The organism is Anaerobacillus alkalidiazotrophicus (assembly GCF_001866055.1).
In genome coordinates, this window is record NZ_MLQS01000023.1 from 1 (window position 1) to 99,505 (window position 99,505).

Consider the following 99,505-nt stretch of genomic DNA (forward strand, 5'->3'; position numbering starts at 1 on the left):
CGTATGACATGATCAACCTCTTCAACCTTCTTAATGAGCTCTTCAACCTTCTTAATGAGCACATCTTTCAATCCTGGCAAATCTATGATAAAATTCACTCACACGCAACCCCAATCTTTTACTTGTTTCTCGTCAATTCAAGTATAAAAGAATTGGTAGGTTGCGTGTTCTTTTTTGCTTCATGGGCTACGCCCATGAAGCAAAAAAGAAGAATATCACCACTAACCTAATTGTTTGGATACCCCAACAATTATTATAGAGCCGAAATTTATGCTTTTTATATGTTTTAAAATGTAGATCTGAACATCAAGCTCAGATCCACTTCTTCTAGTAAAAGGCTCCTATAAATTTAAATTTTAAGGTTAAAAAGAAATGAATAGTCTCCCTTTTTTCTTACTTTTTATCTTTGTGAAATCACGAATTGAATGAACACCTACTTTGCTTAATAAAAATAATAACTCAGCAAAAACTTCAGCCGTCATTTTAGCATCATTTAATGCATGATGCCTACGTTTTTGTTCAATTTGAAACTGTGAAACTAGATTATCGAGTTTATTGTTACTTTTAGGTTGTAAATAGTTAGCAATGAAAAAAGAGTCAATAAAAGTGGGTGTGTAGTTTAATATACCCCATCTTTTTGCCATCTCTTGTAAGAAGTGAACATCAAAAGAAGCAGGATGCGCAACAAGAACTGTATTTTCACTAAATTGTAGAAGTTTCAAAAATGCCTCCTGAAACGTAATGCCCTTATTTATTTGTTCCTTTGTTAACCCTGTTAAAGAATAAATATATTCAGGAACTTCATTTATCGGATTAATGACTTTATAAAATTGATCAATAATCTCATTACCATTCATTTTGATTGCTCCAATAGAGACAATTTCATCACCTATTCTCGGATAAAAACCAGTTGTTTCTAGATCAAATACTGTGTAAGTTGTTTCTAGTAGGCTTTGATTAGGTTCGAGTGTTACTTGGTAATTTGATAAATGTTCAGTAAGTTTCACTTGAATTTCCGGATTTGTACATTTTTTCTGTTTAAACTTTAAATTAAATTGATCGTAAAAAATATATTTTAAAATTTTTAATGATGGAATCGGCTCCATACTATATTCCCCGCTTCCTCCCGACACTAATCTCACTCATTTGCTGAAGACGTTTCGCAATACCTAATGCCTCTTTTAATGTATTCTTTTCATCTTTAGTTACCATTTCTACAAGTAATTCATTTGATAACAAGCTATTACTTCTTAATTGCTTTATATTGTTTTTAATACGAAAAGTCATTAATATATGCAATGCGGTTTTAACATTATTCACATCACGGGGGTGAAGTACTTCTTTTTCCTTTAACTCCGTTAAACGTTTAATAGTATTTTCATTTTTTATTCCATTTTTTATTGCAAAAATACGAACCCCGTTAACAATTTGCATAATTGCACCTTTTTTTAAATTGACCGACTTCGTTTTCCCACTCGTTATGATCAACCCAAATGGATTCAAAGGTACTCTAAAACGTAGCGTGTCCTTCATTAAAAGTAGTTGAAGAATTTTCCCTTTTTGAACAGTATCTGTTGTCTCATCTCTTAAACGTACAGCTAATGAAAAATCACCAAAAATCGGTCTGAAATCACAAAAAATCGTAAAATTCCTTATTTCTTCAGCATCCGTTTCTTTTACCCAGCGTTTAACCTCAATGATCCATTCGTTTAATGAACGACGCCATTTTAGTTCTTTAGCCATAACCCCTCCTGAACAAAGAGGAAAACCACATTCTTTTAGTCCAATATTGACTTTTTCCGCAAATATTTTGAAGTAATTTTCAATTTCTTGTTTATTTGTCAGGTGCTCATAATTGGCTAAAATAAGTCCGTTGTCTTGATCAGTACTAAATGTTTGTTCTCTTCTACCTTGGCTCCCCATTACAATAAAGCAATAATTAACTGGCGGTGTGCCATAGCCTTCTAGTTTCATTTCTTTTAAAACAATCCTAATAACTTGACGATGTATTTTATCATTATAATTGGAGATTAATTCTGCGACATCATATGCATATGTGTTATTAGATAATAGCGCTTCTACAAAATCAATAAATAGTTGGTTATTGACCGCTGCCAATTTCGTTAAATCGTTAATTGAATAGGTGTGATGAATACTATGGGATAGGTTTATGTAATTCGAATCTTGAAGTTGCAAAAACGATTCAGCGGTTAATACCCCGACAACTTTTTCGTGTTTAATGACAGGGATGAAATCGACATGGTCATCTTTAAAATACGATAATATATCATAACCAAATGATTCATATTGTGCTTTGTATGGTCGTTTATTCATCACACTTTTTATTAACTGATCTGTTTCACCAGAAACGATTGAATGCAACAAATCCCGCTGTGTTAATGTTCCTACTAGATTTTGTTTTTCATCTACAACAACTAATCCCGTAGTGAGTACTTCTCTAAGGCGCTTTGCAGCTTGAACAATAGTCGCTTCTTGTGAAATGAATATCGGTGGATTCATAATCGCTTCGACTCTCGTACGAAAAAGTGAAATATTCTCAGAGTCTTCTTCATTTCTTTTTCGTGTAATTTCGTTATATAGTGTTTTCATTCTTACACCAATACCTTCTAAAACGATCTCAGAAAAAGCTTTGTTATTCGTCATTACTTTTAAAAAAGCCCTTTTTTTCAATAGGATCACTTCACAATCTTGCTTTGCCTGTACAGAAAATTTCATTTGACCACCAGCTAACATAATCATGAGCCCAATTAAATCACCTTGATAATAGTACCGAACTGAGAATTGTTCTCCATTTGTTCTATGAAGAATATTTTTCGCTAAACCTTCAAGGAGAAAAAATAATTCTATTTCATCTTCGTCTTCATGAAATAAAAATTCATTCTTTTTAAACTTACGTAGTTCAGATTCATCAGTAATCTCATTAAATTCTTCCGCAGTTAATAAAGTAAATGGGTAGGTGTTTCGAAGCTTTTCGAGCTCTGCTTTTTTCCGCAATACCATCACCCTCTCTGACTATTATTATTTGTTATCCCACTCTTATAAGAGGTAGTAAGAACCGAACTTTAAAAACTTAGAAAGACGAAGGAAATTTAGGGGAGGATAAAGTGAACCCCCACAAATTTACGTTCTATCGAATTTTTTTTCTAATCTCTGCATTCTTACTTTTATGTCTGATAGCACCTTTTTTTCTTTTAATAGGTTTGTCATACGTTTTTGTCTTTCGTACGCTAATTCGGAATAATAAAATGCTTTTTCTATATCTTTAAATTGATGCTCATAAATTTTTGCTAGCTCTAAACACGCCTTAATTGATAAACCCGAATCTTTTGTAGTAAGCATTTGAAAGTAATTTATAGCATCGTCTATACGTTTATCCTTTTTCAATAATATGCCTAATGAAAGTCTAGCAACATCGCGATAACGAGACTCGCTCATAGCTACTTGTTCATATAACTTAGACGCCTTGTTCAATTGCTTAAGGTTTTCATACCAACGCGCTATTTCATACGTTTCTTTCATAGTCGTACTATTACTATTTGCATTTAGAAGTTTTTTTGAAAGATTAATATATAAAATAATTAGGGAAAGGACGTCTACTTCGTTATGTTTTAATACTCCTGAAATAGCCTCTGGATTTTTTTCCTTCAAAAAATCAAAATATAATAGTGGAGCTAAACTACCAGGAGTATCATCCACCCTCTCAATTTCTAATATTTCTTTTTCAACAATTGATAATCGACAAGAAGGTAATGTATCCTTCCAAAGTCTACGGGCGGCGTGAAGTAAATCAAAATGACCAAACTTTGGGAGCAACGGGACTTTATCTCTCACTAATGTGTGTCTTGTACGAACTTGCGGCCAATCAAAGGCCTTTCCGTTATACGTAACTAAATTCGATAAATCACTTATATCCTGTAAAAAGTGAAAGTAAAAAGCAGCTTCATCTGCTGGTCCTGGTAGAAAGAATTGTTTAACTTTTACCACATCCCCTGCCAGATGACAATACCCTAATAAAAATATAGTATTTCCCGTTCCACCTCCAAGACCTGTTGTTTCTGTATCAAAGAAAATAAGTTGTTCTTCGTTCAGGCCGTTGGCAGATAAAGGATGATTCGTATCATCATCATTCCATTGTTTCACTACTTCCTTTAGTTCTCTAAATGAATGTTTACCAAGTCGATAATCAAGTGGATACTCCATCTCACGAAAAATCGTATGTTGATCATCAAAAAATAAAGGCTTCCCTTTAAAATTAGACCAATCTGTATCGACCTGTTTATTATTTGATTCTTTTACTGAAGGCATTTCTTCTAGCTGCATATGCCCCTTCATTCTAGCTAGCTTATTTTTCAGTGACATGATGACCATCCCTCACTTCTAAAAGATTATTCAATAACGTTAACGAAAGGGTTTTGGAGTTAGATGAGGAAGCAACACCTACACAAGATGGACACCCCTCTTCACAAGTACATCTTTGAATGTAGTGTTTCGTTTTATCTAATATTATATAGATATGCTTAAAAACATCACTACTTAGCCCTACCCCTCCTGGATAACGATCATATAAGAAGATTGTTGGCTTACCGGAATGAATGGCCTTCATTTGTGGAACGACACGCAAGTCATGACGATCACACATAACATAAACCGTTGCCACTGCTTGCATTACATGAGAAAGACCAATTAGTGCATTTTCTAACGCTTCTTTGCCAATTTCTGCTTGGACAGCTTCCTCAAAGGAGATCCATACTGCATTAGTATGAAGCTCTTGTTCTGGCAAATGAATAGGACCTGAACCTATTGTTTCAAACGTTTCTAACTTGATTTTCTTAAAAATAGTGGCCATTGCGTTGACCGTGACATCACCATATTCTACTGAGCAGCTAATATGCTTCTTTTGGTTATCTACTTCTAGAACTTTTAACTGAACGGCTAAATTGGCGTCTGTAAAATAATCAACATCTACTTCTCTTACAAATGCTTTTTTCTCTTCCCAATCCAGTTTTTCAACTTGAAATTGAATTCCTTCATGTAAATAAATTGCTTCATCATGTAACAATGTCATTGCACTAAATGTATCCATTTCACCTATTACTTTAGCATTGGCAATATCTGATTGGTCAATGATTATTACATTTTCTTGTGAAGCAGAACGTAAACTTATGTTATGAGCAGGAAACGAATCGTTCATCCAATAATATTTATCTTGTTGGAAATGCAGCACTTGTTCTTCTTGTAGAAACTCTAAAATTTCTTCAACTTCAACGCCATCAAACGTTTCTCCTTGCTTAAAAGGTAACTCATATGCTGCACACTTCATATGGTCTACTAAAATAATTAAATTATCTGGGTTTATCCTGGCATGCTCAGGTGTCGCATCAAAAAAATAATCTGGTTGTTGAACGAGAAATTGGTCAATCGGAGTTGAGTCGGCAACCATAATGATTAAAGCTTCATCATGACGGCGACCAGCTCTTCCTGCTTGCTGCCAAACACTTGCAATCGAACCTGGATATCCAGTCATCACACAAGCTTGTAACTGACCGATATCAACCCCTAACTCAAGGGCATTCGTACTAACAACCCCTTTAATTTCTCCTTTCCTTAAACCTTGTTCAATTTCACGTCGTTGCTTTGGTAAGTAGCCACCACGATACCCACGAATCGTTTTGGTCCCTAACTTTTTGGAGACAAGTTCTTGTAAATGACTTAATATAATTTCCACTCTCACTCTACTTCTAGCAAAAACGATCGTTTTAATTTGATTTCTTAATAATTTACTAGCTAACCTTTTAACTTCAACAGTCGTACTTTTCCTTATTTGTAATGGCTGATTAACAATCGGTGGATTATAAAAAACAAAATGCTTTTTCCCACGCGGTGCACCGTTATTCTCAATGACTGTCATTTTCACACCTGTTAATGCCTCACTTAATTCTAGTGGATTAGCAATTGTCGCCGAAGTACAAATGAATGTCGGTTGACTACCGTAATAGGCACATATTCGCTTAAGTCTCCTAATAACATTTGCTACATGACTACCGAATACACCTCGATACGTATGTAACTCATCAATAACGACGTATTTTAAATTTTCAAATAAAGAAACCCACTTCGTATGATGAGGTAATATAGCCGAATGAAGCATGTCAGGATTAGTAATAACGATATGTCCAGCTTTTCTTACTGCCTGACGAATGTTCGGTGCGGTATCTCCGTCATATGTAAACCCTTTTATATCTACACCAATCGCATCGATCAGTTCATTCAGTTCACTCCTTTGATCTTGCGCAAGCGCTTTGGTTGGAAAAATATATAAAGCACGACTTGAAGGGTCATCACAGATTTGTTGTAACACTGGTAAATTATAACAAAGGGTTTTTCCAGATGCAGTTGGAGTTATTGCAGTAAAGTTCTTCCCTTTTGAAGCAAGCTCAAACGCTGTCCCTTGATGAGTATATAAAGTTTCTATCCCACGTTCTCTTAATGCTATTTGAATTTGTGTATCTACTGTTGAAGGAAAAGGGACCGTACGTGCTTCTTGTCCTTCAATCTCGTGCCAGTGAACAACATTTTCATCCTCTCGTAATTGTTCAATATATTGTTGTAGTGATAATTTTCGTATCATCAATTCACACCTCTACATGGATTATATTCAATTATAGAGAATGTACGTTTGCTTTGTAAAGGGGTTTTACAGGCATTGTTTACATAATATCATTATTGTAAATTATATACCCATTCCTAACTAATCATTCACTTTAGAAAAGTGCAAGCGCCTTGGCCACGAGCAAGCTGTATCCTATCCTTCTCATACCGCTCGACAATTTCTATATTTTGTCAACCTATTGTATATTTATCATAAAGCTTTGTAATCACATCTATAAATCCTGTTATCCCATTTCTACTCAATTTAGGAATGTACGTCCCTACATAAAGAGGTTGCTTCTCAGAGGTTAAAAATACACTTAATGGACAATCTATGTAATCAGTATTAATCTGACAAGCTCGAATGTATATATTATTAATATCAGGACGCTCCTCTCGATCAACTTTAATAGAAACAAATTTTTTGTTTAAGATTTTCGCAACTTCCTCGTCTTCAAATAATTCATGAGCCATCACACTACACAGATGACAAGTAGTATCACCGATCGAAATAAACACCAACTTCCCTTCTCGTCTAGCTTTTTCAAACGCTTCATTCGACCATTCAAGCCAGTTGACAGGATTTGTTTCATGTTTTTTTAAGTACGGACTTTTTGATTGGACAAGCCAGTTGTAATCTGCTGAATGACGGTCTTCTTCAAGGTATGATTGCATGATTTATAGACACTCCTCATTGTTTTAAAATAATTAGTTGTAGAATTCCCCATATTTAGTAAGAAAAAACGACTTTATATGTATGGAAGTCGTTAGATTATCATGAAAGCTGAACTTCCATCAGTGAGGGCCTTCTTCATTAGGATTGTACGAAATGAATAATTTGTATCGTTAGGCTGTTTTGTTTAGGCAAGTTAGTATTAGGAAATTTACCCCACTCTTAAGAGGGATTAAGCCGCTCACCTCAAAACTTTTAAATATTCGGAAAGTTAGGAGGCATGTAAGAAAAATATTATAACCATATGCTTGCTTACTATACTTTAAAGATATAAAATCGAATGATGACGTTATACTGGAGGTAATATGTTAACTTATGAAGAAAAACTAAAAATTATTGAAGAATTTCCTGAATTGGAAAGAAAAAATGTATCATTAGGAAGAGTAAATTTTCACTACGCTAACAGTTCGTACGATCAGAAAAATGTTGTTTTTCATCTTCATCCTAATGGAAACGGTTTTGTTTATGCAGGCAAAATGACAGGCTATCAAACGAACGATAAAGGAATGGTAAACATTCGTGATTTTACAGAAAAGGCTCTCCGTTCTACAATTAGAAAGTCTATTCTATCTTTAATACCTAAAGAAATAGAAACAAGTAATGAACCCGAAGAAGAGGTTTGGATCAATGACAACACTGTTACACTTACCATACTCAAAGAAGGTGATATGTGGAATGTGTATGCTGAAGATACTTTAGATGGTACATTTACGACATATAAAGAAGCTGCTCACTATTTAGGAGAAGAAGGCTTTTCACGCATTTAATTAAGGACGACTATGTTGACAGCATAGTCGTCCTTATTTTTCCACTTGCTAATTGCAGTTAGCTTTACGTTTCTTTACTTATGGGCCTTACTAACTTTTAACTTCTTACCTTTAACTGTTGTATTTTCCATTGCTTCTAAGACCAATGAACCTTTCCCATTTAAAATATCAACATAAGTTAAAGTATCTTGGATCGTAATAATTCCAATATCCTCAGCTGTTACACCAGGTATTTTTGCGATCGTTCCAACAAAATCGACAGCTCGAAGTTTCTTCTTCTTTCCACCGCTAAAATGAAGTTTGATAATATCTTTGTTAATTCGTGCTGTTTTATTATTTTTAACGATTCGGCGGCCAATGATTTTTTCTTCAAATGCAGCTTTTCCATTTTTAACGTCTTCATACGTCGGAGCTTCCATTGACGGGATAGAAAATCCGATGTATCTCTCAATCGCTTTCACGTATTTATTTTCATATGATGTTGCAAATGTAATGGCTTTTCCTTTATTACCTGCTCGACCCGTTCTTCCAGTTCGGTGAACATAGCTCTCTTTTTCCATAGGAACATCATAGTTTATCACAATGGTCACATTATCGATATCTATTCCTCTCGCAGCTACGTCTGTTGCGATTAGATAACGAAAATTGCCGAGTTTGAAACCATTCATCACTGCAAATCTATCTTCTTGCTCTAAACCTCCATGAAGTTTTTCACATGAATAATTCGCACTTTCCAATTCATTAAATACAGTATCAACATGTTCTTTTGTATTGCAAAAAACGATACAGCTATCAGGGTTTTCTACAACTGTAACGTCTTTAAGAAGTGAAATCTTTTCGGCTTCATTCACTTCAATTAAGCGATGATCAATTGTATCTGTTGTAATTGTTGTAGAAGCAATTTCTATATAGGTCGGATCTGACATATATTTATGACAAAGGCTTTCCACATCCTTAGGAAGAGTTGCAGAAAATACCATCGTCACTCTATTAGTTGGAAGTTCTTTTATAATCGATTCAACTACATTGATAAAGCCCATATTCAACATTTCATCGGCTTCATCAATAATAAGGAACTTAATTTTTTCTAAATCCAACGTACCTCTATCAATGTGGTCAAGGACACGGCCAGGTGTTCCAACGACAACATGCGTTTTTTGTTTTAATTCCTCTTTTTGTTTTGCAAACGGTTCTTTCCCGTAAACTGCCATGGCTTTAATTCGTTTTAATCTACCAATATTCGTTATATCTTCTCGAACTTGTACAGCAAGTTCACGAGTAGGTGTGAGAATTAATGCTTGTGGTTTTTTTTCTTCCCATTCAATCATTTCACATATAGGAATACCGAAGGATGCAGTCTTTCCACTTCCTGTATGCGATTTTACTACGAGGTCTTGTTTTTCCAACGCTTTTGGTATAACTTCACTTTGAACCTCAGTCGGTGTATTATATTTTAATACAACAAGTGCTCTTTTAATTTCATCACTTAAATCATAATCATCAAATTTTCTTTCACTCATGTTCTAACCTCGTTTACTTAGTATAATTCGTTTTCAATAAATTCTTCTTCCCTAAAAATTGCTTTTATTCACATTTATAAACGTGAAAAAAGGACTCTATGAAAGAGTCCTTTTTCATCATTAAGCTTTGTTTACATTTATGGCTTGAAGACCACGTTGGCCTTGCTCTGTGTCAAAATTTACTTTTTGGCCTTCTTCTAAAGATTTAAACCCTTCGCCTTGGATAGCTGAGAAATGTACAAATACATCATCTCCACCTTCTACTTCGATAAAACCAAAACCTTTTTCTGCATTAAACCATTTTACTGTACCTTGTTGCATGTTTGTTTCCTCCTGTGTGGTATAAACCACTTTTTATTACTATTAATGCTCAATTAAATAAAAATAGATACCAAAGGCGAAAAGATCAAATGCTTTCTATTTTACTTAGTAACGAACAAAAATAATTCACTTTAACAGTAACAGATACATCATGATATTGCAAATTTTCGTTATCCTATAGTGTGAATTCTCATTATCGTTTATTCTTTCTTTGTTATTAAAATGAAGTTCTGTCGGCTTCGGCTGCATAAAAATAATAAAGCAGTAAATAAACTCACTGCTTCTTTCGTACTTTTTGATCAAACTGTGCAAAAGTTTACTTCCCATTCTTTGTTTACTACAAATGAATTTTCGATGATTTGTATTATCGAACTATTAAAACTTATTTTTAACATTTTGAAATATTTCAGATTGTGTAACCGAGCTCATAATTTTATCAAACAACGGAAACTTACTTACATTACTTGCTTCTAAATCTATTGAATAAAATTGAAAACTATTTTTCCCTTTGTTTTTCGCATGATACATTGCTTTATCAGCATTTTTTATTAATGTTTCAATGTTCTCACCATCTTTTGGGAATATACTAATTCCTATGCTTGGCGATACTTTTGACTCATTTTCTTGGAAACAAAAAGGCTCTGATATAGAATTTAATATTCGTTCTGCTATTTTCTCCACCTCTTCGGTGCTTGTCTCCTCAAAAACAATAATAAATTCATCTCCACCAAGTCTACCTGTTAAATCTTCTTCTCTTACAGTATTGTTTAGTCGTTTAGCGACTTCAACTAGTAATAAATCACCATACTCATGTCCAAGTGTATCATTTACTTTTTTAAAACCATCTAAATCAATAAACATGACTGCAAAACTATGGTCGTGCCGCTTCGATCTTGCTAAAATTTTTGTTAAGTGTTTTTGTATCATTTTACGATTTGGTAAATCCGTTAGCTCATCATAATAAGCCATTTGCTTTAGCTTCATTTCAAATAACTTTTGTTCTGTTACATCTATGATCAAGCCATTAATTATTTCAACTTTACTAGATTCATCTTGGATAGGGTTAGTTTGTATTTCCATCCACCGTAAATGATTATTTACATCCTTTACCGAAAATTCAACTTTGCCTTTTTTTCTCGTGAGAAGTAAATTTACAATATCTTTTTCCTTTTCTTGATCAATATTTCTAATAAAGTGCTTCAATAATTTCGGCTTTTCCATTAACTCTGTATCTGTAAAGATACTTATTTCATTTACCCCTTTTGATATATATAATTTGTCGTTTTCAATATCATATGAAAAACAAATCACATGCAAATGATCATACATATTTTTTAGTACAGTAACCTCTTTTTTATATTTAGAGCATTTTTCTTTTAACTGACCAATTTGATTTTGTAACATTTCCTCATTTAAAGCACGTTTTCGGTATTCTTTATATAGAATCCAACCTGGTATCAGGAGAAATAAGACGAACAAATTCGATAACATTGGGTATCCAGTGAAACTGAAAATAAATGCTAATGCTATCATTAGGAGAGATATCGGAATAATCGCTTTTGAATATATAGTCATTGTCCACCTCTAGCAAATTTAGCTTAATTTATAAGATTAAAAGAATAGTAACTCAACTAAAATTGTATGGTTTATACGCTTAATAGGTCAAGTGTTTTTTATTGGTTGTGATTAGCACAATCGCTATAAACGTAGTCATTCAAAATTAGCCAATCTATGTATAATTTTATTAATAAAAATTGTGTTAAAACATAATTCTCTCAACCATAGAATAGGGTAAAATAAAAATAAATGAATGAATTTCATAATTTCCAAAACTGAGCCTCATAATTCACAATCTAGTCACGAAAGGTTCAGCGTAACTAGATAATTATTTTAATAGCAGGAACATTAAATTATGAAATTCATTAAACTATTAAAGAGTAGAGGAGGAATAGAAAATTGATAAAAAATAAATGGATTTGGTACGGAATGGTAATCATTTGCGCAATCATTTTAACAATAAGTTTCATTAATAACAACCCAGTGATGGCAATCGCCGCTTTTTCTTTAGCCCTTCTATTAAAAAAAGACTATCATAACATCCCTTTACCAAAAAGATACAATAAATTTACTCGTACTGAAAATAAAACCAACCAATCATAGTAACTAAGTTGAAAAAAGAAGCATTCCGAACTCGGATTGCTTCTTTTTCTTGTCGAAATACTGCTATATTAAAATTTAGAAAAAACTTGGCTCTAAGCCAAGTTTTTTCTAATAGATCCTGTTAATCTTGTATTCTATTCATCTAGGTTATACGAATAATGATTGTTATTATTAACTTTACATATACCTAAAGCTTCAAAAACTTTTGCATGAATGTTTACGTAAGCATTATATTCAATTCGCTCAAGCATATCATAGGCTTTTCTTAACGTTTTATCAATAACTACAATACCATGTTGATGTAGTAAAGTCGCTACTGGCATGTCGCCAACTCTCGTTTCTAGATAAGATCGAACAATATAAGCTAGTTCCGGACTTGTTGCAGGAGCAAAATCTAATGTTTTAACTTCCCCTAATTTTTGAGTTGCTTCACATAAATTAGGAAGTGGAAGTCCTAATGATGCAAAGACCATCGATTCCTTAGGGTGAGCATGAACAACAGCACCCGCATCAGGCATCGTCTCAAAAGCAGCTAAGTGCATATTTACCTCTCGTGTAACCTTCCCATTTCCTTCCAAAATGTTTGCATCTTTATCGATGACCAAAATATCTTCAGGATTTAATCGACAAAACTTTGCTTGCGACATTAACGTTGGAGTCATGATAAAATGTTCATCACTGACTCGAACACTAATGTTCCCACCAGCAGCATTTGTATTAAATCGATCAAACATCATTTGAGTCACTTCACATAAGTCTTTTCTTTCATCAAAATACATCATATCGAATAAGCCTCCAATTTCTCAATTTTCACTTCCGCTTCTAATTGCTTTGTTTGCTTTAAGCAAAATGATGAACTCTCATTTTGCGAAGCTTTAGATGCACTTAACGCAGTAGAAAACTCTAACATATCTTCAATTGAAGTTTGTTTATAAAGAGACGCTACTAATCCACCTACGAAAACATCACCACAACCTGTATCATTAATCTCCTTAATAACAGGTGGGATTACTCGGTAAAATGATTGCTTCGTTCCTACTAAACTACCTTTTTTTCCTAAGGAAACAACAACAAACTCTATACCATCGTTTAACAACTTTTTCATTTCTGGAATAAACTCATCAATTGTATTTAATGGCTTTCCTACTAACTCTTGAAATTCAAATTCATTTGGTTTAATTAAGTAGGGCTTGAGTTTAATGGCTTCCCGTAAGTAATCCCCACTTGCGTCAATGATAAGTTTTCCACCTTTATCCGTAACCGTTTTGACAATGTTGATATACTGATCGACATTAAATCCTCTAGGTGGACTTCCTGCAAATACTACATAATCATTTTTCGTAACTTGATTGGAAAGTTTTTCAACCAACTTACATTGAGATTCTTCTAAAATCTCAAATCCAGACTCCGTAATCATAAAACTCCCATTTCCTGAATCATCCAATATTACAAGACTTTCTCTTGTAGAACAGTTTTCTTGTGATATAAAATCACAAGTCACTCCCTTATTTTTAAGAAGGGTGGTAAGCGTAAGGGCATTTTCCGAACCTACAAACCCGGTTGCGATGTTGTTAATATTTAATTTAGATAACACAACCGATACATGTGTTGCTTTTCCTCCTATATCAAATGAAACATTTCTTATTTTATTGTTCATTTTTCGTGTGAGAACACCATTAATCTTTATTATTTTATCAATAGCCGTGTTCAAGGTAACTGTATAAATCATGGACACTATCACATCCTAACCATTAAGTAACCTAGTAAAACGAATACTTTAAACGCTAACAATCTCTTACACGCGGGGGCAAAAGCCCCCGATGCAATTGTCACTTAACTGTAATATAAAAACTATTGACCTATTGATTTTTTTTTAATAATGTTAATTTGTCACATATTTTCTTATTTGCTGATTAAGTTGCCTGCTATGCAATTTTATCAGCATTTTTTTCAATCATTTCTGATCTTTTCTTCATTCCTTTATAGTACCAAACGAATAGTACCATCCAAATAATTGCAGCTACTAATCCCCAGAATTGTCCGTTTACTACATTCGCTGCATTCGCAAAGACATATCTAAATACAGGATATTCAAGTGTACTCCATGATAATAATTGACCAGCTGGTACTGTTATTGCGCCAGTGTCATTAGCTAGTTTTGTAATCGTTGGTGCAAAATATGTTGCAACATACAGGAATACTGGAGTTGTTACAACTCCTAAAATTATCATTCTTAGTAAATTTCCACCTGTTACAATTAACGCAGCTACTGCAAAAGAAAGATTGATGATACCTGCGAACGGTAATACATTATTCCCTGGTAAAAATGCTGCAAACATTAATGTGAAAGGTACTAATACAATACACGTTACCCAAACTTCGTTACAACCTGCCATAATTGGCCAGTCAAGTCCAATGTGTAGTTCTTTTCCTTCAAAACGCTTTCTCATGAATTCTGAAATTGCATCAGATAACGGAGCTAATGCTTGCATGAATAATTTAGCTACCATCGGGAAAAGTGTTAATGCAGCTGCAGCCTGAACACCCAAAATTAGTATTTCTTGAATGTTATATTTTGCAGTTACCCCTAGTAAAATCCCAATAATAAAGCCCATCACATGATTTTCAGCAAAAATTCCAATTCTTTCTTTTAACCAATCTGCATCAATTTTACGATCAAGACCCGGTACAAAATCTAGTAGTCTATTTAACGGATATAAAAATACACCAAATAATGTCATACTATGAGTACTAGTTACACCTGGGATTTGAGTTAATTCACCAATTTGTTTTTGGTTAACATCAGCAACCTTCAATTCAATAATAATTTGCAACGACGCTACGATAAATGCAAGCGTAACACTTCCAGAAACCCCTATAACTAAAACTGCAGTTAAAATTTTTCCCCATACATTCCATAAATCAACGTTTAAAGTATTCGTTTTGTTAATTAATAGCATAATTGCATTAATCCCAATTTGGATCGGAAACATAAAGAATGCTAATGGCCAAGCCCATGCAAGTGTTGCTAAAGATGTCCAGCCACCATCAATGGCAGTAAGTTCAATTCCAGTATTATCTACAAATTGCCTGGCAGCAGGACCCATTGCATCCATCATAAACCCAATCACTAACCCCATTCCGACAAATGCAAGACCAAGCGTTAAACCAGATGAAAAAGCATCCTTAAATTTCATACGGGCAATCAAACCAACAATAATCAAGATTAATGGTACAAACACCGCTGCTCCAAATCCTAAAATGTAATCAAAAATTGACTGTAAAGCTTCCACTAAAATTCCTCCTTTTCAAATTTAGGTAGTTTTGTCATTTGAATAATGAGGCTTATTATTTTAAAGCTTTAATAACCTTGTCTAGTTCAGCATCCATACCCATACCTGTTAAAAAGGCAATTCCATTACACACTGGTACTGGATATTCTTTTCTAGGTTTTGTAATAGCTATATAGACGGCACAATCCTTGACATACGTATCAATCGACTTAATATCTACTGCTTCTACATGTGCTTTCACCCCTTTGCTATCCAATAATTTTTTCACTTTAGATGCAACCGTTTGAGATGTAGCAACACCTGAACCACAAGCAACAATAACTTTTTTCATATTGAACGCCTCCACCATATTATTTAATCGTTATGCTACAGTTTTTTTTAATAACCTAATAATATCTGCTTGGTTAGATTCTTTTAATAATTGGTCCATTACTTCTCGTTGCATAAACATTTCTATTAATTTTTGTAGCAAGGCTGTTTGACCTTCTCCTCTTTTCAAGCCTAATATGAACAAAAGCTGTGCATCTACCCTTTTGTCATCTGACCCCATCTCAAGAAACTCAATCCTTTTTGTTGGTCGAATTACTGCAATAAACGGTTTACAAATATTTACTGGATCTGTATGAGGTATCGCAACATGATACGGAACCGTTCTTAGTCCAGTAGGATATTCATCTTCTCTTTGTTTAATTGCCTGTTTAAAAGTTTCCTTTACATATCCTTTTTCAACTAGCACTGTAGATATTTTTTCGAAAAAATCATCTCTGTCCGTACAATCAAAATTTGGAAATACTAATTCATTTTTAAACAATTGACTAAATAGCTCCATCTGCACTCAACTTCCTTTTCTAAAAAATTAAATCTATATGACTTGTAACATTTGACTTCCTCTAAGCACCACCTCCTCTTTAAAGTAAACTGTAAGAAAAGACTCTTATATCGTTACTTTTACATTTGCATAATAATTAACGAGTTCAGTAATTTCTTTTTTACTTTTCGCATTTATCATTTGGCTAATATTTTCTTCATTTTCAACTAATTCATTTAGTTGAAATAAAGCTTGCAAATGTTTTTTCCGATCTATAGCAGCAATTACAATGACGACGTTTACCGTTAATTGAGGGGCAAATTCAACACCTTCCTGTAAACAAAGCATACTCATCGCAATATTATTAACACCATCCTCTGGAGATGCATGAGGAATAGCTACTTTAGGAGCAATAATGATATAAGGTTCTTCAGGATTGAATTGACTAATCATTTGTTCTATATAACTTGCTTCTATTGACTTATTTTTTAATAATGGATGAGCCGCAACTTGAATTGCCTCTTCCCAAGAAGTCACACACTCTCTCATCACTATTACGTCTTCCTTTAGTAAATCTGCTAGGTTAGGATCAACCAGCTGATGTTGTCTACCATATTTCATATTGCTATTATGAAAGAATGAATGTAATGATTTCTTTAAAGATTCAACATTCGTTATGTTTGCATGTTCTTGAATGACTTCCATAAGCATTTCATAGTCAATTTTAGAGGGGCTATATCCATGTAGTTCCTGGTATACTCGTAACTTTAAATTCTTTTCTTCTTCTTCAGTAATAAATGGTTTTACAAGAAATAATTTCTTATTAGTTTTAAGTGTTACACTCGAAAAAACGAGATCAAAATCCAAGGCATAGTGATTAAATTCTCTAACCGAAATACAATCTAAAAAAATGATATCCGAAAACATTTCCCTCAATGTTTCTAATAAGAGTTTCGAAACCGATATTCCATTTGGACAAACAACGACTGCTTTTAATTTGGTTGTTAGTTTCTCCCCTTGTTGTTGCAACCAACTCTTTATTAGAATCGTTAGGTATGCAAGTTCATCTTCTGGAATTGTTTTCCCTAAAAATGTTTCTAATGGATCTAAACTCTTTCTAACGAGATGATGAACATCCCCATGATGAATTTGAATATCCTTTAACAATGGATTTTCAGTTGTTAACCCATATGCAATTCGATAAACGGCAGGTTTCATATGTTGAAAAAGCTTTTCTATTAATCCATCTCGGTTTTGAACCGTCACACATGCTTGTTTTTCAAAAGAAAGTAACAAGTCTTTAATGGCAGAAACTAAATGTTGATCATTCTCTTTGTTTAGTTCTACTGATAAAACACTAGAAGATAGCAGTTGTAAAGTAAGAAATAATCGATCTTGTTCATGAACTTCAGCAATATTCCAAAGTAAATCTTCTACTAAATGATACTCTTTCGTATTTGAAATGTCCGAAAAATGAATATCATACACGTTCAGCTGTTTTCCTCTTTGCATTCTTCTTAGTAGTAATAAAAGTAAATATGGGAGTTCCTTCAATTTCTCATCAGTAAATTTTATTTTTACTTTTTTCTCTATGATTTCAAAACGACTAGCTAGACTCTTAATATCCTTTTTACATATCTCTGTTAGTCTGACTAGCCATTTTTCACCACTTTTCATTTTCAATATTTTGGGTACAAGATTTAGTAGAAGTAACCGTTTCTGTATTTCCCCCCCTTCTAAATAGTAACCATGACGCCTCGTATAAACGAGCTTTAAATCGTACCGGTTGAGTAGAGTCTCTGCTTTTTTTAAATCTGATAAAACGGTATTTCTACTTACGTTTATAGAATTTGAAAAATGGAAAAGCGAGAGTTCTTGAGAACGACTAACGAGCATTACTAAAATTAGGTTAATTCTTTCGTTTTCAGATGGAACGTATTCATTTAATGGAGTTTTTTCAACTAAATCAGGAAACATTTCTTTGACTGAAGGTTCGACCTCTATCCCCGTTTGTTTGCTATTGTTAATTTTCGGAAGATGATTTACAGCAAGCCAATCATTTATTTTTTTCAAGCTGTAGTTTATTTGACTTCGTGTGAGCTGAAACTTTTTTTCCAAGTCTTTTATTTTCATTCCATGGGTTAGAGTAATTTCTTTTAGGAGTTGAAAGCTACGCTCATCTAAGAACATCTTGTTTCCTTCCTTTCTTGTTTTAATCATAACTTAATTTCGCTATCTGCGGATGCGCTTTCATCACAATAATTATCAGACTGTTTATACATAATTGTGATGATGATTGTCCACACAGGTAAAACGTAGGCACGTGTGTTAAGCTGCTTTAAAACTTTTAAACCCTTATTTCTCTCTTTAAAAGAAACTCATAGTTATATTACATCCTATTAATATAAGTTCACTTCTATTAATACAAGTTTACCTAACTTATATTTTCCATTTTTATTGACAGATCCTTCTTAAATGCTTAATATTTGTCCGACAAAATTCTTTTTACCATAAAATGAAAGTTCTTAAGTCGCAAGCCAAATGCAATAAAAGTCCATAGACAGAAGTAGTTATTTCCTTCCGAAAAAAGGTGAAGTGACAAACTCGTAGGTGCGGAAGCTGCCTTGCTCAAACACGTAAGGAATAAAAGACTATGTCTATAAGGTTAGCTTCCTAGAATTTTTAATAGTAAAAAAGAGTTGTTCTAAAAACTAAAATTAGCTTTTAGAACAACTCCAATTTCATTGTTGTAAATTATGAACCTTTTGCTTGTTATTGATTACCTTTATTTACCCACTCAGCAACTTGCACAATACGTTTTGCTTGATATTTGACTACCGCTTCACATTTTCAAGCATTTTACCTTCTTGATCAACTGTAACGCTTGTTCGAATAATTAAATCTTAAAATTTATTTTACGCTGCCAAATCCTTTTAGTTTAGCTATAACATTAACATTTATTTCAGCCTCCGGATATACCTCTTCACTCCAATTCATTTCTTTCCATTCTTTATAATTACAACTATTTCTTACATATTGGCCTATTCCAAGGTTGTCTACATGATACTCTTGCATGATTTCAATAATTTTTTCACTACTTTTTTCAATAAATTTTGCTAACTTACGTTCAATTTCTTTTTGTACTTCATCATCAGATAATTCAAGTTGACCAGTATATTCCTCGATGTCCCCTTTCACCTCTATGTTAATCGTAATCTGAGATGGAGATTGTACGTCTACCTTCCTTGATGATTCCAATGTACTGAAAGTAATATATAAATAAGCTTTTTTCTCCTCATTTTTTAGATTGATTTCAGTAGTGATATCTCCACCTAAATATTCTCCATGTAGCATCTTAAATACCCTACTAGCTTTTGGGTCTAAGTTGTAAACAAAACGATCACCCTTATATAGTGCTATTCCATCAATAATTATTTCGTCACTACCTTGTTTTATGTACGGAGTAATAGGGTCTATACCATCATCATGATAGTCTCGTAAAAAGTGATATAATGATGTATCAACAGTTACATGAGTTTGAGCATCTTTTTCAATTAATTCATATATATATCGATCTGTACGTGGATGATTTGGATATTCGCCAAACAAAAGCTCCTTCGTACTACCATTCACTGTAATAATTTTTACGTTTAATCCAATCGTATGATCTCGCTTAAGAGTATCAATTGTATCCAATATACCTATTTCAGCTAATTGATTACTAAATAAAGCGGTTCTTAATTGCCCACTTACTAATATACGCTCTGTTTTTCGAGCCATTATTTCCTTACCTTCTTTACTTGTATGTGCTATTGTTGTTAGTATTTCTCGATCACTTTTAGCCGTAGGTGCAACTTGAGGAAATGCTGCTGTTATTATTAGGACACCTTCTTTTTTCGCATTTTCCGCTTCATTAAGGTCATAACCAATACTATGTATAAAGCCTAGTTCTTCAACAATTCTATCCTGAGCACATCCAGTAGTCACTAAAACTACAAGTAAATATTGTAACAAAATCAATTTACGCAATCTCAGTATTCATCCTTTCTTTCCTTTTATTCAACCAAAGTAAACAAAGCAGGAGCAAAGGAAAACTAAATGCAAAAATTATTTGTGGAATTGTGATAATGGTAAACAATTCGTTAATTTCTCTTTGTACATCTAAGACTGCACCTACTAAGAAACTTCCTAAAAACATGAGAGCTATTAACCATTTTTTGTTTACAGACTTTAACATACTTTGAGAGACTTCCAATGCAGCCCAATAATAAAAAGCAACGGTTACAATAACTTTTAATAGAATAAACGCAAAAACAAAGTTCTCAATCCGTTCAATTAATGGCGTTTGCATAAATTTTAATATTGTATGTGTCGGATATAAAATATTTTTTAGTTGATTAAAACTAAAAAATCCCATTGTCATAAAACATGTTACAGTATAAACAAAAGTGGTAAATAAATGTCCGAATACAATAGCTTTGCCAAAGTTGCCATCCTTCTGCACATATGGGATTAAAAATAACGTTAATTCATACCCTAAAAAACTTGTATAAGCTTCTATCCCTTTGCCGATGGGATCCGTTGCTCCTTGAAAAAAAAATGTCGTTAACCTAGTAAAGCTGAATTCCGGAATGAGTATGAATAATAAAAATAGTAACCAAACCGTGGAAAAGAAGAAAACGACTGTGATCTTACTCATATTATAAATTCCTTTACTTAAGAAAAATAAAATAAGTAATAAAAAATAAACTAAAAAATAATTTGGCTTCACATCAGGAAACATCGTTAATTGAATACGCATCACATAGTTCTTTGCTACTAAAACGGCAAGTAAACCAAAAGTAGTAATCATAAATATATAGAGTGGATAATATACGAACTTTGGTAAAGATGCTTCTACGATGGTAAAAACGGATCTCCCTGCTCCTTTTTTATAAACTAATATAATAAAATATAGATTTACTAAAACTAAAACTGACAACCCCATAATCCCTAACCAACCATTCATTCCGAATGCTTCAGCTACAATTCTAGGCAAAGCAAATATGATAATTCCTGATTGGACCATGTAAACCATAATTGCCAATTGTGAATAGTGTATCTTTTCATGCATAACAAATCGTTCCTTTAATTCTTCATTTTATTACGAACTGGATTTACAGTTGTTGATTGAACAGGTCGTTTCCTTAATGACCGATACGGACCACGAATAAATATATCTTTCCAATCACTCACATAGATAGGTGAAACTGGAATAAAATACGGAGTTTTAAGACTTGTTAAGCTAGTAACATGAATGATAAAAAATGACAACCCTAACATAATTCCAAAAAAACCAAGAAAACCTGAGAGTAGGATTAATATAAATCTCACTATTCGAATTGCATTACTCATGTTGTAGCTCGGAAGTACAAAGGACGCAATCGCTGAACTCGCTACAGCAATGATTAAAATATTGCTAGTAAACCCCGCTTCAACTGCAGCCTGTCCAATTACAATACCACCTACTATCCCAATTGTTTGTCCAACTTTTGTAGGTAATCTTGCTCCCGCTTCCCGTAATAACTCTATAGTTAGTTCCATTAATAATGCTTCAATTAATGGTGGAAAAGGAACCCTTGCTCTAGATTCTGTTAAAGTAAGCAATATATCCTCAGGTAATACTTCATAATGAAATGTGATTACAGCGACATAAGCAGCAGTAAAAGTTAAGGTAATTAATATTGCAACTAGGCGTAAAAATCGTAAACTCGTACCAATTAACCAACGTTGATTATAATCGTCTGGAGACTGTATGAACTCAAAAAAGTTCGTAGGAGCACTAATTGCTACAGGGCTTCCGTCTAAAATAACTGCGATTTTCCCGGCAACTAACTTTGAACGTATGACATCTGGTAATTCTGTATTATAGTATTGAGGAAATAACGAATCTGGGGATTCATCAATGATTTGAGAAAGCATATTTGTATCATAAACAGAATCAATTTCAATATCACTTATCCGTGTTTTCAGATCCTCAACCATCTCCATATCCGCTAGTCCATCTATATATAAAACATACACGTCGCTTTTTGTTACTTCACCAACTCGAAGTTTTATAACTTTTAGATTAGAACTCTTTATTCTTGTACGTATTAAAGAAAGGTTAATAATAGCATTTTCTACAAAGGCATCATGAGCACCAACAATGACAGTTTCTGTCTCACTTTTTTCTATGCCACGCAATTCAGCACCAAAAACATTGTAAAAATAAGCTTTTTCATGAAAAAAGATTGCTACACACCCTGATAAAATCTTATCCTTTATTTCTTTTAATACAGTACCTTGATTTATATCTTTTTTCTGTAACCAGTCTGAAACTTTTGTAGAGTTTATGGATGAAATTGGTTCGACTATTTCACTTTCTAGTTTCTGGTCATCGATAATGCTACTTAGATAAACAATAACTACTCCGTTATTAGCGAAATGTTTATTCTCGAAATCGTCACATTGATCAAACAGTGTTTTTACTTTCTCTAATGAAGGTCGATCATTTTCATTCAGTCGATCTCTAGGCTGATCAGCATCGACCTTTGAGTGAATATCTCTCTCCACCTGTCCCCCTTTTTTCAACTCCTCCTTATTCATCGTGAAAAATCCCCCATTTATTATGAATAAAGTCATTCAACGTTAAAGTTCGCAAAAAATTCTATTCATATACCATATTTTCGATCCACTCCCAAAATTCCTTAGCAATTTATCTTACATTTATATACTACCAATCGTTTATTTTCCGCTAAAATATTATTATGAAATACTTTTTTATTGACCGAAGCAAGTTAACATACTGCTATATGTAAGTTAAATACAATGATAGGGTGGTAATATCTATGTTCCTCAAACAACTATGGATTGTATTATCTGGATTATTTTTGACAGCTTTTGGTATAAAAATCTTAGCTCAAAATCTACTAACTTTCGGAGGAACTGCTGGGATCGCAACAATATTTACTTATTTCACAAGCTTCTCTTGGGGTTTATTATTCTTATTCGTTAATTTACCTTTCTTTATTATTTCTATACAGCAATTAGGAAAATGGTTTACGTTATCTAGCTTATTGTCAATTATTAGTATCTCGATTATTCGAGATGCTTTTGACTTTATTGTTCCAGCTTTTCAAATCAGTGATATTAACGCTACAGTATTAGCAGGAGTTTTCATCGGTATTGGAGTAACATTGGTATTGAATAATGGATCTTCTTTAGGTGGAATTCATATTTTAGCTTTATACTTAGACAAAAAGTTCAATCTAAATCGAGGCTTTACGATTTTTGTTTGTGATTCATTAATAATTTTATTTGCTGTATTATATGTCGGATGGAATAGTGCTTTTTATTCCATTGCTTGCATTGTGATTGCATCGTTTATTATTGGTCGATATAAAGTCTCGCCAATTAAGGAGGTTAAAATAAGAGAAGAAACAATTATTCTTAATGAGGTAGCTAAATGATAGATTGAATTTATATAGGTAAAAAACAGTTTGTTCCTCTTTTGGATATGAACTGTTTTTTTGTTATAGTAAAGATTCATCTTCATTATTCTCACTACTTAGATACTATATCTAGTTACGCCAAACCGTACGTAATCAGAAATAGATTTATACAGATCGGTTTTGGTAAAGAAGAAATTCCCACATAAAGCTGAACTTCAATCAGTAGGTGTTTTCCTACATCCCCCACCTAAACTTCTCGATTTTCTTAAGTTTTGAGGTGGGTCTTACTGCTCCTTAAGAGTGGGATAAACAAATATTCTTCATGTGAAATTTGTTTGGAAAAAATTTATAATTGTCTATATCAGGGTAGCCATATATAATAAGCAATTGGATAGAGAGGAGGCAGTTTATTGACTGAAGTGAAACAATTTATCTTTTTCGACTTTGAAATGCTCTGCCGTGAAGAAGGTATGCCTTTTTCCAATATGGAAGGAATCAGATTAGGCGCTGTAAAATACGACTTAAATAAAGAAGACATCACTTATTTTGACCGCTATATTCAACCAAAACAACTACAACCTTTAAGTTCATTTTGTATAAATTTAACAAAAATTAAAGATGAAGATTTAGTAAAAGCTAGCCGATTTCCTGTTGTTTTTCAGGAATTTCTAAACTGGGTGGGAAACTTAGAAGAAAGTCGCTTTTTCTCATGGGCTAAAAATGACTTAACACGCCTTGAACTTGATGCATCAATTCATCACATTCCTCAACAAACGATAACAACAATTAAATCTCGATATGTTGATTTTCAAGCTCTATTTTCAAAAAGGGTCGCAAAAGTGAACCCATCCGTTGAAAATGCGTTAGCTTTATATAATCTTCGTTTTGAAGGCGAAAAACATAACCCTATGTATGACGCTTATAATACACTTCGAATTTACCTTGCTTTTAGTAAAGATGTCCATAAATCTGACCTAATTATGTTAAAACAATTTATCTTCAATGATCAAGAGATTAACCCTTTAACAAATATAAATACAGAATTAAAACGTTATGTATTAACCGATATTCACCAGTTAATGACTGAAGTTCCTATTATTACTAATATTCGTACTACAAGGAAACTTGTTAAAAGGACCATGAAATTAGTAAAAAAATATGAAAATATCCAAATAAATAGGTCCCGTATTTTTGATGAGGAAATACTTTTATATGTAAGATTGTTAGTTGAATTTTATAATGAATTGTTAATTAGCTACAAAGAACACTTTTCTAATGGGTGTAAAATCGTTATTTTACATGAACATATGCCATTACCTTTGAAACGATTAACAGCTTAAAGAAAACGAAGATATAAGCATCTTCGTTTTTTTCATTTTGTTGTCTGTAGTATCCACCTTACTAATTGTCGTATGCCTTAGTTATTTTTCATCATACTCCTATGGTAAAAAGCGTTTATCCTTGTTGTAAGTTTGGCGGATGGTTAAGTCGCTGAAGACGATGAAGAGTATCTTCAATACTCATGTTAGCTTCTTCTAAAAACTGGCCCTCACTCCCACTTCCTTTTAATTTAGCTTCATTTATCGCTATTTTTGCTTGGATTAGTTGTTCCTCAACCTGCCTAAACTGTTCTAGATCTACATATTTTTGTCCTTGCTGTAATGCCAATTTCCCTTGTTGTATAGCTAACATTGCTTTCTGGATTGACATGTTCATAAAATTACCCTTCCTCTATTTATTTTTATTTAGTTTAATCCATAACAAGGAAAACATACCTAAGAAAAGCGCAAGCGCCTTGGTCACGAGCAGCTGCTCCTGTGCCACTCCGTTTGCTCAAGAGCAAAGCAGCTTCGAAGTAATCCAAGTAGTAGCTTCACTGGGGCGGCCTTTGACAGAAGCCGCTCTTTGGTTTCCTACGTGCTTTTAGCGTCTTCTAGTACTGCTTCGTAGTAAGCTTCCTCGAAGCAATGCTGCATGAAGCTAATCAACGAAGGATTTCAAGAGTTAATTGAAGTCAGTTGCTGGACTGAAGTGGCCGAGCTCATAAGCCACTTGCGCTAGAAAGCGTTTCAAATTCAAAATTTTATACTTTCATTTTGAACAAAAAAATGGCTTCCTAAAATTAGGAAACCAATTTTTATCAAATAAAGATCTCGATATCAGCTTGATCCTTTAATTGAGAAAGGACCCTCATAAACTCTTCTTCCTTCTTTTGTTGTACTACTGATTGTTCTAAAACCGGCTTGATTTCTTCAAAGTCTAGATCTTCTTCACCCATCTCTTTAACTTGAGCATAAGCTTCTTCAAGATCTTCTTCTGTAACTACTACTTCATTCATCGTTTCAGATAAAAATTGATCAATTTTTAATTGTTCTTGAATTCTTTCTTTAAACGTTTCATTAGTGAGATTATTTAATTCTAGCGCTTCGTGAAACTGTTCTTCCGACTCAAAATCTGACTTCACTGATAGAAACTGCTCTTCAACCTCTTCTTCTAATACCACATAATCTGCTGATGCTTGTGTAAGTAGCTTTTCATCAATCATATTATTCAACACATTCTCTTTAATCATTGCAAGAAACTCTTCACCCTGCTCAGCTATATCAATTCCTTGTTGCTCATACATCTGCTTTGTATTTTCAACCTGAAGGTTAAAGTCTGTAAAAGTGATAACTTCTTCATTTACAACAGCAGCTGCTTCACCTTCATCAGTTACATTACCACAACCGATAACTACAAAAGTTAGCATACCTAATACGATTAATAAAAGAGTTCTTTTAATCATTGACACTCATCCTCTCACTTTAGATTTATTGGCTAATAACCCAACCCTTACGAACAAAAAAATCTACATCACTCATGAAAATCACTACGGTATGCAATTCTACTAGATGTGGTACAAGATGTAAAGTCAAAACAAAAAGAGTATAACTGGTACACTATTATAATTAGCTTTAGTATAGTAAAAGCAATAGATTATGTAAAATTATGTAAAATTATGTAAAAGATATCTAGGTTAGCCTCTACCAAAATTTTCAATTTCAAGTATCCTTTTGATTAGAATAATTAATGTTTTCACCTAAAATGATGTATAATAAATTAATAAAGCTGAACTTCAATCAGTGGGGGTTTTCCTTCATCCCCCACTGATTGTTAGTTCAACTTATCGGACCTTTAGGGGCAGTTTATCCCCCACCTAAACTTCTCGATTTTCTTAAGTTTTGAGGTGGGGGTCTTACTTGCCCCTTAAGAGTGGGATAAAATTTTGTTTTAACATTTTCATTCGAAAGGAACATACTTAATGGTGTACTTTGTTTATATCATCATAATCATTGCTTTTTTAGATACTTTTTCACAATTACCAATTATCGCACCCTTCGCACAAGAACTTGGGGCTTCTAGTCTATTAATTGGCTTAATCATTGGCACATACTCATTGGCAAATATGGTGGGGAATATTATAGCCGGCCAGTGGATTGACAAGTTTGGCAGAAAAAGAATCCTAGTAATAGGAATGTTATTTGTCAGTGTTTGTCTACTAGGTTACACCCTAGTAGTAACTGCAAAACAATTACTTTTAGTAAGATTAATCCATGGTATCGGTGGTGGATTGCTCGTACCAGCAGCATTTGCATTTTTAGGTGATCAAGCACGGTCTACCTCACGTGGAAAAACAATGGCATTTTCAGGAGCATGTGTAGGTATTTCAGCTATCATCGGTCCTGCATTTGGGGCAATTACCACTCAAACACTAGGTATTGATTGGGTTTTTTACATAATAAGTGTGCTATTTGTACTCACTGCATTTATAGTAATTGTAACACTTAAAGAAACCTATTTACCTAAACGTTCAAACACACACTCATTAAAACTTGAGAACATTTGGAAGCTTTTACGCCTACCGCCTCTTATTAATGCTTACATTGGGGCATTTTCTCTCATGTTGACTTTAGGAATATTAGCTTTTATGCTTCCTCTAAAAATTGAGACGACCCCTTATAGCATAGCTGTTTCAGGCATGTTATTAAGTACATTTGGAATTACTGCTATTCTATTTTTTCTTTTACCGACAAACCGCCTTTTTGATCAAGTTAAGCGTGAAAACATGGTACTTATCGGTATGGGCTTTGTCACCTTTGCGTTGCTTATGCTTGGATTAATTCAGCACATAACATTATTATTTATAGCAATGATTTTTTATGGTATTGGTTTTGCTTGTATATTCCCATCCGTAACAGCGCTTGTGATTGACCATTCACATCAGAATGAACGAGGACGTGCGTTCGGATTATTTTATGCTTTTTTTTCATTAGGGGTTGTTACCGGCTCATTTGTCATTGGTGCTCTAAACGTCGCGCCAAGTCAAGGACTTTTATTAGGTGCTATTATTATGCTTGTACTTACTGTTGTGATTAGATTACGTTTAAAGAAAACCTTATTTAAGAAAAGATCTGCTTTTCAATAATTTTGAAAACTTTATTTTTTATCGTTTGATGATCATTTATTATTTGATGTCTGCAACCTTCAACTATCGCTACTTGACATTTTGGAAATTTCTTCTTCAAATAGGAAACATTATATTTCCAATCAACCGTTTGATCTAATGTACCTTGGATAACATATAGGTCTTGTGTAGAAGGGGATAACTCTTCTACATTTTGATTCCATTTTATTAAAGCTTTAACCCAGTTTATTGATATATACTTTGATTGAAGTGGGTCTTTCTTCACAAAATCCAAATAATTGTTATCTCCTGAATTTATCTTGAACTTCCGATTTAACTTAGATTTGAAGTACGGAACTATTTTAGATGCAGCTAAAATAAAACGCCATTTCGTCGGCCTAACAAGAGGAGCCAAAAAGATAACTTTTTCAAAACTAGCCTTAGATTGTAATAAAAAGTAACTAATGATTGCAGCTCCTGTACTATGAGCAATTACTGAATTAATTTTATACTGACTTTGCTGACAGTACGTTAAAACTTTTTTTAATGTTTCAACATATTGAATAAAATCACTAATCTCCCCCCTATTCCCTGATGACAACCCATGCCCTTGTAAGTCATAACTAATAACACGCCAGTGTTTTTTTAGGAAAAAATTTATCATATTTTTTAATGACCCTGTATGATCAAAATAACCATGAATGAGAAGAACCGTTCCTTTAACACTTACAGGCTCAAAAACGTGTACAGCCGTTTCTTCATTTCCTTCTTTTATTTTTTCAACTTTATAGTCGTTCAACACCTGTTTGTCAATTCCATAAAAAGAAATATAGTTATGTCCAAAAGGGTGTTTTATGGTAGAGTCGTAGAATTTCATATTAAACCTCCTACTTTACTTGCTTCTATGTGTTCTATTTTACCTTATTTTGCATAAAATGTTTAAAGCTTTGACGAATTTTCTTGCCTCTTTTTCACACGGTAAATTTACTAACTAGAAGGAGGTACATTAGGTGAAAGTAGATTTAGTAAGTGAAAAAGTGATTTTAACTTCGATTGCTGCTAGTATCGATTTATCGCCACCAATGACAACCATAAAGACATTCGACAAAAACATGAACATTGATAGCATCTCTATACCATTTTGAAAACGATGGTATTTTGGGAAGTCGCCCAAAAATGGCAGTGAAGAATATGAGTTCGTTTATTGTAATAATGAAATTCACTCAATTCATAAAGCTGAACTTCAATCAGTGGGGGTTTTCCTTCATCCCCCACTGATTGTTAGTTCAACTTATACCACAGACATAAGAATAACTAATCATCAGCTATCACTGATGAAAGTTATTCTATATCGGACCTTTAGGGGCAGTTTATCCCCCACCTAAACTTCTCGATTTTCTTAAGTTTTGAGGTGGGGGTCTTACTTGCCCCTTAAGTGTGGGATAAAAGATTTACTCCTGCCACTCATTCATAAACCTCTCTAAAAACTCTTCTAAAAACTGGTGCCTCTCTTCAGCTAATTTTTTTCCGTAAGATGTATTCATCAAGTTATTTAGTTTTATTAGCTTTTCGTAAAAATGGTTGATAGCTGTACTTTTCCCGTGTCGGTATTCCTCTTTTGTCATCTCATTACGAACAGGAATGTCTGGGTCGTACATTAACTGACCCTTCGCACCAGCATATGCAAAGGTACGACCAATTCCAATAGCACCAATAGCATCTAAACGATCTGCGTCTTGGACAACCTGTCCTTCTAATGTCTCAACCTTCGAATTATTACCACCTTTAAATGACATTGTTTTTATAATAGAAACAATATGATTTCTATCGCCCTCAGAAACTTTATGGTCCTTTAACCAACTGATAATTTTTTCTAACCCTTTTTGCTCATCTCCAAAAAGCTTTTCATCTGCAATATCATGAAGAAGTGCTGTAACTTCACATATAAATATATCAGCACCTTCATTTTCACCGATTTTTTTCGCGAGGTTTCGCACTCGATAAATATGCCACCAATCATGTCCACTACTATCACCTTTTAAAATAGAATGTACAAATTTTTCTGCTTCTTTTACTATAACTTGTTTATTCATATGATCGCCTCATTTGTATTTTTATTCACAATCTTATCTCTTTTATAGATTACTTCAAAATAGAATTTTCATATTGTACTAAAGCAAATTTCTTCCTGTATTATAGACACAAATTCTTAAAACTCTTTATCATCAACCGCTTTCACCTTGTCAGGTTTTTTGTACCAGTGAAATTTTTGAATAATTTAAACAAAATATGACTTCCTACACGACAAAAGTATACTTTATAGTTTATACTGTAACTAGGGAGGAGTAATGTCAAATTTTTAAAGGGGGATTAATTAAACATGTCTATTTTACCAAAAAAGAATGAACTTGGCTTTTTTGAGATACGCTTAGAGTCAATTGGGGGATTAGGTGCAAACCTAGCAGGAAAAATGTTAGCTGAAGCTGGAGTATTGGGGTTAGGCTTAAACGGATCTAACTTCTCTTCTTACGGATCCGAAAAAAAGGGATCTCCAGTTAAATCCTTTGTTCGATTTTGTGATGCCGATGTAGAAATTCGTGATCACAGCCCAATCGAACAACCACATATTATAGGAGTCTTTCACGAAGCTCTTTATAAAACAGTAAATGTTGTAAGCGGATTACCTGCAGACGGCATTGTTTTAGTTAACAGTACAAGAGATTTTGATAGTGTAAGAGAAGATCTCAATCTTGATTATGGTACTGTAGCAATTGTAGATGCACTTAAAATAGCAGTTGAAGAAAAAACAAAAGTAAATACAGCGATGCTTGGTGCACTATATCGCATATTAGAGTTTTTAGACCCAGATGAAATGAGAAATGTTATTCGAAAAACATTTGAAAAAAAATACCCTCACCTAGTTGAACCAAATATCCGTACTTTTGATCGCGGTTATAATGAAGTAACTTTTAAAACATACGAACTCCCTGAAAACGCAAAAGGAAAAGAGTTTTCTAGACCACAACCTTTATTAGGTTATTTAACACAGGAGATAGGTGGAGTTATTACTGCCCAAGCAAATAGTGTGTTAAAAGATTTAAGTGGCTCTAGACAAGGTTTTTTACCTTCTTTTGAACAAGAAAAGTGTATTAACTGTGCTGCATGTGATACAGTTTGCCCAGATTACTGCTTTGTTTGGGAAGAAGGAGAAGACAAACGCGGAAGAAAACAAATGTTTCTTACTGGTATAGATTACCAATATTGTAAAGGCTGTTTAAAATGTGTTGACGCATGTCCAGTAGCAGCTTTATCCGATATGGCAGAAAAAGTTGGCTATGCTGAAGCTCATCGTGTCGCGCAAAAATTTCCATATGTTGCAGGGGGGCGCATATAAATGGCTACTTTAGAAGATAGATTAAATAATGTGAATAATAAGAAGTTTGAACAAGCTACTACTTTCGAATCAGGAAATGAAATGGCCGCTATGGCTGCTGCACAAATAAATTACCATGTAATGGGGTACTTCCCTATTACTCCATCAACAGAGGTTGCACAATATTTAGATTTAATGAAGTCACAAGGTCTACATGATATTGAACTAATTGCCGCCGATGGTGAGCATGGTTCTGCTGGTATTTGTTTCGGAGCTGCAGCTACAGGTGCTCGAGTATTTAATGCAACAAGTGCAAATGGTTTCCTATATATGCTTGAGCAACTTCCTGCTCAATCTGGAGTTCGACTTCCAATGGTTATGAATCTTGTAACTCGCGCAGTTAGTGGACCATTAGATATTCGTGGTGATCACTCAGATTTGTACTACGCTCTAAACACTGGTTGGGTTATTTTAACAGCTCGCACACCTCAAGCAGTATATGACATGAACATTATTGCTTTAAAACTAGCTGAACATAAAGATGTTCGTCTTCCAGTTATTGTTGCTTACGACGGTTTCTTTACGTCTCACCAAAAGCGTAAAGTAGAATACTTTAAAGACCGTAAAGTCGTGCAAGACTATGTTGGTGAAGTTCCAAAAGGTTATCCTGTAGCATGTGACAAAAACAACCCAGTTACTATTGGCGCTCATATGAATGGTGATGACTTAATTAACAACAACTTCCAACAATCAGAAGCTATTTATCGTGCTGGCCAAGTTTTTGAGGAATTACAAAAAGAATACGCTGAAATTTCTGGGCGTGAATATAAAACGTTAGATTTATATGGCATGGAAGACGCCGAAGTTGCTCTTTTCCTTCTAAACTCAGCCGCTGAATCTGCTAAAGATGTGGTTGATAAGCTACGTGCAAAAGGAATTAAAGCAGGTGTTATCAGTCCTAACATTATTCGTCCATTTCCAGCTAAAGAAATACGTGAAGCATTGAAAAACGTAAAAGCTTTACTTGTCGGTGAAAGAGCGGATTCATACGGTGGTAATGGCCCGAATTTAACTCACGAAGTAAAGTCTGCTCTTCAAGAAGATAAAGAAAATCAAACGATTGTTCTTAGTCGCGTATTCGGTGTTGGTGGTAAAGACTTCTATGCAGATGATGCTGAAAAGTTTTTCGAAATGACGATTGATGCTATGGAAAAAGGATTTGCCGAAAAATCATTTGACTATTTTGGGCATGTGCCTGGAAATCCTGAAAACAAACTAAAGCCTGTCATCGAACCAATGCATGGTAATACATTTAATTCTGGATTAATTAAAGTAACTCAAGATGAGGAAACAAAAAAATTAAATGTAAAAATTCCACCACTACGTAATTTAACTGGAAAACCAAAACGTTTTGCATCTGGGCACGGCGCTTGTCCTGGTTGCGGTATCTTCCCTGGTTTAGAGTTATTCTTTAAAGGGATTGAAGGTGACGCAGTCATCTTATTACAAACAGGGTGTGCGTATGTTGTTACAACTGGTTATCCGTACAGTTCTCACAAACAAACGTTTATTCATAACTTATTCCAAAGCGGTGCTGCAACACTTTCCGGTACTGTTGAAGCATTTTTCGAGATGAAACGTCGTGGTGAAATTGAGATTTCTGACGATTTCACTTTTGTTATGATTACTGGTGATGGCGGCATGGATATCGGAATGGGTTCTGCTATCGGTACAGCGTTACGTAACCATAAAATGATTATCCTTGAGTATGATAATGAAGGTTACATGAACACAGGTTCACAAATGTCTTACTCTACACCACTTGGACATATGACTAGTACGACTACAATTGGTAAGACAAAACAAGGGAAACCGTTCCACCATAAAGATACAGCTCAAATTATGGCTTCAACTCACATTCCTTATGTTTTCACAGGAACTGAAGCTTTTCCACAAGACCTTATTAAAAAAGCTGCAAAAGCTCAATGGTACGCTCAAAATGTAGGTTTAGCATACGGAAAACTTTTAATCACTTGTCCACTTAACTGGAAGTCTGAAGATCGTCTGGGTGAGAAAATTATGAAATCTGCAGTCGATTCATGCTTCTTCCCTCTTTATGAAGTTGAACAAGGTGAAACAACACTTACGTATGATCCTGAAGCAAAAAATAAGCGTGTTGAATTAGCTGAATGGTTAAAAATGATGGGTAAAACAAAGCATTTGTTAAAAGAAAGTAATGCACCAATGTTAAAAGAATTTGAAGACGAAGTTCAACGTAGATGGAGAATTCTAAAAGCAAAACACGAAACACCATTTCTTTAAGATATTGTCTAAAATAAAATAATCAAAAAGAGTTGCATTGGCTACTCTTTTTGATTATTTACAGCCCACTATTGTTATTTTTCTCTGTCTTGATTTTTGATGTTTATACTCAACCTGAAGGTTACTCATTTGAGATTTCTGAATACATTTATATTTCAGTGATACCGTTAACTCTTTACTAAACGGAAAATCTGTTAAAGAAACTGTATTTTTATCTAACCAATGTGCTACTATTCTTTTTTTATTGTTAAAAGCAAACCTTTGTGAGAAACCTTTTCGAAACCAGATCAATTCATTCTTTTTATCTACTCCTGGTTCATTCATACATAAATATAACGACAAGTTATCACAAAACTGTAATAAATAATAATGAAATAACAGTTCTTCCTCTTCTAACTTATGTATATGTAATTTCTCTTTTAACTTCTTTTGTCGGTCTCTTTCCAAACTTAGAAAATCTTCACCTCTACCATTTGTATATCTTTCAAAAAAAGAAGCATAATGAAGACTACAAATTAAAGCTGCATACCTGTCTTTTTTTTCTATAATATCTATCCCTTTTTTGTATGCTTTAATTTTTGGAGTTAATGGATAATCAATAAATGAAAATGGGATTTTTCTCTCTCTATTTATTAACGGACTTTCATCCAATTCTATCCAACCATTATCATGTTCATAGATTGCATAAATAACAGATTTTCTCTTTCTTTTACCAATAAAATATTCCTCACACCAAGCCTCTGCTAACTCTCCACAAACTTTTGCATGCTCATGTTGCTCAAATAATAAAACCTCATGTTCTCTTTCAGTTACAACCATCTCTCCCCCTCCTTCTTGCTTTTCTTTATTTTATTATATTAAATATTACTCAATAAATGGCTACTTTAGAAATAATTGTTGTTTGAACTTATCTTTCATGTAGTTGGGGATTTATATTAAAGATTTGAAGGTTAATTTAGCGAAAATAAATGTATATTGGAGTTAAAAGTTAAAAGAATACACTGATCAATTGTTTAGGTTTATAGATATTTATTATCGAGTTGAAGCTTTGTAAATGTACAAATTTCATCATAACTTTTATCCCACTCTTAAGGGGCAGTAAGACTCCCACCTCAAAACGTAAGAAAATCGAGAAGTTTTGGTGGGGGATTAACTGCCCCTTAAGGTTCGATATAGAATAACTATCAGTGCCGGATGAAGGAAAAACCCCACTGATTGTAGTTCAGCTTTATAAGAATCAAGAAAAACTTGGCTAAGCTCAAGTTTTTCTAGTCCTTATTCTGATTTGCAAAATATGTGAACAAGCCAACTAAGAGCCCTAATACCGCTCCGCCGAACACTTCTTCTGGTTGATGTCCTAAACTTTCCTTTATTTGAATGTCTTTCTGATCATGCATCGGACCTTTTGAATCTCCGTTTAACTGATCGATTCTTTTTTCTAGTTCATTTACTTTAATCGCCGTCTGTCCGGCTTGCCTTCTAACTCCTTGCGCGTCATACATGACTATTAGACCTAGTATTATTGATAATGCAAAGTCAAGAGATCTGATACCTAGTTTCAGTCCTATATACGTAGCTAAAGAAGTTACACCTGCTGAATGAGAACTGGGCATACCGCCAGAACTGAACATTCGATTCCAATCCCACGCGCCCGTTTTGAGGCCTTTAATAGGAACTTTCAAAAACTGTGCTAGAACAATAGCCATTAACGATGCAATAACACCTTTCACAAAAAACTCCCCCTAAAAAAACTACATAATCGTTTAGTTAGGTTTCGATATTTTTAGCATTTTTATTCTCGTATAACTCATATTAAAAGCTAATAAAAGTTTCAAGAGAGCTACAACCATTTATTCGTATCATAAATGTTTTCTCCATTAGGATTTTATTTTAAAAATAAAATCCTTTAATTTGTAAGATAAGTCTTTGGTGATTCGAAAATCTGAGCTATATTTCTCCCTTAATTAAGTTGGTAAATCTTAGTTTTTCAACACAAGAAAAGCGCAAGGCGCCCACCTATTGGCGACAAACACTGGAAGGTCGGCAAGAAGCGGTCTGCTCTTTGACCGCAATTGACGATCTGAAGTGTTCAAGTCGATGCCGCTGAAGCTAGACAGTTTCCAAGTTAGAAATTTATAAATTCTGATTATGTAAAATATGCTCCCTATTTAGGGAGCACTCTATATTTTCTATTATTTATTTTCTTCAGCTTCACATTTTTCACACTTATGTGTATAACAATCATGCATTTCATTCACTTCTTGTTGGCAATTTGAGCATAATTTCGGTGGTAAATTCTTAAAAAATTCAACTGCCGATTGTATGGCCATTATCATTACCTCCGTTCATATTAATTGTTATATAACAATTATACTAAAACTAAAATTGTATAACAATATTTATTTTCTGACTATTTCGAACTTTTTTTGTAAATGGCTTTCTACTACACTAATATTAAGTATAATTAATAATAACATTGGAAAAGGAGTATGAATTTGTTAATCATACTCCTTTTCCAATATTATTTTAAAACTCTCGTAAGTAGATTTTTCAAAATTCCTACTCTTACGCTAATAACTTGTCGATGTTTTCGACTAAATTTACAATTTCAGGTTTACTAACTTGTGCATTAGCACCTACTCGATCACCTTTATGGTATAAATCTCCAGTAATCAATGAGCTAAAAATAACGACCGGTATATCTTTCAGTAATATATCATCTTTAATGCGTTTTGTTAAATGGTGTCCATCCATTTTCGGCATTTCAATATCGGAAATTATCACATCTGGCAATTGAGTGAACAATTTTTCTTTCCCTATCTTCTCCAAATGATCCCAAGCAAGTTTCCCATCTTCAAAAAATTGTAGATTCTCGTACCCTGCAGTCACTAACGTATCTTCAAGTAATCTTCGTAAGATTGGTGAATCTTCTACGATCATTACTTTTTTATATGAGCGTTCACGTGATCCCATTGTTTTAATTTCTTCCTTATTTATACCTGAACTAGGACTAATATCAACTAGAATTTTTTCATAATCTAATAGTAAGATCATATTATCTTCCATTTTTATAACACCAATTGTTGACCCTTCTAATCCTTGTGAAAGTTTAGTAGGCTTCTCGATTTGTTCCCATGAAATTCGATGAATTCTTGATACATTATGTACATGAAAAGCAACCTTCATTTTATTCAATTCTGCAACGATAAGTTTATCTTGCTCAGGAGACTCTGATGGAGGAAAGCCGATGACTTTAGCTAAATTAACAACTGGTAGCACTTCGTCTCGAAGTCTAATAATTCCCTCAACATTAGGATGACCATTAGGCATTTTTGTAACAGGTAAAGGATTAATAATTTCTCGTACTTTCATTACATTTATTCCAAAAACACCTTGACCAATAGAAAATACAATGACCTCTAATTCATTCGTTCCACTCTCTAATAAAATTCCTTTAGGATCGTTAGACATGATCTCATTTCCTCCTCATTCTAAAGCAACACTAATTCAAAATATTGAATAGATTCTTAGTGCTCATTTATTGTAAACATTCACTTACAAATATAATATTATACCACAAACTAGCTATATCTAGGTAAACCAAGCCTCTACTAGATATAGCTAAGTTGTACAGTTAAACCTTTAAGAGTTTCATTCTCTTAGATCAAAAGATTAAATAAATTCTCATCTCTGTTTACTTCGATAAACTCGATTTCATGGTCTCTCATTCGAAGAAGTAAACCTTTGTAGTCTTCACTTCTTTTTAATTCGATACCAACAAGAGCTGGTCCATCATCTTTGTTATTTTTTTTCGCATATTCAAAGCGAATAATATCATCATCCGGACCTAACACTTTATCTAAAAATTCTCGTAAAGCCCCAGCGCGTTGTGGAAAGTTAATCACAAAGTAGTGTTGTAAACCTTCATAAATAAGGGACCGTTCTTTAATCTCCTGCATCCGCCCTATATCATTATTACCACCACTTATCACACAAACAACATTTTTTCCTTTTATCTCTTCTTTATAAAATTGTAGAGCTGATATCGGCAGTGCTCCAGCTGGCTCTGCAACAATTGCATTTTCATTATAGAGCTCTAAAATGGTTGTACAAATCTTTCCTTCAGGAACAATAATCACATCATCTAATAGGGAATGACATATTGAGAACGGAAGCTCACCAACTTTTTTCACAGCAGCTCCATCCACAAATTTATCAATTTTTTTTAGTGGAACGACTTCACCTTTTTCAAGTGACTTTTTCATTGCTGGAGCCCCTTCAGGCTCTACTCCAATAATTTTCGTCGAAGGACTAACCCCTTTGATATAGGTCCCAACTCCGGAGGATAAGCCACCTCCACCAATCGACATAAGTAAATAATCGATAGGCTCGTCCATGTCATCCATTATTTCCATTCCAATTGTCCCTTGCCCTGCAATAATTCTCTTATCGTCAAAAGGATGAATAAATGTTTTGTTATTTGCAACGCAATATTCCATTGCTTCGGCAAATGCATCATCGAACGTGTCACCACATAAAACAACTTCGACAAATTCACCACCAAAACGCTTTACTTGCGTAACTTTTTGCCTTGGTGTCGTTTTAGGCATAAATATCTTACCGAAAGTACCTAAATGTTTACATGAATAGGCAACACCTTGAGCGTGATTACCTGCACTTGCACAAACTACACCATTTTCAAGTTCTTCTTTTGTTAAGCTTTGAATAAGATGAAAAGCACCACGAATTTTAAATGATCGGACTACTTGTAAGTCCTCTCTTTTCAAAAATACATTACATCCATATCGTTCAGATAATACTGCGTTATACTGTAAAGGAGTATGAACAACTACATCCTTTAAACTATGATGTGCTATGACTATGTCTTGTATCATTACTTTGGTATCCATTTTAAATCCTTCCTAATTTCATTATACAAAAAATTGTTATTTTTCATTGATTTATTCATTATAGCATGTTTTTTATCGATTAAAGTCGTTATATCTAATATCAATTATTAATTTTATCATTCAATTAACAATTCGTAAAAATATATTCACAATAAAGCTTAACGTGAACTGTGTACGCCCCCCCTCGTCTACCCTTCTTCACCAATTCTTAAAGTTATGAGGTTGCGTCTTACTGTGCATTAAATAATATTGAACTACTCACCGCTTAACGCCTTTAAGGTCGTTTGAAGCGGGAGATTCCTAAGAACACCAGCGTAACCGACTAGTTTATTAGGCTTGCCCCGTAGTTCCTACGGTTAGAAGCCTTATTGCTTTACTTTTAAGGTTTTGTCCTGCGTTACTATCTCGATCGTGATGTGTGCCACAAGAAGGACAGTTCCACTCACGAAGGTTAAGATTCTTAACGACTTTATTTTGATAGCCACAGCACGAACACAGTTGACTCGAAGCAAATGTTTTGGATACAACAACTACTTGTTTGCCATACCAAATCGCTTTGGATTCAAGCATCGTTTTTAAATTGTGACCAAGATGATCGAAAGGAACTCTCGTTCTTATTATATCGTAATTAGGAAAGTTTTGGCTACGGCCAACCGACATTCATCTCCCACCTACTCATTGGGCTAGTCCCTTCACATTCCTTGAGTTGGAGCTCTTCTGTCATAAATGATAAAATAAAAACCATTAGCAGCATTTATCAATGCAACTGATGGTTTTTAAGCATTAATCATTTTACAATACGATTAGCTATTTCGCCACACCTTTTGTTTTTACTTTTTATTTACGCTTCAACTTTATTATCTAAAAGCCAAGAAGAAATGAATAAAACAGCCACTACAACAACTATATCAACAACTGTCGTACCAATATAGAGCACTGCTTCTGTAGCTGCTTCCATGTCCAAAGTCGGATCTCCACCGATTTCATCAATATGGATGATGAATGAATTCATTATCGTATCAGTATTTAAAATGACTCCCCATTCTGTAATCCCTTTATATATTACCGTTTCTTGAAAACGAGACCAAAGCCACCCTGCTCCTAATGTAATAGCAACACCTATTAACCAGCCCCACTTTCGAATTGATTTCGACATCATAAAAATGAATGTTGAAACTGCACCGAATTGAAGTGAACCTACAAAAATACCAAAGAAAAGGATCCACCAAAAAGACTGATATTGTTCAAATAAAAATTGTGGAATTGTTGGATCTGAGAACTTTCCTGAACTTTGCTTTAGCAAAAAATATATAATCATAAATGTTGTCAGCAATGAAACGAAAAGCTGGGTGGTAGCAGCTAAAAATTTTGCAGATAATAATTCCCAACCAGTTCTTGGGATATTCAACCAAAAAAACGATGTTTTCTGTTTCCACTCTAACCTCAGAGAATCTATCATCGCAAAAAACAAGTAAAATAAATGTAAGATAATTAAAGGTATTGTTAACATGATAAACATTGGGCTGTATCTTTCAATAAGAACATAAAACAACACAGCTACCATAAGTAAGAAAATAATGTTCAAAAGGAACTTTGTTTTGGTTAATCGGATTTCCTTTTTATACAAGGTCAACCAACTCATCGTAACACCTCTTTCATTGCGTCTAACACGCTCTGCCCTTTTTTCTCTCTCAAATCTTCTACCTTTTCAGATAACATTATTTCTCCATCTCGTACTAATACTACATAATCTAATAGGGGTTCTATTTCTGTTACTTCATGCGTTGAAATTAGTAACGTCTGTTCTTCCATTTCCACATACCTAGCAATCATCTTTATTATGTCTTCTCTAACAAGCGGGTCTAACCCTGATAAAGGTTCATCCATGATAAGTAATGGAGCTTTTCTTGCTAAAGTAATGGCAATTTTCACTCTAGCTCGGTTACCCTTCGAGAGGCTCCCAACCTTTTTTTGTTGATCTACATTAAGAGTTTCAATAATTTCTATTGCTTTTTTTTGATCGAAGTCATCAAAAACATCGCTTGATAAAGCAATTGTCTCACTTACTGTAAAAAATTCATAGAGTGAATCAACCTCTGCAAGAAATGCTACTTTTTTCCCTATCAATCTCGTAACATTCTCTCCACATACAGTAATTTCACCTGAAGTCTTTTTTAATAATCCCGCTGTAAGCTTTAATAACGTTGATTTTCCACTTCCGTTTGATCCAACTAAACCTATAATTCCACCTTTTGGTATTTGAAGACTGACATTGTTTAATGCTATTGTTAACCCATACTTTTTAAAAACATCCGAGAATGTAATAATTTTTTCCATGTTTTCACCTCTATCACAACGACTTTTTAAGGGCTACACTCACTTGTTCAATGATTTCTTCCTCAGTAAAACCATTATTTTTCATATAAGTAACAAACTTACCAACATATTGTTCCGAGATCTCTGAACGCAGTCGTTTAATTATTGTCTTATCCTCTGTCACAAAAGATCCTTGGCCTCTTTTCGCCACAACTACTTGTAACCTTTCCATTTCAGCATATGTCCTTTGAACAGTATTTGGGTTCACTCCAACTTCTACTGCAGTTTCTCTAACTGATGGTAATTTTTCACCTGGTTCTATAGAACCGTTACATATTTGTTGGAAAAAGTAGTCCATTAACTGTAAATATATTGGCTTTGAATTGTCAAAGGATACATTCATACAATACACAATACCTCCTTTTTAAGGGAACTAACTTTGGTGAAAAATACTTATCACGTTCCCGTTTACCACCTATTTTCAAAGAGAAACTTTCTGATAAGTATCCATGTAACCTTTTAGCTAATCTGCTTTATTTTACCATATTGTTACGCAGCAACATCTCGTTTTTTGAAAATTAACAAAGATAATGTATTAAAGAGAATAAAATAAAAAACTAACACCATGACTGAAAATTGAAAAGTCATTCCTTCTACAATCGGTGTACCTTCAATATATTGAGCAAGATATGTGTTAGCAAATAATATATATTTTACCCATTCATATTGACTAAGTACGTGAACAAGTTGGGTCCCTGTAAACATTAAAAATAAAGCTAATCCTATGGCTAGAGAGCTGCTTCGAAATACTGTTGAGATCATGAAGGCGAACGTCACCATCATTAATAATTCAACACTTGTTAAACTATATAACATTAATAATTGACTAAACATGTTTCGTTCAAGTACTTCTCCTTGTGCAAAGTACAAGTATGGTTGAGTGATTGTTGACATTCCAAATAAAATTCCACCAATAATAAATGAAAATAAAAATAATCCTAGCAGCATTAATAATGCGAACAAAAATGTTGCTACATATTTAGATAGCAGGATTTTTGTTCTTGATACAGGACGGATTAACAATAATTTAATCGTTCCCCAGGAAAATTCACCTGCCACAATACCCGCTGCAACAATAATCGTAAACATCGTAATGATGCTGATTAGATTTACAGTCGAAGTCATATATCCCCAAAAGCTTTTAGTCTCAATCGGGGGAATATCGTGGGCGAGTCGATATTCATTTAAAGTAATATCTTTTTCATACCTCTCTAGTACTGGTTTTGGCATCGTAGTATCATTAATAACTGTCTGCATGTTCATATTCTCAAGCATTAATGCTTCTTGCCATGTATCATGTGCAGGATCTTCTAAAATAAATTTTGTAAATAAACCAATAATGAGCAAAATTGAAATCAAAATGCCAAACATTACCCAAGTTCCTAAACGAAAGTAAATTTTCATATTTTCATTTTGCACAAGTCGTAGTAAGTTAGACATTTTGTTCACCACCTGTCACTTCTAAAAATTTCTCCTCTAAAGATTTTGCTGTATTTGAAATGCTGTAAACTTTTACATTATTATTAACGAACACTTGATTGACTTGTGGTATCCTTTCCTTCTCTAACGTAATTTCAATGAACTCCCCAGTATCTTTAACTAAATAGTTTGGAAAGTTTTCCTTTATTACTTGTGATGCTACTTTTGTGTTATGGACTTCAAAACGTACGACAAGCTCTTTCTCACCATTAATAAACTCATTAACTGTTTGAACACCAATTAATTTTCCATTTTGAATAATTCCGATTCTATCGCACATTAATTCCATTTCTGATAACAAGTGGCTAGATACGATGACGCTTAGTCCTTCAACCCTAGCTAATTTTCTTAAATAGTCACGAATTTCCCTTATCCCTGCAGGGTCTAAACCGTTCGTTGGTTCATCTAAAATTAATACTGATGGTGAATGTAAAAGGGCTTGCGCTAAACCTAAGCGCTGTCTCATCCCCAATGAGTATGTTTTTACCTTTTCATGAATTCGACTACTGAGCCCAACGAGATTTACTACTTCATTAATTCTTTCTTTACTTACGCCATCGACCATACGTGCATAATGAACTAAATTTTGATATCCAGATAAAAACTTATACATCTCTGGATTTTCTACAATTGCTCCAATTTCTGAAATGGCACCCTCAAAATCTTTAACCACATTTTTCCCCTTAATAAGCACTTCACCTTCAGTTATTGAGATTAAGCCAACTAACATTCGAATTGTCGTTGTTTTTCCAGCACCATTTGGTCCTAAAAAACCAAAAACCTCACCAGGATAAATATCAAAGCTTAGATCATCAATAATTTTCTTGCCTTTTATTTTCTTCGTAACATTTTTTATTGAAACAACAGGTGTTAACAAGTAATATCCCCTCCATAAGTACAATCACACCGCACCTGTGATCTACTGTATTAATTTAATAATACACCGACACAAGGGATAATGTCAATCTAAACATAATAATATCCAAATATTAGTGAATTTATTGTGAACGAGTTAATAATTTTGTAACTCTTTATAATAACGCTTAATCTAGTTTAAACTTATAGTGAATTTCTCTTATACTGATTAACCAAAAAAGTCTTTTTTGTCTTGATCGTATAAAAAAGAAGGCTTTGCCAAATTAGCAAAAGCCTTCTTTTATTCTCGCCCCTAAGAAAATATATCTAGTTACGTTGAACGGTTCGTAACTAGATATAGATTTATGTTGCTCAACTTTGGTATTATGAAATTCACTAAAGTAAAACAAGTTTTCTTAGTTTAATAATTCAATTCTCTCTATCGTTATATCTTCTTTAGGGCGATCGTTTTGTCCAACTTCTACTTCTGCAATAGCATCTACCACATCCATACCTTCAATGACATGTCCAAAGACCGTATGGCGATAATCTAAATGTGGTGTGCCGCCATGTTGTTTATAATGCTCTAGCGCTTCTTCAGAAAAGTCTATTGCTGAACTACCTTGAAAGGATTTGCTTTGGACAATAAAAAACTGACTTCCATTCGTATTAGGACCAGCATTAGCCATTGATAAGGCCCCGCTAAAATGAGCTAGTGCCGGAGAAAATTCATCTTCAAATCGCTCACCATAAATACTCTCTCCACCTGCACCGGTACCCTCCGGATCACCTGTTTGTACCATAAATCCTTCTATGACACGGTGAAAAATAACACCGTCATAATAGCCATTCTCACTATGAGTTAAGAAGTTTTCAACAGCTAATGGGGCATATTTCGGAAATAATTTAATCGTGATATCACCTTTACTCGTTACCATTTTAACAAGCTTCTCATCCGATTGAACTTCCGTAATAAGTTGAGGATATTCATCTGCAATTACTTCTTCCTGCTGTACGTCCGGAGCTGCTTGTCCACATCCAGAAATAAGAACAAGCATGAAAGTCCCTAATAATAAATAATTAACAAAACGCATGATATAACTACTCCTTTATCATTTTATTATCTTGTTACACCTCCAATGTAGTCTACTATTAGATCTTAGGTTCATACAAATGGAGAATCTTTCAACAAAAATAAGTGACATTGTTATAAAAATACCACAATCAGAGAAAGTATTAAAGTCATATAAAATCGATTTTTGCTACGATGGGATCAATCATCACAAGGAGCTATGAACAAAGATAAAAACCTCATTCCCTTGCAAAATTTATGATACACGCCAAACCAAACATCCGTTCGTCTTTTCGTTTCTTTATGTTGCAAAAAAACATTTAATCAATTAAAATATATACGAACGTAAGTTCTAAAGAAAGGGGAATGAATAGTGAATTGCTTATCTCAACAAGAAGAAATTCTTTTTGAAGCCTATATTATCCTGTCGTTTGCTCGCAAAGTTTTGCAAAATGACCTACTCATTGTTGAAAAATCTTTTTTAAAACTAAAAGAACCTTACATTCAACTTATCCATTCTTCTATTGGCTCTATCAGTAAAGAATTATTTGAAATTAAGCAACAACTGCATAAAAGAAATATTAAAATTGAATTCGGTAACAATGATGGTACCTTTACAGAATTCCACTGCTACTTCAGAGGGTATGTAAAAACAAGTCGTTTTCTAAACGTTCATTTACGAAATAAAGTTCAAGATCGACTAAGTAATTTCTTTGTACCAAATAGTAAACTTTCATGATTGCACAAAGAAAAAATCCCCTGCTTTATTACCTAACAGGGGATGCACCTTATTCCTTTCTTTATTTATCCAAACCCAATCGGAATACCAATAGCATAGAAGATAAAAAGTGACTGACCCTATATGAGTCAATCACACATCATTTATAACTATTCAAAAAACTTATCTTTTTCTTCTACAAATGCATTAGCTAACGCACCTTGTATCGCTCTTCCCCGGTCTTTCTTTCTTTTCTTAAATTCAACAACTATATCGTCACCTTCAAAACCTTCACTAATAATACTTTTTAAAATCATATCCGAAAAATCATCTTTCTTGACGACCAATGAACCATCAAGAAGGATACTAATATTATTCTTTAATTTTGTAACGCTTTTAGCTGTACAAACAAAGGTTGCCGGGTTATTATTTTTGTTTGTAATAGTTGCTTCAACCATAAACTTTTCGTAGCTACTATAAAGATTATTAAAATATCCTTCCAATTCTTTAGTAATTACAGCTTCAATTAACCAATTTTTCTGTACTTCCTCTTTATTAATAATTAGCCCTTCTAATATTGGTATTTCCTTTGGTTCATGATCATTATCTAAAAGGACAAGCATTGTGCATAACTTAAACGTTTTCATACTTGTTACACCCCCAATGTATTCCATAATCATATGATACCATAAATGGAATTTTTTCTAAATTTTTAACCCGAAAAGTCAATATTAATGATCTTATCCAATAAAGCTGAACTTCAATCAGTGGGGGTTTTCCTTCATCCCCCACTGATTGTTAGTTCAACTTATACCACGGGCATAAGAATAACTAATCATCAGCTTTCGTTATTCTATATCGGACCTTTAGGGGCAGTTTATCCCCCACCTAAACTTCTCGATTTTCTTAAGTTTTGAGGTGGGGGTCTTACTTGCCCCTTAAGTGTGGGATAAACAACTCTTTTTTGGTATGATTAGAATTGATATAAACCCTTATAACTTATTCGAAGCGGTGACAAAATGACTCAAAAAATTAACCATCATCTGAAACAATATCTTGATGTTCTTAAATCAAATTATCATGTGAAAATTAAGAAAAACGGTTTAGTTGCGTTTAACAATGATAGTAAAAGATATTGGTCAATTCAAATATTGAATATTCATAACAGGAAGAAGCCTTCTTATATGGTTGGTAGTTATTTCCAATGGCTTGCTACTGAATCGAAAAATATAATTTCCGTTTCATTTCAAGACAAATCTTACAGTCTGTATGTTAAGTTTTTAAAAACCCCAGTGTTGATCCTTACTATACAAACTACCACAAATCAAAAAGTAGTCTTACATGTTACTGGTGGCTTATTAGCAAAAAAGAATCAAATAGGTACATTTACCTTTTTGATGACAGAAAAAGGAGAAAGATTTATCGTTGCACTCGAGCGTTTTGAACCCTCTTTACCATGGTGGGTTTACAGAATTACTCAAGCGCCAATTCATGAATTCGTAATGAAAAGATTTCAAATGAAAAACGTGTGAAAATAACCTTATTAGTATTAGTGCACTCTAACCCTTATGGCTTAAATCATTCAAACTCATTTTCTCCAATCGTGTTTACTATTTATTTATCATAGTCTTACCCTTTTTGTTTATACGTCTAAACGTAGAGACAGTTTCAACATCGAAAGTCCAAGTCCTAAAAGAAAAAAAGCACAAGAATTTCACCTGTACTTTTATAAACACTATGTGAATTTATTTTTTTGTGAAAGCTTCACATTTTCCTAAGCCGCTTAATACGTTCTTCAGATGGTGGATGAGTAGAAAAGAGTCCCACCACCTTTTTCTTTAATGGGTCAGCGAAATATAAGGATGCTGAAGCATTAGAAGCTTCTCTTACTGGTGTCCTTACTCCTGATATTTTTTCTAAAGCAGTAGCCAGAGCATTTGGATTTCGGGTTAGTTCAACCGCACTTGCATCTGCTAAATATTCTCGATTTCTTGATATCGCCAGTTTAATTAACGAAGCAATTAATGGGGAGAGAATAAGCAACACTAGCGCAATAATTAAAACAGCCGGATGCTGCTTTTTGTCCCTGCCACCACGCGCATAGAAAATCATTCGAGATCCTAAATCACTAATAATTGCTACAACAGAAACTAAAGCTAAAGCAATCGTAGCAAGTCTTATATCATAATTTTTTATATGAGCGACTTCATGAGCTAAAACGCCTTCAACTTCTTCACGATTTAATCGGTCTAATAATCCTGTCGTAACAGCAACCGCTCCGTTTTTTGGTGAGGTTCCTGTGGCAAAAGCGTTAGGACTTGAATCTTGAATAATAAAAACTCGTGGCATTGGAATACGTGCAACCATTGCCAAGTTTTCGACTGAGTTCCATAAAAATAGATTTTCATTTTTAGACTTAATTTCTTTAGCATGATTCATACTCATAACCACATTTGTACTAGAAAGTAAAATAATGATTGTGTATATCGAAGCAAAAATGGCTGTAAATACCGCTCCAGTAATATAATCCCCTGCAGAAATATAAGAAAGGGCTGAACCTACTGTAATAACAAAAACGATAAACACCGTAACAATGAAAATTGTTTTCCGCTTATTCAATTGGATTTGTTCGTATAATAACATGTGTTATCCCTCTAAAATTTCACTTGAACGTTTTCACGCTCTTCTGCTCTTGTTTCTAACATTTCACGACGGTCAAAATTATGGATTGAAGCAACAATGTTTGTAGGGATGGATTGTATTTTCGTATTGTATTTCATTACTGTATTATTATAAAGTTGTCTAGCATAAGCAATCTTATTTTCTGTCCCAGTTAATTCTTCTTGAAGCATCATAAAGTTTTGGTTTGCTTTTAAGTCAGGATAAGCTTCACGTAAAGCAAATAAATGTTTTAGAGCCCCAGTTAATTGGTCGTTCGCTTCCATCTGATCTTTTCTCGATTTTACTCCAGATCCACTAATTTGATTTCGTAACTCAACTACTTTTGCTAATGTTTCCTGTTCATGCTTTGCATAACCTTTTACCGTCTCAACAAGATTTGGTATTAAATCAAACCTTCTTTTTAATTGAACATCAATTTGCGCCCATGATTCTTCTACCCAATTACGATATTTAACTAGAGAGTTATAAGAAGCCACCCAAAATAATAATACAACTGCAACAATTGCTAAAAATATGAACATACATTTTCCTCCTTTATTCTTAATTCATTAATCGTTTATATGCATTAGTGTTTTTTTCAAAAACAAGTTTTGATTAAGATATCGTATTCCTATACAGAGATAGCCTTGTTCTAATTTCCTAAGATTCATTTACCAGTTCAGTCTTCTTTAAATGAAAATAATAAACTTTATAAACGCCGATGGTAACCGCACCAACAATAGCTGAAAACGCTAATAAAAAGTAAAGATTAGTGGTACTAACTCGCTCTATGATTTGTCCCCCTATACTCGCACCAATCATTCCTGATAAGCCAAAGAAAAAAGAGTAAAATAAAAGTTGTCCAGTTGATTGAAGTTCCTCAGGGATAGTTCTAGTAATATAGTTAAATGCACATAAATAAAACATCCCAAAGGTTAACCCGTGCAACATTTGAAGGGACAGTACAAGATAAGGATTTGGTACTAACCCCATCACTAACCACCTAATGCTATACAGAACTGCAGCAAAAATCGTAAACGTTAATACGTGATACTTCCTAAACCAATAAGTGGCAGTAGCAAAAATTAAAGCTTCGGAAATTACTCCAATGAACCAAGCCCATCCAATAAAAGCTTCTGTCCCCCCTATTTCTAAAAGATATATACCTAAAAAACTATCATTTGTTCGATGAGTAATGGTAACTAACATAATAATGAATAAAAATAGGATAAATTTTTTGTTTTTTAATAATTTCAATGCGTCTCTTAAGGAAATAGGTTTTTTTGAAGTTTCTACATCTTTCACTCGTGAAGCCATTAGTAAAGTAATTACCAGAAAAAACATGAATGGTAAATATATGTATTGTATGCCGATATAAGCTAAAAGAAAACCACTTAATAAAGACATCACCGCAAAACCAACTGAACCCCACATTCGAATGGAACCAAATGAAATATTCATTTGGTTAGCCGTTTTTTGGCTTAGACTATCTCCTAATCCACCTACAGGAGCCATAAAACAATAAAAAACAAAAACTGTAAAGTACATAATCAGGCCATACTGAAAACTATGAAACATTATCAAACCTGAGAATATAGCACTTATTAAACATAAAACAATAATCTTTTTTGAAGTTTTATATTTATCAGTCATATAACCCCAAAAAGGTTGACTTACCATCGCAGCAAACGGGCCAATGGCTAATAATATACCAATTTCACTGTTACTCAGTCCATTTACCTGAAAATAAACAGGAAGGTAGCTTACGATAATTGTCATACTTGAGTAATAAAAAAATAAAAGTGCTTTCAAACTTATAATAGAGGGCATTTTTTTACTCCAATCAAATAAAAAAGTTACTAAAGTTAAGGAATCTAACCTTTATTATTACAAAGGTTAGAAAAACGTCTGAATGCAATGACTAAAAACATACTGTTTATATTTTATACTCCTAACGTGAAAAAAGAACTCAGTTTTGCTGAGTCCAACCATTATAATAATCCTTCTTTCTCGAATAAAAACGTATAAGGAATATCAAAGAATAAGTATAGTTCTTCATTTATTGGATAAGAAAACGTCCGGATAAATTCATTTGTTTCTATGTCACTATATAAATCAGATAGGACACCCTTCTTTTCATATTGCATTCTTACGATTGTTTCTAAGAAGTAAGGCCGCCAACTCCAGTTTTTCCCTAAGTAATCTTTTTGCAACATCCATTGTTTATTTTCACCTTTGACATAGTTAGAAGATCTTTGAAATCCATATTGATCACAAATATAAATTCTAAAACAAACATCATTAAAGACTTCTGCTATCACTTTTATTAGATCATCAGAAACTAACTTCTTTTCTCTTTTAATCACAAAATCAAAACGATTATTTAAATCTTCAGTAAAGATATATTGACTATTTAATTTGCTTCTCTCAAAATTAATAAATTGTTGAAATTCTTTCGTTAGCTTTTCTTTACAACAATTTTCATTTATAAATTCTGGACTTGGCTTTGCTAAATAAAATCCTTGATAATAACGACCACCATTTCTCCATGCAGCATTAAGCTTTGTTAAATCACCGATACCTTCAAACAGCAACGTTGCTCCAATTTTCCTAGCAAACATACTTAGTGAATAAAGTACATCTTTGTTTGCTTGAAGCATCATTGGACCTTTAATAAAATTAAGATCAACCTTTAAAATATTGGGTTCAAGTTGCGCAATGTGATCTAAATTGCTTCCACCTCTTCCAACATCATCAATAGCAATGCGAAGCCCTAGGCTTTTCAAATAAATGATTAGATGACCGAGTTGGGATAAATCGCCTTGATAGTCATGTTCACTAATTTCTAATACAACATTTTCGAGTTTTAAACCACGCGATTCATACGATTTAATTCTTGTAATCAGTTGTTCTGAGTACTCATGATCATTCATTAATATATTAGCATTACAATTGATAAATAAATCCGTGTTTATTTGGGCATTACAATAGTATTCAAATGCTAAATGCTGAATATGTTCATCTATTTCCAAAACATATTCAACGGGGATGGATTCATTATTAAAGAAATCACCTAAACTTTCCATCTTGTTGTCCAAATTAATTCTTCCTAAAACTTCATAGCCTACAACACTTTGTTGTTCCGCACGTAAAATTGGTTGAAAATATGGGACAATTTTATCTTTATTTATTAAAACCTCTAATGCATCCATATCAAATTCAACCTCCTACCTTCACATTTCGTGTTTCTAAATAACGTAAAACCCTTCATATTATAACATTATCAATTGAAATATCATAACTATTTTCTTACTTTGTTTTTACAGTTTGAATCTAATTAGTGATTATTCAGTCTGTGAGAACTTAAATGATGTTATCAAATAAGTATAAAAGGAAAAAGAAGAAATTGCCATAGATACGGGACAATTTCCTCTCTTAAGAAAAGCGCAAACGATTTAGTCTCATACCACATTCTTTCTTGAGATACGTTTCCTAATGTTTACTTTCGTGTCATTTTCAGCAGCAATAAAATTTTCATACACCCTACAAATTATTGAAAAGTGCGAAGTTGAGTGGATTTCATAAATACCAAAATTAGCCACTACGAACAGTTCTAACAAAGTTACAATCTCTTAATGATGAAAAATAACGAATGCTGAAATTCATTATTCTTTGAACCAAAACAACCATTAATTTTTAATGATCATAAAGAACATTAGCTGCAGAACATGCAACAACATGTTTAAAAGAATGCTTAGAAGCTACTTTTTCATCCAAATGAATTTGTTCTTGTCGTTTTGCTAGGACTGCTTCGTCATATTCTTTTTTTGCTTCTTGTTTTGCTTTAAACAACATCATTTGCACTCGGCTATAAACATTTACAGCTCCATCACCGGTCGTTTCAATTGGTAAAAAGATCGCCTCAGGATATTTCTCTATAATGAAAGACTGAATCCCATCTGAAACTCCTGAGGAAGGCATGCATCCAAATGGTTTAACAGAAATAGTCATATTTGCTTTTTTCTTTATGACATTTAATAATAACTTTCCAACTTCCATATGACCTTCTCCACCGCGGTTATGATTATCATAATACCGATGAGCATATTCTGCAATTTGATCCATGTTTGGTAGCTCGTAATAATATAGCCCTAATAACTTGGCATAAAATTGGAACATACTTCGAACTACCTTTTCACCAATTGCTAATTTCATTAGTTTTTCCCCTGGTTTTTTTCCAAGAAGACCAAATTTTCCCGGATCATATTCTTTAAGGTTTATTCTACGTTTGGTATCAAAACGCCCTTCCCAAGCTAAAAATAAGATCCAGGCAGTAACTGGTTGTACTTCTACTTCTGCTCCTTCACTTTCTAAAAATTGTTGTAATTTATAATTACCGTCACCTTCTGTTGTCATTGCCCAAAACTCACCGATAACACTTACTTTTGGTTTTACTTGAGTCCAATCTACTTTTATTTCCTGAATTTCCGCTCTACAACTAAGTAAGACAGGTATAAGAGGCTTTCTATACAAAAGGGCTTCATAGATTTTTTCTTTACAGTTGGCTATCACTTTATTTGTTGTGCCTTTTTCCATTTCATAAGGTCGGATCCGATAAGCTAATATATTTAAAATGTCACCAATAAATATCGCTTTTAATAGCCCATGAAAAAATCGTACATTTAATTCAAGACCACTTTCTTCTCCAGTAGCTTGTTTCAGTCCATCCTGTTGTTGGAAAAGTACTACTCGGAAACCATCAAATCCAGCATCACGAAGGGCTTTCCGGTATTCTGTTACGTAAGTTCCAAAACGACATGGGCCACACGATCCAGTAGTAATAAACACGTAGTTGTCTATGATCTCTTTTTTTGTCTTCCCTTCTGCAACAAGACCTTTTAAATACTTTATCAAATTACCGACAGTAAAGTATGTAGGATTGCATTGCCCTCGATTCCCAAACTCTCTTCCAATCTGCAAGGATGTGTTATCTGGACAATCTAATGCCTTAACTTTATAACCCAACCCACAAAGAGCAGCTTCAATCAATGAATCCTGAATTATCGTTAACCCACCGAAAAGGATAGTTGTTGTACGCTTCTCTTTTTTCAAATAAGGACGTGGTACTTGGTCGTACCATTGCTTTCTTTCTTGGAGAATTTCAACTTCCTTTCTCTCTTTATTTCTCACTTTTGTCATTCTTGTCATGATGATCCCCCCTAAAGACCTAACTCGTTTCTTCCATAGTTGAATCTTCTATCATCTTTTTACGGTTAACTTTTCTTGCATCCTCTAATTGCTCTTCTCTTAACTTTAATGAATGATGATATGTTTTTACACGAATTTTTATTGACCCTGATGGTTTATTGGCATCAATATCATGAAGAGCTGAATACGGAACATTAGCAGTTCCAGTTATCAAATCGATAATTCCGTACGTAGGTGCATCATGCCCACATTTAAAACTCGACAAATCTAATAATGCAATGTTTGGGTGCCTTGCTGCAAATTTAGTAGCCCACACTTTTTGAGCACTATTTGAACTGAAATTTTCTGGCCAAACATCATTAATGTCGAATGGGCTAGTGATTTTTTCAGTTTTCAAATCATCCTGAAAATACTTTGAAACCCACCTCTCGTCTTTTGGTATAGAGCGCATCGATAAAATTGGAAATCCTTTGACTTGGTATTCCTCTAATACGCGGTGGTTAAGACCTGGATCTGAATGATAAGGGCGCCCAATCATTAAGATCGCAAGGCGTCCATTTTTTTCAACATTCTCTAAAATACCTTTACCTTTATCTTCCATTTCCTTATCAAAGGCTTTCATAGCCATAAAACCTTGCTCTACAGCAAAATTATTTTCGTCCTCTGTTATATTCAATATATCCTCAAATACTTCAAATAGTTGTAATTTCATAAAATTCTTTTCAGCAAAAGTAACAGCAGGATCTAAATATTTAATTCCTTTCTCCTTAAAAAAGTCAGTTTCCTTCGTGAAAGCTGCTTTAATAACATTAGGAGAACCACTAACAATAGGGCAACTAGTTGTATCCATAATATTATCTAAATAAGTTGGCAAATGTGTTATACAAGGGAAGAAAATATAATCAAACTTATGTTTTTCATGATGCTTTGTGATTAGATTATGAACATGGGCTTGGGTAACTTTCGAAGGATAACAAGGATCTACAGACCCATACTTTCCACCCTTCATCCATAAATCTTCACTTGTGTAGTCACTAAAAATTAAATTTTTCGCATCGATCCCTAGGGTTTTGAAATACGTTCGCCAAAAAGGAGCTGTCGACCATATCCCTAACACTCTTGGCATCCCTATTTTAATTGCTTTTCTTTTTTTATTTGCCGAAGAATCAGAACGTTGGAAATAACGTTTCACCTTAACCTTTTTCGGCTCTAAAAATGGGATGACTCGTTTTTCAACTTTCAAATCTTCAATTTCAGTTTCTGCTGAAGGTAAGTCCTCTGCCTCATAGAAGGACTCAAACATCCGTTTCGCTTCATATTCAACTAAGTTTGGATATGTGACCTTTAATGCATTTCGTTTTTTTGTTAATTCAATTACAGCTTCTTTATCTTCCACAGTTCCTTTTTCACAACTGAATCCAGAAATATATCTAGCTTTGTTACCATCTGGTGTAATCGTATCAATAAACGTACGACTACAATGGTTTGGGCAAAAACGACAAACAGTCGATTGGTCATTTGTTGTCGTATATTTAATATTTAATGCTTCATTCAACCCAATGAATGACGAAGAACCTTTTCTCTTAACAACACGTAATGCTTCCATAGCTGCCCCGATCGCACCAGCCTCACCAGTATGAGGATTTACAAAAACTTCCGCATCAGGAACTCTTTCTTTGATATAGTCAACTTGCGCTTTCACGGCAGCTAAATTATGTTGAGTTCCACCTTGAAGGACAAACCGCTTACCTAATTCAGACATTCGCGGAATTTGAACAACATACTGCCAAATGTTTTTCGGTAGTACATATGCAAGACCGGCAAGGAGTTCTTCTTTTGAATACCCTTCTTTTTGAAAATTAACACGATCAGTATCCAAAAATACTGCACAACCATAAGAAAATTTCGGTGAAAGATCCGCACGAAATGCATTTTCTGCATATTCGTGAATTGGGATACCAAATTGATCAGCCATAGCCTGTAACAGCATTCCATTACCTGCAGAGCATTGATTGGATAAGCGGAAATTTCGGATATGGCCATTCTTTAAAAATAATACTTTTATGTCTTGACCACCAACATCACAAATAACATCGACATCACCACAAAAATGAACTGCACTTTTCATGTGTGCGACAGTTTCGACGATATTAACATCTGCATATAAAGTTCTTTCTAAAACATCTGCAGCGTAACCCGTTGCTCCGAAACCAACAATCTCTAAAGTAGCACCATTCTTTTCTGCTTGCTCCTTTAATAATTTCAATAATTCCTTCGTATCTTGAAGAGGATTTCCTTTTGATAACTGATAGGCCTTGAATAAAACATGTCCATTTTCATCAATTAGAACTGCTTTTGATGAAGTTGATCCCCCATCAACACCTAAAATAGCACGAATGGTTTCACCATTAGAAAAATAAGCTGGTTTAAATGGTGGGACTTGATATTTCATTTTAAATTGTTCTAACTCATTATTTGTTTTAACTAATGGTGGACCTGCCGACTCACCTAATTTTGCTTTCCTACCAAATAAAATATAGTCTTTTAAAGATTCAATCCCCTTAAATACTCCAATGTTTCTAGATTCATATAGTCCATAAATAGCAGACCCAAAGGCAGCATAATACTGTGAGTTATCAGGGACATAAATTAGTTCATCAATATCTACATGTTTTGGGTAAGGATATTTTCTTTCATCCCAAACTTCTTTAATTCGTTTTTTCCAACAATCCTGTAAAAACGGCAAGTATGTATTTGGCCCACCGAGTAAGATTACTTCATGTCTTAGTGTATTTCCTCGACTTAGTACTGATAAGTTTTGCATAACAATTGCATCAGCTAATGAACACATAATTTCCTTAGCCGGAATCCCTGTTTTCGTCAAGTTAACGATATCAGTTTCAGCAAAGACTCCACATTTAGCTGCTACGTGATGAAGTTTACTATCATCAAAACGAAGTTGCATAACTTCTTCTTCGACCATACCAACTTTAATCATACATTTATCAATTGTCGCACCTGTTCCTGAAGCACATTTATCATTCATAGATGTAATGGCGTGTTTTCCACCTGTTTTTTCATTTTCTTTAAAAATAATAATTTTAGCGTCTTGTCCACCTAACTCAACAACGCTACCAGCATTAGGGTGCAGTTCTTCCACTGCCATTGTTACCGCATTTACCTCTTGTACAAACTTAGCACCTAGTACTTCTGCTAATGGCAGACCACCTGAGCCAGTAGTAAATATTCGAACATTATCATTATTTTTAATCTTTAGCTTTTCAATAATTTCTTCTAAAAACTTTAACACTAGTTCAGCTTGCCTAGTGTGATGTCGCTTATATTTTGACCAGATTATTTTTTTTGATTTCGGATGTATGACTGTAGCCTTTACCGTTGTTGAGCCTACATCAATACCAATAACAAATTCCTTTCCAGACATAATAATCTCCTCTACTTAAATGTTAAAAATATTGTTTAAAAACTACTATGAGTGAATGCAATAAAGCTGAACTTCTATCTGTGGGGGGGTTACTGCCCCTTAAGAGCGGGATAAATAATCATGCTTCCAAAAACCCGAACGTATTTACATATTTTTTCCATGTTCACTCAAACTATTCGCGTACTTTTATAATCAATTAACTGACCTTTCAATTAGTGGGGAGGTTCCTTCATACCAAATGATTGTTAGCTTGACTTATACCACAGGCATAAGAATACCTAATCATCAGCATTTACTGATGAAAGTTATTCTATATCGGACCTTTCGGGGCAGTTAATCCCCCACCTAAACTTTCCGATTTTCTTACGTTTTGAGGTGGGGGTCTTACTGCCCCTTAAGAGTGGGATAAAATAAAGCTAACATAAATCTTTCCATAAAAGTATTAAAAATCCTTCAAATCCAATAAAAATGTTGATTTTTATTGGAAATATGGTCGCGCTACCTTAACCAACGAATATCTATAGCTGCACATTCTTATTTTGGTTTTATCAACCTTTTAAAGATGGGTAAACTCTTCTTCTGCTTCTCTTAAGCTTTGAGTTAGGTTTTGTCCTCTTTTACCTCTTTTAATATGCAATAAAAAAGAAGAAAGCACGAAAATGCTCCCCCTAAAATGAAAGATTAATGTAATCCTTTGAATGTATTTAATATTTTGTCAATTTCCTTCTTTAGAATCATTTGATCTAATGCATTTTGATAAAGTTCATCTAATAAATGCCCAATATGTTTCGCTTCCTGTAACAACTGCGTTCCTTCCTTCATCACTTCTTTATAAGACTCATGTAATAGATCAAATTCCTTCCCATATTTATCCTCAACCGATTGATCCATACATAATTCAAACATATCAATTACTTCATCTGTTTCTCTAGTAGGATCGATTATATGCGGGGCAGTGCCGTCCAAAATTGCTACACTTAAAGTAGGAATAATAATCATATCTAAACTATTAGGATCGAGACCACATGGGAAATACTGAACAGATAAACCTAAATTTTCACCATACTTTGCAATCCTTCTCATGAGCGTGCTTTTTCCACTACCCGAGCGCCCTTTAATAATATACCTTTTCTTAATATCTTCAGTAATATTTTCAATATAGTTAATAGGTCCACGAGATGTTCCAGCACCAAAAAATAGCTGCTTTACAATCAGCTTCTCAGTTTCCTCTCTTACATCATGATATAAGTTCGCTGCAATTTGTGCAATTACCTTATTCGCCTTATCAAAATCCATCGCTGAAATATATAATTCCTCTTTCTTTTCATGAATTTCTTTCCCTTTCGCGAACTTTGCATACGCTTCTTTATGAAACTGATCATTATCCTTGATTAATTTAAGAATAGCTTTTTTATTTACCTCTAATTTTACTCTATCTAATGCCACATCAATATCAAACTCAACTTCAACAAAGTTTTTATACTTTGATTCAACCCCACTTTTATTACTACCATCAAGAACTGCTATACTCAATTGTGGAATTATAATACCATCTAACAATTCATCATTTGTTGAGTTATGCAACCAATGGACATCTATATTTTGCTTTTCAAAAATTTCACTAATGTTCTTAAGGACTTTAGATTTTTCGACACGTACACTACCTTTTATGAGAAATATTCTATTGATATCATCTACAACATCTCCAACAAATGAAACATAACCTTGACTCGTATTTCCATCTAAAAAATAATGTTTAATACCCATCATTTTGACCTCCTAAGTTTAGTCTTTGTAAATTATCTTACATAGACAGCTACCTAGTTTTTATATTATGCGATAATCTAACAATCAGTGATAGATATTACAAATCTTTCTTGTTTAGTATCGGCACCTTGTTTTAGTGCTTACAATATAGTAGGTATTGTATCTTAGTGCAGAGATATGAATGAGGAAATTCATTAAACTTACAAGAAAACCCTCATTATTGTAATGAGAGTTTTCCTTCTTCGTACCTATATATTTAAATCGTAAGGAGTTTCTTGATAAACATAATAATTTAACCAATTTGAGAAAATTAAATTAGCATGCGCACGCCAACGTAGTCTAGGCGCTATAGTAGGATCATTATTAAAAAAATAATTAATTGGACAGGAGATATCTAAACCTTTTTGAATGTCTCGCTCATATTCAACTTTTAAAGTTGTCGCATCATATTCAAAATGACCAGTAATAAAAATTTGTTTCCCATTTTTTGAAGCAACAATATTTACTCCTGCTTCTTTGGACTCCGATAAAATTTCTATATCAGGAATTTTATCAATATCCTCTCTCCTTACCTCTGTATACCTTGACTGCGGAACGACATACTCATCGTCAAAGCCTCGTAATAAGTCAACGTGTGGGTTAGAAATTGTATGTGGAAATACTCCGAAAACTTTTTCCTTCAACATATATTTGGGCACACCATAATGATGATATAAGCCTGCTTGAGCTCCCCAACAAATATGTAAAGTAGAAGTAACATTAGAAACCGACCAGTCCATAATATCCTTTAATTCACTCCAATAAGTAACGTCCTCAAATGGAAGATGTTCAATTGGAGCTCCTGTAATTATCATCCCATCAAACTTTCGATCTTTTATTTCATCAAGAGTTTGATAAAAAGCAGTTAAATGTTTTTTTGATGTGTTTTTTGATTCATGTGTATCTGGATGTATGAAAACCACTTCTACTTGCAAAGGTGAATTCCCAAGTAAACGAAGCAGTTGTGTTTCCGTCACTTCTTTAACAGGCATTAAATTTAAAATAACAATTTTTAAAGGACGAATATCTTGACTAAAGGCTCTGCTTTCATCCATGACAAATATATTTTCTTTAAGCAAAATTTCCTTTGCTGGTAACATATCAGGTATTTTTATAGGCATACTAAACGTCACTCCTTCATAAAACTATTCATATTCCAGTATGGATACGATCCATATAACTTCAAATAATATTAAAGAAGTTACTCTTACTTATTGAACCCTTTTAAATTATTAAGTTATCATGAATTTATAAAATTCGCAATTATTTATTTATTAAATTGAAAAAGTACAGGAGTGAAAGTATGAAAATACGGTTAGAAATATTATATAAACCAAAACAAGGAACAAATCAATATGAATTATCAACTGATTTTTTACCAATTCAGGAAGCACTTTTGTTAAGCGAAGATATTGAAAAAACAGGTAGAGCAACAAAAATCAATTATATTGATGAAACTGATACAACGTGGTTGAAGAAACATTTACAAAAATATATAAAAAGTTTGAAAGAAGAACCTCATAATATTCTTGTATATTTTGATGGAGGTTACAATGAAGAAAAACGCATGGCAGGTGTAGGTGTAGCCGTATATTTTGAACAGAATAATAAATATTATCGATTAAGAAAAAATCAGTCGTTAGACCAATTAACTTCAAACAACGAAGCCGAGTTCGCAGCCTTATGGTTGGCTATTAATGAATTAGAAGGTCTTGGGGTACATCACCTTCCTATTACTATTAAAGGAGATTCGTTAGTGGTCATAAATCAAGCAAAAGGTGAATGGCCATGTTACGAAGAGGAACATACTCGTTGGTTAGATAGAATCGATGAAAAAATATCAGCATTAGGTCTTACCGTTAGTTACGAATCCATTAATAGAGCTGAAAACAAAGAAGCTGACAGCTTAGCTTCTCAAGCACTATCTGAAACAAATATTGATGCCACAAGTGAAGTAAAAAAATATTAAAAACTTGTCGAAAAGCCAGACCGTTCAGTTTTGGGAGAGAAAAAGTGAATTCACAAACTAAATAACGGATAATTTCGCATTCAAATTCCATACAAGTTAACATTGTAATTAGCATACAAAACGCACAGATCTGTGCGTTTTTATCCTGTTTTCTTTTCTTATTGCACTAATGCTCTGCTAACGGACACAGTGGACCTTATTTTACCGATTTGATCAAATAATTAGAGCTATCGGACATGAGGTACGTTATTTCATGAAAATCTGCTATATTTGGTGCTAAATTAAGTAAATAACGAACCTGATGTCCGCTACCCCTTTTAAAATACTCCTTTGTTCACAAATAACGGCTCTCTTGTCCGATAAACACCGCTTTTTATATCCAAATAGAGGTGATGGTAGATACAATTAAAGAAAATAGTAAAGTCATTAAACAGCAATATTCTTAAACACCCCATTAATTTCTTGTTCTATTTTAGCTTCCGAATAATTAGCAACGCTTTTAGCATATGAAATAAAAGTGGAACATAAATCTATGTGTCTTGTCTAAACGATTTGCTAAATCCCTTGCTAATTTTAGTATAAAGCTAAACCAAACATTGATATAACAACAAAAAATAGCGTACCATATCCTATGTGAATTGGACGCTATTTCTATTGCTAGTTGTTATTTTCTCTCCGAAAACTGAACCCGTTAGCGAAAAGCCAAGTTTTTTTATTTCTTTATTCGAGCTAATAATCTTTTAGCCAACTCGTTATCTATTCGAGTCTCTCCTAGCGGTTGAGTGACTCTACCGTAATCCTCATGATGAAAATCGGACCCGCCTGTTCGTAATAAGACTACACCTTGTTGTTGTTCGATTTGCTTTACAAGTTGCTCGTAATGATTTTGGACTTCTACATTATGGTCACGGTGATATACCTCAACCCCATGTAACAATCCTGTTTTTACCCACGTTGAAATTCTATCGTCCAATTTGTAATAAACTGGGTGTGCCAAAATTGCAATCCCTTTTGCAGCTTCAATCCATTGAAGAGCTTCTAGCGGAGTCATTTCTCTTTCTTTTTTTACATAACAAGGCTTTCCTTCAGCTAAATACTTGTCAAATGCTTCGGCAACATCGTTTACTGCCCCCATTTTAACAAGTACTTTAGCAACGTGAGGTCTACCAATACTCCCACCATCTGCTTCTTTTAGAATATCAGCTTCATTCAAATGAATATTAAATCTTGCAAATTTTTGAACCATTTCCTGCATACGGGTTTTCCTCATTTTTTGTTGCTCACTAAGCATTGATAATAAAGGTTCATAAGTTAGATCAATTCCGTAACCTAATATATGAACGCCGATGCCATTCTCTTTCGTAGAAAACTCAATACCATTAATTACGGTAATGCCTAACCTTTCCCCTTCAACTATGGCCTCTTTAACACCTGAAACCGTATCATGATCTGTAATTGCTATATACTCTAGTCCTACTTCTTTACACTTTCGAACTAATTCCTTTGGTGAATATCCACCATCCGATGCAGTTGTATGAAGGTGTAAATCCGTATTCTTTGACTTACTTCCCATATTAACCATCCTTTTCATGTGAAATCCTAAATGTACCATGTAGAGAACTCGTTCTAGCTTCGCTAGAACATCGGAAATTCAGATGGAGCCTCAACTCCACCTGAATGGAAGTTCCCACCTACGCTACACTTAGAGGTGGGGGGTCTATGACCTTAAGTTCAAATCAGTTTGATTAAATTGTATAGATCATTTATAATCGTTATTTCCACCAATCATCATAAATACTGACTGGGCCTTGTCGTTTATGTTCTGTCATTTTGTATTTTGCTTCAATCTTATCACTTATTGTAGATGGAATGGTTTTACCCTCTAGGTAATCATCAATGTTTTCATAGGTAAAACCTAACGCAACTTCGTCGGGTAAGCCAGGTTTATCATCTTCTAAGTCCGCAGTTGGAGCTTTTAAATATAAGTGCTCAGGACAACCTAGATATTTTAAAATCTGCTTCCCTTGACGTTTATTTAAGCCATATATCGGAACAATGTCACATGCACCATCTCCATGTTTTGTAAAGAAACCTGTAATAGCTTCTGCAGAGTGATCCGTGCCTACAACTAAACATTGATAATGACTAGCAATATCGTATTGTACCTTCATACGTTCCCTCGCTTTTGTATTACCTTTCAGAAAATCACTTAAATAACTACCTGTTGCTTCTGTAAAAGAGTTCATTGATGCATCTACAGCTGGTTTTATGTTAACAGTTATTGATTTAGTAGGTTGAATAAAAGAAATCGCATCTTGTGCATCTTGTTCATCTTGCTGTTCTCCATACGGTAGACGTACAGCTATAAATACGTACTCTTTCTTACCATCGCTTTCACTGTTTAGCTCATCTATCGCCATTTTACATAGTTTTCCAGTTAGTGTTGAGTCTTGCCCACCAGAAATCCCTAATACATATCCACTTACTCCTGTTTTATGGATATATTGTTTTAAAAATTTAACCCGTTCTGTTATTTCTGCATTTACATCAATGATTGGTATAACCTTCATATTTGCAATGATAGATTGTTGAATAGTTTTCATTTATAATCCTCCAAATTTTTCTTATGTCCCTATAGTTTACCACTTCCTGAAAATAAGCACATAAAAAAAGTAAATTTTACTAACAAATTTATAAGAAAAGCGCAAGCGCCTTGGTCACGAGCGATAGGCACTGGAAGACCTTTGACAGAAGCCGCTCTTTGGCTTCCGAAAAGGTCTGAAGTGACCAAGCTCGTAGGCGCTGGAGCTAGACAGCTTCCAAGTTAGAAATTTTATGCTTTCTTACCTTTTAAGAAAAGCGCAAGGCGCCCGCCTATCGGCGACAAACACTGGAAGACCTGCTCGTAGCGGTCGGGTTTTTGACCGAAATCTATGTGCTTCTGCGTCTGACAGCAACGCTTCGAAGTAGGCTTCCTCGAAGCAAAGCTGCATGAAGCTATTCAGAGACGTTATTCAAGTAGTTATTGAAGTCCGTTGCTTGTCTGAAGTGATCGAGCCGATGGCGCCTGGAGCTAGACAGTTTCCAAGTTAGAAATTTATAAATTCTGATACTACAAGAAAAGCGCAAGCGCCTTGGGCTTTTAAGCAAATAAAAAAGGTTAGGTAATTACCTAACCTTAACCATTAATCGATCTGTCCATTTTGCCGTGCAGACATCTCATCATCAATTTCTGATTTGAATCCTTCAATACTTTGTTCTCGTCTTGCATTTTTAGATTGAATCGCTTCTCTCTCTTCAGGCTTTAAGTCCTCATTTTGTAACGTTTTATGTGCTTCTTCTAAATTTTCAATCGTATTGTTGACCATTTGTTCTAATCTTTCTACGTTATTGCTACGGTTATCTGGTTTTGCCATTATGTAAAACCTCCTATGTTTAAAGTAAAAATACTTGCTTTTGTTTTCAAATGGATGTCTACCATGTTGTTTAACGAAAGCTCTATTATTGTACTATCACTATATAAGGATCAAACCGTGAAAGTACAAGGTTATTTTTCACTTTGTAGAAAGTTTTATTCATACAAGCTTATGACTTTTTTATTTTTTCATACACTTCATGCCAATTTGGGAATTTACGCTTCATAGAGATTGGACGGAACGAATCTTTAGTGACACAAACATGTTCACTAGTGCCTGTTAAACAGGTGACTCCCTCTCCATTCACAATTTCATAACCATATGTCACCTTCACACCCGTATACTCCTCTACCCATGTTCTAACTTCAACAGTTTCTCCATATTTTGCAGGATACTTATAAGAAAACTGAACATTTATTACTGGAGATAGTACTCCTTCTTTTTCCATATCAGCATACTTAAATCCCATTTCTTCAATGATTTTCGTTCTTCCTATTTCACACCAAACAAGATAGTTCGCATGGTAAACTACTCCCATTTGGTCTGTTTCTGCATAACGAACCTCTACTTTTGTCTTAGAAATATACATGGAAACTCACCTCTCTAAATCAAATACACCCTTTAAAATCTTCAATTGCAAGCTCAGTTAGTTGCTTTTTTGTTAACTCTTCTCCATCATTCATTATCCGAAAAGAATGATGTTGAATTGCTAAATCAACTAAATCTTTTGCGTATCGACCATTTCCTTTTGGATTTTGATCATTCAGTCTAGAAAATACATATGTTTTAACCTCTTCTTTTATTGAATACCCATACAGGTTCGCATTCAGGTTGACCATTTGGACAAGTTCTTCAATAGTATAGTCACTAAAATGAAAATACTTCTTAAAACGAGAAGCAAGTCCCGGATTGCTTTCAATAAGTGTTTCGGTTTCATTTGGATACCCTGCTAAAATAACAACTAAATTTTCATTGTGTTTTGTCATTTCATCAACTAATGTATCGATTGCCTCTTTTCCGAAATCACCTTGACCACCGATCAAAGAATAAGCCTCATCAATAAACAATATACCACCTAATGCTTCCCTTATTTTCTTCTTCGTCTTCAAAGCGGTTTGACCAGTAAAGCCTGCTACAAGATCTCCTCTGGCAGCAACAACTAGGTGTCCTCTTTTTAACAACCCTAATTCTTTTAAAATTTTTGCATATATTTTTGCTACAGTGGTTTTCCCTGTTCCAGGATTACCGCTAAAAACTGAATGAAGTTGAAGAGGCACAGTCGGCAGTTTCTTCTCCCGACGTAGCTGTTGGACTTTTACAAATGATATTAACGACTTTACTTCTTTTTTTATTCCCTGTAAACCTATGAGTCCTTCAAGCTGCTGAATACCATCCACTTCTTTTTCATCGTTATTATGAACACGAACATCATCAACAGTTAAAATAGTAAAATCTTCACTCCGATGTGGTTCATGTAACTGAACAATTGAACCTTTTTGAAAAATAGCATCTAAAACAATGTTTTTTACAGTACGTGCATTGCCAAACGATGCATCTACTTGCTCATTTTCGATACGCTTTCTTAACTCAATAATCGCTTCTTCAGAAAAAGTAAAATCATTATCAAGTGCTACCAATTCAGCAATGTTAATTAACTCATTCACTGTATAGTTTCGTAAATGTATATGGTTGTTTTCCGGAAAACGACTTCTCAACCCTGGATTCGCCCATAGAAATTGGCGCATTTCCTCTGGGTATCCAGCTAAAATCACCGCAAACTTACCCGCATATTCACTACTCGTCATTTGAGATACGAGGGTATCAATAGCCGTTTGACCATAATCGTTCCCGCTGCTCTCTTCTCTTTTTAAACTATAAGCTTCATCAATAAAAAGAACCCCACCCACAGCTTGTTTTATTACATTAACCGTATTCTCTTCTGTTTGTCCTACATAACCACCTACTAAGTGGGACCTGTCCACTTCTATTACTTCTTCTCGTGGTAATATTCCAAGTTCATAATAGATCTTTGCAAGTAATCTTGCTAAAGTAGTTTTACCAGTACCTGGATTGCCTGTTAAGATCATATTTAAACTGGGTTCATCTTTTAATTGATAACCCATTTTTTTTCGAATGTTTTGATATTGTAAATAATGATACAGTTTCTCGACACGCTCCTTTACTTCAGTTAAACCTATCATCTTTTTCAAGTCAGTTAATGCAACCCTTTGATCATTGTCTGTTTTTTTTTCATCATCAGCAATCGTATTTATCCATTGAATGTGAAGCACTTCAATTTCAGAGATTGTTTTTTTCACTTCTAGTAATTGTGATTTAGAATAGTAAATCCCTTTCACAGAGTCAGAATAAGCTTCTGTTGATTTTACGATAGTACGTAACTGTTTTTTTAACGCTTGCAGGATATCATTTAAATTTTCAAATCTAATAATAAGTTCATCATCATATAGTCGTCTTGCTGCACTAATTAAAGATTGAACAATCGCTTCATACTTCGTGGCCCGATCAAAAAAGTCGTTGGCTATATTTAAATAATCAGCAGCTAATTTTTTCTTTGCATTTCCGTGATCCGTTTCTCGAATTTGTGGAAACTGTTTAGGAAGAAGAGATGTTTCTAAAAGCTTAAAATTAATTTTAATAAATACTTCGTTTATTAAATGATCAAGAGGATCGACTTCCATCGCCTTATCAAGTCTATCTAATGTAATTTGATCGAGCTCATGTATTCGAGCAAACCTGGCATAAGCTGCCAGCGCATATAATTTTGCTACTAATTTATTTGTTCTATTTGATTGGTCTGTTATCCCCTCAAGCATTTGTAGCATTCTTACTATATGTCCCTCTTGTACTACTTCAAGATGTTTACACCACTCAATGACCTTTGTTTCTATTTCATTCATATTAATCGTATCATTACTCACTTTAGCACCCGCCTAATCCCACAGCTTTTTTAACATTGTTATTAGAAAATAACACTACATTTATTTTATCATTTCTTAGCGCTATTCTCACTTTTACAGCATTGGAACTTAGGCCAATTGAAAAAAACTTAGAAGAAGTACTTAGAGCTTTTTCACCTAAGTTTAAAAATAAAAGAAGAATCTATTCACTAGGTGCTAGAGCTGAAAACTTTAGTGATAAGGAAACTTATTCCAACAGTAGTGTAATTTAATATTTTATAAAATTAAAAAGGATAAGAATATATCTCTCATCCTTTTTAATGACGAATAATTTTTTTGTATTTTTCAATTTCCAATAAATATTTTTGTAGCTCTGACTTACATAATTCTTGTTTCTTACATAGTAACGTTTTTGAAATTAAGTTTAATTCATCCTTTAATCCATCAACACGAAACCCTTGATCAATATATTCTTTCACCTTTTTGTAATAGTCAATAATTTCGCTCGTCGTCATTTCTGTATAACACATTTCCATAGTATCACTCCTAGTAGTAGATTTATGTTTTAAGGGTTATAATACTACTTATTTTATACTGCTTGAAAAAGTGCTTCAAACAAATTCGTTCATCAAATTCTTAGTTGATTCGACCTAACTTAAACGTTTTTTCAGTATAATGTAGACGACAATAGAATAGTGTCGATTTTTCTATACTGTTCGCTGCTTCTTTTCATTCTTTGACGATTTCCAGCCTTTTTTATATGTACTAAGGGTTACCCCAGTTAATACAAAAAAAGCACCTATTAAATGTGGAATAGTTAATTGCTCATTTAAAAATACATTTGCCATAATAACAGCTGAAATAGGCATAAAATTTATAAAAATAGATGCCCTTGCTGCCCCTATTTGTTGAATACCATAATAGTACATTATAAAAGAAATAACTGTTACAAAAACACTCATGTGACCAATCGCTACCCAAGCATCTATAGTACTATTTGTTAAATCCGAAACAGTTGTTTCATATAAAGCAAATGGTAGTAAGAACAGTGTTCCAAAACATACCGCATAAGTTGTCGATACAATGGAACTATATTTTCTTAAAACTACTCGACCAATTACACTATAAAGTGCCCAACATATCACTGCTCCAATTAAAATTAAATCGATAGGCTCAAATGCCATAGTTAAAAAAATACTGAGGTTACCATTAGTTATGATGAAGGAAACCCCAAATAAAGCGAAAACTAAACCTACAACTTGATTTTTTAATATTTTCTCTTTCAAAAATAGCGCAGATAATATAATAATTAATACTGGATTAGAAGCAATAAATAAGGAGCTTTTAATAACCGGTGCATGTTTAGATGCTAAGAAAAAGAATATGTTGTAAAAACAAATACCAGTTAAGCCCAGCAATGCAAATAAAAACCAGTCTTCTTTTGTTGGTTTTGGAATATTACGTTCCTTATACCACATTAACGGGAATAGAAGAATTACTGCACCTAAAAATCTGAAAAAAGCAACTGTCGCCGCTTCGAAGCTTTCGATTGCTATTTTTCCTGCAATAAAAGCACTGCCCCATGTACTTGTTGCTAAGAAAAGCATTAGATATATGAGCCACATTTTTTTAATATTCATTAAAACCGATCACCTACTTATTTTTTCGATAATCGAAATATACCTCATTTCCGTTGAATTTTCCATCGTTTTAAATGGAAAAAGGTAAAAAGTCGGAAAAATCCGTCTCTTTACCCTTTTATCCGTTAGCTGTTATGAAGAAACACTCTTCACTTCTTACCAAGGAGATTTTAGTTAATGACAATACGCATCTGTTTCCATGATACCGCGCATATAATCGCCAACCTCATTTTCTGACTGATCATAAAAAATAATCGGATGGAGAGCTTCCCACTGGTCATTTGAATAGGAAAGATTAAAAAAAGATTGATTCATAATGGGAACTTTTTTATGCTCACCTTCATACCTAATTTCTACTGTATCGACATCTTTTGGCTCTTGAATAAAACCAAATGTAACATACGTAAAAGAGTACCCTTGTTGTAACCAAGGACCATCGCTAATAAGGAATGTTCTAATTTTATAATCTGTCTCAATTATCGGAATACCACCAATAGTTAGACGACTATCCCAAATACGTTCATAGCCTGATTCACTCTTAAATAAAAGTTCACTAATTAGCTCTGATTCATTAATTGTGTATAAAACATAAATAATGTCATCATACCTATTTCCTTTTTGTAGAATAGTTAACTGATCATTTTCTTGATGTCCTTCCATAATCGCTTCCTCAACCGAATGAAAAATGACACCTTCACTCATAAACGTATTTTCTACAGAAATAGTTGTCATAACAAAAAGGTAACTAGCAATAAGAAAAATGGTACTACTAATTATTCCTTTAATGATGCGATTATTTATCAATGCTGTACGAATAAGAAAGAAAACACTAATCAAAACCATAATGATAAATACATAACTTACTAAACTAGCTGAAAATACAACGGTTGAATAGGGCCCAACACTTCCGTGAAATTTTTCAAATATGAAAGATGGTTGCGATCGCTCAAGTGTAACTGAAACATTATGAGGAGGTGTAGACTCAGTCATAAGAGCGGTAATAAATAAAACAAATAGGATAAATATACTTTCTAAACGTAACCACTTTTTAGGCCGGAACGAGGAATCTCTTTTTAGTTTCCTTTTAATAATAAATCCATTAATGACACCATATAAAATGATTAACATAAATAAAAGGTGTTTAAGTAGCAAAAATTGCCCATATGATAACATGAATGAATTTGCATACTCAGGTGTAGTTCCACCCATTAAAAACAAACCTGAAATTGTTACGGTTAGAACAGAAGTAATCGCAACTGGTGTGTACCACTTTAAAAATGGAAGCCAATTTTGTTCGTCTTTCGCACATAATCCAATAACAAAGAGAATACCAACCCAAATACTAACACTTAAAAAATGTATCCCATGAGTGATGTAACCAAGATTTGGTTGTAACGACGCCATATGGCTTGCTTTTGAAACAATGAAAATCATAACAATTCCTAACAACAATGCCACAAAATATACGAAACTTTTATCTTTTTTATTTAGTATTATTGTTATTGCTAAAAAAATACCGATAACAACCGTCATCAACCAGATTTTACCTATCGTAAAATTAGTTAATACAAGCTCCAACCCTTGAAAAAAAGAAAGATTAAAAATGTTTGAAACATAAATAACTGAAGAAAAAATCGGTACAAAGCTTAACATAATAATACTTAAAACAACTAAAGCAAAAGCACTTCGTTTTATTTTTATTGATGGACGTTTAGTTGTTGGAACTAAGGTAAGTATTAATCCACCAATTAAAAATGCAAATGACGGATATAACAATGCCTTACTTAATACAACCAAAATTATCCCTTCCTTCTATAAATAAACAGAAATACCGCCAAACCAATTACTATTAGGCTAATAATAAACGGAAGATTAGAGCTTTGTTTATCAGCTATTACGTTTTTGGACTCTTCTTCTCTTAATTCATTTTCACCGTTAAGCACTTCATCCAGTTGCTCGGCCTCTTCAACTTCTTCAACCTTTTCATCTTCGACTTCTTCTTGTACTGGTAAAAGAATTGAAAAGTGGAAAACCCCGTCTGTTGGATGTCCATCATCACCGATAACGGCCCACCGCACTTCATAGTCATCTGTATGCAATGCTTCCTCTAACGTTACATAAATTGTAGGACTCTCAACTATTAATTCCTTAATAGCAATACTATTTTCTTTAGAACCATAGATCTCAACGATACTACTTTTTTCTATGCCAGCGTTAAATACTAACTCAAGTTCAGAGACCCCTTCTTCGATAACTGATCCTTGTTCAGGAAATGAACTTTGTAAGTATGAATGTGCCCCTTTATGGTTAGGAAAAACGAAAATAGGTAAAAACAAAATAAAAATTAGTAGTATTTGCTTCTTCATAAAATTATGACCTCCGCGATCTCAATACCAAGTTATTAACTTTGTTTAATAATATTATTATCATATCAAACTTGTTAAAAGATAGAAAGTAAGATGCTTATGTAGAAATAGCATTAAATATAAAGCTGAACTTCAATCAGTGGGGGTTTTCCTTCATCCCCCACTGATTGTTAGTTCAACTTATACCACAGGCATAAGAATAACTAATCATCAGCTATCACTGATGAAAGTTATTCTATATCGGACCTTTAGGGGCAGTTTATCCCCCACCTAAACTTCTCGATTTTCTTAAGTTTTGAGGTGGGGGTCTTACTTGCCCCTTAAGTGTGGGATAAATGTGTTTCCTAATAAATTACTTAGGGAGCTAAAGTTTTATTTTCCAAACCATTATATATTTCTAACTATCGATTCGAGGGTTAAGTAACCCTTTATGTTTTCACTTCGCCTTTTTTGTACTTATAATTTTCTTACTTGAAAGTTTTCTTCTATTAATAACCAATTTTGTGGGAATGGTAAACCTAACTTCCAATAACTAACCCCTCTTAGTCCTAGTTCTTTTAATAAATTGAATTTTGCTTGGATGCTCCTTGCATCCTCAAACCATACGATATGTTCATTTCCTTCATCATCTACATATTCAAAAAAAGGTGCTTGCGCAACATAATCATACTCAATTGATACATTTCTATCTCTTGCTAATTCTATCGCAGCTTGGGGACTAAGCGCTCTAGCGTACTCTCCACCAGGAACGTAAGGTAACGTCCAATCATAACCATATAAATTTTGTCCCATCATAATTTTTTCCCCTGGCATTTCAGTAAGAGCATATTCTAATACTTCTCGCACTGGTCCAATTGGAGACACTGGCATTGGAGGACCACCACTATATCCCCATTCGTACGTCATTATAACGACAAAATCAACAATTTCACCATGAGCACGATAATCATGAGCTTCATACCATGGTCCAGGTTGATCAGCTCTAGTTTTCGGAGCTAATGCTGTTGAAATTAACAAACCTTCTGCTCGTATTCTATCTGCCGCTTTTCTTAAAAATTGATTATAAGCGTCTCGATCTTCTGGTCTTAAGAACTCCAAGTCAAAATGAATATCACTATAGCCAACCCTACGCGCCTCTTCGATAATGGTTGTTAAGAGAACATCTTGCAAAGCTTGATCATTTAAAATAATCGCGCCCACTTCATCACTAAACTGACCACCTTCCAAATTAGTGACGACCATCATTAATGTCGCTTGATGGTTAGCAGCAATTTGCGGTAATTCTCCTAATGGTGGTTCTCGCAATGTCCCATCTCTTTCTATTTCATAACTGAATGGTGCTAAATAAGTCAAATGAGGAGCTGCTCTTCTTGATGCATCAAGTAAAGCTTCACTAACAAACCCTCCCATTGGTTCCACATAAGCGTTCGTTTCTTTTACTGGTCTCGCTAGAGGTGGAATATACAATCTCATTCCAACAGGTAATATAGCTTCCACAGGAATTTGATTTATTTGAGCTAGGCTGTAATAATTAATTCCGTACCTTTGAGCAATAGACCAAAGGCTATCCCCTTGTTGGACCCAATAAAATCGTCCCACTATAGGAATTACGATTGTTTGACCAATAACTAGTCTACCTGGATCTGGAATTTCATTAGCAGCTACTATATTTTCTTCCGTGGTGCCGTAAGCTTGTGCAATTCCATAAAGTGTTTGACCTGCTTGTATTGTATGAATCTGCAATTACATTTCCCTCCCATTTCTATTAGTAATATTTTATTTACTTTAATGAATTTCACAATTCATTACTCTGCCACTAGATACTATAAATAGTTACGCAGAATGTTTCATAACTAACATATAGAATTAAACAGCTCGTTTTGAAAATTATGAAATTCACTCACTTCAATTAATATTACGATAGGAAGGACGCACATATGTCATTTTAATCAGCGCATAGTGCATTGCTTCAAACATTACGAGTCTTATTGCCCCTTAAGAGTGGGATAGATTTTGCGACAAATAAATCTATCCCATGATAATTATGATAAAATGAAGAAGTTCAAAAAGAACCTACAAATGGAAGGATTATTTTTTTAGGAGTGACATCATGAACAAAGGGATTTTATTTATTTTTTACCTTTTAATCGCCGTAGCGATCTATTTATTTCAAGAAGAACTTCTCATTTGGTTTCAAGAGACAAGGGAGATCTCGATTTTTCTGACTATGTTTATTGCAACATTATTTGCTCTATTCCCAATAATCCCCTTTCCTATTATCGGTGGGATTATTGGTGCAATGTATGGCACCTTTTTAGGTGGATTTGTAACGTGGGTCGCTTCAACAGCTGCCTCACTAATTATGTTTTTATTTATTCGTTTCGTCTTCCAAAACTGGGGATTAAAAGTTATTAACCGTTATAAAAGGTTAGAACTGGTGACAGTCATGTTCGAGAGAAATGCCTTTATAACTATTTTAGTTTCTCGTCTCATTCCCTTTATTCCATCGATTGTAGTAAATGCATATAGCGCTGTGAGTCGAGTTTCTTTTATAAGCTATTCAGTTGCCTCAAGTCTAGGTAAAATTCCTGCCATGCTTTTATTTGCTGTATTAGGACATTCGTTTGTTTCTACTAACCAAGAAGTCATTTTTGTAGTTGGTATTTATGGACTTATCATTTTGATTACAATTTATTTGTACACTCGTTGGAAAAAATCTATTGTTGTAAAAGAAACGAAATAACAAAAGAGGATGAAACGTTAATTAGCATAGCTAATTACAAAGTTCATCCTCTTTATGTTTTAATAATAAGTATTCTTGCTTTCACCCAAAAGCAAAGCTTGATTAAGATTGCTCCAATAAAGGCACCTAACGTATTTAATATCACATCATCAATATTGGATACCCTATACGTAAATAAAAATTGACTCGTTTCAATGAAGAGTGAAAGGAACATCCCCATCATTGTAGTAGCTATAATTGATTTACGTAACCTTTTCATTACTATCGGTGCTAAAAAACCAAAAGGCAAGAACAGTACAATATTACCAACTAGTATCTTTAAAGGATCCATAATAGTTGGACTAAATACAGCAATTCGATAAATACTTCGAAATGGAATAATATTATAATTTCTTCCCCCTGGGCCAACCGGTCCTAAAGATGCACCATAATTCCATGCAAATAGAGTCAAATAGATAACCAACGTTAAATAAAGAAAGAAACAGATAATTAATACACTTTTCATTTTCTTTTGTATCGGTTTAGTTGAATGTTGATTAAAATGGTTATTTTTATTTTGCGGTTGAATATCCAACACTTCCTTTTAAGACGTTTCTACTCCATTATTAACGGTCAACCCTATTTTGACAAGTACTATTTTTTCGGATAGTTAGACATATTTTGCGACAAAGTCAAAAGGTAAAAGCTTACAGTTTTTTGAGTTTGAATGAGTGCATAATAAAACTAGTTCTACATTTATCCTTTTATATAAAATGGAAAAGGAGTGATAATAAATGCATACGATGTGGAAAGGCTCCATCAGCTTTGGTTTAGTCCATATTCCAATTAAACTTTTTTCTGCCACTGAAAATAAAGATATCAAACTTAGAATGATACACAAAGAATGCAATAGTCCAATTAAATACGAACGAACATGTCCAGTCTGTGAAAAAGAAGTTGAAAATCATGAAATTATTAAAGGGTATGAATATGAACCAGGACAATTTGTTCTATTAGAAGAAGAGGATTTAGAAAAACTAGAAAAAGAACAGAACAAAAGCGTTGAGATCATTGACTTTGTAAAGTTAGAAGAAATAGACCCAATTTATTTTAATCGATCTTACTTTATTGGACCAAACGACAATGGACAAAAAGCATATATGTTATTAAAACAAGCAATGGAACAATCAGGTAAGATTGGAATTGCTAAAATTACGATCCGCTCTAAACAACATTTAGCTGTTGTCAGAGTTTTTAAGAATGCACTAGTTCTAGAAACCATTTACTTTCCTGATGAAGTACGAAACATTGAACAAGTTCCAGGAATACCGGAAAATATTGAATTAAGTACGAAAGAAATGGATACAGCTATACAATTAATTGAACAGTTAACAACAACTTTTAACCCTGAGAAATATACCGATGATTACCGTACTGCTCTTATGGATTTAATCCAAACGAAAATTACTGGAAACGAAGTTCGTACGGCTAAAGAAGCACCACAAACAAATGTTGTTGATTTAATGGAAGCTCTGCAAGCAAGTATTGATCAAACAAAACCGAAAAAACGAAGAACAACTAGGAAGAAGAAAGCGACTGGTTAAGATTGAAATTATTAAAACCAATGTTACCTACACTCGTAACGGAAATACCTAAGGGTCCTAATTGGTTATATGAAGTGAAGTACGATGGGTTTCGAGCAATGATTTATATTAATGAAACGGAATCAAAAATCATTAGTCGGAACCTAAAACTGTTAAATGAACAATTTCCCGAGATAAATCTTCTCTTTCGACGACTATCTACACATTTAAAGTTACCTATTATATTAGATGGTGAACTTTGTGTATTAGAAACAGACATGAAAGCTAATTTTGATAAAATCCAAAAAAGAGGACGATTACGAAATAAAGACAAGATTGAACAAGCAGAAGATTTATACCCTGTGACTTTTCTAGCTTTTGACTTACTAATGGAAAATGGAATGTCACTGACAGAAAAAACACTCACAGATCGAAAGAAACATCTTATAAAACTCTTCAAAGAGGTAGAGCATACCCATTTATTTAAAATCGTCCAACCTTATGAAGATGAAATAAAACTTTGGGATTCAATTAAAAGAGAACATGGTGAAGGAATTATCGCCAAGCAAAAAGAAAGTAGTTGGATTGAGGGACAACGATCTAAACAATGGTTAAAAATAAAGAACATGTCAATTGCCACGTTTTTTATTATCGGTTATGACGAAACGAACGCTTTTTTTCATATTGGTTGTATTCATAATCGAATAGTTAAGATGATCGGTAAAGTAGGACAAGGCTTTTCCAAAGAAGAAAAAGAAGCATTAATTGATATTGTAAAAAAAAATAGCCATAAAAAACATCAACATATCCTTTATGTTCAACCTGGAATTTGTATTGAAGTTGAATTTTTAGAGATGAGTAAAAATGAGCTAAGACATCCAAAATTTCGTCGATTTCGATTTGATAAACATTGGGAGGATTGTTTATGGGAAGCAATACCCATGGGATAACGATTGATGGAGAACAAATAAACATAACAAATATAGACAAAATTCTTTGGCCGGAATTAACCATTAAAAAATACGACTATTTAAAGTACTTATCAGTTGTAGCTCCTTTTATGCTTCCCTTTTTAAAAGATCGGTTATTAACAGTCATACGCTTTCCTAATGGCGTTAACCAAGAATCCTTTTATCAAAAAAATTGTCCGGATTATGCGCCACCATTTGTAGATACAAAACAAATAGATAATATTAATTACATCGTTTGCTCTAAACTTGCTACATTATTTTGGTTAGGAAATCAAGCAGCTATTGAATTTCATATTCCTTATCAAACCGTTTACAGTAATAACCCTTATGAAATCGTCTTAGACTTAGACCCACCATCTCAAAACGAATTTTCGTTAGCTATCGAAGCAGCTTTAATATTAAATGAGACGTTTGAGCATTTAAAACTCGACTCATTTGTTAAAACTTCTGGAAATAAAGGGTTACAAATATATATACCTTTAAATGGACACTTCACATATGAGGAAACGAGAATTTTCACTAGTTTTATCGCAAAATATTTAGAAACAAAATATCCAGAAGCATTTACAACCGAACGTCTAAAGAGAAAACGTCAAAACCGACTATATATTGACTTTTTACAGCACGGGGAGGGAAAAACTATCATTGCACCCTACTCACTTAGAGGCAATCATGAGGCCCTTATGGCTACCCCCTTGCATTGGTCTGAAGTAACAAACAAACTTCATCCATCACAATTTTCTATGACAGAAGTGATAGCAAGGTTACAAAGTGGGACCAACCCTTTTAAAGATTTTTTTGATATCGAAAATAAAGAAGCATTTAAAAAAGTATTAGAAACCATAAAACAGGCTAGCTATTAATTTTTTTACTTAATAGCTAGCCTACGTTTCGTAATGCAGTTATTTTCTTTTTCACTACCCTTTAGGAGGTACGTAGTCTGGGTTTTCATTTCCTTTAGTCGCCATTTTTTTACCGTTATTTATATCAGATTCACGAGGTTGAGTACCTAAATGATTAGGTCTAAATTTATCGAAAGCATGTTTTGATTTAGCCAATTTTAATTCCCCCCTTCATGATATTAATATTAGCTATCATCAACTCCAATATGTTATGAAGCTGTTTCAGCATTTTCAATAAAGTGGGAAAAACTGAAAATAGTAAAGGTAAAGCCGAATATTGGCTTTACCAGTTTTCTTTTAAACGTTGATAATGCTTATTATCAAGGCGTTCTTCAATTTTTTCAATTGCTTCTTCATCATTTAAAAGCTCTTTTTTATTTTTACTTACTAACTCATCAAATGACATCTTTCTAAATTTCCTCATTTTTCTCGCCCTCTTTGATGTATTCTTGATTTTACAGAATGTTCTTTATCATTATCAACGTCTGGGCTTCTATTTAAACATAATTATTTGAAAATTTCCTTTTTTATTTTATCTACACGGTAATTTTTTTGACTCACGTAAATTTGACCCGATTCATCCATTGTCATCAGAAAACAATCAGAATGATCGTTTATCCCATGTTTTTTTAATTGTTCTTCAAGCCATCCTTTAGTACCTACTTTTTTCAAGTTTACATCGACAATAATTCCATCTTGAATTAGCACAGTCGGATATCCTTTAGGAGCTACTTGCTTTAACATATCATTTGGTGTTAGGGAATCATATTGACTTTTTTTAATCACACTTATTTGTCCGTTCGCCTCTAAAATCGCATAATCGATCTCTGATAAATCAGTTGCGCTTTGTAGACGCAAGTCCATTAATAGTGATTCTACTGTCATTTTTACTTTTCTCATTTCTTTATTTAATATTTTTCCTTTTTCAATTATAATAATCGGCTCATCCTCAATAATTCGTCTGAATCTAGGTGTTTTTAAAGCAATAATGGACAAAAACAAATGTATGCCAGCTATTAATGCTGCCGATGCTAATGGGCCAGCGAGAGGAATATCTCCGCTTGACAACGGTTCACCAACAACATCACCAATAATTACAGCAAAAAGAAAATCTATTGGATTGAGCGCTACCATTGAACGTTGTCCTAAAATTTTAATAATAACAAAAACATAAATATAGACAATTACTGCACGTATCAAAAATCCATAAACCGGCAAACTCTCTGCACCAGTCCAAAAATCAAACATAATGACAACCCATCCTTATCCTATATGTATAACTTGGCTCAATTAGGACATAGCCTAATGAGCCAAACTTTATTATTAATTTTGATTAAATTGCGGTTCTTGTTGTAGGATTTGTTGATAGCGCCCCTCTAATTGTGTAACAATACCTCTTTGTTGTTGGGCTAGTTGACTATATAATTGTTTCGCCTGTTGGTTTTCAGTTTCTAATGAAAACTGAGTTAGGCTTGCTTCAACACTTTGAGCAGAAGCAATAGCTTGCTGCATTTGTGTTTGTACAGTCATGTCAAATCCTCCTAATCATTTTTCATTTTTTCTGCTTCTATTTCAGAAAATGTTGATAATTCAGAAGCATGATTTTTCTTTCCCATTTGCTTTTTATTATTGTTTCTTTGCGCGTTAGCATTACCTTTCTTTTGCCTTCCCACTATTAATTCCCCTCCTTTCAAATCTATTTCATTTGTAGTATTTTCAACTCCTTACTAAAATATTTCATTTTTTGAGTACGCTATTACATGCATGATTCATAAATTGAGTGCAAATCATAAACTTTAGGTTACTAAAAGGAGGCGTTTAAGATGAGTGAAATGACAAATAAAGCAATTGAATTGTTGCTACAAGAGTTACAGGGATGGGTTGGTTATGAAATAACAATTGAAAAAAAGGAGAGAAATGATTTAGATAAAAATACATTAGCTTTAAGAGGTGTTGAGATTGTAAATCAAATTGAGGACGAAGATGACTATGTAGACCCACACACAATACAATTAAAAGGGAATGGAACCGTACTACAAAAAAATGGTAACACCTTTAAGTTACCTTTAGATAGCTACGAACTACCAATACATGAGCTTTACTCGATCGAAGCATCTAGTGAATTGTTGACAGTAAAAACAGACCGTGCCACATATATTTTGAAAAAGTAAGAAAGAGGGTCAAATTTACATATGTAAATTTGACCCTCTTTACTAATTCATACAGTCTAATTAGGCATTCGCCTTTTCTTCAGCAAGCTTAGCGCGAAGAACCATTTGTAAAATACCACCGTGGCGATAGTAGTCAATTTCGACTTCACTATCGAATCGAGCGATAACTTCGAATTCCTTCTCTTCACCAGTTTCATGATTTGTTGCAATAACAGTAACTAGATCTCTAGGTCTAATATCATTAGATACTTTAACAGTTAACGCTTCTTTTCCAGTTAAACCTAATACGTCTGCATTTTCCCCTTCTTTAAATTGAAGTGGTAATACCCCCATTAACACTAGGTTACTGCGGTGAATTCTTTCAAAGCTTTCAGCAATAACAGTTTTAATTCCTAGTAAGTTTGTTCCTTTTGCAGCCCAGTCACGAGAACTTCCCATACCATAATCTTTGCCTGCAAGAACGACTAATCCTGTTCCTACTTCTTTATACTTCATGCAAGCATCATAAATAGCCATAACTTCTCCTGTAGGCCAATACGTTGTGTATCCACCTTCTGTACCAGGAGCAATTTGGTTTCTAATACGAATATTTGCAAAAGTTCCTCTCATCATTACCTCATGGTTGCCTCGACGAGATCCATAAGAATTAAAGTCAGCTGGTGTTAACCCTTTTGAAATTAAATACTTACCAGCAGGTGTATCTTTTCCAATTGAGCCTGCAGGAGAGATGTGGTCTGTAGTTACAGAATCACCAAGTTTTGCAACAACAGTTAATCCTGTAAGTTCTTTTACTTCCTCCGGCTCAGGTGAAAGGTTTTCAAAGAACGGTGGATTTTGAATATACGTTGATTCAGTATCCCACGTATAAAGGTTTTCTTCTGTTGTTTTCAGCTCATTCCAACGCTCATTTTCTTCAAATACACGCTCATATTCATTTTTGAATAATTCAGGTTTTACTGCTTTAGACATTGCTTCCTTAACTTCATCTGTTGATGGCCAAAGATCCTTAAAGTAAACATCATTTCCATCCTGATCTTTTCCAAATGAATCATTTAACAGATCAAAATTCACATTGCCAGCTAAAGCATAGGCAACTACAAGTGGTGGTGAAGCTAAGTAATTTGCTTTTACCAACGCATGAATTCTTCCTTCAAAGTTACGGTTTCCACTAAGAACTGAAGTAACTGTCAGGTCGTTTTCAGCGATCGCTTTTTCAATTTCTATAGGAAGTGGGCCACTGTTACCAATACATGTAGTACATCCGTACCCAACAGTATTAAATCCTAGTTTATCAAGGTATGTTGTTAACCCAGCTTCATTTAAATACCCTGTAACAACCTTAGATCCTGGTGCTAAGCTAGTTTTTACGAACGCTGGAACTTTCAAACCTTTTTCCACTGCTTTTTTCGCAAGTAATCCCGCTCCTAGCATAACAAATGGATTAGATGTATTTGTACAGCTAGTAATAGCTGCAATCATCACAGCTCCTGTACCAAATGTGGATGTTTCTCCATTTGGATGTGTCACAGTAACTGATTTAGCAATTTCGTCATCACTTAAATCAAATCCACTGCTTCCTGCTGGTGCCTTTAATGCTTTTTCCCACTCAGTTTTCATCTTAGAAAGTGGAATTAAGTCTTGTGGACGTTTAGGGCCCGAAAGGTTTGGTTCGATTTCAGATAAATCAATTTCAACTATATCTGTAAAAATAGGATCTTCTAAATCAGAAGTATAGAACAAACTGTTTGCCTTACAGTACTCTTCGACAATCTTAATTTGTTCTTCACTTCTGCCAGTTAGACGTAAATAATTAAGGGCTTCTTCATCAACTGGGAAGAATCCACATGTTGCACCATATTCAGGTGCCATATTAGAAACTGTTGCACGATCAGCTAAAGGCATTTCCGAAAGACCTGGTCCAAAGAACTCCACGAACTTTCCAACAACATTCTTTTGACGAAGAACTTGCGTTACTTTTAATGCTAAATCTGTAGCTGTTGTACCATTTGGTAAAGTTCCTACAAGTTTAACTCCAATAACTTCTGGAACTGGGAAATAGGATGGTTGCTTAAGCATTCCTGCTTCTGCCTCAATACCACCAACACCCCAGCCAAGAATTCCAAGTCCATTAATCATCGTTGTATGTGAATCTGTTCCTACTAACGAATCAGGAAATGCTTCAAATTCTCCGTTTTGTTCAACTGTTTGAACAACACTTGCCAAGTATTCAAGGTTAACTTGGTGGACAATACCAGTCGCTGGTGGAACTGCACGATAATTATCAAATGATTTTTGAGCCCAACTTAAGAACTTATAACGTTCTTCATTTCTAGCAAATTCCAAATCCATATTTTTTTCTAAAGAGTCATCTGCGCCGAATTCATCAACTTGTACAGAATGGTCTACTACAAGGTCTACCGGAATCGCTGGGTTAATCTTATTCGGATCTCCACCTAAGTCAGCCATTGCTTTACGTAAAGAAGCTAAATCGACGACTGCAGGAACGCCAGTAAAGTCTTGCAAAATTACACGAGAGGGTTTAAAAGGAACATCAATATCCTTAACTTCACTTGTCCCCCATTTTGCTAAGTTTGTTACATGTTCTTCTTTAATTACTGATCCGTCATATTGTCTTAAAACAGATTCTAGTAAAATCTTAATAGAGTAAGGTAATTTTGTTACATTCCCAACTCCTGCTTCTTCTAGAGATTTAAGGTTGTAATAATTATACTTTTTACCGTTTACTTGAAACGATGAACGTGCGTTATACAAATTATTTTCATTCATATGTAAAACCCTCCTTCTACATTATCTTACAACACATTTTTTCAATTGTCTAAATACTTATTTAAAAATAAGGGTAAAAAATCCTTCTGGCAACGCTTTCCTACCTCCTTCATTCCACGTTTTTTCTCTTATCATTTACCTATTCCCGACTAGTTTTTGTTTCTTTTTCAATTTCATATCATAGAAAACATTAATCTAGAAAAAATAGTAGTAAAGAAATGGAGGTGTGTAATATGGCAAAAAGAAAAGCAAATCATGTAAGACCTGGTATGAATGATGCTAGTGCTCAAGGCATCGGCACAGGATACAACGAAGAATTCTCAAATGAGCCTCTTACAGCAGAACAAAAGCAATTCAATAAAAAAACGAAAAAAAGACAATAAGGGAAACAACAGAAAAACTCCACAGGTAACTGTGGAGTAATCTTTAAACTAACGTTTAACTCATACGATCCAAATTTCCTTTTATTTCTGCTAGCTCATTCTGAAATTTCTCTAACTCATGTCGTTGATGTTCTGATGCATTGCGTAAAGCTTTATCAATCACTTGTTCAGCTTCCATAACTTCTTGTTCAGCTTGTTTAAAATGGTGACCAAAATCCTCATCGTTAGGTATTAAATTATTTGTTGCTTGCTGAGCTTGAACAAATGCTTGTTGTGCTGCTTGGAATGCTTGTTGCTTGTTTTTAATGTATGGCAAAACAAACTCCCCCTTTTTAGCTATTGTACTTTATTAGTTTTTATTATCGAATGAAAATCTATTCACGCTATAGATGAATAGTTTTTCAATTACACTTAAATAATAAATAAAGTAATATAGTTTATTTTTTGGAGGGGTAAGTAGTGACTGAGAAAAATACGTATAAAGACCAACGAAAAAATGCACCAAAAGGACATAACCCTGGTCAACCTGAACCATTAAGCGGATCCAAAAAAGTTAAAAAGCATAATCACGTCGGTCAAACTGATGGCGAGAGCTAACTAAAAAGGGTTTAAACTCCTAACGGGTTCAGCTAAAGGCTCCAAGATGAAAAATGCAGATAAATTGGCGTTAAAACTGACACAGTTTTTAACGCCCTTTTTTGTAATATCAATGTGATTAGAGTTGGCTCAAATGACTATTTTTTTAGTGGAAACAAATTATGGTAAGAGAAAAAATGAAGCCCCTACTTGTGTCAATACCCACTATCGTGTGTACGTTGAATACTTTACTATCCTGTAGATAATGCTTCTATGAAGTTAATATTAAGCCATTTTTAATATAAGGATGGTTTAGTGCAAGAAGCGTTGTTAATTATATTAACTCTATCGGACAAAAGAGCCGTTATTTGTGAACAAAAGGGTATTTTAAAAGGGTTAACGGACATCAGGTTCGTTATTTACTTAATTTAGCACCAAATATAGCAGATTTTCATGAAATAACGTACCTCATGTCCGATAGCTCAAATTATTTGATCAAATCTGTAAAATAAAGGTCCCCTGTGCCCGTTAGCAGATTTTTAGTTGCTAATCTAGATCTAATGATGCATACCACCAGCAAAACAATTGCATGGCAATTAAGAGGTTGATGAACTCATCAACCTCTTAATTTCTTTTCAATATTTTCAAGTGCCTCAACAATTAATAATGCTTCTTCCTCTGAAATTGTTCTAAAATCTAAAAGAACTTTGTCAGCCTTTCTTCTTGTAACAACTGCTGGTTTATGTAGACGTAATCGTTCTGACAATTCATTAGCTGTACTTAAATGTGTAGAAATTGCAACCGCTTTTGTAACTATTTCTTCTGTCGGCATAGTCCCTCCACCAATTTGAGACGTTTCATCGGCAATATCACACGAATAAATTGAACATCTACTTTGTAACTCTTCATAAAAAGATTGAACTTTTCTCTCAATCTCTGTAGCACTTGCTAAAATATCTCTTACTGTAGGTACGTCTTTTTGAGCTGTATTGTGTTCATAAGATTTTAAAGTGCCTTCTAGCGCTGCTAACGTCATTTTATCAACACGTAAAACTCTAGCTAATTGGTGCTTTTTTAACTTTTGAATAATTTCTTTTTTTCCAGCAATGATGCCAGCTTGCGGACCACCTAATAGCTTGTCTCCACTAAAGGATACGACATCTACCCCCATGTTCAGTACTTTTGAAACAACAGGCTCATCACCTATTCCATGTTTTTGGAAATCGTAAAGTGCTCCACTTCCTAAATCTTCATAAAAGATTAACCCATCATGTTTCTTTTTTAGATTAGCTAATTCATCCGTTTCAACTGACGCAGTAAATCCAAACGTTTTAAAATTACTCGTATGAACTTTTAGAACCATGGCTGTTTCTTCACTAATTGCCGTTTCATAATCATATAAGTGCGTCTTATTCGTTGTTCCTACTTCAACTAATTTAGCTCCACTCTCCTCCATGATGGAAGACACTCTAAATGAACCGCCAATCTCGACAAGCTGCCCTCTAGACACAATGACTTCCTTATCCTTAGCCAACGCTCGTAATATTAAGTATACTGCCGCAGCATTATTGTTAACGACCATAGCCGCTTCTGCCCCTGTAATTCTTTTAATACATTCGTCAATAATATCGTGTCTAGAACCCCGTTTACCTTCTTCAATATTAAACTCTAAATTAGAATAATTCTTTGCTGTTTCAACAACTTTCTCAATTGCTATTTCACTTAACTTCGCTCTTCCTAAGTTCGTATGTAAAATTGTACCTGTAGCATTAATGACTCGCCTCAAATAAAAAGGTTCATGCTTTTTAATTCTTACTAATAGACGTTTAAATAGTAAGTCAGTAAACAATTGCTTTGTTGGATTACTGGATATTGAGTTTTGTTGATCTAAGATTTCCGATCTTAATTTGTCAATCTCTTTTTGAACTAATTGTGTTAATTCACTCTCAGAAAGGTCATATTGAACGCTGTATTGGAAAAAACGTTCGTCATTTTTTAAAGTATGTATTGCAGGTATTTCACGTAAATAGCCAATCATTTTTTCACTCTCCATTATTAAACACAATGATCATTGTTAATGTGAATTATTATATCTAAATTTTTATAAAAACACTAACAACATAATAATTTCAGTTCAATAATAAGTGTTATCAACGCTTAAATTATTATTTTAACACAATAGTTAAAGTTAGTTTTCCATTCGTGTTTTTCGCGATTAACAACATACCACACACACCTATTTTTTTTCTAAATAAAATCCCGTAATCAACATGAAATAATTACCAATTATATTACTAAAGATAAAAGCCATAATAATATCTAGAAGAGCTTATTAGCTCTTTCTCCCATCAAATGATTGTTTCTGGAATTAGGATTTGCTTTTTTAAATACCTCAAAGAGGTGATAACGCTTGATAAGCTAAAACCTTTTTAAACTGTTCTAATAAAAGGACATGAAATGAGGTGTCACCGAAAAATACAAATCGATAAGGCCCCAGACATAAAGTCATGAGATGGTGTAAAGGTGATCGTTTCCGGTCACCTTTTTTATTATACTCTTGATAACAATTTCTAACTTTCGCTATTTTACTGCTAACCCTTCCCTTTTGTTAATAAAAAAAGATGAGAACTCTAATTTAGCCCTCATCTTTCCATTCATTTATGGGAATTTATTTTATTTTTTCAATAATTTCATCAACTTGTGGAAATTCACCTGTTTCTAGCTTAGAGTACACTTTAATATCGTTAACAGTAACTTCGAAAGCGCCACCAGAACTAGGGACTAAATTTAATTTTGTAATATCAGATCGGAAATGATTAAATAATTCTTCTGCGAGCCCCCGCAGCTTTCGGTGCAAAGTTTCACTGCATACAAAACTGGATTTCAACATGATAAGCCATTAATTAACCCTCATTTCATTAATATTTACTATCATTTTAAGATATTATTTGTCATTAATCAAAAAATACGCTTATACTAATCGGTAGGAGGTGCAAATAACATGGAAAATAACCCAATTAAATTGACAATGATGACTAACAAAGGTGGTTGAGGCTGTAAAATTGGTCCTGAGGACCTGGCACAAGTTTTGTGTCAATTACCCGCACGTGCTTATGACCCTAACGTCCTTGTAGGACATGAAACTTCCGATGATGCTGGCGTATATCAATTAACAGATGAAGTAGCTATTATACAAACTGTTGACTTTTTTACTCCTATTGTTGATGATCCGTATATGTTTGGACAAATTGCGGCGGCTAATTCATTGAGTGATGTGTACGCTATGGGTGGAACTCCAAAAACAGTTTTAAATATTGTTGGCTATCCTATAAAGAAGTTAGGTCCCGATATATTAGCAAAAATATTATGCGGGGCAACTGACAAAGTTCATGAAGCAGGAGCAACAGTTATTGGAGGGCACTCGATCGATGACCAAGAGCCGAAGTTCGGGTTATCCGTTACAGGAGTTATTCATCCCAAAAAAGTTTTAAAGAACGTTGGTGCAAAACCTGGTGATGCACTTGTACTTACAAAACCAATTGGAGTTGGGATCCAAACCACTGCGATAAAAAGAGACAAGCTTAATGAGGAACAATTATCGAAAGTTATGGAAACGATGGCTGCTTTAAATGATAAAGCAAGTGCCGCGCTTGTTACCTTACATCCAAATGCAGTCACAGATATAACAGGGTTTGGCCTACTAGGACACGCCTATGAGATGGCGAAAGGTAGCGATGTTTCCTTTAATATTCATTTCGAGGAAGTGCCAATATTAAACGGTACAAAAGAACTCGCTAAAGAAGGTATTGTTCCTGGTGGATCTAAAGCAAACCACCTTTGGCTAAGTAATGACGTTGAATATGATCCATCTATCCTCGAATATGAACAGTGGATCTTATGTGATGCGATTACGTCTGGAGGTCTTCTTGTTAGTCTCCCTTTAGAGGAATCTCATAGCTATGTAGAAGAATTACATAAACTTGGGGTTAAAGAAGCGAAAATCATAGGGAGAGTGAAAGAAAAACAAGAAAAATCCTTGTATGTTACTCGTTAATTTATAAAAGGTGCGGCTCTATGTAAATATCTATAATAAATAAGAGAGCCTTTTACCTAGCTCCTATGGTAAGGGGGGGAAATAGGATGAATTTAAAACGGATTAAAACCTTTATGATGGTGTTAGATCATAAAAATTTCTCTACGGTTGCGAATATATTAAATATAAGTCAGCCCGCGGTTAGTAAACAAATCAAAACACTAGAAGTAGAACTAGGAATTACTTTATTAGACCGAGAAACGTTAGAACCTACTGAAGCTGGTCGATTAGTTTATCAACAAGGTAGGCATTTTCTTTATGATTGGGAAGTGCTTGTTGAAGAATGTCGGAGACTTCAGGGTGAGTTAACTGGAGTCATCAAAATTGGTGCAAGCACTGTACCAGGGACTTATATCATCCCTCAACTTTTGCGGAAATTTTTAGACAAACATCCAAACGTTGATATTCAATTATCTATCCATGAATCTGATGAGATTAAAGACTTAATAAGAGAAGGTTCTATTGACATTGGGTTCGTAGGAAGTGAGCCAATAGGGGAAGAAATCATTAGTCATATTGTTAAGAGTGATCATTTTATTTTAATTGGTCCAAACGCTAGTGAAAAAATCACTAATTTAAATACATTAAAGAATTTGCCGTTTATTTTCCGTACTGAAAAATCTGGAACTTGGCAAGGTGTTGTTAAAAGTCTAGCATCAATGGGGATATCAACCAACGAGTTACAGTGTATAGCTAGAGTGAAATCTACAGAAGCAGTCATTAGTATGGTTGAGGCAAATCTTGGCTATTCCGTTGTTTCTAGCATTGCTGCTACAAAAGCGGTGGAACAAGGACGGGTAAAACTGATCCAGCAATTGCCTTTTAAACGAAACTTCTACTTAACATATGTACAAACAAAAAAAATACACCCAGCCATCGTTTCACTTGTTTCAATATGCTCAGAAGAAACGATTGGTAAATAATAACACTTTTGAACGTTCACTTTATAAAACTAGTAAAAAATCGGCCAGTTAACACTGACCGATTTTTTCTTTACGATATTGTGATGAATTGGAACGAATGGTTAGAAAGAAACTAAAACTAATTAAGAACTTCATTATACAAATGTAAGTAGCTAGTTATCTCATTTTTGAGATTATGTTCTTTCATCACATATTCGCTTGCATTTTCCGTTACATATTGGCAGAGTTCGTCATATAGGGCAAGTTCTCTTATTTGATTATAAAATTGCTGTAAGTTTTCAAATAAGAAACCAGTTCTACCATGATCGATAATACTTTTATTTCCACCATTATTTCTGGCTACGACAGGTTTCTTTAAAAACATAGCTTCAAGTAATGCCGAAGATTGCCCCTCTGAAAATGAGGAATTGATAATGACATCACTTTGCTCATAAATTAATGACATTTCTTCAAATGGTACATCCTCATAATAGGAAACCCAAGGGTGTGTTTTTGTTACATCACTAACCGCTTTTAAAATAGAATGATCGATCGCTGAACCTACGATCGTAAACGTTAGTTTTGGAAAACTTTGTTTTAATTCAATAAGAGCTGGCAAAACATATAAAACATCTTTTACAACTCTTAACCCTGCTGGAAGTACGATATTAAAACCATCCTCACTAAGATAAACCGTTTTCTTAGGTCTAGTTCCACTTATTTCTGGCAACCAAACGCTTTGCTTTATCACGTGTACTTTACTTTCTAAATTCTTATATACACTAAGTAACTTTTGCTTCGAATCATGACTAAAAACAGTGATCGCAGCTGCATTTCTTAATACTTTTCCTATTTTTTCTTTATATTCTTCTTTAAATATATCGATATTAACATCGGTACCACCAGAGGTAATAACATAGGGTGTTTGTAAATAAAATTGATTTTTTTCTTGCCAGTCACTAAACCTACGAAAATGTAGAATATGAAGCAATGGATTTCGTTCTATCGTATCTACTATATCAATAGAAATAGATTGTTCATCATAAGCGACAACATCTGTATGAACTTGATTTTCACATAAACCAGTAACGATCCTTCTAGCTGTTGTAGCATTCCCACGCCCTTCTTTAAAATAAGGTGTTAGAAATGCGATGTTTTTAATTGATTGCTGTTTGACCTGCATTATTTTTGGTTCATCCACTTTTCGTACTCCGCTTTTTGCCATTGTCTTTTCGTTTCATTTCGTACAGTTAGCTTTAATGTATCTAATAATTCCATAAATGGTACTAAATATTTTCGCGAAAGCTTTAAAACTTCTTTTGCATCTTGAAGTTCAAATTCATCTTTTGTATTTTTTCGTAATTTTGTTATAGCTGAAATTAATTGGGTAGATGAAACCATATGTTTTTCATCTAATGCAAATGCTTGTTTTGTTCGAATTAAGTAATGACGTAAATCTTCTTGTAATTGTGATGGAAGTTGCGACCTACTGACGATATGATCCCATCCTTCAACTTGAATTCCGTTCGCATCTATTTCTTTAACTACTTGTTCCATTCTTTTTGTCCATTTTTTTGGAAAGTGTGGGTCGAAACTTCCAAGAGCTATAAACTGTCCTCGTTTTATTATCTTTCCTTCTTTCTGAGCTAAAGAGAGACTAAATTCTAGTAACTTCATTGGATAATTTTGTTTCAGTGAATGAAAGACTTCGGCCTTACTTTTTCCTTCACGTAATGAAAACTCTTCATGAAACTCTTCTAAGTCACCCTTTATTAAGTCAACAATTTCTTCATAAACAGCTGACAAAACATATTCACTTTGGTCTGTCTGAATGATCTCTTGGTTAGCTATCAATTCATTTAAAGACGCCATAACCATATCTTCTTGCAAGTCTACATGTTTTTGCAACTGTGGTAACGTTAAGAACTTTTCCGTTTTTAAGGCATCTATGACTCTTTCAGTTGGTGTACCTTCTCGCTTTCTTTCTAATAATTCAATCGTACTTTCACCGAATTTATATTTCTGGCCATTTGGGTCGATGACTAGACCACCACCTATAGTTTCGACAGGAGTAGGCCTACGTAATATAAAACGATCACCACGCCTTGTTACAATCGGCTCATCTAAGCGTAATTGACAAAGAATAGTATCTTCATCTTTACCATCTAATTGGTTTCGATCAAAGAAAACAATCTTCCCATACACTTCTGCTGTACCTAAATGAAGTTTAATATAACCTCGTTGTTTCAGTGGATAATTTAACCCCTTTAATGTTTGTAATGAGACATCAATAGTAGAGGTTGTCGCGTATTGTTGGGTTGAAACCAATACATCACCACGTTTCACTTCCTCTTTAGCAATACCTCCAAGGTTAATTGCCGTTCGTTGCCCAGCAAACCCTCGCTCTTTTTTTTGGTGATGAACTTGTAGTTGCCTTGCTCTTACCTTTACTTTCTGTGGTAATACCTCTAAAATGTCACCTTCTTGAATAGAACCTTCATAAATGGTTCCCCTTACGACTGTACCTTGACCATGTACAGTAAAGACTTGATCAATCGGCAAGCGAAACGCTCCCTTTGCATCACGACTAGGAACCTCACTTAACATTCCTTCAATCATATCCTTTAAATCATCAATTCCTTTACCAGATAAACTGTCCACAAAAGCAAATGGAGCTCCTTCCAAAAACGTCCCTTCTATTTCTTGAGCGATATCTTCTCGGGCAAGTTCCAACAGTTCTTCATCAACACGATCAACTTTTGTCACAACGACAATCCCTCGCTGAATCCCGAGAAGTGATAAGATATCTAGGTGCTCTTTTGTTTGGGGCATAACACCTTCATCTGCACTTACGATAAGCATGACTAAATCAATTCCAGCGACACCCGCAATCATTTGTCTGATGAAACGTTCATGACCTGGTACATCTATAACTGATACTTGTATATCACTTTTAAATTTTAATGGAGCAAAACCGAGTTCGATTGAAATACTTCTTTCTTTTTCTTCTTTCAATCGATCGGTATCAATATTTGTTAACGCTTTAGTTAACGTTGTTTTTCCATGATCTATATGTCCTGCCATTCCAATTGTATAAAAACGATCTCCCATGAAATAATTACCAACCTTTCAATTGCTTTTTATGTATATTCGGTTGTCTACCTTTGTACATTTATACTTTACTCTTAAAAACATAGGTGTTGCAAGGGAAATGGCAGAGATAAATGATTAACTAACCTATTAATGAACGCAGTTGAGATGAAAACGAATGCCATAAGGAGACACATTCTAAGTTCAAATTTTTATCTATTATTGAACAACAATAACGTCATTGATCATTCGTTTTCTTTCTCACCCATATTAATTTTCACAATCAATTGACGAATGCGCTTCCCATCCATCATGTGAACGATAATGGTTAAGTGATGGTAAAGGATTTCTTCACCAATTGTTGGGATTTTCTCGAATCTTTCAACAACCCAACCACCAAGGGAGTGATATGAACTATCTGGTATAGGAACATTCATCATTTGACTAAACTCAGTTAGTGAAAAATCAGCAGAAAATTGATAGGTCTTTTCATCAATTTGTTTCATTATACTTATCTTTTCATCATGCTCGTCCCAAATTTCACCAACAATTTCTTCGAGAACATCTTCCATAGTAATCAGACCTTCTGTACCACCAAACTCATCAATGACAATAGCCATGTGCGTTTTACTTTTTTGTAATTCTGGAAGTAATGATGAAATTTTTAATGATTCGACAACAAACATTGGTTTTCGTAATAAATCCTTTACTTCAAATGTTTTATGTTGTACAAGATGTGATAAAAATTCACGCTCCGATAAGATACCGATAATATTATCGATATGATCTTCATACACAGGGACTCGAGAAAAACGTTCCTCTAAAAACATCGCTAATATTTCGTCATGACTCACGGATACTTCTACTGCAATCATATCAATTCGGGGTGTTAAAATTTCTCCAACAACGATCTCATCAAAATCTAAAGCACTATGAACAAGTTCCTTTTCTTTTTTATCAATAACGCCTTCCTCTTCACTAATATCAATCATCACCTTTAATTCTTCTTCAGTAACTAAAGGAATTTGTTCTTTCGAAATAATAATTTTGGATATCGCACTTTTTAAAGAGATAAAAACCATTGTGATAGGTGCTAATATATTCATTAAAATAGATAGAATGCCCGATATTTTTAACGCAAAAGCTTCAGCGTTCTCTTTTGCATATGACTTTGGTAAGATTTCCCCAAAAATTAACACTAACGTTGTCATCACTACCGTATTAACGATCATACCTGTCCCTGCGCCAAAAAGATCTGTCGCAAGCTTAGCTGAAATTGTCGCTGCACCAATATTAACGACATTATTTCCAACTAAGATTGTTGACAATCCTTTATCAAAATTCTCGGAAATCATTAACGCATTCTTACTGCCTTTACGATTTTCATCCGCATAATTTTTCAATCGAATTTTATTTACACTTGAAAAGGCCGTTTCAGCCGAAGAAAAAAAAGCAGATAAAACTAATAGTAAAATTAATAATGCCATAATAAAAAAAGGAAAAGTTTCCAAAACAGTCACCATCCTATAAACTACAACTTCAGGTTTGCTTAAGATTAACTTTCCCAATAACAGCGTAATCATTAATTTTTTAACTTCCACAATATAACTTTTGTTTACCTAAGATTATAGTTACAAAAAGAAAGAAACACTTTAGCGTAGTGCCTTTTCATTCCTGTAAGCTCCCCAACTCAGATAAGGTTAAATGCGCCACAACTTCATAACCTCTTCCTTGACCATGTGGTCTTATCACAACAGTTCCCATATTAGGGATTTGACCTAGCCCAATTCCACTTGGAAAACTATGCGCAATAATGACTTTGTTACTGCCTTGTGGTGGTTGAATTTCTAAAAATGTATTAAGATCATATAATATCCATGACTGTTCTATTACACTTAACCTACCACTCAGTTTATAAATCTCAATCCAAAAAGGATCGACCTGAACATTATCTCTACCAAAAGCCAATTCAGCCGTTTCTATTGTTCTACAGAAGGGACTAGCAAGAACTGGATACGCAGTAGGAATTTCAAAATTCCGAAGAGTTCTACCGTATGTTTCTGCCTGTCTTCTTCCTACGGCTGAAAGATTTCTTTGCGTAGCACAATTCTCGAAACTAAGATTAGGATCGTCCATACCAACAGTTGCTTCAGCATGCCTTGCATACAGAATATACCCACCTTCTTGTAGTGAAGTTAATAATTGACTATTTACATTTGAATAAGGGCGTAAATAAGGTACAAACAAAGGTTGCCCGACACTCACTTCAGGTATAGCCATATAATTCATCTGCATTAATTGTTGTACAGATAGATGAAACTTTTCCGCTACTGTTTGGATCGTATCACCTGGTTGAACATAATATATATTCATTTTCAAATGATCACCCCTTATATATTCAATAATGTATATATACTCAAACGCTGGTAAGTGGGTGATTGTTTATAGGGAGGGTATCATTAACTAACTTAATCAAACTGATTTGAACTTAAGAGTCATAGCCCCCACCTCTAAGCGTAGCGTAGGTGGGAACTCCCATTCAGGTGGAGTTGAGACTCCATCTGAATGGAAGTTCTAGCGAAACTAAAACGAGTTCTCTTAATCTTCTGATAAATCAATGAGTTAGGAATATAATTCGTTTAACGAAAAAAACTTCTGAACTACTTGCTTTTATTTCATTTTTGCAATATAATTGATACTCATGGAAATAGATACCCAAAAAGAAATTATAATTGGACATGCTTCAACGCTATTCTAACTATTCATGGGGCTGGTTGTGTAACTGGTGTTTGCCGAGGTCTTCAAAACCTTATGGGAGGCGCGTGCCGTCTCCGGTGGGTTCGATTCCCACACAGTCCCGCCAATGCTTACATATCAAGGGTTTGGACCATGTCCAAACCCTTTTATATTTGATAATGCGAAGTTGAAAAATCACAAGTGGTGCCGAAATGGTGCCATTTGTGATTTTTTTCAATTAAAATGCCGTATCAAAGATTGACGCTGCTCCGTCTTGAAGAGAAGGTAATACATGGCTATACGTATCAAGAGTGATACTGATCTTACTATGACCTAATCGTTCACTAACAACTTTAGGATGAACATTCTTTTGAAGTAGGATTGTCGCATGTGAATGACGTAAATCGTGAAAACGACTTTTAGGGAGGTCTGCATTTTTGAGAACCTTTTTATAGGCTCTACCTAAATCACGGACATCAAAGTAATTTCCTTTTGAATTTACAAAAACTAAGTTGTTTTCATTAAATGAAGGACCTAATAGTTTCTTTTGGTTTTCTCGCTTCCCTTTAAGTTCATGAAGAAAATCAAATAGTTTTTGCCCCATAATCACTGCCCGTTCTTTTCCGTTTTTTGTTGTATTCTTAACGACTACTCCTACGCCCTTTACATCGTAAGCTGTTTTCCTAAAATATAGTTTACGATTGATAAAATCCACGTCACCCCAAGTTAGCGCCCTTAATTCTCCAACGCGAGCACCCGTGTGCACAGCAGTAAAAATAATTGGATAGTATAAATCACTACCCTCTGCACTTTTTAGTAATAGGTCAAGTTGCTCAGAAATATAGGTGGTGATTTCCACTTTTTCTGGTTTTGGAGGCTTTGCCTTTAGAGCTACATTTTGTCAATGAACTCCCAGTCAACGGCATCATTTAGGGCTTTGCATAACACACGATGGTGATGCTTGACACTCTGAGCAGACAATCCATCATCTTCTTTAGTACATTCTCCAGGCGGTCGTAGCTTCTTTAAATAATAATTTTGGATATCCCTGACCGTTATCTGTTCCAGCGATATCTTTCCTAAGGCTGGAAGTAAGTGAACACGAATAATCCGTTCATACCCTTTGTACGTGTTATGGGTAGTATTTGAAACAACATACATTTTAAGCCAATAATTCAAATAGTCACCAAGCAACATGGATCGTTCCTCCGTTTCACTATTTGTGATAGCTTCTTTTTCAAGTTTAGCAATAGCTAGTGTCATTGCATGTTTAGCTTCTGTTTTTGTTTTAAAACCTCGTTTTATTTTTCTTTTTCTCTTTCCGGCAAGGTCAACTCCTGCCTCAATACTATACATCCACATTTTCGTTTGTTTATCTTGCCTAATATGTCCAGCGATATAAATACACTCCTTATAGCTAGACACCAAACTTTGCACCATTTACCATTATGTATAAACTTTACATGCTTTATAACACATAAATATTTAGGAATCAGGAAAGTTTTTGTCAGCTAGTCAATATTTTCATTTGTTCCTTCAAACCATTGTTGAAAAGATTTCTTTGAAATTAAAATCCTATTACCAATACGTACTTTATGAAATTTATTAGTATGTGCTAATTCATAGGCTTGTCCTCTACCAATGCCTAGGAAATTTTCCAGATCTTTGACAGTTAATACATCAGGATATTCTGATAACTTCCTCACATTTTCCCCTCTATCCAAAACAGCTTATTTTTGTTATTACTTGTTTTGTTGTTTTCTAATTCTTTTATCCATTTTTCAATCCACTCCAGCGCTCTTTTCCTACCTTTTTCATTTAATTTGTTATTATTATTTTTCAAAAAAAACCTCCTACTACGGAAAATGTAGTAGAAGGTTCACCTCTTTATGAAATTGTTATATAGGTATCTAACTTTTTAGATAAACTAATTTACAGTTGTCTCTCTTTAATAATTCACTTCTGTACTCTTTTATTGCTCCCTTACTATACTCATTTGAGTCATACAACCCAAGGAAACATATTTTTCTATGATTATTCCTTAAAGTTCCTATTAGATCCTGATCAATAACATATATTAATTCTTCCTTTAATCCATTGAATACACTTAATAAATTAACTGGATCTACCTCAACATTCGGTCCATAAAATATCTCTAATTTCATTAACTTTGCATAAAGATATTTTCTAATTGTCAAGCGATTTTATGAAATCTTGTTTCAAGGTACAAAAAAACCCCTTATAATTAGGTTTGATAGTTCTGTCCAAATCCCAAAATATAAGGAGTCACCCATGGACAAGAATACCATAAAATCTACAATTAATGAACTACTAAAAGCTATTGATGAACAAACTTTTTCCAAACTAATTAATGTCATTGATCTTGATAAATACGTGAAGAAACTAACCGCTTATAAGTTTCTTCAGTTATTGATCACTGCACAGTTGAACGAGACAAAGAGCTTAACCCGGTTATCGAAAAAGCTTAAGGACGAAGAAGAGTTCCAAACACACCTGAGTTTTGACGCGATTAGTACGTCGCAGCTTTCTAGGAAACTAGGAAGTTTATCGCCCAAAATATACGAAAAGATTTTTCACCATCTCGTCCTTAAGATTCAGGCTAAAATGAAGAATACACCAATCGTTCGAGATATTGGCCGTTTGCACGTCATTGATTCGACAACGATGAGTATGAGCCTAAGTCAATATCCTTGGGCTACTTTTCGAAAAACGAAAGCGGGAGTTCGCCTTCACCTTCGTGTCGTTGTAACTAAAGATGTCACTGCTCCGGATAAAGCGATTTTGTTACCAGCGACGCATGCTGACCGAACGCAAATGAATGAGCTCATTGACATTGATCCAAATGCTCTTTATTTATTTGACCGTGGTTATGTCGACTATAAGCAATTTGATCAACTGTGCCATGAAAATGTTCGTTTTATTACTCGTTTAAAGAAAAACGCTGAAATCGAGGTACTTTCCGAACAAATGCCTGATCAAGAAAACCTTATTTTTAAAGATCAGGAAGTGTTTCTAGGAAACGTGCAAACTGGAACGAAAATGACACACTCGATACGACTGATTGAAACACTGGACGGCGAAGGAAATCTCGTCAAGATCGTTACTAGCTGCTTTGATCTTTCAGCCAAAGAGATTGGAGACCTCTACCGTTACCGCTGGAAAATCGAAACGTTTTTCAAATGGATGAAACAACATTTAAAGATCAAATCTTTTTACGGTCAAAGTTCAAATGCCGTCTACAATCAAATATGGATCGTGAGTTACTCCAAAATGGCCCGATATATAAAGAACGAGCACAATTCTTGCTACAGAATTGCGCCCTTTTCTGGAATAACGTGTTTAGGGGGGGCATTTAGTTACATTCGAGCCACATAAATTTTAACATCTTTTTCTACTCAATCAGATTACCAAAAACCAACAGTTTTTGGTAATTATCGTTAGTTAAATAACTGTTAATTTCCATATACAGTAAACTACTTTGCGGTTCATAGCAGCTACCCTGTCACTTAGCCTGTGAAGTAATTTTCAATCTCTTTTTTATTAGTTACAACTAATATCTTGTCATCATACTTCCCAAATTCATTATAAAATTTTGGTTTACCAACCTCTTCAAAATGTCTATTCCATTTAAACATCTTGAAAAATATTTTTAGTGTTGGTTTATAATTTGATTTTTCTAATCCAAGTTTTTGTAAAAGAAACCTCCTTATAATTCGGTAGGTTCTAACTGAGTAATTTGTATCTAAAAAAATTATCAATTCTGCATTTCGAAAACTATTAGTAACCCATTCTTCATTATGAATTCCTTCTATAATCCAAGTATTAGAACTAATCAGGGTATTCAAAAATTCTTCTCTTTCTTTTTCGGTTCGTCTTATATCTTCAAGCTCTTTATGTCTTTTCCAAACAACATTATCTAATTCATAAAATGGAACATTTAGCTTAGAAGATAATTCTCTTGCTAATGTTGTCTTTCCACTTCCAACTGAACCTATAATATGTATTTTATTAGGAATATTCTTTTTCAAATAGATCACCACTTATCTACAAAATAACTGTTTCCCCTTTATTCTATTTGGTTATCGAAATATCCTTTTCTTATTAAGCTATTCTGCTGTTTTAATGATTTAAGACCAACAAAAATGGACTGCTGAACAGTCCATTTTTGTTCAATTCTCGCGCCCGATCGTGGAAGATCATTGTAAGGTCTTATTGAACAAAAGCTCCCTTTAATAAATAGTTTAATTAAAATGAAACAGATAACTCCCTCTTTAAATGATTTTCTCCAAGAAATAATTATTCCGAAAATAAGTATAATTGGATAAAGTACAGATAATATCAATGTCAAAATTAATGCTATATCAAATAAAAACATACATATTCCTCCTAACAATCTTCGAATTATTATCGAACTCTGTTTACATGATATTTCAAAATAAAACCTGCAGATTTTGAAGAAACCATTTTCATGGTAGATAAAGATTATTTACTTGTTTTCATCAATCTGCCGACTTACTTTTGAAAGTAGTCTAATAACTTCTGCTATCCCTAATAAAAGAAAACCACCAAATAAACTACCTATACTCACTAATAAGTTCAAGCCATCACTCATATCGAACTCTCTTTGAACAAATATACCAAATATCACCGCACCAATAGCTGGAATATATAGAAATAGTGCAACTGCATTCAAATTTTTCAAAATATCACCCCTAACCGATTTCAAATCGTTGTTGTACTCTTCTGCCATTTACTTCAAAAACTGTAAGAACTGCCGCAATGACAGTTCCCCAACTTTTGTACTTTAGTTCAACTTCATTATTTGTTTTTATTTATATCTTCAAGAAGCTCTATAATTCTTTTATTTTGATTTGATTGCTCTTTTAGTAATCCTACAATTGTACCCACACCAATAACGATAAGTAGTAATAATATCCACACATAAACTCCCCCAATCATACCTTTAATACATTATTTCTACCAAAAATATTCATGTTCCTTCTTCAAGTATTCTGCCTCGTTGAATAAGAAAAAAGCTTCACTCTTTATTCAAGTAAAGCACCCGTTACTTTAAGTGCAACATTTCACAATCTTTAATTAGGAATTAGCGACCAGCAAATTGTTTTCCAAATATTTTCTCAAGTTGATTTAAAATCACCTTTTTCTTTCCCACATATTGAACGATAATATTCCCTTTTTTGAAATAGTGTGGGTCTGATACATAACTTATCGAAGCATTTCCAATATTTCCATCTTCACGTATCATAGCAGCTTCTTTTTCCATTTCTTTATTTGTTGGGTACTCAAATATCAAGAAAAAATCTTCGTTAACCTTTATTGCTTTGGGTACAACAGAAAAGAATTGGTCTTTTTCTTCAATGTCCAAAATAGTGAAATCTACTCCTGATTTTTCAAGTTCACTTGTGAGCTTAGAAAAATTAAAAGTACCAGAACCACTTGAGCATCCAAGCAATATAAAAATCAAGAAAAACATTGTTATTGTTAACCTCATAAAACTCACCTTTTTTACTACTTAGTATTACCAAAAGCAAAAGATTATTCTATTAAGGCTTGTTGCACTATTCTGCTCGTTAATCAAAAAGCGTTCCTACTGCTGTTGCAGAAGTCGAGTAGAAGAGAACCTCTCTACCTCTCGGTAGATTGCATTCTCTCCCCTCACAGAACCGTGCTTGCGCTATTAACGCACACGGCTCCTCCTAGTTACCATTTACAGAATATAGCTAATCTCTTTTCTTAAGTCATAAATATTAACCTTAACTCTGGCGTAAGGTAATGGATATCTAGTAAGAAAGAGCCTGAATTTATCCCAGGTAAATGACTTCCTTTGAC

Annotated in this window: 94 protein-coding genes, 1 tRNA gene and 2 pseudogenes; 22 read left to right on the forward strand and 75 right to left on the reverse strand. The window is 33.9% G+C overall.

Going from position 1 to position 99,505, the window contains the following annotated elements; translation table 11 throughout:
• Positions 1–362 precede the first annotated feature (362 nt).
• From BKP45_RS14470 to BKP45_RS14490, 5 genes are all read right to left on the reverse strand, one after another.
• Positions 363–1,106 (reverse strand): 3'-5' exonuclease, encoded by a 744-nt coding sequence (locus BKP45_RS14470; protein ID WP_071390411.1) that lies wholly within the window; start codon positions 1,104–1,106, stop codon positions 363–365.
• A 1-nt stretch (position 1,107) separates the two neighbouring features.
• Positions 1,108–3,015: a DUF294 nucleotidyltransferase-like domain-containing protein gene (locus BKP45_RS14475; RefSeq protein WP_169824132.1), complete on the reverse strand. Its 1,908-nt coding sequence runs from the start codon at positions 3,013–3,015 to the stop codon at positions 1,108–1,110.
• Positions 3,016–3,141: 126 nt separating this feature from the next.
• A complete protein-coding gene (locus tag BKP45_RS14480) occupies positions 3,142–4,380 on the reverse strand; it encodes a ribonuclease H-like domain-containing protein (protein ID WP_071390413.1) in 1,239 nt (412 codons plus the stop codon).
• Complete coding sequence (locus BKP45_RS14485; protein ID WP_281243177.1) at positions 4,364–6,649, reverse strand: DEAD/DEAH box helicase; 2,286 nt, start codon at positions 6,647–6,649, stop codon at positions 4,364–4,366. Before BKP45_RS14485 ends, BKP45_RS14480 begins: the two co-directional genes overlap by 17 nt.
• Positions 6,650–6,861: 212 nt before the next feature.
• Positions 6,862–7,344: a DUF255 domain-containing protein gene (locus tag BKP45_RS14490; protein ID WP_071390415.1), complete on the reverse strand. Its 483-nt coding sequence runs from the start codon at positions 7,342–7,344 to the stop codon at positions 6,862–6,864.
• Positions 7,345–7,707: 363 nt separating this feature from the next.
• Here BKP45_RS14490 and BKP45_RS14495 point away from each other — a divergent pair, with 363 nt between their 5' ends.
• Positions 7,708–8,169, forward strand: coding sequence for a hypothetical protein (locus BKP45_RS14495; RefSeq protein WP_071390416.1), 462 nt, complete (start codon positions 7,708–7,710; stop codon positions 8,167–8,169).
• A gap of 74 nt (positions 8,170–8,243) precedes the next feature.
• On the opposite strand, the gene BKP45_RS14500 is transcribed toward BKP45_RS14495, so the two are convergent.
• The 3 genes from BKP45_RS14500 to BKP45_RS14510 form a co-directional block, all read right to left on the reverse strand.
• Positions 8,244–9,689, reverse strand: a complete 1,446-nt coding sequence (locus tag BKP45_RS14500; RefSeq protein WP_071390417.1) for a DEAD/DEAH box helicase — start codon at positions 9,687–9,689, stop codon at positions 8,244–8,246.
• A 120-nt stretch (positions 9,690–9,809) separates the two neighbouring features.
• On the reverse strand, positions 9,810–10,010 hold the full coding sequence (locus tag BKP45_RS14505; RefSeq protein WP_071390418.1) for a cold-shock protein: 201 nt from the start codon (positions 10,008–10,010) through the stop codon (positions 9,810–9,812).
• Between the two features lie 375 nt (positions 10,011–10,385).
• Positions 10,386–11,585, reverse strand: a complete 1,200-nt coding sequence (locus BKP45_RS14510) for a sensor domain-containing diguanylate cyclase (protein ID WP_071390419.1) — start codon at positions 11,583–11,585, stop codon at positions 10,386–10,388.
• Positions 11,586–11,966: 381 nt separating this feature from the next.
• Between BKP45_RS14510 and BKP45_RS14515 the strand changes: the two genes are divergently transcribed.
• On the forward strand, positions 11,967–12,170 hold the full coding sequence (locus tag BKP45_RS14515; RefSeq protein WP_071390420.1) for a hypothetical protein: 204 nt from the start codon (positions 11,967–11,969) through the stop codon (positions 12,168–12,170).
• Between the two features lie 134 nt (positions 12,171–12,304).
• On the opposite strand, the gene BKP45_RS14520 is transcribed toward BKP45_RS14515, so the two are convergent.
• The 9 genes from BKP45_RS14520 to BKP45_RS14560 all read right to left on the reverse strand — a co-directional run bounded on the left by BKP45_RS14520 (position 12,305) and on the right by BKP45_RS14560 (position 22,898).
• Complete coding sequence (locus BKP45_RS14520; RefSeq protein WP_071390421.1) at positions 12,305–12,952, reverse strand: class II aldolase/adducin family protein; 648 nt, start codon at positions 12,950–12,952, stop codon at positions 12,305–12,307.
• Positions 12,949–13,899: a 1-phosphofructokinase family hexose kinase gene (locus tag BKP45_RS14525; RefSeq protein ID WP_071390422.1), complete on the reverse strand. Its 951-nt coding sequence runs from the start codon at positions 13,897–13,899 to the stop codon at positions 12,949–12,951. Before BKP45_RS14525 ends, BKP45_RS14520 begins: the two co-directional genes overlap by 4 nt.
• Before the next feature lie 196 nt (positions 13,900–14,095).
• The gene (locus BKP45_RS14530; protein WP_071390423.1) at positions 14,096–15,463 is read right to left on the reverse strand and encodes a PTS galactitol transporter subunit IIC; all 1,368 of its coding nucleotides are present in this window, start codon (positions 15,461–15,463) and stop codon (positions 14,096–14,098) included.
• Positions 15,464–15,518: 55 nt separating this feature from the next.
• The gene (locus BKP45_RS14535; RefSeq protein ID WP_071390424.1) at positions 15,519–15,794 is read right to left on the reverse strand and encodes a PTS sugar transporter subunit IIB; all 276 of its coding nucleotides are present in this window, start codon (positions 15,792–15,794) and stop codon (positions 15,519–15,521) included.
• A 30-nt stretch (positions 15,795–15,824) separates the two neighbouring features.
• A complete protein-coding gene (locus tag BKP45_RS14540; RefSeq protein ID WP_084787982.1) occupies positions 15,825–16,292 on the reverse strand; it encodes a PTS sugar transporter subunit IIA in 468 nt (155 codons plus the stop codon).
• 105 nt (positions 16,293–16,397) lie between these two features.
• Positions 16,398–18,461 (reverse strand): BglG family transcription antiterminator, encoded by a 2,064-nt coding sequence (locus BKP45_RS14545; protein WP_071390425.1) that lies wholly within the window; start codon positions 18,459–18,461, stop codon positions 16,398–16,400.
• Between the two features lie 720 nt (positions 18,462–19,181).
• Positions 19,182–20,300: a Ger(x)C family spore germination protein gene (locus tag BKP45_RS14550; RefSeq protein ID WP_071390426.1), complete on the reverse strand. Its 1,119-nt coding sequence runs from the start codon at positions 20,298–20,300 to the stop codon at positions 19,182–19,184.
• Positions 20,293–21,384: a GerAB/ArcD/ProY family transporter gene (locus BKP45_RS14555; RefSeq protein WP_071390427.1), complete on the reverse strand. Its 1,092-nt coding sequence runs from the start codon at positions 21,382–21,384 to the stop codon at positions 20,293–20,295. Before BKP45_RS14555 ends, BKP45_RS14550 begins: the two co-directional genes overlap by 8 nt.
• Positions 21,385–21,398: 14 nt before the next feature.
• Positions 21,399–22,898 carry a spore germination protein gene (locus BKP45_RS14560; protein WP_084787988.1) on the reverse strand — a complete coding sequence of 500 codons (1,500 nt, stop codon included), beginning with the start codon at positions 22,896–22,898 and terminating at the stop codon, positions 21,399–21,401.
• Between the two features lie 242 nt (positions 22,899–23,140).
• On the opposite strand from BKP45_RS14560, the gene BKP45_RS14565 reads away from it, so the two are divergent.
• Together BKP45_RS14565 and BKP45_RS14570 are read left to right on the forward strand one after the other, a co-directional pair.
• On the forward strand, positions 23,141–23,761 hold the full coding sequence (locus tag BKP45_RS14565) for a YitT family protein (protein WP_071390428.1): 621 nt from the start codon (positions 23,141–23,143) through the stop codon (positions 23,759–23,761).
• A gap of 401 nt (positions 23,762–24,162) precedes the next feature.
• A complete protein-coding gene (locus tag BKP45_RS14570; RefSeq protein ID WP_245747521.1) occupies positions 24,163–25,083 on the forward strand; it encodes a 3'-5' exonuclease in 921 nt (306 codons plus the stop codon).
• A 115-nt stretch (positions 25,084–25,198) separates the two neighbouring features.
• Here BKP45_RS14570 and BKP45_RS14575 read toward each other — a convergent pair whose 3' ends face one another.
• Both BKP45_RS14575 and BKP45_RS14580 read right to left on the reverse strand, forming a co-directional pair.
• Positions 25,199–25,459 carry a hypothetical protein gene (locus BKP45_RS14575; protein WP_071390430.1) on the reverse strand — a complete coding sequence of 87 codons (261 nt, stop codon included), beginning with the start codon at positions 25,457–25,459 and terminating at the stop codon, positions 25,199–25,201.
• Between the two features lie 424 nt (positions 25,460–25,883).
• Positions 25,884–26,528 (reverse strand): SurA N-terminal domain-containing protein, encoded by a 645-nt coding sequence (locus BKP45_RS14580; protein ID WP_071390431.1) that lies wholly within the window; start codon positions 26,526–26,528, stop codon positions 25,884–25,886.
• A gap of 516 nt (positions 26,529–27,044) precedes the next feature.
• Between BKP45_RS14580 and BKP45_RS14585 the strand changes: the two genes are divergently transcribed.
• Positions 27,045–28,208, forward strand: a complete 1,164-nt coding sequence (locus BKP45_RS14585; RefSeq protein WP_071390432.1) for an MFS transporter — start codon at positions 27,045–27,047, stop codon at positions 28,206–28,208.
• Here the strand turns inward: BKP45_RS14585 and BKP45_RS14590 are convergent.
• A complete protein-coding gene (locus BKP45_RS14590) occupies positions 28,183–29,064 on the reverse strand; it encodes an alpha/beta hydrolase (RefSeq protein WP_071390433.1) in 882 nt (293 codons plus the stop codon). The genes BKP45_RS14585 and BKP45_RS14590 overlap by 26 nt on opposite strands.
• Before the next feature lie 133 nt (positions 29,065–29,197).
• On the opposite strand from BKP45_RS14590, the gene BKP45_RS23355 reads away from it, so the two are divergent.
• On the forward strand, positions 29,198–29,332 hold the full coding sequence (locus BKP45_RS23355; RefSeq protein ID WP_281243178.1) for a hypothetical protein: 135 nt from the start codon (positions 29,198–29,200) through the stop codon (positions 29,330–29,332).
• 306 nt (positions 29,333–29,638) lie between these two features.
• Here the strand turns inward: BKP45_RS23355 and BKP45_RS14595 are convergent, their stop codons facing one another.
• The gene (locus BKP45_RS14595) at positions 29,639–30,280 is read right to left on the reverse strand and encodes an HD domain-containing protein (RefSeq protein WP_071390434.1); all 642 of its coding nucleotides are present in this window, start codon (positions 30,278–30,280) and stop codon (positions 29,639–29,641) included.
• 287 nt (positions 30,281–30,567) lie between these two features.
• Here BKP45_RS14595 and BKP45_RS14600 point away from each other — a divergent pair, with 287 nt between their 5' ends.
• The gene (locus BKP45_RS14600) at positions 30,568–31,581 is read left to right on the forward strand and encodes a 2-oxoacid:acceptor oxidoreductase family protein (RefSeq protein WP_071390435.1); all 1,014 of its coding nucleotides are present in this window, start codon (positions 30,568–30,570) and stop codon (positions 31,579–31,581) included.
• The gene (locus BKP45_RS14605; RefSeq protein WP_071390436.1) at positions 31,582–33,882 is read left to right on the forward strand and encodes a thiamine pyrophosphate-dependent enzyme; all 2,301 of its coding nucleotides are present in this window, start codon (positions 31,582–31,584) and stop codon (positions 33,880–33,882) included.
• 54 nt (positions 33,883–33,936) lie between these two features.
• Here the strand turns inward: BKP45_RS14605 and BKP45_RS14610 are convergent, their stop codons facing one another.
• The 12 genes and pseudogenes from BKP45_RS14610 to BKP45_RS14665 form a co-directional block, all read right to left on the reverse strand.
• Entirely contained in the window at positions 33,937–34,701 is a 765-nt protein-coding gene (locus BKP45_RS14610) for a DUF3891 family protein (RefSeq protein ID WP_071390437.1), read from the reverse strand.
• Between the two features lie 449 nt (positions 34,702–35,150).
• Positions 35,151–35,612 (reverse strand): divergent PAP2 family protein, encoded by a 462-nt coding sequence (locus BKP45_RS14615; protein ID WP_281243179.1) that lies wholly within the window; start codon positions 35,610–35,612, stop codon positions 35,151–35,153.
• A gap of 462 nt (positions 35,613–36,074) precedes the next feature.
• Positions 36,075–36,212, reverse strand: a complete 138-nt coding sequence (gene yhfH, locus BKP45_RS14620; protein WP_071390438.1) for a protein YhfH — start codon at positions 36,210–36,212, stop codon at positions 36,075–36,077.
• 235 nt (positions 36,213–36,447) lie between these two features.
• Positions 36,448–37,353, reverse strand: coding sequence for a chemotaxis protein (locus BKP45_RS14625; RefSeq protein WP_071390439.1), 906 nt, complete (start codon positions 37,351–37,353; stop codon positions 36,448–36,450).
• A gap of 188 nt (positions 37,354–37,541) precedes the next feature.
• Positions 37,542–38,792 (reverse strand): threonine ammonia-lyase IlvA, encoded by a 1,251-nt coding sequence (gene ilvA / locus BKP45_RS14630; protein ID WP_071390440.1) that lies wholly within the window; start codon positions 38,790–38,792, stop codon positions 37,542–37,544.
• Positions 38,793–39,122: 330 nt separating this feature from the next.
• Positions 39,123–39,384 (reverse strand): annotated as a pseudogene (locus BKP45_RS14635) (zinc ribbon domain-containing protein); the annotation flags it as partial.
• Between the two features lie 249 nt (positions 39,385–39,633).
• Positions 39,634–40,434, reverse strand: a complete 801-nt coding sequence (locus BKP45_RS14640; protein WP_071390442.1) for a hypothetical protein — start codon at positions 40,432–40,434, stop codon at positions 39,634–39,636.
• Positions 40,431–41,129, reverse strand: a complete 699-nt coding sequence (locus BKP45_RS14645) for an ABC transporter ATP-binding protein (RefSeq protein ID WP_071390443.1) — start codon at positions 41,127–41,129, stop codon at positions 40,431–40,433. The genes BKP45_RS14640 and BKP45_RS14645 overlap by 4 nt, the downstream gene beginning before the upstream one ends.
• A gap of 13 nt (positions 41,130–41,142) precedes the next feature.
• On the reverse strand, positions 41,143–41,511 hold the full coding sequence (locus BKP45_RS14650) for a GntR family transcriptional regulator (protein ID WP_071310634.1): 369 nt from the start codon (positions 41,509–41,511) through the stop codon (positions 41,143–41,145).
• A gap of 146 nt (positions 41,512–41,657) precedes the next feature.
• Positions 41,658–42,608: an ABC transporter permease gene (locus BKP45_RS14655; RefSeq protein ID WP_071390444.1), complete on the reverse strand. Its 951-nt coding sequence runs from the start codon at positions 42,606–42,608 to the stop codon at positions 41,658–41,660.
• Positions 42,601–43,524, reverse strand: coding sequence for an ABC transporter ATP-binding protein (locus BKP45_RS14660; protein ID WP_071390445.1), 924 nt, complete (start codon positions 43,522–43,524; stop codon positions 42,601–42,603). The genes BKP45_RS14655 and BKP45_RS14660 overlap by 8 nt, the downstream gene beginning before the upstream one ends.
• 394 nt (positions 43,525–43,918) lie before the next feature.
• Positions 43,919–44,596 carry a peptidylprolyl isomerase gene (locus BKP45_RS14665; RefSeq protein WP_169824133.1) on the reverse strand — a complete coding sequence of 226 codons (678 nt, stop codon included), beginning with the start codon at positions 44,594–44,596 and terminating at the stop codon, positions 43,919–43,921.
• Positions 44,597–44,947: 351 nt separating this feature from the next.
• Between BKP45_RS14665 and BKP45_RS14670 the strand changes: the two genes are divergently transcribed.
• The gene (locus BKP45_RS14670) at positions 44,948–45,313 is read left to right on the forward strand and encodes a hypothetical protein (protein ID WP_071390446.1); all 366 of its coding nucleotides are present in this window, start codon (positions 44,948–44,950) and stop codon (positions 45,311–45,313) included.
• Positions 45,314–45,462: 149 nt separating this feature from the next.
• Here BKP45_RS14670 and BKP45_RS14675 read toward each other — a convergent pair whose 3' ends face one another.
• A complete protein-coding gene (locus tag BKP45_RS14675; protein WP_071390447.1) occupies positions 45,463–45,939 on the reverse strand; it encodes a YwpF family protein in 477 nt (158 codons plus the stop codon).
• Positions 45,940–46,311: 372 nt separating this feature from the next.
• Here BKP45_RS14675 and BKP45_RS14680 point away from each other — a divergent pair, with 372 nt between their 5' ends.
• A complete protein-coding gene (locus tag BKP45_RS14680; protein ID WP_071390448.1) occupies positions 46,312–46,824 on the forward strand; it encodes a hypothetical protein in 513 nt (170 codons plus the stop codon).
• A 232-nt stretch (positions 46,825–47,056) separates the two neighbouring features.
• Here BKP45_RS14680 and htpX read toward each other — a convergent pair whose 3' ends face one another.
• The 8 genes from htpX to metA form a co-directional block, all read right to left on the reverse strand.
• Positions 47,057–47,935, reverse strand: coding sequence for a zinc metalloprotease HtpX (htpX, locus tag BKP45_RS14685; RefSeq protein ID WP_071390449.1), 879 nt, complete (start codon positions 47,933–47,935; stop codon positions 47,057–47,059).
• An 11-nt stretch (positions 47,936–47,946) separates the two neighbouring features.
• Entirely contained in the window at positions 47,947–48,495 is a 549-nt protein-coding gene (locus BKP45_RS14690; protein ID WP_071390450.1) for a LemA family protein, read from the reverse strand.
• A gap of 118 nt (positions 48,496–48,613) precedes the next feature.
• On the reverse strand, positions 48,614–49,783 hold the full coding sequence (locus BKP45_RS14695) for an MFS transporter (protein ID WP_071390451.1): 1,170 nt from the start codon (positions 49,781–49,783) through the stop codon (positions 48,614–48,616).
• 161 nt (positions 49,784–49,944) lie between these two features.
• Positions 49,945–51,165 carry an EAL domain-containing protein gene (locus BKP45_RS14700; RefSeq protein ID WP_071390452.1) on the reverse strand — a complete coding sequence of 407 codons (1,221 nt, stop codon included), beginning with the start codon at positions 51,163–51,165 and terminating at the stop codon, positions 49,945–49,947.
• Positions 51,166–51,649: 484 nt separating this feature from the next.
• Positions 51,650–53,161, reverse strand: coding sequence for a 2-hydroxyglutaryl-CoA dehydratase (locus tag BKP45_RS14705; protein WP_071390453.1), 1,512 nt, complete (start codon positions 53,159–53,161; stop codon positions 51,650–51,652).
• 19 nt (positions 53,162–53,180) lie between these two features.
• Positions 53,181–56,603 (reverse strand): BadF/BadG/BcrA/BcrD ATPase family protein, encoded by a 3,423-nt coding sequence (locus BKP45_RS14710; RefSeq protein ID WP_071390454.1) that lies wholly within the window; start codon positions 56,601–56,603, stop codon positions 53,181–53,183.
• A gap of 681 nt (positions 56,604–57,284) precedes the next feature.
• Positions 57,285–58,373 carry a hypothetical protein gene (locus BKP45_RS14715; protein ID WP_071390455.1) on the reverse strand — a complete coding sequence of 363 codons (1,089 nt, stop codon included), beginning with the start codon at positions 58,371–58,373 and terminating at the stop codon, positions 57,285–57,287.
• Positions 58,374–58,618: 245 nt separating this feature from the next.
• Complete coding sequence (gene metA / locus BKP45_RS14720) at positions 58,619–59,530, reverse strand: homoserine O-acetyltransferase MetA (protein WP_071390456.1); 912 nt, start codon at positions 59,528–59,530, stop codon at positions 58,619–58,621.
• 182 nt (positions 59,531–59,712) lie between these two features.
• On the opposite strand from metA, the gene BKP45_RS14725 reads away from it, so the two are divergent.
• Complete coding sequence (locus tag BKP45_RS14725) at positions 59,713–60,378, forward strand: reverse transcriptase-like protein (protein WP_071390457.1); 666 nt, start codon at positions 59,713–59,715, stop codon at positions 60,376–60,378.
• Positions 60,379–61,090: 712 nt separating this feature from the next.
• Here BKP45_RS14725 and BKP45_RS14730 read toward each other — a convergent pair.
• From BKP45_RS14730 to BKP45_RS14775, 10 genes are all read right to left on the reverse strand, one after another.
• Positions 61,091–61,951 carry a PHP domain-containing protein gene (locus tag BKP45_RS14730; protein WP_071390458.1) on the reverse strand — a complete coding sequence of 287 codons (861 nt, stop codon included), beginning with the start codon at positions 61,949–61,951 and terminating at the stop codon, positions 61,091–61,093.
• 199 nt (positions 61,952–62,150) lie between these two features.
• Positions 62,151–62,981 carry an ammonia-dependent NAD(+) synthetase gene (gene nadE, locus BKP45_RS14735; protein WP_071390459.1) on the reverse strand — a complete coding sequence of 277 codons (831 nt, stop codon included), beginning with the start codon at positions 62,979–62,981 and terminating at the stop codon, positions 62,151–62,153.
• 582 nt (positions 62,982–63,563) lie between these two features.
• The gene (gene tlp, locus BKP45_RS14740) at positions 63,564–63,794 is read right to left on the reverse strand and encodes a small acid-soluble spore protein Tlp (RefSeq protein ID WP_071390460.1); all 231 of its coding nucleotides are present in this window, start codon (positions 63,792–63,794) and stop codon (positions 63,564–63,566) included.
• A gap of 169 nt (positions 63,795–63,963) precedes the next feature.
• Entirely contained in the window at positions 63,964–64,383 is a 420-nt protein-coding gene (locus BKP45_RS14745) for an acyl-CoA thioesterase (RefSeq protein WP_071390461.1), read from the reverse strand.
• A 19-nt stretch (positions 64,384–64,402) separates the two neighbouring features.
• Positions 64,403–66,733, reverse strand: coding sequence for an AAA family ATPase (locus BKP45_RS14750; protein WP_169824134.1), 2,331 nt, complete (start codon positions 66,731–66,733; stop codon positions 64,403–64,405).
• 296 nt (positions 66,734–67,029) lie between these two features.
• Positions 67,030–67,248: a hypothetical protein gene (locus BKP45_RS14755; RefSeq protein WP_071390462.1), complete on the reverse strand. Its 219-nt coding sequence runs from the start codon at positions 67,246–67,248 to the stop codon at positions 67,030–67,032.
• A 171-nt stretch (positions 67,249–67,419) separates the two neighbouring features.
• The gene (locus BKP45_RS14760) at positions 67,420–68,352 is read right to left on the reverse strand and encodes a DMT family transporter (RefSeq protein ID WP_071390463.1); all 933 of its coding nucleotides are present in this window, start codon (positions 68,350–68,352) and stop codon (positions 67,420–67,422) included.
• A gap of 174 nt (positions 68,353–68,526) precedes the next feature.
• Entirely contained in the window at positions 68,527–70,149 is a 1,623-nt protein-coding gene (locus tag BKP45_RS14765; RefSeq protein ID WP_071390464.1) for a CopD family protein, read from the reverse strand.
• A 2-nt stretch (positions 70,150–70,151) separates the two neighbouring features.
• A complete protein-coding gene (locus BKP45_RS14770; protein ID WP_071390465.1) occupies positions 70,152–70,718 on the reverse strand; it encodes a copper resistance CopC family protein in 567 nt (188 codons plus the stop codon).
• Positions 70,719–71,174: 456 nt separating this feature from the next.
• Complete coding sequence (locus tag BKP45_RS14775) at positions 71,175–72,461, reverse strand: glycoside hydrolase family 18 protein (RefSeq protein ID WP_071390466.1); 1,287 nt, start codon at positions 72,459–72,461, stop codon at positions 71,175–71,177.
• A gap of 367 nt (positions 72,462–72,828) precedes the next feature.
• Between BKP45_RS14775 and BKP45_RS14780 the strand changes: the two genes are divergently transcribed.
• Positions 72,829–73,461, forward strand: a complete 633-nt coding sequence (locus BKP45_RS14780) for a TVP38/TMEM64 family protein (protein WP_084787992.1) — start codon at positions 72,829–72,831, stop codon at positions 73,459–73,461.
• 52 nt (positions 73,462–73,513) lie between these two features.
• On the opposite strand, the gene BKP45_RS14785 is transcribed toward BKP45_RS14780, so the two are convergent.
• Entirely contained in the window at positions 73,514–74,035 is a 522-nt protein-coding gene (locus tag BKP45_RS14785) for a VanZ family protein (RefSeq protein WP_322788165.1), read from the reverse strand.
• Between the two features lie 199 nt (positions 74,036–74,234).
• On the opposite strand from BKP45_RS14785, the gene ku reads away from it, so the two are divergent.
• Genes ku through ligD (BKP45_RS21710) form a run of 3 tightly spaced genes read left to right on the forward strand, consistent with a single transcriptional unit; the run spans position 74,235 to position 76,857 of the window.
• On the forward strand, positions 74,235–75,044 hold the full coding sequence (gene ku / locus BKP45_RS14790; protein ID WP_071390468.1) for a non-homologous end joining protein Ku: 810 nt from the start codon (positions 74,235–74,237) through the stop codon (positions 75,042–75,044).
• Positions 75,045–75,046: 2 nt separating this feature from the next.
• Positions 75,047–75,973 carry a non-homologous end-joining DNA ligase gene (gene ligD, locus BKP45_RS21705; RefSeq protein WP_084787994.1) on the forward strand — a complete coding sequence of 309 codons (927 nt, stop codon included), beginning with the start codon at positions 75,047–75,049 and terminating at the stop codon, positions 75,971–75,973.
• Positions 75,949–76,857: a non-homologous end-joining DNA ligase gene (ligD, locus tag BKP45_RS21710; protein WP_084787996.1), complete on the forward strand. Its 909-nt coding sequence runs from the start codon at positions 75,949–75,951 to the stop codon at positions 76,855–76,857. Before ligD (BKP45_RS21705) ends, ligD (BKP45_RS21710) begins: the two co-directional genes overlap by 25 nt.
• Positions 76,858–76,911: 54 nt before the next feature.
• On the opposite strand, the gene BKP45_RS14800 is transcribed toward ligD (BKP45_RS21710), so the two are convergent.
• The 5 genes from BKP45_RS14800 to BKP45_RS23360 form a co-directional block, all read right to left on the reverse strand.
• The gene (locus tag BKP45_RS14800) at positions 76,912–77,052 is read right to left on the reverse strand and encodes an acid-soluble spore protein N (protein WP_071390469.1); all 141 of its coding nucleotides are present in this window, start codon (positions 77,050–77,052) and stop codon (positions 76,912–76,914) included.
• A 127-nt stretch (positions 77,053–77,179) separates the two neighbouring features.
• A complete protein-coding gene (locus BKP45_RS21715) occupies positions 77,180–77,320 on the reverse strand; it encodes an FbpB family small basic protein (protein ID WP_084034658.1) in 141 nt (46 codons plus the stop codon).
• Positions 77,321–77,403: 83 nt separating this feature from the next.
• Positions 77,404–78,144, reverse strand: a complete 741-nt coding sequence (locus BKP45_RS14805) for a DUF421 domain-containing protein (RefSeq protein ID WP_071390470.1) — start codon at positions 78,142–78,144, stop codon at positions 77,404–77,406.
• A gap of 75 nt (positions 78,145–78,219) precedes the next feature.
• Positions 78,220–78,426: a DUF1657 domain-containing protein gene (locus BKP45_RS14810; RefSeq protein ID WP_071390471.1), complete on the reverse strand. Its 207-nt coding sequence runs from the start codon at positions 78,424–78,426 to the stop codon at positions 78,220–78,222.
• Positions 78,427–78,437: 11 nt separating this feature from the next.
• Positions 78,438–78,569: a hypothetical protein gene (locus BKP45_RS23360; RefSeq protein WP_281243046.1), complete on the reverse strand. Its 132-nt coding sequence runs from the start codon at positions 78,567–78,569 to the stop codon at positions 78,438–78,440.
• Between the two features lie 150 nt (positions 78,570–78,719).
• Here BKP45_RS23360 and BKP45_RS14815 point away from each other — a divergent pair, with 150 nt between their 5' ends.
• Entirely contained in the window at positions 78,720–79,067 is a 348-nt protein-coding gene (locus BKP45_RS14815) for a hypothetical protein (RefSeq protein ID WP_071390472.1), read from the forward strand.
• 60 nt (positions 79,068–79,127) lie between these two features.
• Here the strand turns inward: BKP45_RS14815 and acnA are convergent, their stop codons facing one another.
• A complete protein-coding gene (gene acnA, locus BKP45_RS14820) occupies positions 79,128–81,854 on the reverse strand; it encodes an aconitate hydratase AcnA (protein ID WP_071390473.1) in 2,727 nt (908 codons plus the stop codon).
• A gap of 233 nt (positions 81,855–82,087) precedes the next feature.
• Here acnA and sspO point away from each other — a divergent pair, with 233 nt between their 5' ends.
• A complete protein-coding gene (gene sspO, locus BKP45_RS14825) occupies positions 82,088–82,237 on the forward strand; it encodes a small acid-soluble spore protein O (RefSeq protein ID WP_071309625.1) in 150 nt (49 codons plus the stop codon).
• Positions 82,238–82,292: 55 nt separating this feature from the next.
• Here sspO and BKP45_RS14830 read toward each other — a convergent pair whose 3' ends face one another.
• Positions 82,293–82,553 carry a hypothetical protein gene (locus BKP45_RS14830; RefSeq protein WP_071390474.1) on the reverse strand — a complete coding sequence of 87 codons (261 nt, stop codon included), beginning with the start codon at positions 82,551–82,553 and terminating at the stop codon, positions 82,293–82,295.
• A 143-nt stretch (positions 82,554–82,696) separates the two neighbouring features.
• Between BKP45_RS14830 and BKP45_RS14835 the strand changes: the two genes are divergently transcribed.
• The gene (locus BKP45_RS14835; protein ID WP_071309627.1) at positions 82,697–82,834 is read left to right on the forward strand and encodes a small acid-soluble spore protein P; all 138 of its coding nucleotides are present in this window, start codon (positions 82,697–82,699) and stop codon (positions 82,832–82,834) included.
• Between the two features lie 595 nt (positions 82,835–83,429).
• On the opposite strand, the gene selA is transcribed toward BKP45_RS14835, so the two are convergent.
• Positions 83,430–84,851 (reverse strand): L-seryl-tRNA(Sec) selenium transferase, encoded by a 1,422-nt coding sequence (gene selA, locus BKP45_RS14840; protein WP_071390475.1) that lies wholly within the window; start codon positions 84,849–84,851, stop codon positions 83,430–83,432.
• A gap of 630 nt (positions 84,852–85,481) precedes the next feature.
• A pseudogene (locus BKP45_RS14845) lies at positions 85,482–85,713 on the reverse strand (Rdx family protein).
• Between the two features lie 101 nt (positions 85,714–85,814).
• Here BKP45_RS14845 and selD point away from each other — a divergent pair.
• Both selD and BKP45_RS14855 read left to right on the forward strand, forming a co-directional pair.
• Positions 85,815–86,867 carry a selenide, water dikinase SelD gene (selD, locus tag BKP45_RS14850; RefSeq protein ID WP_084787998.1) on the forward strand — a complete coding sequence of 351 codons (1,053 nt, stop codon included), beginning with the start codon at positions 85,815–85,817 and terminating at the stop codon, positions 86,865–86,867.
• A gap of 86 nt (positions 86,868–86,953) precedes the next feature.
• On the forward strand, positions 86,954–87,829 hold the full coding sequence (locus BKP45_RS14855; RefSeq protein ID WP_071390478.1) for a selenium metabolism-associated LysR family transcriptional regulator: 876 nt from the start codon (positions 86,954–86,956) through the stop codon (positions 87,827–87,829).
• A gap of 118 nt (positions 87,830–87,947) precedes the next feature.
• Here the strand turns inward: BKP45_RS14855 and BKP45_RS14860 are convergent, their stop codons facing one another.
• From BKP45_RS14860 to BKP45_RS14875, 4 genes are all read right to left on the reverse strand, one after another.
• Positions 87,948–89,009 (reverse strand): glycosyltransferase, encoded by a 1,062-nt coding sequence (locus BKP45_RS14860; RefSeq protein ID WP_071390479.1) that lies wholly within the window; start codon positions 89,007–89,009, stop codon positions 87,948–87,950.
• Positions 88,991–90,919 (reverse strand): selenocysteine-specific translation elongation factor, encoded by a 1,929-nt coding sequence (selB, locus tag BKP45_RS14865; protein WP_071390480.1) that lies wholly within the window; start codon positions 90,917–90,919, stop codon positions 88,991–88,993. Before selB ends, BKP45_RS14860 begins: the two co-directional genes overlap by 19 nt.
• Before the next feature lie 224 nt (positions 90,920–91,143).
• Positions 91,144–92,409, reverse strand: coding sequence for a hemolysin family protein (locus BKP45_RS14870; protein ID WP_456061772.1), 1,266 nt, complete (start codon positions 92,407–92,409; stop codon positions 91,144–91,146).
• 157 nt (positions 92,410–92,566) lie between these two features.
• A complete protein-coding gene (locus BKP45_RS14875) occupies positions 92,567–93,271 on the reverse strand; it encodes a LysM peptidoglycan-binding domain-containing protein (protein WP_322788166.1) in 705 nt (234 codons plus the stop codon).
• 393 nt (positions 93,272–93,664) lie between these two features.
• Here BKP45_RS14875 and BKP45_RS22645 point away from each other — a divergent pair.
• Positions 93,665–93,761: transfer RNA gene (locus BKP45_RS22645), tRNA-Sec, on the forward strand.
• A 111-nt stretch (positions 93,762–93,872) separates the two neighbouring features.
• On the opposite strand, the gene BKP45_RS14880 is transcribed toward BKP45_RS22645, so the two are convergent.
• From BKP45_RS14880 to BKP45_RS22650, 4 genes are all read right to left on the reverse strand, one after another.
• Positions 93,873–94,493: a site-specific integrase gene (locus tag BKP45_RS14880; RefSeq protein ID WP_071390481.1), complete on the reverse strand. Its 621-nt coding sequence runs from the start codon at positions 94,491–94,493 to the stop codon at positions 93,873–93,875.
• 32 nt (positions 94,494–94,525) lie between these two features.
• A complete protein-coding gene (locus BKP45_RS14885) occupies positions 94,526–95,059 on the reverse strand; it encodes a tyrosine-type recombinase/integrase (RefSeq protein WP_071390482.1) in 534 nt (177 codons plus the stop codon).
• Between the two features lie 86 nt (positions 95,060–95,145).
• Positions 95,146–95,340: a helix-turn-helix domain-containing protein gene (locus tag BKP45_RS14890; RefSeq protein WP_071390483.1), complete on the reverse strand. Its 195-nt coding sequence runs from the start codon at positions 95,338–95,340 to the stop codon at positions 95,146–95,148.
• Positions 95,337–95,477: a hypothetical protein gene (locus tag BKP45_RS22650; RefSeq protein ID WP_169824136.1), complete on the reverse strand. Its 141-nt coding sequence runs from the start codon at positions 95,475–95,477 to the stop codon at positions 95,337–95,339. Before BKP45_RS22650 ends, BKP45_RS14890 begins: the two co-directional genes overlap by 4 nt.
• A gap of 449 nt (positions 95,478–95,926) precedes the next feature.
• Here BKP45_RS22650 and BKP45_RS14900 point away from each other — a divergent pair, with 449 nt between their 5' ends.
• Positions 95,927–97,030, forward strand: a complete 1,104-nt coding sequence (locus tag BKP45_RS14900) for an IS4 family transposase (protein ID WP_245747518.1) — start codon at positions 95,927–95,929, stop codon at positions 97,028–97,030.
• A 131-nt stretch (positions 97,031–97,161) separates the two neighbouring features.
• Here the strand turns inward: BKP45_RS14900 and BKP45_RS14905 are convergent, their stop codons facing one another.
• The 5 genes from BKP45_RS14905 to BKP45_RS14920 all read right to left on the reverse strand — a co-directional run bounded on the left by BKP45_RS14905 (position 97,162) and on the right by BKP45_RS14920 (position 99,167).
• The gene (locus BKP45_RS14905) at positions 97,162–97,683 is read right to left on the reverse strand and encodes an AAA family ATPase (protein ID WP_071390485.1); all 522 of its coding nucleotides are present in this window, start codon (positions 97,681–97,683) and stop codon (positions 97,162–97,164) included.
• A 38-nt stretch (positions 97,684–97,721) separates the two neighbouring features.
• Positions 97,722–98,030 carry a hypothetical protein gene (locus BKP45_RS14910; protein ID WP_071390486.1) on the reverse strand — a complete coding sequence of 103 codons (309 nt, stop codon included), beginning with the start codon at positions 98,028–98,030 and terminating at the stop codon, positions 97,722–97,724.
• 111 nt (positions 98,031–98,141) lie between these two features.
• Positions 98,142–98,357, reverse strand: coding sequence for a hypothetical protein (locus tag BKP45_RS14915; protein ID WP_071390487.1), 216 nt, complete (start codon positions 98,355–98,357; stop codon positions 98,142–98,144).
• 116 nt (positions 98,358–98,473) lie between these two features.
• Positions 98,474–98,596: a hypothetical protein gene (locus tag BKP45_RS23370; protein ID WP_281243180.1), complete on the reverse strand. Its 123-nt coding sequence runs from the start codon at positions 98,594–98,596 to the stop codon at positions 98,474–98,476.
• 163 nt (positions 98,597–98,759) lie between these two features.
• Positions 98,760–99,167: a hypothetical protein gene (locus BKP45_RS14920; RefSeq protein WP_071390488.1), complete on the reverse strand. Its 408-nt coding sequence runs from the start codon at positions 99,165–99,167 to the stop codon at positions 98,760–98,762.
• Positions 99,168–99,505: the final 338 nt, after the last annotated feature.

Excerpts from the sequence above, each read along its gene's own strand:
- BKP45_RS14470 (WP_071390411.1), bottom strand. The coding sequence starts at position 1,106 with ATGGAGCCGATTCCATCATTAAAAATTTTAAAATATATTTTTTACGAT.
- BKP45_RS14480 (WP_071390413.1), bottom strand. The coding sequence starts at position 4,380 with ATGTCACTGAAAAATAAGCTAGCTAGAATGAAGGGGCATATGCAGCTA.
- BKP45_RS14485 (WP_281243177.1), bottom strand. The coding sequence starts at position 6,649 with ATGATACGAAAATTATCACTACAACAATATATTGAACAATTACGAGAG.
- BKP45_RS14490 (WP_071390415.1), bottom strand. The coding sequence starts at position 7,344 with ATGCAATCATACCTTGAAGAAGACCGTCATTCAGCAGATTACAACTGG.
- BKP45_RS14495 (WP_071390416.1), top strand. The coding sequence starts at position 7,708 with ATGTTAACTTATGAAGAAAAACTAAAAATTATTGAAGAATTTCCTGAA.
- BKP45_RS14500 (WP_071390417.1), bottom strand. The coding sequence starts at position 9,689 with ATGAGTGAAAGAAAATTTGATGATTATGATTTAAGTGATGAAATTAAA.
- BKP45_RS14505 (WP_071390418.1), bottom strand. The coding sequence starts at position 10,010 with ATGCAACAAGGTACAGTAAAATGGTTTAATGCAGAAAAAGGTTTTGGT.
- BKP45_RS14510 (WP_071390419.1), bottom strand. The coding sequence starts at position 11,585 with ATGACTATATATTCAAAAGCGATTATTCCGATATCTCTCCTAATGATA.
- BKP45_RS14520 (WP_071390421.1), bottom strand. The coding sequence starts at position 12,952 with ATGATGTATTTTGATGAAAGAAAAGACTTATGTGAAGTGACTCAAATG.
- BKP45_RS14525 (WP_071390422.1), bottom strand. The coding sequence starts at position 13,899 with ATGATTTATACAGTTACCTTGAACACGGCTATTGATAAAATAATAAAG.
- BKP45_RS14535 (WP_071390424.1), bottom strand. The coding sequence starts at position 15,794 with ATGAAAAAAGTTATTGTTGCTTGTGGTTCAGGTGTTGCTACATCTCAA.
- BKP45_RS14540 (WP_084787982.1), bottom strand. The coding sequence starts at position 16,292 with ATGGAGCTATTTAGTCAATTGTTTAAAAATGAATTAGTATTTCCAAAT.
- BKP45_RS14545 (WP_071390425.1), bottom strand. The coding sequence starts at position 18,461 with ATGTTCTTAGATGAGCGTAGCTTTCAACTCCTAAAAGAAATTACTCTA.
- BKP45_RS14555 (WP_071390427.1), bottom strand. The coding sequence starts at position 21,384 with ATGCATGAAAAGATACACTATTCACAATTGGCAATTATGGTTTACATG.
- BKP45_RS14560 (WP_084787988.1), bottom strand. The coding sequence starts at position 22,898 with ATGAATAAGGAGGAGTTGAAAAAAGGGGGACAGGTGGAGAGAGATATT.
- BKP45_RS14565 (WP_071390428.1), top strand. The coding sequence starts at position 23,141 with ATGTTCCTCAAACAACTATGGATTGTATTATCTGGATTATTTTTGACA.
- BKP45_RS14575 (WP_071390430.1), bottom strand. The coding sequence starts at position 25,459 with ATGAACATGTCAATCCAGAAAGCAATGTTAGCTATACAACAAGGGAAA.
- BKP45_RS14580 (WP_071390431.1), bottom strand. The coding sequence starts at position 26,528 with ATGATTAAAAGAACTCTTTTATTAATCGTATTAGGTATGCTAACTTTT.
- BKP45_RS14585 (WP_071390432.1), top strand. The coding sequence starts at position 27,045 with ATGGTGTACTTTGTTTATATCATCATAATCATTGCTTTTTTAGATACT.
- BKP45_RS14590 (WP_071390433.1), bottom strand. The coding sequence starts at position 29,064 with ATGAAATTCTACGACTCTACCATAAAACACCCTTTTGGACATAACTAT.
- BKP45_RS14595 (WP_071390434.1), bottom strand. The coding sequence starts at position 30,280 with ATGAATAAACAAGTTATAGTAAAAGAAGCAGAAAAATTTGTACATTCT.
- BKP45_RS14600 (WP_071390435.1), top strand. The coding sequence starts at position 30,568 with ATGTCTATTTTACCAAAAAAGAATGAACTTGGCTTTTTTGAGATACGC.
- BKP45_RS14605 (WP_071390436.1), top strand. The coding sequence starts at position 31,582 with ATGGCTACTTTAGAAGATAGATTAAATAATGTGAATAATAAGAAGTTT.
- BKP45_RS14610 (WP_071390437.1), bottom strand. The coding sequence starts at position 34,701 with ATGGTTGTAACTGAAAGAGAACATGAGGTTTTATTATTTGAGCAACAT.
- yhfH (WP_071390438.1), bottom strand. The coding sequence starts at position 36,212 with ATGGCCATACAATCGGCAGTTGAATTTTTTAAGAATTTACCACCGAAA.
- BKP45_RS14625 (WP_071390439.1), bottom strand. The coding sequence starts at position 37,353 with ATGTCTAACGATCCTAAAGGAATTTTATTAGAGAGTGGAACGAATGAA.
- ilvA (WP_071390440.1), bottom strand. The coding sequence starts at position 38,792 with ATGGATACCAAAGTAATGATACAAGACATAGTCATAGCACATCATAGT.
- BKP45_RS14640 (WP_071390442.1), bottom strand. The coding sequence starts at position 40,434 with ATGAGTTGGTTGACCTTGTATAAAAAGGAAATCCGATTAACCAAAACA.
- BKP45_RS14645 (WP_071390443.1), bottom strand. The coding sequence starts at position 41,129 with ATGGAAAAAATTATTACATTCTCGGATGTTTTTAAAAAGTATGGGTTA.
- BKP45_RS14650 (WP_071310634.1), bottom strand. The coding sequence starts at position 41,511 with ATGAATGTATCCTTTGACAATTCAAAGCCAATATATTTACAGTTAATG.
- BKP45_RS14655 (WP_071390444.1), bottom strand. The coding sequence starts at position 42,608 with ATGTCTAACTTACTACGACTTGTGCAAAATGAAAATATGAAAATTTAC.
- BKP45_RS14665 (WP_169824133.1), bottom strand. The coding sequence starts at position 44,596 with ATGCGTTTTGTTAATTATTTATTATTAGGGACTTTCATGCTTGTTCTT.
- BKP45_RS14675 (WP_071390447.1), bottom strand. The coding sequence starts at position 45,939 with ATGAAAACGTTTAAGTTATGCACAATGCTTGTCCTTTTAGATAATGAT.
- BKP45_RS14680 (WP_071390448.1), top strand. The coding sequence starts at position 46,312 with ATGACTCAAAAAATTAACCATCATCTGAAACAATATCTTGATGTTCTT.
- htpX (WP_071390449.1), bottom strand. The coding sequence starts at position 47,935 with ATGTTATTATACGAACAAATCCAATTGAATAAGCGGAAAACAATTTTC.
- BKP45_RS14690 (WP_071390450.1), bottom strand. The coding sequence starts at position 48,495 with ATGTTCATATTTTTAGCAATTGTTGCAGTTGTATTATTATTTTGGGTG.
- BKP45_RS14695 (WP_071390451.1), bottom strand. The coding sequence starts at position 49,783 with ATGCCCTCTATTATAAGTTTGAAAGCACTTTTATTTTTTTATTACTCA.
- BKP45_RS14700 (WP_071390452.1), bottom strand. The coding sequence starts at position 51,165 with ATGGATGCATTAGAGGTTTTAATAAATAAAGATAAAATTGTCCCATAT.
- BKP45_RS14705 (WP_071390453.1), bottom strand. The coding sequence starts at position 53,161 with ATGACAAGAATGACAAAAGTGAGAAATAAAGAGAGAAAGGAAGTTGAA.
- BKP45_RS14710 (WP_071390454.1), bottom strand. The coding sequence starts at position 56,603 with ATGTCTGGAAAGGAATTTGTTATTGGTATTGATGTAGGCTCAACAACG.
- BKP45_RS14715 (WP_071390455.1), bottom strand. The coding sequence starts at position 58,373 with ATGATGGGTATTAAACATTATTTTTTAGATGGAAATACGAGTCAAGGT.
- metA (WP_071390456.1), bottom strand. The coding sequence starts at position 59,530 with ATGCCTATAAAAATACCTGATATGTTACCAGCAAAGGAAATTTTGCTT.
- BKP45_RS14725 (WP_071390457.1), top strand. The coding sequence starts at position 59,713 with ATGAAAATACGGTTAGAAATATTATATAAACCAAAACAAGGAACAAAT.
- BKP45_RS14730 (WP_071390458.1), bottom strand. The coding sequence starts at position 61,951 with ATGGGAAGTAAGTCAAAGAATACGGATTTACACCTTCATACAACTGCA.
- nadE (WP_071390459.1), bottom strand. The coding sequence starts at position 62,981 with ATGAAAACTATTCAACAATCTATCATTGCAAATATGAAGGTTATACCA.
- tlp (WP_071390460.1), bottom strand. The coding sequence starts at position 63,794 with ATGGCAAAACCAGATAACCGTAGCAATAACGTAGAAAGATTAGAACAA.
- BKP45_RS14745 (WP_071390461.1), bottom strand. The coding sequence starts at position 64,383 with ATGTATATTTCTAAGACAAAAGTAGAGGTTCGTTATGCAGAAACAGAC.
- BKP45_RS14755 (WP_071390462.1), bottom strand. The coding sequence starts at position 67,248 with ATGGAAATGTGTTATACAGAAATGACGACGAGCGAAATTATTGACTAT.
- BKP45_RS14760 (WP_071390463.1), bottom strand. The coding sequence starts at position 68,352 with ATGAATATTAAAAAAATGTGGCTCATATATCTAATGCTTTTCTTAGCA.
- BKP45_RS14770 (WP_071390465.1), bottom strand. The coding sequence starts at position 70,718 with ATGAAGAAGCAAATACTACTAATTTTTATTTTGTTTTTACCTATTTTC.
- BKP45_RS14780 (WP_084787992.1), top strand. The coding sequence starts at position 72,829 with ATGAACAAAGGGATTTTATTTATTTTTTACCTTTTAATCGCCGTAGCG.
- ku (WP_071390468.1), top strand. The coding sequence starts at position 74,235 with ATGCATACGATGTGGAAAGGCTCCATCAGCTTTGGTTTAGTCCATATT.
- ligD (WP_084787996.1), top strand. The coding sequence starts at position 75,949 with ATGGGAAGCAATACCCATGGGATAACGATTGATGGAGAACAAATAAAC.
- BKP45_RS21715 (WP_084034658.1), bottom strand. The coding sequence starts at position 77,320 with ATGAGGAAATTTAGAAAGATGTCATTTGATGAGTTAGTAAGTAAAAAT.
- BKP45_RS14805 (WP_071390470.1), bottom strand. The coding sequence starts at position 78,144 with ATGTTTGATTTTTGGACTGGTGCAGAGAGTTTGCCGGTTTATGGATTT.
- BKP45_RS14810 (WP_071390471.1), bottom strand. The coding sequence starts at position 78,426 with ATGACTGTACAAACACAAATGCAGCAAGCTATTGCTTCTGCTCAAAGT.
- BKP45_RS14815 (WP_071390472.1), top strand. The coding sequence starts at position 78,720 with ATGAGTGAAATGACAAATAAAGCAATTGAATTGTTGCTACAAGAGTTA.
- acnA (WP_071390473.1), bottom strand. The coding sequence starts at position 81,854 with ATGAATGAAAATAATTTGTATAACGCACGTTCATCGTTTCAAGTAAAC.
- sspO (WP_071309625.1), top strand. The coding sequence starts at position 82,088 with ATGGCAAAAAGAAAAGCAAATCATGTAAGACCTGGTATGAATGATGCT.
- selA (WP_071390475.1), bottom strand. The coding sequence starts at position 84,851 with ATGATTGGCTATTTACGTGAAATACCTGCAATACATACTTTAAAAAAT.
- BKP45_RS14855 (WP_071390478.1), top strand. The coding sequence starts at position 86,954 with ATGAATTTAAAACGGATTAAAACCTTTATGATGGTGTTAGATCATAAA.
- selB (WP_071390480.1), bottom strand. The coding sequence starts at position 90,919 with ATGGGAGATCGTTTTTATACAATTGGAATGGCAGGACATATAGATCAT.
- BKP45_RS14875 (WP_322788166.1), bottom strand. The coding sequence starts at position 93,271 with ATGAATATATATTATGTTCAACCAGGTGATACGATCCAAACAGTAGCG.
- BKP45_RS14900 (WP_245747518.1), top strand. The coding sequence starts at position 95,927 with ATGGACAAGAATACCATAAAATCTACAATTAATGAACTACTAAAAGCT.
- BKP45_RS14910 (WP_071390486.1), bottom strand. The coding sequence starts at position 98,030 with ATGTTTTTATTTGATATAGCATTAATTTTGACATTGATATTATCTGTA.
- BKP45_RS14920 (WP_071390488.1), bottom strand. The coding sequence starts at position 99,167 with ATGAGGTTAACAATAACAATGTTTTTCTTGATTTTTATATTGCTTGGA.